Source organism: Streptomyces sp. NPDC033131 (genome assembly GCF_055578365.1).
The window spans coordinates 955-116,297 of sequence record NZ_JBVIPA010000028.1; the positions used below are offsets into that span (position 1 = coordinate 955).

General features: G+C 70.1%; 95 protein-coding genes and 4 tRNA genes (1 of these 99 running past the window's edge). 16 read left to right on the forward strand and 83 right to left on the reverse strand.

All coding sequences use genetic code 11. The features are described from left to right. Nucleotides 1-179 precede the first annotated feature (179 nt). From holA to leuS, 8 genes are all read right to left on the reverse strand, one after another. A complete protein-coding gene (holA, locus tag ACZ5XS_RS29970) occupies nt 180-1,169 on the reverse strand; it encodes a DNA polymerase III subunit delta (RefSeq protein WP_468656529.1) in 990 nt (329 codons plus the stop codon). Nucleotides 1,170-1,340: 171 nt separating this feature from the next. Continuing rightward, nucleotides 1,341-1,586 (reverse strand): hypothetical protein, encoded by a 246-nt coding sequence (locus ACZ5XS_RS29975; RefSeq protein WP_468656531.1) that lies wholly within the window; start codon nt 1,584-1,586, stop codon nt 1,341-1,343. 73 nt (nt 1,587-1,659) lie between these two features. Beyond that, nucleotides 1,660-2,514, reverse strand: a complete 855-nt coding sequence (locus tag ACZ5XS_RS29980; RefSeq protein WP_468656533.1) for an arylamine N-acetyltransferase family protein — start codon at nt 2,512-2,514, stop codon at nt 1,660-1,662. A gap of 4 nt (nt 2,515-2,518) precedes the next feature. Further along, on the reverse strand, nt 2,519-5,158 hold the full coding sequence (locus tag ACZ5XS_RS29985) for a ComEC/Rec2 family competence protein (protein WP_468656535.1): 2,640 nt from the start codon (nt 5,156-5,158) through the stop codon (nt 2,519-2,521). Then, on the reverse strand, nt 5,155-5,862 hold the full coding sequence (locus tag ACZ5XS_RS29990; protein WP_468656700.1) for a ComEA family DNA-binding protein: 708 nt from the start codon (nt 5,860-5,862) through the stop codon (nt 5,155-5,157). The genes ACZ5XS_RS29985 and ACZ5XS_RS29990 overlap by 4 nt, the downstream gene beginning before the upstream one ends. Before the next feature lie 1,561 nt (nt 5,863-7,423). Further along, a complete protein-coding gene (locus tag ACZ5XS_RS29995; RefSeq protein WP_468656537.1) occupies nt 7,424-8,269 on the reverse strand; it encodes a DegV family protein in 846 nt (281 codons plus the stop codon). Between the two features lie 71 nt (nt 8,270-8,340). After that, the gene (locus ACZ5XS_RS30000; RefSeq protein ID WP_468656539.1) at nt 8,341-9,087 is read right to left on the reverse strand and encodes a hypothetical protein; all 747 of its coding nucleotides are present in this window, start codon (nt 9,085-9,087) and stop codon (nt 8,341-8,343) included. A 136-nt stretch (nt 9,088-9,223) separates the two neighbouring features. After that, nucleotides 9,224-12,112, reverse strand: a complete 2,889-nt coding sequence (gene leuS, locus ACZ5XS_RS30005; RefSeq protein ID WP_468656541.1) for a leucine--tRNA ligase — start codon at nt 12,110-12,112, stop codon at nt 9,224-9,226. Between the two features lie 451 nt (nt 12,113-12,563). Between leuS and ACZ5XS_RS30010 the strand changes: the two genes are divergently transcribed. Together ACZ5XS_RS30010 and ACZ5XS_RS30015 are read left to right on the forward strand one after the other, a co-directional pair. Beyond that, nucleotides 12,564-13,850, forward strand: coding sequence for a cytochrome b/b6 domain-containing protein (locus ACZ5XS_RS30010; protein ID WP_468656543.1), 1,287 nt, complete (start codon nt 12,564-12,566; stop codon nt 13,848-13,850). Beyond that, nucleotides 13,847-15,460 (forward strand): NADH-quinone oxidoreductase subunit NuoF family protein, encoded by a 1,614-nt coding sequence (locus ACZ5XS_RS30015; RefSeq protein WP_217239927.1) that lies wholly within the window; start codon nt 13,847-13,849, stop codon nt 15,458-15,460. Before ACZ5XS_RS30010 ends, ACZ5XS_RS30015 begins: the two co-directional genes overlap by 4 nt. 123 nt (nt 15,461-15,583) lie before the next feature. On the opposite strand, the gene ACZ5XS_RS30020 is transcribed toward ACZ5XS_RS30015, so the two are convergent. The 10 genes from ACZ5XS_RS30020 to ACZ5XS_RS30065 form a co-directional block, all read right to left on the reverse strand. Further along, nucleotides 15,584-15,656: transfer RNA gene (locus ACZ5XS_RS30020), tRNA-Ala, on the reverse strand. 133 nt (nt 15,657-15,789) lie between these two features. Further along, a complete protein-coding gene (locus ACZ5XS_RS30025) occupies nt 15,790-16,023 on the reverse strand; it encodes a hypothetical protein (protein ID WP_007492859.1) in 234 nt (77 codons plus the stop codon). Between the two features lie 3 nt (nt 16,024-16,026). Then, the gene (locus ACZ5XS_RS30030) at nt 16,027-16,200 is read right to left on the reverse strand and encodes a hypothetical protein (RefSeq protein WP_468656545.1); all 174 of its coding nucleotides are present in this window, start codon (nt 16,198-16,200) and stop codon (nt 16,027-16,029) included. A 438-nt stretch (nt 16,201-16,638) separates the two neighbouring features. Next, a tRNA-Ala gene (locus ACZ5XS_RS30035) sits at nt 16,639-16,711 on the reverse strand. Nucleotides 16,712-16,804: 93 nt separating this feature from the next. Then, entirely contained in the window at nt 16,805-17,473 is a 669-nt protein-coding gene (locus ACZ5XS_RS30040; RefSeq protein WP_468656547.1) for a histidine phosphatase family protein, read from the reverse strand. Then, nucleotides 17,470-17,913, reverse strand: a complete 444-nt coding sequence (rsfS, locus tag ACZ5XS_RS30045) for a ribosome silencing factor (RefSeq protein ID WP_217239929.1) — start codon at nt 17,911-17,913, stop codon at nt 17,470-17,472. Before rsfS ends, ACZ5XS_RS30040 begins: the two co-directional genes overlap by 4 nt. Nucleotides 17,914-18,018: 105 nt before the next feature. Beyond that, a complete protein-coding gene (locus tag ACZ5XS_RS30050; RefSeq protein ID WP_468656549.1) occupies nt 18,019-19,758 on the reverse strand; it encodes an LCP family protein in 1,740 nt (579 codons plus the stop codon). A gap of 16 nt (nt 19,759-19,774) precedes the next feature. Further along, nucleotides 19,775-20,485: a nicotinate-nucleotide adenylyltransferase gene (gene nadD, locus ACZ5XS_RS30055; protein ID WP_468656551.1), complete on the reverse strand. Its 711-nt coding sequence runs from the start codon at nt 20,483-20,485 to the stop codon at nt 19,775-19,777. Between the two features lie 79 nt (nt 20,486-20,564). Then, entirely contained in the window at nt 20,565-20,729 is a 165-nt protein-coding gene (locus ACZ5XS_RS30060) for a hypothetical protein (RefSeq protein WP_217239932.1), read from the reverse strand. A gap of 109 nt (nt 20,730-20,838) precedes the next feature. Continuing rightward, nucleotides 20,839-21,036, reverse strand: coding sequence for a hypothetical protein (locus ACZ5XS_RS30065; RefSeq protein WP_468656710.1), 198 nt, complete (start codon nt 21,034-21,036; stop codon nt 20,839-20,841). A gap of 80 nt (nt 21,037-21,116) precedes the next feature. Here ACZ5XS_RS30065 and ACZ5XS_RS30070 point away from each other — a divergent pair, with 80 nt between their 5' ends. After that, on the forward strand, nt 21,117-22,262 hold the full coding sequence (locus tag ACZ5XS_RS30070) for a M48 family metallopeptidase (RefSeq protein ID WP_468656553.1): 1,146 nt from the start codon (nt 21,117-21,119) through the stop codon (nt 22,260-22,262). A gap of 90 nt (nt 22,263-22,352) precedes the next feature. On the opposite strand, the gene ACZ5XS_RS30075 is transcribed toward ACZ5XS_RS30070, so the two are convergent. From ACZ5XS_RS30075 to proB, 5 genes are all read right to left on the reverse strand, one after another. Then, nucleotides 22,353-23,423: an SCO2583 family membrane protein gene (locus ACZ5XS_RS30075; protein WP_468656555.1), complete on the reverse strand. Its 1,071-nt coding sequence runs from the start codon at nt 23,421-23,423 to the stop codon at nt 22,353-22,355. Nucleotides 23,424-23,522: 99 nt separating this feature from the next. Beyond that, nucleotides 23,523-24,095 (reverse strand): SCO2584 family spore wall biosynthesis protein, encoded by a 573-nt coding sequence (locus tag ACZ5XS_RS30080; RefSeq protein WP_468656557.1) that lies wholly within the window; start codon nt 24,093-24,095, stop codon nt 23,523-23,525. 144 nt (nt 24,096-24,239) lie between these two features. Continuing rightward, the gene (locus ACZ5XS_RS30085; RefSeq protein WP_468656559.1) at nt 24,240-25,526 is read right to left on the reverse strand and encodes a glutamate-5-semialdehyde dehydrogenase; all 1,287 of its coding nucleotides are present in this window, start codon (nt 25,524-25,526) and stop codon (nt 24,240-24,242) included. Between the two features lie 61 nt (nt 25,527-25,587). Continuing rightward, on the reverse strand, nt 25,588-26,049 hold the full coding sequence (locus ACZ5XS_RS30090) for a hypothetical protein (RefSeq protein WP_468656702.1): 462 nt from the start codon (nt 26,047-26,049) through the stop codon (nt 25,588-25,590). Nucleotides 26,050-26,366: 317 nt separating this feature from the next. Next, on the reverse strand, nt 26,367-27,473 hold the full coding sequence (proB, locus tag ACZ5XS_RS30095) for a glutamate 5-kinase (RefSeq protein WP_468656561.1): 1,107 nt from the start codon (nt 27,471-27,473) through the stop codon (nt 26,367-26,369). Nucleotides 27,474-27,701: 228 nt separating this feature from the next. Between proB and ACZ5XS_RS30100 the strand changes: the two genes are divergently transcribed. Together ACZ5XS_RS30100 and ACZ5XS_RS30105 are read left to right on the forward strand one after the other, a co-directional pair. Continuing rightward, entirely contained in the window at nt 27,702-29,108 is a 1,407-nt protein-coding gene (locus tag ACZ5XS_RS30100) for a polysaccharide pyruvyl transferase family protein (protein ID WP_468656563.1), read from the forward strand. 135 nt (nt 29,109-29,243) lie between these two features. Continuing rightward, a complete protein-coding gene (locus ACZ5XS_RS30105) occupies nt 29,244-31,364 on the forward strand; it encodes a hypothetical protein (RefSeq protein WP_468656704.1) in 2,121 nt (706 codons plus the stop codon). A 13-nt stretch (nt 31,365-31,377) separates the two neighbouring features. Here ACZ5XS_RS30105 and ACZ5XS_RS30110 read toward each other — a convergent pair whose 3' ends face one another. The 8 genes from ACZ5XS_RS30110 to rplU all read right to left on the reverse strand — a co-directional run bounded on the left by ACZ5XS_RS30110 (nt 31,378) and on the right by rplU (nt 42,065). After that, a complete protein-coding gene (locus tag ACZ5XS_RS30110) occupies nt 31,378-32,601 on the reverse strand; it encodes a glycosyltransferase family 2 protein (protein ID WP_468656565.1) in 1,224 nt (407 codons plus the stop codon). Between the two features lie 226 nt (nt 32,602-32,827). Further along, nucleotides 32,828-34,939: a hypothetical protein gene (locus ACZ5XS_RS30115; protein ID WP_468656706.1), complete on the reverse strand. Its 2,112-nt coding sequence runs from the start codon at nt 34,937-34,939 to the stop codon at nt 32,828-32,830. Nucleotides 34,940-35,130: 191 nt separating this feature from the next. Then, a complete protein-coding gene (locus ACZ5XS_RS30120; RefSeq protein ID WP_468656567.1) occupies nt 35,131-36,630 on the reverse strand; it encodes an SDR family NAD(P)-dependent oxidoreductase in 1,500 nt (499 codons plus the stop codon). A gap of 183 nt (nt 36,631-36,813) precedes the next feature. Next, nucleotides 36,814-38,004, reverse strand: a complete 1,191-nt coding sequence (locus ACZ5XS_RS30125) for a hypothetical protein (protein WP_468656569.1) — start codon at nt 38,002-38,004, stop codon at nt 36,814-36,816. Nucleotides 38,005-38,117: 113 nt separating this feature from the next. Next, nucleotides 38,118-39,668 carry an alkaline phosphatase D family protein gene (locus ACZ5XS_RS30130; RefSeq protein ID WP_468656570.1) on the reverse strand — a complete coding sequence of 517 codons (1,551 nt, stop codon included), beginning with the start codon at nt 39,666-39,668 and terminating at the stop codon, nt 38,118-38,120. 256 nt (nt 39,669-39,924) lie between these two features. Further along, nucleotides 39,925-41,361 carry a GTPase ObgE gene (gene obgE, locus ACZ5XS_RS30135; RefSeq protein WP_468656572.1) on the reverse strand — a complete coding sequence of 479 codons (1,437 nt, stop codon included), beginning with the start codon at nt 41,359-41,361 and terminating at the stop codon, nt 39,925-39,927. Nucleotides 41,362-41,475: 114 nt separating this feature from the next. Beyond that, complete coding sequence (rpmA, locus tag ACZ5XS_RS30140; RefSeq protein WP_217239943.1) at nt 41,476-41,730, reverse strand: 50S ribosomal protein L27; 255 nt, start codon at nt 41,728-41,730, stop codon at nt 41,476-41,478. Nucleotides 41,731-41,744: 14 nt separating this feature from the next. After that, nucleotides 41,745-42,065 carry a 50S ribosomal protein L21 gene (rplU, locus tag ACZ5XS_RS30145; protein ID WP_006374708.1) on the reverse strand — a complete coding sequence of 107 codons (321 nt, stop codon included), beginning with the start codon at nt 42,063-42,065 and terminating at the stop codon, nt 41,745-41,747. Nucleotides 42,066-42,423: 358 nt separating this feature from the next. Between rplU and ACZ5XS_RS30150 the strand changes: the two genes are divergently transcribed. Both ACZ5XS_RS30150 and rfbC read left to right on the forward strand, forming a co-directional pair. After that, nucleotides 42,424-44,454 carry a glycosyltransferase family 2 protein gene (locus ACZ5XS_RS30150; protein ID WP_468656575.1) on the forward strand — a complete coding sequence of 677 codons (2,031 nt, stop codon included), beginning with the start codon at nt 42,424-42,426 and terminating at the stop codon, nt 44,452-44,454. A gap of 71 nt (nt 44,455-44,525) precedes the next feature. After that, nucleotides 44,526-45,119, forward strand: a complete 594-nt coding sequence (gene rfbC / locus ACZ5XS_RS30155) for a dTDP-4-dehydrorhamnose 3,5-epimerase (RefSeq protein WP_217239945.1) — start codon at nt 44,526-44,528, stop codon at nt 45,117-45,119. Nucleotides 45,120-45,184: 65 nt separating this feature from the next. On the opposite strand, the gene ACZ5XS_RS30160 is transcribed toward rfbC, so the two are convergent. The 8 genes from ACZ5XS_RS30160 to ACZ5XS_RS30195 form a co-directional block, all read right to left on the reverse strand. Further along, complete coding sequence (locus tag ACZ5XS_RS30160; RefSeq protein ID WP_468656577.1) at nt 45,185-45,979, reverse strand: class I SAM-dependent methyltransferase; 795 nt, start codon at nt 45,977-45,979, stop codon at nt 45,185-45,187. A gap of 128 nt (nt 45,980-46,107) precedes the next feature. Beyond that, the gene (locus ACZ5XS_RS30165; RefSeq protein ID WP_468656579.1) at nt 46,108-47,511 is read right to left on the reverse strand and encodes an FG-GAP repeat domain-containing protein; all 1,404 of its coding nucleotides are present in this window, start codon (nt 47,509-47,511) and stop codon (nt 46,108-46,110) included. A gap of 122 nt (nt 47,512-47,633) precedes the next feature. Continuing rightward, a complete protein-coding gene (gene rfbD, locus ACZ5XS_RS30170; protein WP_468656581.1) occupies nt 47,634-48,524 on the reverse strand; it encodes a dTDP-4-dehydrorhamnose reductase in 891 nt (296 codons plus the stop codon). Further along, nucleotides 48,521-49,516 (reverse strand): dTDP-glucose 4,6-dehydratase, encoded by a 996-nt coding sequence (gene rfbB, locus ACZ5XS_RS30175; RefSeq protein WP_468656583.1) that lies wholly within the window; start codon nt 49,514-49,516, stop codon nt 48,521-48,523. Before rfbB ends, rfbD begins: the two co-directional genes overlap by 4 nt. Further along, nucleotides 49,513-50,580, reverse strand: coding sequence for a glucose-1-phosphate thymidylyltransferase (locus tag ACZ5XS_RS30180; RefSeq protein ID WP_468656585.1), 1,068 nt, complete (start codon nt 50,578-50,580; stop codon nt 49,513-49,515). The genes rfbB and ACZ5XS_RS30180 overlap by 4 nt, the downstream gene beginning before the upstream one ends. 217 nt (nt 50,581-50,797) lie before the next feature. Further along, the gene (locus ACZ5XS_RS30185; protein WP_468656587.1) at nt 50,798-54,994 is read right to left on the reverse strand and encodes an Rne/Rng family ribonuclease; all 4,197 of its coding nucleotides are present in this window, start codon (nt 54,992-54,994) and stop codon (nt 50,798-50,800) included. 247 nt (nt 54,995-55,241) lie between these two features. Then, nucleotides 55,242-56,021: a TIGR03936 family radical SAM-associated protein gene (locus ACZ5XS_RS30190; protein ID WP_468656589.1), complete on the reverse strand. Its 780-nt coding sequence runs from the start codon at nt 56,019-56,021 to the stop codon at nt 55,242-55,244. A 48-nt stretch (nt 56,022-56,069) separates the two neighbouring features. After that, nucleotides 56,070-57,347 carry a hypothetical protein gene (locus ACZ5XS_RS30195; RefSeq protein WP_468656591.1) on the reverse strand — a complete coding sequence of 426 codons (1,278 nt, stop codon included), beginning with the start codon at nt 57,345-57,347 and terminating at the stop codon, nt 56,070-56,072. 135 nt (nt 57,348-57,482) lie between these two features. Between ACZ5XS_RS30195 and ACZ5XS_RS30200 the strand changes: the two genes are divergently transcribed. Next, the gene (locus ACZ5XS_RS30200) at nt 57,483-58,067 is read left to right on the forward strand and encodes a TerD family protein (protein ID WP_217239954.1); all 585 of its coding nucleotides are present in this window, start codon (nt 57,483-57,485) and stop codon (nt 58,065-58,067) included. A 137-nt stretch (nt 58,068-58,204) separates the two neighbouring features. Beyond that, nucleotides 58,205-58,924, forward strand: coding sequence for a DUF899 domain-containing protein (locus ACZ5XS_RS30205; RefSeq protein WP_468656593.1), 720 nt, complete (start codon nt 58,205-58,207; stop codon nt 58,922-58,924). A gap of 25 nt (nt 58,925-58,949) precedes the next feature. On the opposite strand, the gene ACZ5XS_RS30210 is transcribed toward ACZ5XS_RS30205, so the two are convergent. From ACZ5XS_RS30210 to ACZ5XS_RS30260, 11 genes are all read right to left on the reverse strand, one after another. After that, nucleotides 58,950-60,914, reverse strand: coding sequence for a TIGR03960 family B12-binding radical SAM protein (locus ACZ5XS_RS30210; protein ID WP_468656595.1), 1,965 nt, complete (start codon nt 60,912-60,914; stop codon nt 58,950-58,952). Between the two features lie 89 nt (nt 60,915-61,003). Beyond that, entirely contained in the window at nt 61,004-62,509 is a 1,506-nt protein-coding gene (locus tag ACZ5XS_RS30215; RefSeq protein ID WP_468656597.1) for a CYTH and CHAD domain-containing protein, read from the reverse strand. A 55-nt stretch (nt 62,510-62,564) separates the two neighbouring features. After that, complete coding sequence (rodA, locus tag ACZ5XS_RS30220) at nt 62,565-63,764, reverse strand: rod shape-determining protein RodA (RefSeq protein WP_468656599.1); 1,200 nt, start codon at nt 63,762-63,764, stop codon at nt 62,565-62,567. Then, nucleotides 63,761-66,007 (reverse strand): penicillin-binding protein 2, encoded by a 2,247-nt coding sequence (mrdA, locus tag ACZ5XS_RS30225; RefSeq protein WP_468656601.1) that lies wholly within the window; start codon nt 66,005-66,007, stop codon nt 63,761-63,763. Before mrdA ends, rodA begins: the two co-directional genes overlap by 4 nt. Before the next feature lie 144 nt (nt 66,008-66,151). Next, the gene (mreD, locus tag ACZ5XS_RS30230; RefSeq protein ID WP_468656603.1) at nt 66,152-66,832 is read right to left on the reverse strand and encodes a rod shape-determining protein MreD; all 681 of its coding nucleotides are present in this window, start codon (nt 66,830-66,832) and stop codon (nt 66,152-66,154) included. Nucleotides 66,833-66,844: 12 nt separating this feature from the next. Further along, complete coding sequence (gene mreC, locus ACZ5XS_RS30235) at nt 66,845-67,792, reverse strand: rod shape-determining protein MreC (protein WP_468656605.1); 948 nt, start codon at nt 67,790-67,792, stop codon at nt 66,845-66,847. A 159-nt stretch (nt 67,793-67,951) separates the two neighbouring features. After that, nucleotides 67,952-68,971, reverse strand: a complete 1,020-nt coding sequence (locus ACZ5XS_RS30240; protein ID WP_004931372.1) for a rod shape-determining protein — start codon at nt 68,969-68,971, stop codon at nt 67,952-67,954. A 269-nt stretch (nt 68,972-69,240) separates the two neighbouring features. Continuing rightward, nucleotides 69,241-69,654, reverse strand: coding sequence for a nucleoside-diphosphate kinase (gene ndk, locus ACZ5XS_RS30245; RefSeq protein ID WP_217239962.1), 414 nt, complete (start codon nt 69,652-69,654; stop codon nt 69,241-69,243). 66 nt (nt 69,655-69,720) lie between these two features. Then, nucleotides 69,721-70,077, reverse strand: coding sequence for a DUF4233 domain-containing protein (locus tag ACZ5XS_RS30250; protein WP_468656607.1), 357 nt, complete (start codon nt 70,075-70,077; stop codon nt 69,721-69,723). Nucleotides 70,078-70,085: 8 nt separating this feature from the next. Beyond that, nucleotides 70,086-71,540, reverse strand: a complete 1,455-nt coding sequence (gene folC, locus ACZ5XS_RS30255; RefSeq protein ID WP_468656708.1) for a bifunctional tetrahydrofolate synthase/dihydrofolate synthase — start codon at nt 71,538-71,540, stop codon at nt 70,086-70,088. 368 nt (nt 71,541-71,908) lie between these two features. Beyond that, nucleotides 71,909-74,533: a valine--tRNA ligase gene (locus ACZ5XS_RS30260; protein ID WP_468656609.1), complete on the reverse strand. Its 2,625-nt coding sequence runs from the start codon at nt 74,531-74,533 to the stop codon at nt 71,909-71,911. A 135-nt stretch (nt 74,534-74,668) separates the two neighbouring features. On the opposite strand from ACZ5XS_RS30260, the gene ACZ5XS_RS30265 reads away from it, so the two are divergent. Continuing rightward, the gene (locus ACZ5XS_RS30265) at nt 74,669-75,652 is read left to right on the forward strand and encodes a hypothetical protein (RefSeq protein ID WP_468656611.1); all 984 of its coding nucleotides are present in this window, start codon (nt 74,669-74,671) and stop codon (nt 75,650-75,652) included. Between the two features lie 74 nt (nt 75,653-75,726). Here ACZ5XS_RS30265 and clpX read toward each other — a convergent pair whose 3' ends face one another. From clpX to ACZ5XS_RS30290, 5 genes are all read right to left on the reverse strand, one after another. Continuing rightward, nucleotides 75,727-77,013: an ATP-dependent Clp protease ATP-binding subunit ClpX gene (clpX, locus tag ACZ5XS_RS30270; protein ID WP_217239967.1), complete on the reverse strand. Its 1,287-nt coding sequence runs from the start codon at nt 77,011-77,013 to the stop codon at nt 75,727-75,729. A gap of 184 nt (nt 77,014-77,197) precedes the next feature. After that, on the reverse strand, nt 77,198-77,878 hold the full coding sequence (locus ACZ5XS_RS30275) for an ATP-dependent Clp protease proteolytic subunit (protein WP_468656613.1): 681 nt from the start codon (nt 77,876-77,878) through the stop codon (nt 77,198-77,200). 50 nt (nt 77,879-77,928) lie between these two features. Beyond that, nucleotides 77,929-78,534 (reverse strand): ATP-dependent Clp protease proteolytic subunit, encoded by a 606-nt coding sequence (locus ACZ5XS_RS30280; protein WP_217239979.1) that lies wholly within the window; start codon nt 78,532-78,534, stop codon nt 77,929-77,931. 360 nt (nt 78,535-78,894) lie between these two features. Next, a complete protein-coding gene (tig, locus tag ACZ5XS_RS30285; RefSeq protein ID WP_468656615.1) occupies nt 78,895-80,310 on the reverse strand; it encodes a trigger factor in 1,416 nt (471 codons plus the stop codon). Between the two features lie 205 nt (nt 80,311-80,515). Next, nucleotides 80,516-80,592, reverse strand: a tRNA-Pro gene (locus tag ACZ5XS_RS30290). A 165-nt stretch (nt 80,593-80,757) separates the two neighbouring features. Between ACZ5XS_RS30290 and ACZ5XS_RS30295 the strand changes: the two genes are divergently transcribed. Beyond that, nucleotides 80,758-80,828 (forward strand) — tRNA-Gly (locus ACZ5XS_RS30295). Between the two features lie 101 nt (nt 80,829-80,929). Here the strand turns inward: ACZ5XS_RS30295 and ACZ5XS_RS30300 are convergent. After that, a complete protein-coding gene (locus ACZ5XS_RS30300; protein WP_030044846.1) occupies nt 80,930-81,124 on the reverse strand; it encodes a hypothetical protein in 195 nt (64 codons plus the stop codon). 588 nt (nt 81,125-81,712) lie between these two features. Here ACZ5XS_RS30300 and ACZ5XS_RS30305 point away from each other — a divergent pair. Further along, nucleotides 81,713-82,933: an acyltransferase family protein gene (locus ACZ5XS_RS30305; protein WP_468656617.1), complete on the forward strand. Its 1,221-nt coding sequence runs from the start codon at nt 81,713-81,715 to the stop codon at nt 82,931-82,933. A 69-nt stretch (nt 82,934-83,002) separates the two neighbouring features. Here the strand turns inward: ACZ5XS_RS30305 and ACZ5XS_RS30310 are convergent, their stop codons facing one another. The 15 genes from ACZ5XS_RS30310 to ACZ5XS_RS30380 form a co-directional block, all read right to left on the reverse strand. After that, nucleotides 83,003-84,433: a DUF6177 family protein gene (locus ACZ5XS_RS30310; RefSeq protein ID WP_468656619.1), complete on the reverse strand. Its 1,431-nt coding sequence runs from the start codon at nt 84,431-84,433 to the stop codon at nt 83,003-83,005. Beyond that, nucleotides 84,430-88,413, reverse strand: a complete 3,984-nt coding sequence (gene eccCa / locus ACZ5XS_RS30315) for a type VII secretion protein EccCa (protein WP_468656621.1) — start codon at nt 88,411-88,413, stop codon at nt 84,430-84,432. The genes ACZ5XS_RS30310 and eccCa overlap by 4 nt, the downstream gene beginning before the upstream one ends. 48 nt (nt 88,414-88,461) lie before the next feature. Next, nucleotides 88,462-89,850, reverse strand: a complete 1,389-nt coding sequence (locus ACZ5XS_RS30320; protein WP_468656623.1) for a MinD/ParA family ATP-binding protein — start codon at nt 89,848-89,850, stop codon at nt 88,462-88,464. Nucleotides 89,851-89,929: 79 nt separating this feature from the next. Continuing rightward, entirely contained in the window at nt 89,930-91,285 is a 1,356-nt protein-coding gene (gene eccD / locus ACZ5XS_RS30325) for a type VII secretion integral membrane protein EccD (RefSeq protein WP_468656625.1), read from the reverse strand. A gap of 76 nt (nt 91,286-91,361) precedes the next feature. Then, a complete protein-coding gene (locus ACZ5XS_RS30330) occupies nt 91,362-91,691 on the reverse strand; it encodes a hypothetical protein (RefSeq protein WP_468656627.1) in 330 nt (109 codons plus the stop codon). 38 nt (nt 91,692-91,729) lie between these two features. After that, nucleotides 91,730-92,209, reverse strand: coding sequence for an HD domain-containing protein (locus tag ACZ5XS_RS30335; protein WP_468656629.1), 480 nt, complete (start codon nt 92,207-92,209; stop codon nt 91,730-91,732). An 85-nt stretch (nt 92,210-92,294) separates the two neighbouring features. Continuing rightward, nucleotides 92,295-93,476, reverse strand: a complete 1,182-nt coding sequence (locus ACZ5XS_RS30340; RefSeq protein WP_468656631.1) for a DUF6508 domain-containing protein — start codon at nt 93,474-93,476, stop codon at nt 92,295-92,297. A 51-nt stretch (nt 93,477-93,527) separates the two neighbouring features. Beyond that, complete coding sequence (locus ACZ5XS_RS30345) at nt 93,528-93,929, reverse strand: hypothetical protein (protein ID WP_468656633.1); 402 nt, start codon at nt 93,927-93,929, stop codon at nt 93,528-93,530. Then, entirely contained in the window at nt 93,922-94,326 is a 405-nt protein-coding gene (locus tag ACZ5XS_RS30350; RefSeq protein WP_468656635.1) for a hypothetical protein, read from the reverse strand. Before ACZ5XS_RS30350 ends, ACZ5XS_RS30345 begins: the two co-directional genes overlap by 8 nt. Nucleotides 94,327-94,367: 41 nt before the next feature. Next, nucleotides 94,368-97,088 (reverse strand): ADP-ribosyltransferase, encoded by a 2,721-nt coding sequence (locus ACZ5XS_RS30355; protein ID WP_468656636.1) that lies wholly within the window; start codon nt 97,086-97,088, stop codon nt 94,368-94,370. Further along, on the reverse strand, nt 97,085-97,480 hold the full coding sequence (locus ACZ5XS_RS30360; protein ID WP_468656638.1) for a DUF6507 family protein: 396 nt from the start codon (nt 97,478-97,480) through the stop codon (nt 97,085-97,087). Before ACZ5XS_RS30360 ends, ACZ5XS_RS30355 begins: the two co-directional genes overlap by 4 nt. A gap of 50 nt (nt 97,481-97,530) precedes the next feature. Continuing rightward, entirely contained in the window at nt 97,531-97,845 is a 315-nt protein-coding gene (locus tag ACZ5XS_RS30365) for a pore-forming ESAT-6 family protein (protein WP_217242168.1), read from the reverse strand. A gap of 57 nt (nt 97,846-97,902) precedes the next feature. Then, nucleotides 97,903-98,229: a hypothetical protein gene (locus ACZ5XS_RS30370; RefSeq protein ID WP_468656640.1), complete on the reverse strand. Its 327-nt coding sequence runs from the start codon at nt 98,227-98,229 to the stop codon at nt 97,903-97,905. 193 nt (nt 98,230-98,422) lie between these two features. Then, on the reverse strand, nt 98,423-99,133 hold the full coding sequence (locus ACZ5XS_RS30375) for a hypothetical protein (RefSeq protein WP_468656642.1): 711 nt from the start codon (nt 99,131-99,133) through the stop codon (nt 98,423-98,425). Between the two features lie 50 nt (nt 99,134-99,183). Then, a complete protein-coding gene (locus ACZ5XS_RS30380) occupies nt 99,184-101,529 on the reverse strand; it encodes a hypothetical protein (RefSeq protein ID WP_468656644.1) in 2,346 nt (781 codons plus the stop codon). A gap of 388 nt (nt 101,530-101,917) precedes the next feature. Between ACZ5XS_RS30380 and ACZ5XS_RS30385 the strand changes: the two genes are divergently transcribed. Next, entirely contained in the window at nt 101,918-102,343 is a 426-nt protein-coding gene (locus tag ACZ5XS_RS30385) for a hypothetical protein (protein ID WP_468656646.1), read from the forward strand. Between the two features lie 379 nt (nt 102,344-102,722). Here ACZ5XS_RS30385 and ACZ5XS_RS30390 read toward each other — a convergent pair whose 3' ends face one another. Together ACZ5XS_RS30390 and ACZ5XS_RS30395 are read right to left on the reverse strand one after the other, a co-directional pair. Continuing rightward, nucleotides 102,723-102,917, reverse strand: a complete 195-nt coding sequence (locus tag ACZ5XS_RS30390) for a DUF397 domain-containing protein (protein WP_468656648.1) — start codon at nt 102,915-102,917, stop codon at nt 102,723-102,725. 8 nt (nt 102,918-102,925) lie between these two features. Continuing rightward, complete coding sequence (locus ACZ5XS_RS30395; protein WP_468656650.1) at nt 102,926-103,777, reverse strand: helix-turn-helix domain-containing protein; 852 nt, start codon at nt 103,775-103,777, stop codon at nt 102,926-102,928. 228 nt (nt 103,778-104,005) lie between these two features. Here ACZ5XS_RS30395 and ACZ5XS_RS30400 point away from each other — a divergent pair, with 228 nt between their 5' ends. Continuing rightward, on the forward strand, nt 104,006-104,419 hold the full coding sequence (locus ACZ5XS_RS30400; RefSeq protein WP_468656652.1) for an ATP-binding protein: 414 nt from the start codon (nt 104,006-104,008) through the stop codon (nt 104,417-104,419). 49 nt (nt 104,420-104,468) lie between these two features. On the opposite strand, the gene ACZ5XS_RS30405 is transcribed toward ACZ5XS_RS30400, so the two are convergent. From ACZ5XS_RS30405 to ACZ5XS_RS30440, 8 genes are all read right to left on the reverse strand, one after another. Then, nucleotides 104,469-104,831: a toxin-antitoxin system YwqK family antitoxin gene (locus ACZ5XS_RS30405; RefSeq protein ID WP_468656654.1), complete on the reverse strand. Its 363-nt coding sequence runs from the start codon at nt 104,829-104,831 to the stop codon at nt 104,469-104,471. Further along, entirely contained in the window at nt 104,828-105,211 is a 384-nt protein-coding gene (locus tag ACZ5XS_RS30410; protein WP_468656656.1) for a hypothetical protein, read from the reverse strand. The genes ACZ5XS_RS30405 and ACZ5XS_RS30410 overlap by 4 nt, the downstream gene beginning before the upstream one ends. Before the next feature lie 212 nt (nt 105,212-105,423). Further along, nucleotides 105,424-106,059 carry a pentapeptide repeat-containing protein gene (locus ACZ5XS_RS30415; RefSeq protein ID WP_468656658.1) on the reverse strand — a complete coding sequence of 212 codons (636 nt, stop codon included), beginning with the start codon at nt 106,057-106,059 and terminating at the stop codon, nt 105,424-105,426. Further along, nucleotides 106,040-108,427, reverse strand: coding sequence for a hypothetical protein (locus tag ACZ5XS_RS30420; RefSeq protein WP_468656660.1), 2,388 nt, complete (start codon nt 108,425-108,427; stop codon nt 106,040-106,042). The genes ACZ5XS_RS30415 and ACZ5XS_RS30420 overlap by 20 nt, the downstream gene beginning before the upstream one ends. Before the next feature lie 47 nt (nt 108,428-108,474). Continuing rightward, on the reverse strand, nt 108,475-108,831 hold the full coding sequence (locus tag ACZ5XS_RS30425; RefSeq protein ID WP_468656662.1) for a DUF6507 family protein: 357 nt from the start codon (nt 108,829-108,831) through the stop codon (nt 108,475-108,477). Nucleotides 108,832-108,962: 131 nt separating this feature from the next. Beyond that, nucleotides 108,963-109,277, reverse strand: coding sequence for a pore-forming ESAT-6 family protein (locus ACZ5XS_RS30430; protein WP_217242168.1), 315 nt, complete (start codon nt 109,275-109,277; stop codon nt 108,963-108,965). A 57-nt stretch (nt 109,278-109,334) separates the two neighbouring features. Next, nucleotides 109,335-109,661 carry a hypothetical protein gene (locus tag ACZ5XS_RS30435; protein WP_217242169.1) on the reverse strand — a complete coding sequence of 109 codons (327 nt, stop codon included), beginning with the start codon at nt 109,659-109,661 and terminating at the stop codon, nt 109,335-109,337. Nucleotides 109,662-109,819: 158 nt separating this feature from the next. Next, the gene (locus ACZ5XS_RS30440) at nt 109,820-111,007 is read right to left on the reverse strand and encodes a SpoIIE family protein phosphatase (RefSeq protein ID WP_468656664.1); all 1,188 of its coding nucleotides are present in this window, start codon (nt 111,005-111,007) and stop codon (nt 109,820-109,822) included. A 162-nt stretch (nt 111,008-111,169) separates the two neighbouring features. Between ACZ5XS_RS30440 and ACZ5XS_RS30445 the strand changes: the two genes are divergently transcribed. Further along, nucleotides 111,170-112,399, forward strand: coding sequence for a GNAT family N-acetyltransferase (locus ACZ5XS_RS30445; RefSeq protein ID WP_468656666.1), 1,230 nt, complete (start codon nt 111,170-111,172; stop codon nt 112,397-112,399). A gap of 7 nt (nt 112,400-112,406) precedes the next feature. Here the strand turns inward: ACZ5XS_RS30445 and ACZ5XS_RS30450 are convergent, their stop codons facing one another. Both ACZ5XS_RS30450 and ACZ5XS_RS30455 read right to left on the reverse strand, forming a co-directional pair. Next, on the reverse strand, nt 112,407-113,216 hold the full coding sequence (locus tag ACZ5XS_RS30450) for an Fpg/Nei family DNA glycosylase (protein WP_468656668.1): 810 nt from the start codon (nt 113,214-113,216) through the stop codon (nt 112,407-112,409). Nucleotides 113,217-113,326: 110 nt separating this feature from the next. Then, nucleotides 113,327-113,812, reverse strand: a complete 486-nt coding sequence (locus tag ACZ5XS_RS30455) for a ribose-5-phosphate isomerase (protein WP_468656670.1) — start codon at nt 113,810-113,812, stop codon at nt 113,327-113,329. 228 nt (nt 113,813-114,040) lie between these two features. Between ACZ5XS_RS30455 and ACZ5XS_RS30460 the strand changes: the two genes are divergently transcribed. After that, nucleotides 114,041-115,343 carry the 5' portion of an amino acid permease gene (locus tag ACZ5XS_RS30460; protein WP_468656672.1) on the forward strand. It continues 137 nt past the right edge of the window, so 1,303 of the gene's 1,440 nt are visible here — the first part of the coding sequence; it begins with the start codon at nt 114,041-114,043; its stop codon lies beyond the right edge, outside the window.

The window sequence follows — 115,343 nt, forward strand, 5'->3', positions numbered from 1 at the left end:
CCCGCCCTCCGGACCGTGCCCGCCCTCCGGATTACGCCCGTCCCCTGGACCGCACCAGCACCTCCGCGACCAAGCCCGCCCTCCGGACCGTGCCCGCCCTCCGGATTACGCCCGTCCCCTGGACCGCACCAGCACCTCCGCGACCAAGCCCGCCCTCCGGACCGTGCCCGTCCTCCGGATCACGCCCGTCCCCTGGACCGCGCCGCCCGCGCGATCGCTACGACCGCCTTCTCCAGGGCGTACTCGGGGTCGTCCCCGCCGCCCTTCACCCCGGCGTCGGCCTCGGCCACGGCCCGCAGCGCGAAGGCAACTCCGTCCGGCGTCCACCCCCGCATCTGCTGCCGCACCCGGTCGATCTTCCACGGCGGCATCCCGAGTTCCCGCGCGAGATCGGCGGGACGGCCTCCTCGTGCTGAGGACAGCTTGCCGATGGCCCGCACGCCCTGCGCCAACGCGCTGGTGATCAACACCGGCGCGACCCCCGTCGCCAGCGACCACCTGAGCGCCTCCAGCGCCTCGGCGACCCGCCCCTCCACCGCCCGGTCCGCGACGGTGAAGCTCGACGCCTCGGCCCGCCCGGTGTAGTACCGCCCGACGACGGCCTCGTCGATGGTCCCCTCGACGTCGGCGGCGAGCTGGGACACGGCGGAGGCCAGCTCCCGCAGATCACTCCCGATCGAGTCCACGAGCGCCTGACAGGCCTCGGGCGTCGCCGACCGCCCGATCGTCCGGAACTCGCCCCGCACGAACGCCAGCCGGTCCGCCGGCTTCGTCATCTTCGGGCACGCCACCTCCCGCGCCCCCACCTTGCGCGCGGCATCCAGCAGCCCCTTGCCCTTGGCCCCGCCTGCGTGCAGCAGCACCAGCGTGATCTCCTCGGCGGGCGCCCCGAGATACGCCTTCACGTCCTTGATCGTGTCGGCCGACAGATCCTGCGCATTGCGTACGACGACAACCTTCCGCTCCGCGAAGAGCGACGGGCTGGTCAGCTCCGCAAGCGTCCCAGGCTGCAACTGATCCGGCGTCAGGTCCCGCACGTCGGTATCCGCATCCGCCGCCCTGGCAGCCACCACCACCTCCCGCACAGCGCGGTCGAGCAGCAGCTCCTCCTGGCCGACGGCAAGCGTCACGGCGGCGAGAGGGTCGTCTTCAGCAGTCTTCCTGGCCATCGCGTACAGCATGGCACGGGCCACTGACAGCGGAGCCGTCCGTCAGGCCGCGGGTGGTCGTGCGTGGGTCGCGCGGCTCGCCCGCCCGGCGGGGTGCCGTCCGCGCCCACCCGTGCCGCCCCAGCGCCGCGCACCATCAGTCCCCGGCCCTGCTCCGCCCCCGCCTCGGGGCTACGGCTCCTCCCGCCACCCGTCCCATTCACCTGCGAACTCGTCCAGCTGGCGAGGATCCAACCGCTCCCCGTCATCCCGGAGCACCACCAGCCACTGCGCGTCTTCCGCATCGTCCTCCCCGGCCAGCGCATCCCGCACAAGCCGCGGCTCCTCGTCGACCCCGAACCGCTCCCGCAGCGCCTCGGCCACCTCCTCCGCCGCATCCCGGTCGGGCAGCACCAGCACATGTCTCACATCACTCACGGAGCCATTGTCAGGCACCCTGCCCGACCGAACCGAGCCTCCCTCCCCTCCCCTCCCCTCCCCCCGGCAAGAATCACCCGCTCCGGTCGGCACTCCGCACCACCGGCACCCGGTCGAGTTCGACGCCGAACCGCTCCCGATACACCTCCAGCACCTCCTCGTCCGTCTCCAGCCCACGCTCCTGCCGCGTCCCGTCGCTCCCCGTCACCTTGAAGCGACGCCCGCTGAGCGTGATCCGTCCCCCGTCCTCCGTGACCCGCGAGCAGACCAGCGACCGCGTGAAGTGCGACCGGGGTGAGGTGCTGTGCCACCAGGCCCCGACCACGAAGTCCCCGAGCTCCCGTGGCCGCACCTCCAACCGGTATTCAGCCCTGCCGTCCATGACGACATCCAGATCCGCCGCCCCCGCCGCCCGAACCCCGGCCGCGTCCGGCCCCGCCTCGACGATCCGGAACGTGCCACCGGGATCCTCCTGCTCCCCCCGCGCCCCGAACGCCAGCGGATAGTGGCTGTGCGCCCCGAACCCGACGTCGGCCAGCCACTCACCCCCGTCCACGGTCCGCACCCGCAGCGCGACATGGTCGTACGGAATCCCGAGCCGCCCCTCCTCCCCGTACACCCGCGCCGCGAGCAGCGTGACGTCGAACCCGAGCGCGGTGAGCAACAGCCCGAACACTCCGTTGAGCTCGTAACAGAACCCTCCCCTCCGCGCACCCACCACCTTGTCCAGCAGCCGCTTCTCCTCCAGCACGATCTCCTCCCCGAGATGGACCGACAGGTTCTCGAAGGGCACGGTCTGCAGATGGCGCAGGTGCAGATCGCGCAGCACGCCGATGGTGGCGCTCGGGACGCCGTCGGCGCCGGCGGGCCACGCCGACCCTTCGATTCCCAGACGGCGAAGGTAGGCGTCAACCTGTGCGGAGTTCATGACCTCAGTCTCGCGCCACCCGAAGCTCCCCGGGACCCGTACCCGCACCCGTGCTCCCCGCTACTGCGACAGCCCCGTCCCGGTCCGTACGCAGCACCACCGCACCTCCCGCCCGCAGCGCCGCGACCGTGCTGGGAGCAGGGTGTCCGTACGGGTTGTCGGCACCGCAAGAGATGAGCGCCAGCCGCGGGGCCACCCGGCGTATCAGCTCCGGGTCCTGGTACGCAGAGCCGTGGTGGGCGACCTTGAGCACGTCCATCCCGCCCAGCCGCGCACCTGCGGGGGACCTCAACAGCGCCTGCTGTGCCGGAGGTTCGAGGTCCCCGAGGAGCAGAAACCGCAGCCCGGCCGATCTGACGAGCAGGGCCACGCTCGCGTCGTTCGGCCCCTCCGGCTCCGGCACCGGGCTCGGCGGCGGCCACAGCACCTCCCAGGACAGCGCCCCGGTCCGCCGCCGCTCCCCGGCCACGCCACGGGTCACGGGAATACGCCGCGCCGCCGCCTCCCTCCGTACGAACCCGGCCTGGTCCGCGGGCTCTTCGTAGCCGGTCGTCTCGATCGCCCCGACGGACCGTCCCCGCAGTACTCCGGGCAGCCCCGCCACATGGTCGGCGTGGAAGTGGGTCAGCACGACCAGGGGGATCCTGGTGATTCCGAGCGCTCGCAGACAGTGGTCGACGAGTGCCGGATCGGGGCCCGCGTCCACGACCACGCCCGTGCCCTCGCCGGCCACGAGCACCGTCGCGTCGCCCTGGCCCACGTCACACATCGCCAGCCGCCAACCCGGCGGCGGCCAGCCCGTGATCACCCGGGTCAGCGGCGGCGGCTGCACGACGGCCAGCAGGGCCAGCAGCGCGCAGGCGGCGCACAGCCAGGGATGTCCCAGCAGTCGCCGGCCTGTGAGCAGGACGGCCACGGTGACGAGGAGGAGCAGCGCCGCCCCACCCCAGCTGGCCGGCCAGTCCACTCCTGCGCCGGGCAGCGCCGCGCCCGTTCGGGCGATCTCCGCGATCCACTCCGTCGGCCAACTCGCGCACCAGGCCAGTGCCTTCGCCACCGGCATCACCACGGGCGCCGTGGCCAACGCGGCGAAGCCCAGCACCGTGGCCGGCGCGACCGCGAACTCCACGAGGATGTTGCACGGCACCGCCACCAGGCTGACCCGCGCCGACAGCACGGCGACGACCGGCGCGCACAGGGCCTGCGCGGCTGCCGCCGCCGCCAGCGCCTCCGCCAGTCTCGGCGGAACTCGGCGCCGTCGCAGGGCGAGGCTCCAGCGGGGTGCCAGCGTGAGCAGTGCGCCGGTGGCCAGGACGGAGAGCAGGAAGCCGTAACTCCGGGCCAGCCACGGGTCGTACAGCACCAGCAGCAGGACGGCCGTCGCAAGCGCCGGGATCAGCGACCGGCGGCGTCCGGTCGCGAGCGCGAGCAGAGCGACGGCTCCGCAGGCGGCAGCCCTCAGCACACTCGGGTCCGGCCTGCACACGACGACGAACACGAGGGTGAGCACCCCGCCCAGCAGTGCGGTCGTCCGGAGCGAGATGCCCAGGCGGGGCGCGAGTCCGCGGCGCTCGGCGAGCTGGGCCAGGCCGGGCGGGCCGACGAGCAGGGCGAGGATGATGGTGAGGTTGCTCCCGGAGACGGCCAGGATGTGCGCGAGGTCGGTCTCCTTGAAGGCCTCGTCCAGTTCCGGGGTGATCCGCGCGGTGTCCCCGACGACCAGCCCCGGCAACAGCGCCCGCGCGTCCGCCGACAGCCCGTCCGTGGCCTCCCGCAGCCCCGCGCGCAGCCGGCCCGCGAACCGCTGCGCCCCCGACGGCTCCTGCACCACCTCCGGCGCCGCCCGGCCCCGCACTCGCAGCACTGCCGCGACCCGGTCGCCGCCCACCACGGCCGGCGCCAGCCGCGCGGTCACCCGCAGCCGCGTGGACGGCAACAGCCCGAGCCACGGCGACCGGCCCGGCCCGTCCGCGGAGGCCCGCCCGCCCGACGCCCCGCTCCACGCTCTCCCGGCCCCCGAACCCACATCGACGATCATCAGCACCGGCGTGCGCGTCGCCACCACCGACCCATGCGCCATCTCGACACGTCGTACCTCGCCGTTGAGCAGCACAGAGACCGGCGCCGCGTGGTTTCCCCTGATCCGGGGCCGGGTGAGCCGGGGATCGGAGGTCACCTCGACCTCAGCGGTCGCCGTGGCGTACTGCCGTGCCAGCGCGGGCACCGGACCCCGCCGCAGATCGGCTCCGTGGAGCCCGGCGGACACGGCTGCCGCTCCGACACAGAGCAGCACGGCGGCGACCGAGGCACGGGGCCAGGTGACGCGCGCGGGCCGGGCGCGCGCCCGCCCGGACACCAGGAGTACACCGGCTGCCACGAGACACCCCACCGCGAGGGCGGTGGCCCACCGCCCTGAGGCGTTCAGCGTCAACGCGGCCGTCGCCCAGGCCGTGAGCGCGGGCGGTACGAGACGTAGATCCGTCGGTCCTTCCTGTCGGGGGTGAGCGTCTCCCAGCCGTTTCCCGGAGGCCGTGTGGACGGCGGAGGTGCGGCCCGGGCTGGGTTCACGACCGGAACGGGGTTCATGGCCGGGGTCGGCATCCACTGCGTCGTGCCCGGTCGGCACGTGGGAGGCCTGCCTCATGGCCGTACGAGATTCCGCAGATCGGCGAAGCGGCGGTCGCCGATGCCGTTGACCTCACGCAGTTCGTCCACCGAACGGAAGCCCCCATGCTGGGTGCGGTAGTCGATGATGTGCTGCGCCAGCACCGGGCCGACGCCCGGCAGCGTGTCGAGCTGGTCCGCGGTGGCCGTGTTGAGGGAGACAGGGGCAGCCGGTGCCGCTCCCCCCACCGAGCCGACCGAACCGGACGGGCCCCCCGCACCCGTGCCTCCGGTACCTCCCGAGCCAGGCATCGCGGCGGCAGGAGCCCCGACGATCACCTGTTCTCCGTCCACGAGGAACCTGGCACGGTTGAGACCGTCGGTGTTCGTACCGGGACGCACCCCACCTGCCGCGCGCAACGCGTCGGCGACTCGCGAACCGGCCGGCAGCCGGTGGATGCCCGGCTCACGAACCTTGCCGCCGACGTCCACGACGATCTCGACCCCCGCCGTCCCCACGGCGTTCGGCGCACCGGTCGAGGCGCTCGGCTCCGCCTGCTCGCCGCGGTGGTGTCCCTCCTCGTACGGAGCCGCCCCACGCACCACCTCGGGCGCCCGGACTGGCTCGGTCCGGCCCGCCCAGAAGTGCTGCACGGCGAAGACCGCGGCGATCACGAGCAACACGGAGAGCGCGAGCACGCTCCGTCGCTCCAGACCACACCTCGTCTGCACCCACACCGGCATCCGCTCCCGCAGAGCAAACCCGGCCCACATCCGCCGCCGCCCCACCTCGCCGAGTCCCGCCTCAAGGCCGGCCCCACCGCTCCTGACTGCCTCGACCTCCCCGACAGCCAACCCAGCCGATCCACGCGCTTCCACCGATCCGACCGATCCGACCGATCCGACCGATCCGAACGATCCGAACGGTCCGGCCGATTCCACAGAGTCGAGCGATCCCACCGGTCCGGCCGGTCCGCCTGGTCCGACTGGTCCAGCCGAACCAACTTGTCCAGCCGACCCGAGCGGCTCGAACGATCCCACCGATCCGATCGGCGCCACCGGTTCGACGGCTCCACCGTCTTCGGCGGCAGCATGGGCGAGGCCCTCGGGGAACCGCCCGACCTGCCTAACCCGCCCAACCGGCCCAACCGGCTGAGCCGATCCAACTGATCCCATCGGTCCGGCTGGGCCGCCCACCTGACCCGATCCAACCGCCCCGGCTGCTCCAACCGGTCCAGCAGACCCGACCGCCCTTGGCGACACCGGCGACCCCGGCAACCCCGGCAACCCCGGCGACACCGGCGGCCCCAGCGCCCCAGGCGGCTCCAGCGCCCCAGGTGTCCTCACCGGCCCAGCTGATCCAACAGGTCCTGCGGATCCAACCGGCCCAGCAGGCCCGGCCAGCCCAGTCGACCCACCTGTTCCACCAGACCCACCCGGCCTACATCGTTCACCGGACCCACCGGACCCACAGGGCCCACAGGGCCCACCGGGCCCACCGGGCCCACCCGGCTCGGTCGATCCGACACTCGCATCTCCCCCACACGCCGAACTCCCCGCCCCCGCCGAACTCCCCGTCCCCACACCATCCGCCCCAGCCGCCGCTCCCCCAGCCACATCATCGCGAGACCCCGCCCGACCGCCGGGGCCCTCCCCGGACACCCACTCCCCGTCCACGCCGCCACTCGACGCAACCGGGCTCGCCCCCGTACTCCCGACAGCCGAACTCGCACCCGGACTCCCGTCGCCACCATCCCCAGCCCGCGCTCCACCATCCCCAGCCCGCGCTCCACCATCCGCAGCCCGCACTTCACCATCCCCAGCCCGCGCTCCACCATCCCCAGCCCGCGCTCCACCATCCCCAGCCCGCGCTCCACCGCCCGCGCCCCCCGCTTCACCAACCACGCCCGCCTCCCCACCCCCCGGCGGACTCTTCCCCGACTCCCGCCACTCCCCCGCGCGTTCGGCGAACAACGCCTCGGCGCGCCGCCTGAGTTCGTCCGCGGAGGCGTGCCGGTGGCGGGCACGGCCGCCGCGGGCCGGTGCCCGGCGGTGGCGGGTGCGCCCGTCGGAGGAGGGGCCACGTCCGGGGCCGCTGGTGGGATTCGCTGTGCGTGAGCGTGATCGAAGTGCCATGCGCCGAGGATCGGTCACATCGGCCCTGCCGCGATGATCTTGGTCAATTCCCGGGGATTACCGCCGGGTTGTGGAAAACTCCGTCACCCTCACGAGCGACAACGCTTCGCCGGCCGGCACTTTTCCGCACCTCTCCACACCGCGTGCCAAGGCCCCCGGCTCGCCGGCCTCAGCGCGGCGAGACCACAACCCCCAGCAACCCGGGTCCCGTATGCGCCCCGATCACCGCACCGACTTCGCTCACATGCAGATCGGCCAGCCCCGGCACCCGCACCCGCAGCCGGTCCGCCAGGGCCGACGCCCGCTCGGGGGCGGCGAGATGGTGCACGGCGATGTCGACCTTGGCGCTGCCGGCCCGGTCCGCCACGATCTCCTCGAGGCGGGCGATGGCCTTGGACGCCGTCCGCACCTTCTCCAGGGGCTCGATCCGGCCGCCCTGGAGCTGCAGCAACGGCTTCACCGCGAGCGCGGAACCGAAGAGGGCCTGCGCGGCGCCGATCCGGCCGCCGCGACGCAGATAGTCGAGGGTGTCGACGTAGAAGTAGGCGGAGGTGCCCGCGGCCCGCTTCTCCGCGGCCGTGACGGCCTCGTCCACCGTGCCGCCCGACTCCGCGACCTCGGCCGCGGCGAGCGCGCAGAACCCGAGGGCCATGGCGATCATCCCGGTGTCCACCACCCGCACCGGCACCGGAGCCTCGCGCGCCGCCACGACCGCCGCGTCGTGCGTGCCGGAGAGTTCGGCGGACAGGTGCAGGGAGACGATGCCGGTGGCGCCGGCCTCGGCGGCCTTGCGGTAGGTCTCCGCGAACACCTGGGGGCTCGGCCGCGAGGTGGTGACGGAGCGCCGCTTCTGCAGTGCCTGGGCCAGGGAACGGGTCGAGATCTCGGTGCCCTCCTCGAGCGCCCGGTCGCCGAGAACCACGGTCAGCGGCACCGCGGTGATGCCGTGGCGCTCCATCGTCCGCGGCGGCAGGTAGGCCGTTGAATCGGTGACGATCGCGACATGGCGGGACATGAGCTGGAGGTTACCTGGCGTAGCGCCCCGGCGGCAGCCCGGGCCCTCTCACCTGGGTGCCCGTGTCCGGATCAAGTCGTGGTCTCGGGGCGGGCCTTCTTCTGCCAGGGGTACGTCGGGCGCGCACTCGGCGGAGTGATGGCGGGCCGTGTGGCCTCCTCGGCGGGGCGTGCCTGGGGCGTGTCGGTCCAGGCCTGCTGGGCAGTGCCGCCGGCAGCGGCCGGGGCCTCCGGCCACGGGGGCGGCGGTGTGGCCGAGCCGGGGCTGGGTTCCGCGGTCGTCCAGTGCCGCAGGGCGCCGGCCTCGACGTCGATCTGCGTGCTCAGCGAGTCCAGGTCGTCGTCGGCGAAGCGCCGGGCCCGGTCGCGGGCCGCCCAGCGCAGCGAGTCCGCCGACTGGGTGATCCGCTCGGTGCGCTCGCGCAGGCCGGGCAGCCGCTCGCCGAGCGTGGACTTGTCGGGCTCGGACTCCAGGCGCCGGAGCTCGGCGTCCAGTTCGTGCCCGTGCGCGCTGAGCCGCTCGAAGAGGCCGATGGACTCCTTGAGGGACTCGTCCTCGGCCACGCCCGCGTGCAGGGCCTCCTGGGTGGCGCGCATCGACGTGCGCAGCTTGAGCCGCAGTTGGGCGATCTCGCCGGACGGGCCGAGGTGGGCGAAGGACTTGGCACGCAGGGTGTGGTCCTCGACCGTACGACGGGCCTGGGTGATGGTGCGGTCCACTCCGCGCTTGGCGGCACCTACCACCTTCACCGTGGCATAGGCACCGAGCACCACAAAGAGCACGAAAAGCAGGGCGACAACTGCGATCACTGCTTCCACCAGCTCCTCCTCCGACCGTCGGCACGCTCCGCGCCGCTCTTCAACGGTAAACGCTACGGGCAGGCCCTGAGTTCCAGAAGAACCCCGAACCTGCCCGTAGGGGACTACCCCGAGTAGCGGCCGGCGCCGCCGTAACCTACGCCGGAACGATGTTCACCAGCTTCGGCGCCCGCACGATCACCTTGCGGATCCCGGCGCCGTCCAGCGCCGCCACGACCTTCTCGTCGGCCAGCGCGACCTTCTCCAGCTCGTCGTCGGAGATCGACGGGGAGACCTCCAGCCGTGCCTTGACCTTGCCCTTGATCTGCACGACGCAGGTCACACTCTCGTCGACGGTGTACGCCGGGTCGGCGACCGGGAAGTCCTGGTGGACGACCGAGTCGGTGTGTCCCAGCCTGCGCCACAGCTCCTCGGCGATGTGCGGGGCCAGCGGCGCGACCAGCAGCACCAGCCGCTCGGCGACGGAGCGCGGCACATCGCCGCCCGCCTTGGTCAGGTGGTTGTTCAGCTCGGTGACCTTGGCGATGGCGGTGTTGAACCGCATGCCCTCCAGGTCCTGGCGCACCCCGTCGATCGCCTTGTGCAGGGCACGCAGCGTGTCCTCGTCGGGCTCGGTGTCGGCCACCGACAGGGAGCCGGTCGTCTCGTCGACGACGTTGCGCCACAGCCGCTGCAGCAGCCGGAACTGGCCCACCACCGCGCGCGTGTCCCACGGCCGGGACACGTCCAGCGGGCCCATCGCCATCTCGTACAGGCGCAGGGTGTCCGCGCCGTACTCCTCGCAGATCTCGTCCGGAGTGACCGCGTTCTTCAGGGACTTGCCCATCTTGCCCAGCAGCCGGGAGACCTTCTCGCCCTGGTAGTAGTACGCGCCGTCGCGCTCCTCCACCTCGGCGGCGGGCACCGCGATGCCACGGCTGTCACGGTAGACGTAGGCCTGGATCATGCCCTGGTTGAACAGTTTGTGGAACGGCTCGGCCGAGGAGACGTGACCCAGGTCGTGCAGCACCTTGGACCAGAAGCGCGCGTACAGCAGGTGCAGTACGGCGTGCTCGGCGCCGCCGACGTACAGGTCGACGCCGCCGTGCGGCTGGCCCTCGCGGGGGCCCATCCAGTACTGCTCGATCTCCGGGTCGACCAGCTTCTGGTCGTTGTGCGGGTCCAGGTAACGCAGCTCGTACCAGCAGGAACCGGCCCAGTTGGGCATGGTGTTGGTCTCACGGCGGTACGGGCGGGGGCCCCGTCCGTCACCCAGGTCCAGGGTGACGTTGACCCAGTCCTCGTTGCGTGACAGGGGGGTCTCGGGCACGGTGTCGGCGTCGTCCGGGTCGAAGGTGCGCGGCGAGTAGTCCTCGACCTCCGGCAGCTCCAGCGGCAGCATCGACTCGGGCAGGGAGTGGGCGATGCCGTCCTCGTCGTAGACGATCGGGAAGGGCTCGCCCCAGTAGCGCTGCCGGCTGAACAGCCAGTCGCGCAGCCGGAAGTTGACGGTGCCCTCGCCGACGCCCTTGGACTCCAGCCACTCGATGATGCGCGCCTTGGCGTCGGCGACGCCCAGGCCGTCCAGCGAGACCTCGTCGTTGGCGGAGTTGATGATCTTCGCGTCGTACGACGCGAAGGCGTCCACCCACGTGGAGGTGTCGGTGCCGCGGCCGTCGGTCGGCTCGACGATGCAGTGGATCGGCAGCTCGAAGGCGCGCGCGAACTCGAAGTCGCGCTGGTCGCCCGCGGGTACGGCCATGATCGCGCCGGTGCCGTAGCCCATCAGCACGTAGTCGGCGATGAAGACCGGGACCTGCTCGCCGTTGACCGGGTTGGTCGCGTACGCGCCGATGAAGACACCGGTCTTGTCCTTGGCCTCGGCCTGCCGCTCGACGTCGGACTTGGAGGCGGCCTGCGCGCGGTACGCGGCGACGGCCTCGGCCGGGGTCGCGTGGCCGCCGGTCCACACGTCGTGCGTGCCCCCGGGCCAGGCGTCGGGCGTGAACTTCTCGACCAGCGGGTGCTCGGGCGCCAGCACCATGTAGGTCGCGCCGAACAGGGTGTCCGGGCGCGTGGTGAAGACCGTGACGCGCTCGCCGTCGATCGGGAAGTCGACGCGGGCGCCCTCGGAGCGGCCGATCCAGTTGCGCTGCTGCAGCTTGATCGCCTCGGGCCAGTCCAGCGCGTCCAGGTCGTCCAGCAGCCGGTCGGCATAAGCGGTGATCCGCATGTTCCACTGGCGCAGCTTGGCCTTGAAGACGGGGAAGTTGCCGCGCTCGGAGCGGCCGTCGGCGGTGACCTCCTCGTTGGCCAGCACGGTGCCCAGCCCGGGGCACCAGTTGACCGGCGCGTCGGAGGCGTACGCCAGGCGGAACTCGCTCAGGACGTCGGCGCGCTCGGTGTCGCTCAGCTCCTGCCACGCGCGCGTGTGGCCCGGTACGGCCCGCTCACCGGTCTCGAACCGGGCGATCAGCTCGGAGATGGGGCGGGCCCTGTCAGCCTCGTCGTCGTACCAGGAGTTGAAGATCTGCAGGAAGATCCACTGGGTCCACTTGTAGTAGTCCGGGTCGATCGTGGCGAACGACCGGCGGTTGTCGTGGCCCAGACCCAGCCGGCGCAGCTGGACCTTCATGTTCTCGATGTTGGCCTCGGTGGACACGCGCGGGTGCGTGCCGGTCTGCACGGCGTACTGCTCGGCGGGCAGGCCGAAGGCGTCGAAGCCCAGCGTGTGCAGGACGTTGTGGCCGGTCATCCGGTGGAAGCGGGCGAAGACGTCGGTGGCGATGTAGCCCAGAGGGTGACCGACGTGCAGACCCGCACCGGACGGATACGGGAACATGTCCATGAGAAACTTCTTGGGCCTGGCCGCCAGCTCCGGGTCGCCGGCCAGGTCACCGCTCGGGTTCGGCGCCTCGTAGGTGCCCTCGGCGTCCCAGAAGTCCTGCCAGCGTGCCTCGATGTCGGCCGCCATGGCGGCCGTGTAGCGGTGCGGCGCTGTTTCCGCCGACATGGCAGCGGTGGCAGCGGGGTTCGTCTCGCTCATGGTCCTCAAAGCTCCATCGATCGTCTCTGCCAGCGGCGGTGACATCCAAGAAACGAAAAATCCCCTCGCACAGGAGGGGACGCCGCGCCGATTCCGACCAACCGATTCGCCCGGTGGTCGGGACTGATCAGCGCGGCTCGCTAAGCAGAAGGCGTACGGCACGCATGGCGTTAGGGTACCGCAGCCGTTGAGCACGATGCGACGCGCTTACGTATGCCTCATTGGCACCGGGTGCCGCTCCTCACAGATTGCGTCCAGCACACCGAAGACACTCGACACCAACGGAACCCACGCCAAAGGTTACTTCGCGTAACAGCCACTAAGGGACATCACAGCGGCCACATTGTCGTTTGATAACAACGCAATAACTCAAACCTCGTACCCATCGGTATGGAGCCACTTAGAGTGCGGCAGCGGGACCGCTTTCCCGAAACTGCTCGGAGTTGCCCCCATGAACCCTCGTCGTAGTAACACCTCGCTCCCCAAGCCGGGCCGGTCGGCCTATGGGGCTGCGTCGGCTGCCTTCCTGCTCTTCCTACCCGTGTTCGTGCTGGTCGGAGGTGACAGGGTCCGGGACTTCCTCAATTTCGGCGCGGGTGTCCTGTGCCTCGTGTCGCTCAGCTGCTCGGTGATCTGGGGCCTGGTCGCCCAGGACCGGGTTTTCCTGAACACGCGCCAACGGATCATCGGACAGGCGGTGCACCGGACGACCGCGGTCGCCTCGATCGCGTTCCTGCTGTTGCACATCACCACCAAGATCGCGCTCGAGCACACGAGTCTGATCTCGGCGCTGATCCCCTTCTCGCTCGGCATCACCGGAAGCGCCGGCCTGATCGGCCTCGGCTCCCTGGCCGGCCTGCTCATGATCTTCGTGGGCATCACCGGCGCCATGCGCAGCGCCTTCGCCTCCCCCGCGCCGGTGGCGGCCCGCTGGCGTGCCATGCACATGCTGGCCTATCCGGCCTGGTGCGCGGCCCTCATCCACGGTCTCTACGCGGGTCGCACGGCGAAACCGATCTTCGTCATCATGTACGGCCTCTGCCTGCTCGGCGTCACCGCAGCCCTCGCCCTGCGCGCGGCCCCCCGCCCGGTCAAACGCAGGGTCGCCGACAAGATCACCGCGGTTCTGGGGGCCGGCGAGGAGCGGCCCGGCCGCGACGAGCTCGACGCGAGCCGGGCCAGGATGGCGGAGACGGGCGCGCTGCCCGGCTACGAGAACCAGCGCGGGAACCGCTCCCGGCCCGGCACGTCCCCCCGGTTCGACGCGCCCATGGGCGCCCCCGCGTCCCCGGAGCCCGCCAACGGCTTCGCGGCCGCCTACCGTGCCGTGTCGACGCCACGCCAGCGGCAGCCCTACGCCGATCAGACCGCACGTATGGACCTGCCGATGGACATGCAGCCCACGGAGGCGGTCCCGCGCGTCGACAACGGCGGCAGCACCTCGGGCAGCTGGCCGATCCCGTCCCCGCCGCCGGTCGGCGAGGCACCCCCGTCCGCCTACGACCCGCTCCAGGACACGGGATACAACATCCCCGCCTACGGAAACCAGGACACGGGCCAGTACGGCACGAGTGACGTGTACGACACCGGTGAGTCGAACACCTACTACGGCACGTACAACCCGAACGACACGTACAACAGCGGTCCCGCCACTGAAACACTGCCCGGTGCTTCGTACGACTTCGACGCACCGGGTTCGGGCGAACCTTGGAACACGCCTTCCGGAGGCTTTAAGTGAACGAGGCCCTGCCCGACGTCCCAGAAGTCCGCGTGGTCGGCCTTCCCCAGCTCACGTCGGGCTTCGACCTTGTGGAAAGGCTCGATCTGCCCATGCACCTGAAGGTGCACGGGCCGCTCGAACCCATGGGCGGAGAGCAGCTCGCGAAGCTCTCGGAGGCCATCAACCTGAAGGGCCGCGGCGGCGCGGGTTTCCCCTTCCACAAGAAGCTGCGCTCGGTCGCCGAATCGGCGATCAAGCGCGGCGTACGGCCGGTCGTCGTCGTCAACGGCAGCGAGGACGAGCCGGCCTGCCGCAAGGACACGGTGCTCATCAACCGTGCCCCGCACCTCATCCTGGACGGCGCGCTGCTGGTCGCGGAGGCCCTGGGTGCCCGCACGCTCGTGGTGGGGGTGACACGTGAGTCCACGCAGCGCTCCATGGAGGCCGCCCTCGCCGAACGCGGCCTCAGCAACGGCCGTCGATCGGCGCTACGCGCGCGCGTGCAGCGCAATCCCGTCCGCATGGTCACCGGAGCGGCGGCGTCGCTGATCCGCTCCATCGACGGCGGCCCCGCGATCCCGCCCGGCCGCAAGGTCAGCGCCTCCCAGACCGGCGTGGGCGGAGCACCCACGCTGCTGTCGAACGCGGAGACCTTCGCGCAGCTCGCCATCGCCGCCCGCATCGGCCCGGAGCGCTACGGCAACACCGGCCTGTACGACGAGCCGGGCACCGTCATGCTCACGGTCTCCGGCGCGGTCGCCCGCCCCATGGTCATCGAGGTCCCCACGGGTGTCCCGCTGCGCTACGTCCTCCAGCTCGCCGGCGCCCCGCCGGTCCCGCAGGGCGTGCTGACCGGCGGCTACCACGGCAAGTGGATCGACGCGGCGACGGTCAACGAGGCGATCGTCTCCCGCAACTCGCTGGACGCGGTGGGCGGTTCCCTGGGCGCCGGCGCGATCCTGCCGATCAGTCAGGAGACCTGCCCGCTGGGCGAGTCACTGCGCGTGGCGCAGTGGCTCGCCGAGGAGAGCGCGGGACAGTGCGGTCCCTGCTACCTCGGGCTGCCGGCCGCCGCGCGCGGCATGGAGGACATCATCAACGGCGGCGGCCCGGCCGCCCTCGAGGCCCTCAAGCAGGTCGCCAAGAACGTGAAGCGGCGCGGGGCGTGTTCGCACCCCGACGGGTCCGCGATGTTCCTGGAGTCGACGATCAAGGCGTTCACGGACGACCTGGCCGCGCACGTCCTGGGGAACGGCTGCGGAAGGCCCGTGGAGGGCGTCCTGCCGCTCTTCGAGGGCGGCCAGACGCCCACGGGCATCCCCGGCGGCAGCGAGTCCGAGGAGAACGGCCCCAGCCGCCAGAAGATCTACGTCGACTGGACGCTGTGCCGGGGTCACGGCCTGTGCGCCGACATCCTCCCGGAGGTCTTCGAGCTGGGCGCCGACGGCTTCCCGACCGTCGCGCAGGCCCAGGTGCCGCGCTACGCGGAGGCGAAGGCACTGCGCGCCGTGCGGCGCTGCCCGGCGCTGGCCCTGCGCCTGGAGGAGGACACCCGCTCGCAGGGTGCGACCCGCAACAACCTCCCGGTCCTCTCCCAGGGCCGCGGCCGCCGCGCCCTGGGTCGCTGAACACACTCCGGCGGGCCGCCCTTGAGGGCGGCCCGCCGTTCTCCTGCCATCGGCAGACGCAGACATACCCCCACACACGCCGAAGGCGGGTCATCCTCACGGATGACCCGCCTTCGATTGCTGTGGAGCTAAGGAGAATTGAACTCCTGACCTCCTGCATGCCATGCAGGCGCTCTACCAACTGAGCTATAGCCCCTCGCGGCCGTGCGGAGAAACCGCCTGTTGACCGCGCCGCCCGGTTTCCCCGGCGGCGACGCCAACTTTACCGGCCGACCGGGTGGAGCACCAAATCGTTTCCGTTCTGTCCGGATACGGGAGTTGATGTCGCCTCACGCGGTGACGAACGAATAGAACCGTTTGAGCGTGCAGTGCTCTTCGAGGAGCCGCCCGTAGATCGGCTCACCCTCCAGTTCGCGGTACGTCTCGATCGGATCGCCTTTTATGATCAGCGCCCGCGCGCACTCCTCGCACCAGTACTGGTACTCGGAGTTGACCGGCTCCATGTCACGGACGATCGGCGTACCGCTGCCGCACCAGTCGCACTTTCGCCTGTGTGCACCCATCGATCAGCTCCAGCTGTGGCCGCAGGCCGTGCACACGTAGGAAATCCCGCCGTTGTCCCCCAGGACCTGGGCGACGTGGACGGAACCACAGGAAGGGCAGCTGAGGCGGGTGACCGTGTCCCGTGTCGATGCTGCTTCGCGGAGGTGGCCGACCTCCGCGAGGATGCTCGCAGGCATCACTACTCCCTCCCGTCGGGCCGCGCCCCCTTCCGGCCGTTTGATTCTGCCACGGCCGGACCAATACGGTCAGCGACGCCTCAGTACCAGTCCGGACACGGCACCCGCCGCGGCGGTCCCGGCCGGCGCGAAACTGCACGCCAAAGCGTTTCCGCAGAGGTATACGCCTCCAAGCCCCCAAGTGACTCAAGCCGATTCAAGAACAGTGTGCCCGGGTTCTCGGGCCCCACCCCGGCGGCGTCCGCGTGAGCGTCCGGCCGAGGGCGGGCGCGGGCCCGTCCGCCCCGCACCGGTGCAGGCGACGTACAGCGGCGCACCGCTCTCACCACCGCCCTGGCCACCGCCCGAGGAGACGGGTCCGGCGCACGACCGGGGCCGGTATAAAAGAAATCCCGCCCCAACGGGACGGGATCTTCACCAAGCGATCTTCGACAACTGTGGAGCTAAGGAGAATTGAACTCCTGACCTCCTGCATGCCATGCAGGCGCTCTACCAACTGAGCTATAGCCCCTTGCGTTCTTCCCGCTCGGCGGGCGAACAAGAAGAACTTTAGCCTGCGACCTGCCGGAAAGTGAAATCCGGGTCGCGGGCCCGAGTACGACGCTCAGTCGTCGTCGCCGAGCACCGGCTCCGGGAGAGTGCCGGCGTTGTGCTCGAGGAGGCGCCAGCCGCGCGCTCCCTCGCCGAGGACGGACCAGCAGCAGTTGGAGAGTCCGCCGAGGCTCTCCCAGTGGTGCGCCTCCAGGCCGAGGAGGCGTCCGATGGTCGTCCGGATCGTGCCGCCGTGGCTGACCACGACGAGCGTGCCGTCGTCGGGAAGCTTCTCGGCGTGCCGCAGCACCACGGGGGCGGCGCGGTCGGCGACCTCGGTCTCCAGTTCGCCGCCGCCGCGGCGCACCGGCTCGCCGCGCTTCCACGCCGCGTACTCCTCGCCGTGCCGGGCGATGATCTCCTCGTGCGTCAGCCCCTGCCAGACACCCGCGTAGGTCTCCCGCAGCCCCTCGTCGTGGGTCACCTCCAGGCCGGTGAGCTCGGCGAGCTCGGCGGCCGTGTTGGCGGCCCGCTGAAGGTCGGAGGCGACGATCGCGTCGGGGGTCAGGGAGGCCAGCAGCCGGGCGGCGCGCCGGGCCTGGGAGACGCCGGTCTCGGTGAGGGCGACGTCCGTGGTGCCCTGGAAGCGGCGCTCCACGTTCCACGCGGTCTGGCCGTGCCGCCAGAGGATGACACGGCGGCCGCGGCCCGGCTTCCGGCCGGCTCCCGTGGGGGCGCTCACCGCGCGTCCCCGAACTCGGCGGCGTCCTCCTCGGCGCGCAGCTTGGCGTGCTCCTGGCCCTTGCCGCGGGTCGCCTTGGCGTCGGCGGGCAGGTCGAGCTCGGGGCAGTCCTTCCACAGCCGTTCCAGGGCGTAGAAGACACGCTCCTCGCTGTGCTGGACGTGTACGACGATGTCCACGTAGTCCAGCAGGACCCAGCGGGCCTCGCGGTCGCCCTCGCGGCGCACCGGCTTGACGCCGAGCTCCTTCGAGAGCCGCTCCTCGATCTCGTCGACGATCGACTTGACCTGGCGGTCGTTGGGCGCGGAGGCCAGCAGGAAGGCGTCGGTGATCGACAGGACGTCACTGACGTCGTAGGCGATGACGTCGTGCGCCAGCTTGTCGGCTGCCGCCTGGGCGGCGGTGGTGATGAGCTCGAGAGAGCGGTCAGTCGCGGTCACTACAAGGCTTTCGGTCGGCGGACACTTGACACCAAGGGTCTCACGGACCGCCGGGGCCGCCCCACGCGATCAGCGGATCACGTGGGGCGGCCCAGACCGGTTCGGTCAGGAGGAGCCCGGCTCGTAGTCCTGGCCGAGGACCACGGCCACGTTCGCGCTCCCGGAGACCTTGCCCTTGGTGACGGAGCCGTCGTCCAGACCCAGGGTCTTGGCGACCTCGGTGGCGTTCTCCTTGTCGGCGGCATCGGCGTAGACGACCTTGGACGTGGCCCGGGCCGAGGAGGCCGTGCCGCCTTCCAGGAAGCTGAAGCCGCCGTTGAGGAGGACCACGCGGGCCTTCTCGGTGTTGTCCTTGACGCCGGTGGCGTTCTGGACGGAGACGCTGACCGCGGCGTCCTTGTCGGGGCTCTTCGCGGTACCGCCGAGCACGTCCTTGACGACGCTGTCGCTCGCCGCCGCGCTCAGGGTGCCGTCGGTCTGCACGGGTAGCAGCGCGGTCTTGTAGTCGCCGCCCTTGGCCCGGTCGGCGAGCTTGGCGAGGAAGGTGCCGAGGTCCTTGTCGGTGAGCGACGGGTCGAGGATCTGCGCCAGTGTCTGCACGGTGGTCGTCGCGGCCGTGGGGTCGGAGGACAGCTTGCGCAGCACACTCTGCATGACCTGGCCGAACCGCTCCAGCTGGGCGTTCTGGGCCTCGCCGGAGGCGCGGTAGGTGGCGTAGGCGACGGCCGTCTTGCCGCTGAGCGTCTGGGCCTTCCCCTTCTTCACCAGGGGCGCCTCGCCCTTCTTGGCCTCCGGGTCGGGCACGTCGGTGTTGGTGTCGACCTCGATGTTGCCGACCAGGTCGACCAGGTTCTGCAGGTAGGGGGTGTCGAGGCGCCAGGTGCCCTCGATGTCGGTGCCGAGGACACCGTCGAGGGAGTCGCGGGTACCGGAGGAGCCGTCGTCCTCGACCGACTTGGCGAGGGTGGTCGTGGACCCGTCGTCGTCGGTGAGGACGAGGGAGTTGGGCAGCAGGACGGTGGTCCCCTGCTTGGTGGTGGTGTTGTCGACGAACAGCGCCGTGGACGTGCCGCCCTGGGCGGTGTTGTGCAGGTGGACGACGATCACGTCGCGGTTCTGGGCCCCGACGGCGGTGGCCGTGCCGGTCTTGGTGTCCGGGGAGGAGGACAGTCCGGGCAGCTTCCCGGCGTACCAGAGGTAGCCGGCGCCGCCGACCGCGACCAGCGCCAGCACCACCACGAGGGCGACGAGACGGCTGCGGGCGCGGCGCTTGGCCTCCTCGCGGCGCTCGGTGCGGTTCTCGGTGAAGTTCAGCCAGTCGATGACGTCCTCGGAGTCGCCGTCGGGCTCCTCGACGAAGGCGAACTGCTCGGTGTGGAACTCCCGTTCGCCGTCGGGCCGGTGGACCTCGTCGGCGCCGGAGTGGTGGCGCCGCCCAGCGGCGTCCGCTTCCGCGGCCGGACCGGCCTGCTGGGGGATGTAGGCGGTCTGTTCGGCGACGCGGGGCTGCTGACCGCTGGTGGCGGTCTGGCCGTAGGGGTCGTACGACGGCGCCGGCCCGCCCTGCTGGACACCGGTGCCGTAGGGGTCGTACGGCGGCGGTACGGGTGCCTGGCGGCCGGTGCCGTACGGGTCGTACGCGGGGGCCGGGTGCTGCCCGCCCGAGGCGTACGGGTCGTAGCCGTAGCCCTGCTGCTGCGCGTACGGGTCGTACGGCTGCTGGGGGGCCTGCTGTTGCTGCGGCAGGACCGGCCGGTACATCGGCCGGCCGTACTCGTCGTAGCCGACGAGCTCGTACCGGTCGTCGTGGTTGCCGCCGTGTCCCGCGTCGTATCGGTCGTTCACCGGTGCCCCTCTCGGCTCACTCGCCGCGGTACAGCTCGCGCTTGTCGATGTAACGCACGACTCCGTCCGGCACCAGATACCAGACGGGGTCGCCCTTGGCGACTCTCGCCCGGCAGTCGGTGGAGGAGATGGCGAGGGCGGGGACCTCGACGAGCGAGACTCCGCCCTCCGGGAGGCCGGAGTCGGACAGGACATGGCCCGGCCGGGTGACCCCGATGAAGTGCGCGAGGGAGAACAGTTCTTCGGCGTCCCGCCAGGTCAGGATCTGGCCGAGGGCGTCGGCGCCGGTGATGAAGAAGAGGTCGGTGTCGGGGTTGAGCGCGCGCAGGTCGCGCAGGGTGTCCGCGGTGTAGGTGGCGCCGCCGCGGTCGATGTCGATGCGGCTGACCGAGAACTGGGGGTTCTCGGCGGTCGCGATCACCGTCATCAGGTAGCGGTCCTCGGCCGGGGAGACCTTGCGGTGGCTCTTCTGCCACGGCTGGCCGGTCGGCACGAACACCACCTCGTCCAGGTGGAACTGCGCGGCGACCTCGCTGGCAGCCACGAGGTGCCCGTGATGGATCGGGTCGAACGTTCCGCCCATGACACCGAGACGGCGTTTGCCGGAGCCCGACGGTCCGTTGCCGAGGGCGCTCGACGGACGGTTGCCGACACCGTTCACCGGGCGGTCTTCCGTGCCGTTCGGCGTGTCGTTCGCCGGACCGGTAGGCATGTCCTGCTCTCCCATGCGTGCAGACCCTACCGGCCCAGCCTGAGGGCGCCGGTCGGAGGATGCCCGGAGTGCCCTGCTATGGGCGCCGGGTGCCTCAGCGGTCGCGGTTGAAACGGGTGGTGATCCACAGCAGAAGCATCAGGATGAGAAAGGCGGCGCCGCCGGTCACCAGCGGGTCGAGGCTCTCGTGGTTGCCACCGTGCTCTTCGCCCTCGGCGGCGAGGGTGACCAACTGGGCAGCGGTGCTGTGGAAGCTCATCTTCGGCAGGACCTATCCGGTGTGGGCGGAGTAAAGACGTCGGCCCATGGTAAGCGGGCGGTCCGACGCCGATCACGCCGACTCCGCCATTGGGAACCTTCACCCCGGCTCACTCGTCTTTCCGCTTGTACCCCCGCAGCAGGAACCACGCGGTCAGCACACAGCCCAGCGCCATCACGATCAGTACGACCCGGAGCAGATTCCCGGCCCCTTGCTGCTCGGCGGCGTACGCGGCCTGGGCGAACCAGGCGGCCCGGGGGTTGTGCTCCATGGCGCGGAACTCCTTCTCGCTGTAGTGCCCGTCCACGGTAACTCCGCCTAGGCTGGGCTCTGCTTCGGGGGCGCAAAGGACCGCACAAAGGTCCGCAAAGGGCCACTCACACGCACATGGGGGAAGACATGTCCGACGGCCACCAGCAGAACGGGCACGAGAACGTGCCGAGCAGGCAGCGCAGGCGCTTCCCGGGAATCTCCTCCCGTGCGTACGAGCACCCGGCCGACCGCTCCGCCCTGGTGGCGCTGCGCAAGCTGAGCGGCTTCGACACGGTCTTCAAAGCGCTCAGCGGTCTGCTGCCCGAGCGCAGCCTCAGGCTGCTGTTCCTCTCCGACTCGGTGCGTGTCTCCGACCAGCAGTTCGCGCACCTCAACGACATGCTGCGGGACGCCTGTTACATCCTGGACCTGGAGAAGGTCCCGCCGATGTACGTCAACCAGGACCCGCAGCCCAACGCGATGTGCATCGGCCTGGACGAGCCGATCATCGTCGTCACCACGGGCCTGGTCGAACTGCTCGACGAGGAGGAGATGCGGGCGGTGGTCGGGCACGAGGTGGGGCACGCCCTGTCCGGCCACTCGGTCTACCGCACCATCCTGCTGTTCCTGACCAGCCTCGCCCTCAAGGTGGCCTGGATCCCGCTCGGCAACCTGGCGATCATGGGGATCGTGACCGCGCTGCGCGAGTGGTTCCGCAAGTCGGAGCTGTCCGCCGACCGCGCGGGCCTCCTGGTCGGCCAGGACCTCACGGCCTCGATGCGTGGCCTGATGAAGCTGGCCGGCGGCAACCACCTGCACGAGATGAACGTGGACGCGTTCCTGCAGCAGGCCGAGGAGTACGAGGCCGGCGGCGACCTGCGCGACTCCGTGCTGAAGATCCTGAACGTGCTGCCCCGCTCCCATCCCTTCACCACGATCCGGGCCGCCGAGCTGAAGAAGTGGTCCGAGTCCCGGGACCACCAGCGGATCATGGACGGCCACTACCCGCGGCGCAGCGAGGACAAGGACACCTCGGTCTCGGACTCCTTCCGGGAGTCGGCGTCGCATTACGCCACGCACGTCAAGACCTCCAGGGACCCGCTGATGAAGCTGGTCAGCGACCTCGCCGGCGGGGCCGGGGACCTGGGCGGAAGGGTGCGGCGCGGCTTCGGCGGCTTCGCGAGTTCGGCACCGCAGGACCAGCCGCCGACGGACCCGACGGACAGGCCGGGCCCGGCGAACGGGAGCGGGACGGACACACCCCCCAGGGACGACGTCTGACCGAGGGTTCATCGCAGCCGACGGGACCACGGAGGCCACCGGAAGGCCCGTCGGCTGCTCACACCCTCAGGCCATCCGCCCCGGCTTTGCTCACACCTTCGGCTGCGCGTTCGTCGCCAGCGACCCGCACAGCGCCGTGGCGCCGCCCGTCGCGTAGGGGTCCGTGCCGGCCGGTCCGCCTTCCTTGGCGGTCTGGCCCGCGAGCAGCGGGCGCAGGTGGCCGGTGGAGTCCTCGGCGCAGGACAGGGGCCCGGCCTGGACGTAGGAGACGACGAGCTGGGCCGTGTGCAGGCGCAGGTCCTCCGTGTCGAAGCGGAAGTGCAGCTCGCGGCGGACGGTGAACAAGGACGCCTCGGCCTTGTCGCCGGTGCCGGGGGGCCGTAGCGCGTACACGAAGGTGTGGTCCGCGGTGACCTCGAGTGTGGACGAGTCGGTCTCGGCGGCCTGGAGAGTGCCCTGAACCCGGATTTTGCGGTCGGCCAGCTCGGCGCGGGACGGGTCGAAGCGCACCAGCCATCCGGTGGGAGCGTGCCGTCCGTCGGCCGCGGGGCGGTCGAAACTCTCGTCGAACTGGTCGAGTTGGTCCGTGTCGAGCAGGACGCGCACGGGACGGACCTGTTCGCCGGTGAGGACCTCCGGGTAGAGCGAGGACCGGACGATGTAGTCCTTGGCGGTGGTCAGCGCGGCGACCACCTGGCTGTCCGAGAAGTGCGCGGTACGCCGGGAGGCGGGCAGCGGTATCCCCTCGGCACCGATGCGGTACTGGGCGGCGGGGCTGTGCTCGTACAGGTACGCGGGGTCGGTGTGCCCGGGCACCTTGCCCTCGGGGGCGAGCGGGATGACGGTCATCCGCAGGGGCTCGACGGGCTGCCGGGCGGCGGGTGCCTGGTAGGGGTGCCGTACACCCATGTAGACGGCGGTGCCGAAGGCGACGGCGATCAGCAGGACCAGCACCAGCGCCTGCCGGGACAGGCCGCGGCGCAGCGGGGGCCGACGGCGTACCGCGGGGGCGTGGTCGGCGATGCGCTCCTGCGCGGAGAACTCCTGGAGGCGGGCAGCCCTCACGAACGACTCGTCGAAGACGACGGATCGGTATTCGTCCTCTCCACCTCCGGGGCCGCCCTCGGGTGCCCCCTCAGGTGGGTTTCCAGGCCCTCCCATATCTTCAGAGTAGGTCGCCGGGCGCTCGGGTAAACGCCTCGCTGCGCGCCAACTTCTGACAGGTTCTCACCAGGACCGGCGACGGGCCCCTGACCCGCGTCAGGGCGTGCGCGGCACCGCGGAGACGGCCGGCTGGGAGTAGTCGGCGGAGGCGGAGGGCGCCGCCGCGCTGCCCTGTTCCAGGCCGGTCGAGGCGGGCGGCTGAACCGGTTCCCCGCCTGAGGAGGCGCTGCGGTAGACCGCCGCGAAGGCGAGCGCGACCATGCCGATCCCCATGACGAGGGCGAGGATCCAGGCGACGGGGCGGTGCCAGCGGGCCGGCTTGCCGTACGTACCGGTGCCGTGGCGGCCTTCGAGGATGTCGGCGTCGTCCAGGTCGTCGAGTTCCGGGTCATGGCCGTAGCGGGTCGGGCCGTCGTGGCCGTACCCGTCCTCGTAGCGCTCGCCCCTGCCGAGGGCTGCCCGGCGGGCCTCGGCCTCGGAGGCCTCCGCTCTGGCCTGCGCGGCGGCCAGGAGGCGCTCGACGGCGGTCGGCTCGTGCACCACGGCCGCCCGCACGAAGGCCTCGTCGAAGACCACGGAGGCGAACTCTTCGTCCGACACTCCGCGGTCGTGGTCGTCGTCGGGCTCCCAGCCGTCAGGGAACGGCGTGCCCCCCACGTCCTCCGGCACGGATCCAGAGTAGACCGGGGGGATCAATTTGGGCAGACGGTATGGAAATTCATCCGGTTGATCAGACGTCTCTTCCGCGCACGGCACGGGCGCCCGACGTGTGTGCCGGGCGCCCGTGCCGTGTCGGGCGCCTGGTCGTGCGCCTCAGCGCCGTACGTGCCCGTCGCCGGTGACGATGTACTTCGTGCTGGTCAGCTCGGGCAGACCCATCGGGCCGCGGGCGTGCAGCTTCTGCGTGGAGATGCCGATCTCGGCGCCGAAGCCGAACTGGCCGCCGTCGGTGAACCGGGTGGAGGCGTTGACCGCGACCGTGGTGGAGTCGACCAGCTGGGTGAAGCGGCGGGCGGCCTGCTGCGAGGTCGTGACGATGGCCTCGGTGTGGCCGGACGTCCACAGGCGGATGTGTTCGACGGCCCGGTCCAGGGAGTCGACGACGGCCGCCGCGATGTCGTGGGAGAGGTACTCGGTCTCCCAGTCCTCCGGCGTGGCCTCGACGACGGTGGCCTTGGAGTCCTTGGCGTACGCCAGCACCCGCTCGTCGGCGTGCACGGTCACTCCGGCCGCCGCGAGGGCGTCCAGGGCCCGCGGCAGGAAGCGGGGGGCGATGTCCTGGTGGACGAGGAGCGTCTCGGCGGCGTTGCAGACGCTGACGCGGTGCGCCTTGGAGTTGATCAGGATGTCGATCGCCATGTCGAGGTCGGCGTTCGCGTCGACGTAGACATGGCAGTTGCCGGTGCCGGTCTCGATGACCGGGACGATCGACTCGGCGACGACGGTCTGGATGAGGGAGGCGCCGCCGCGCGGGATGAGCACGTCGACCAGGCCGCGGGCCCGCATCAGCTCGCGCACACTCTCGCGGCTGTCGCCGGGCACCAGCTGCACGGCGTCGGCGGGCAGCCCGGCCCCGCCCACGGCGTCGCGCAGCACCCGCACGAGCGCGCTGTTCGACTCGTACGCGGAGCCCGAGCCGCGCAGCAGGACCGCGTTGCCGGACTTCAGGCAGAGGGCTGCGGCATCGACCGTCACGTTCGGGCGGGCCTCGTAGATGATGCCGACGACGCCGAGCGGGACGCGGACCTGGCGCAGGTCGATGCCGTTGGGCAGGGTGGAGCCGCGGACGATCTCGCCGACCGGGTCGGGCAGCGCCACGACGTCCCGCACGTCGGAGGCGATGGCCCGCACGCGCTCCGGCGTCAGCGTCAGCCGGTCGATGACGGCCTCGCTGGTGCCGGCCTCGCGGGCCTTGGCGATGTCCTTGGCGTTGGCCTCGACGATCTCGCTCGTACGGACCTCCAGCGCGTCCGCGATGGCGAGCAGCGCGTCGTCCTTGTCGGCCCGCGGCAGCGGCGCGAGGTCGGCGGCGGCGGCCTTGGCGCGGTAGGCGGCCTGGGTGACCGGGGACATCGAGTCGTACGGCGAAAGCGTGGTCATAAGGGAAGCGTAGTGCGCCGGGCGGGCGCGTCCACCGCGCATTCCACACCGCGAGACGGGGTCAAAAGGGGTGAACCCCGACCGGTGTCGCCGGGGCCGGTCCGAACCCCTCGGCGATGCGCAGGTGGTACGTCTCACGGTCGATGACCTCAAGGCCGACTATCTCCCAGGGCGGGAGTTTGGCGGTCTGGCGGTGCTCGCCCCACAGCCGCAGGGCGACGGCGGCCGCGTCGTGCAGGTCGCGGGCCTCTTCCCAGTAGCGGATCTCCGCGTGGTCGTTGGCGTACCGGCTGGTCAGCAGGAAGGGGTGGTCGTGGGCCAGCTGTTCGAGGCCGCGCCGCACCTCCTTCAGCGGGGCCTCCTTGCCGGAGACGCTGAGGGTGACGTGCCACAGGCGTGGCAGGTCCTCCGGCTCCTCGTAGCGGTCGCCGGCCGCGACGCTCGTCAGGGCGCGCTCCTCGCCGACCGCGCGCGAGGAGGCACCGCCGGTATCCCCGCGGGCCGCCGACGCCCCAGGGCGCACTCGTCTCACGACGGCCTCCTTTACCCCATCCATGGCCGAGCAGTGCTCGTGCTCGTGGTCCTGCGGAACGTGTCCCTGGGACAAAGTTGAGCAGGCCGGGGGCGTCCGCGTGGCGGTTTTGCGGAACGTCCACCTGAGGGCGACGGGCTTGTCAGGGCGTTCACCCCGTTTTCGGGTACGGCGACCCCGTTTTCGGACGCGACGCCCAAGTTTTCGGGTGCGATGGCCACGTTTCCGCATGCGATGTCCGCGTTTCCGGGTGCGACGGCCCCGTGTCGGGGTGTGACGCCTCCCCTTCGGGTGCGGCAGCCCGGTTCTCAGGGGTGCAGGATCACCAGGTCGTCCCGGTGCACGACCTCGCGCTCGTACGCCGGCCCCAGCTCCCGGGCGAGTTCCCTGGTGGAGCGGCCGATCAGCCGGGGGATCTCCTTGGCGTCGAAGTTGACCAGTCCGCGGGCCACCGCGTGCCCCTCGCCGTCCCGCAGTTCGACGGGGTCGCCCGCGGTGAACTCGCCCTCGACGGAGGCGATCCCGGCCGGCAGCAGCGACTTGCGCCGGTCCACGACGGCCCGTACCGCCCCGTCGTCCAGGGTCAGCGAGCCCTGCGGGGTGGACGCGTGCTGGAGCCACAGCATCCGGTCGGCGGAGCGCTTGTCGGCGGGGTGGAAGTAGGTGCCGGTGTCGCCGCCGGACAGCGCGTCGGCGGCGTGGACGGTGCTGGTGAGCACGACGGGGATGCCGGCGGCGGCCGCGATCCGGGCCGCCTCGACCTTGGTGACCATGCCGCCGGTGCCGACGCCCGCCTTGCCGGCGCTGCCGATGTCCACCCCGGAGAGGTCGGCGGGCCTGAGCACCTCCGCGATCCGCGAGGTGCCCGGCTTGCTGGGGTCGCCGTCGTACACGCCGTCGATGTCGGACAGCAGCACCAGCAGATCGGCGTGGACGAGGTGGGCGACGAGCGCGGCGAGCCGGTCGTTGTCCCCGAAGCGGATCTCGTCGGTGGCGACGGTGTCGTTCTCGTTGACGATCGGGAGCGCGCCCATGGCGATCAGCTTGTCGAGGGTGCGGGAGGCGTTGCGGTGGTGGGCACGCCGGCTCATGTCGTCGGAGGTCAGCAGCACCTGGCCGACGCGCACGCCGTAGCGGGCGAAGGAGGCGGTGTAGCGGGCGACGAGCAACCCCTGGCCGACGCTGGCGGCGGCCTGCTGGCGGGCCAGGTCCCTGGGACGGCGGCGCAGCCCCAGCGGGGCCAGACCTGCGGCGATGGCGCCGGAGGAGACGAGGACGATCTCCTTCTCACCGCCACTGCGGCTCTTGGCGAGGACGTCGACGAGCGCGTCGACCCGGTCGGCGTCCAGGCCGCCCGAGGCGGTGGTCAGCGACGAGGAACCCACCTTGACGACGATCCTGCGGGCCTCGCTCACAGCCTGCCTTGCCCCTGCCACCTTGCGTTCCGTCCCCTCGCACCTCGGCTGCTGCGCAATCTACGCGAACGGGGGCGGGCGGCGCGCGTCGGTCCAGCCCCCGGGACGGTGTCCCGCGCCACCACCCACGTCACTGTTTGCTCCCGCCGCTCACGCTTCGCATACGGCAAAAAGGTTGTGCCGGTTGCTTATAGAAATTAAAGTCTGGCAAAACTTACAGTGAAGATTGTGTCGCACAATGTTCGCCGCTCGAAGCGGATACTCCTGAGGTCGGGCAAGAGCCCCTACGATGTCGTCCCCGTCGAGGAGGCCCTGGACCAGGACGTCATCGCCACCAACTCCGGCAACCTGATCTTCAGTGACGCCACCCACAAGATTCTCGAGGTCCCGGGGACCGAGGTCGTCTCCAACGGGATCAGGACCGAGGTGGCCGCGGCCGGAAGGATCAACGAGGAGTTCGACGCCTTCGTCGTCCCGCTGGCGAACGCCTTCCGGCCGTCGTTCGAGACGCAGTTGAAGCGGCTGACCCGGCTGATCGGCAAGCTGCGGATCCCGGTCGTGGTGGTCGGCGTCGGTGCGCAGTCCGGGCTCGACTACAACCCGGCACGGCTGAAGGCCATGGAGCCGTCGGTGCGCGAGTTCGTCTCCGCGGTGCTCGACCGCAGCGCCTCGATCGGGGTGCGGGGCGAGTTCACCGAGAAGTACCTGAAGGACATGGGATTCCGGGACGTCGAGGTGATCGGCTGTCCGTCACTGTTCCTCTACGGCAAGGAACTCGCCGTGCAGAAGCGGGTGCCGGCGCTGACCGCCGACTCCCGCGTCGCGGTCAACGGTTCGCACAACGCGGTGCAGAAGCAGGGCCTGGACCGGATCATCCGCCGTGCCCACGAGCGCTATCCGCACCTGCGCTTCATCGGCCAGAACATCAGCGACGCACGGCAGTTGCACTGGCGGGACCTGTCCGACGCGAACGGCCGGGTGACGTCGATGCCGACGCATCCCGACCACCCGATGTACAGGGAGGGCAAGGTCCGGGTCTACGTCGACCCCGTCACCTGGGTCGACGACCTGCGCGCCTTCGACTTCTCCTTCGGCTCCCGCATCCACGGCAACATCGCCGCCCTGCTGGCGGGCACGCCCGCGACCGTGCTGTGCGGTGACTCGCGGACGCTGGAGCTGTGCCGCTACTTCGAGATCCCGCACCGCCTCATCAACAAGCTGCCCGCCGACCTGGACCCGGCGCGGCTGTACGAGGAGGCCGACTTCACGGGTCTGGTCAGCGGCCACCACGAGCGCTTCGAGCGGTTCACCGAGTTCCTCGACCGCAACGGCCTGCAGAACACCTTCACGCACGGCGACGGCGGCACCGCCTTCGACGACCGCATGCGCTCGCTGTCCTTCCCGGCCGGCATCCGCCCCTGGAACGACTCGGACCTCACCTCGCTCACCACGCGCTTCGGCTGGCTGCACAGCCGTATCGACGAACTCGCCAAGGACAACGACACGTTGAAGCGGGAGCTGGCGCGGGCCCGGTCGGGGGCGACGGCGACCGGAGCCCAGACATCGGTGTACCGGCGGGCGCGGCGGATGGTGGGCAGGCCGATCCGGAAGGTGATCGGGTCGGGGCGGGGGTAACGCGCCCCGCGTCACTCCAGGGCTGTCGGACACGTGCGTGTCGTCCGGTGGTCGACGGGCGTTAACCCGGGCGCACGACGTCCTGCGCCGAACCTTGGAGTGACCGCAGTGTCTGAACCCCTCCCCCGCCGCCGCATGGCGAGGCTCCGGCTTCGCCGGGCGACGGCGGAACGCCCCCGTCGGCTCGCCGGGCTGTTCCGCGCCCGGTTGACGACCCCGACCGGGCTCCTCCTCCGCCGGCACGCGCCCCGCGCGCTGCTCACCGCCCTGTTCGCGGCCGCCTTCACCGTCCAGGCCGTCGGGGCGCTCCTTCCCCACCTTCCGCTGCTGCTCGTCGCGACCGTCGCCTCGGTGGCGGCGGAGGGCGCGCTGCACCGGTGGCAGCGTGGCATGGTGACGGTGCTCGCCAAGTCGCACGCCGACCTCACCGTCCGGCACGTGCTGCGCGACCTGCTGCTGGTCTTCGGTCTGCTGCGGCTGGGCGAGCAGAACCGGGAGACGGTCTACGCCCCGCTCGTCGCCGGCCTGCTCGCCTTCTACACGCTGCACTGCGCGATCCAGGCGCTCTCCGTCCTGGTCCGCCGCACCCGCACCCTGCCGGTGGTCACCCGCAACATCGACGCCTCCGCGCTGCGTCTGTCCCCGGCCCCGCCCGTCCTGCTGCGCCGCCCCGGCCACCGCCTGCTGGTCTTCGGACTGCCGTCCACGGCGGGCCTGCTGGCCACGGTGGCCACCGACGACCTGCGCTGCGCGGCCCTGGGGATCGCCCTGTCCCTCGGGCTCGCGGTGATGGGCCTGTTCGACCTTCTGGTACGGCTGCTGCCGAGCCGCCGTCCGGTGGGCGAGCAGGAGGCGGTCGACTGGTTCGACGCATGGCTGGCCGAGTACCGGCCGACCATCGGCCTCTACTTCTCCGGCGGCGCCTCCTCGGCGTACCAGGCGAACATGTGGCTGGAGCCGCTCGCGCAGCTGGAGGGCCGTCCGCTGATCGTGCTGCGGGAACGCTTCATGGTGCAGAAGATCGCCGCGACCGACGTGCCGATCGTCTGCCTGCCGAAGGTGTCCACACTGATGCGCCTGGAGCAGTCCACGCTCCAGGTCCTCGTGCACCCCTCCAACTCCGGCAAGACCTCCCAGGTCCTGCGCATCCCCACCCTCAAGCACACCTTCGTCAACCACGGCGAGAGCGACAAGCTGTCCTCGTGCAACCCGTACGCGAAGGCGTACGACGAGGTGTGGGTGGCCGGTCCGGCGGCGCGCGAGCGCTACGCGCTGGCCGAGGTCGGCGTCGAGGACAAGGACGTGGTGGAGATCGGCCGCCCGCAGCTGGACGCCGTACGGCCGTACGCGGGCCCGCCGACGGGGCCGTACGTCACCGTCCTGTACGCGCCCACCTGGGAGGGCTGGGACGGCAACCCCGGCAACACGTCGGTGATCCAGGCCGGCGAGAACCTCGTCCGGGCGCTGCTGGCCGATCCGGGCGTACGGCTGCTGTACAAGCCGCACCCGCTGACGGGATCCGTGGATCCGCGTGCCGGGGAGGCGGACCTGCGCATCCGTGAGCTGGTCCGGGCGGCGAACCGGGAGCGGACCGGCGCCCGGCCCGTCGACGACGGCGAACTGGCCCGTCGTACGAGGGAGTTGGACGCCCTCATCTCGACCGACTGCCGGTCCGCCGCCGACCAGGTCGAGCGGATGCTGCTGCAGTCCACGCCCGAGCCGGGGCGGGCCGAGGCGGTGGCGCGGGCGACGGAGGCCTGGGAGGAGGCGTACTGGGCCTCGCTGCCGGAGTGGGAGCACCAGGTCGTGACGGACGTCAGGCCCGCGCTGTACGCCTGCTTCAACCGCGCCGATCTGCTGGTCAGTGACGTGTCGAGCGTGGTCAGCGACTTCCTGGCGAGCGGAAAGCCGTACGCGGTGGCCAACACCGGCGGGCTGCCGGAGGAGACGTTCCGCGAGGCCTTCCCGACGGTACGGGCGGCGACCGTGCTGGCGCCGGACGCGGGTGGGGTGCCGGGGCTGCTGGCGGCCGTACGGCATCCGGAGAAGGACGAACTGGCCGAGGCCCGCGCCGAGTTGAAGCGGCACCTGCTGGGACCGGACGAGCCGTCCTCACAGGTGCTCTTCAACAAGGCCGCCCGGGAGCTGTGCGCGGCGGCGCGGCGGCACCAGGTGCGGATGGCGGCCCGGCTGGCGTCGGAGCTTCCGGGGCAGCGGCACGAGACCGTCGCCGAGCCCGCCACACCGTCCGCGTGACCTGCCCGGGGAATCAGGCCGCCGCGGCCCGCCCGCCCGGCGCGCCGTCCCGGGCCGGCAGTACCTGCCGCACCTTGCGTGCCGCCCGTCGCACGAACCTGTCGACGGTGCCCTCGCGATAGCCCGGGAAGGTGCGCGCCTCCCGGGCGTCGGCGAGGTAGACCGAGTCGGGTATGCCGGCCGAGAGGTCGCGGAAGTGGGGGTAGGCGAGGTAGAGGCGGCGGCCCTTCTTCTCCAGGACGGCCGACGCCTCCTTCTTCGCCCGCACGAACTCCACGACCTCCTTGAGGAGGTCGGGCCGCCCGGTGGCGACCAGGTGCAGCCGCAGCCGCTCGTGGACTCTGAGACGGCGGGCCACGTTCTCGTTCCAGTAGGCGTCCATCAGCGGCTTCGCCAGTTCGAACTTGTGCCGCCGGACCTCTTCGCCGTCCTTGAGGTACCGGGGGCCGAACTGCGGCAGCAGCGTGACGAGGAAGGGCCGGACCATGAGCACGTCCCGCTTCGGGCCCGGCGGGAGCATGTCGGCGATCAGCGTCATCAGGGCCCGCGCGGAGTCGAAGCGCAGGGCGTAACCGCCGCTCTTCGTCACGTGCTTGCCGTCCTCCCGGCCCACCAGGTAATAGCAGGTGTGGTCGGCGACCACGGAGACGCCGTCCGCGCGCAGATAGGCCTCCAGCGTGAACAGGGCGTCCTCGCCGGTCCACAGGGACTCGTCGAAGCGCATGCCGTGACGTTCCAGCAGGCTGCGGCGGAACAGCTTCTGCGCGCTGAGGGTGAACTTGATGTTGGAGGAGAAGACGTCGGTGCGCCCCACCGAGCTGCCCCACATCGACTTCGGCGCGGACCGGTTGACGCCCTCGACCTTGCCGAGGACGACGTCCGTGCCGTTCTCGTCGGCCATGGCGACCATGCTCCGCAGGGCCTCGGGGCCGAGCCGGTCGTCGGCGTCGAGGAAGAAGACGTACCGCCCGGCGGCCTTGCCGAGGCCGACGTTGCGCGGGCCGCTGGGGCCGCCGGAGTTGTCCTGCCGGATCACCGTGACCGGCATGGCCGCGCGGGCCGCGAACTCCTCCAGGTACTCCCCGGTCCCGTCCCTCGAACCGTCGTCGACCGCGATGACCTCGATGCGTTCCGGGCCGATGGTCTGGGCCTCCACGGACGCGAGGCAGTCGACCAGGTACGGCATCGCTTCGTACGCCCCGATGATCACGCTCACATCAGGCTGCGTCACGGTCACACTTCCCCCTATGCACAGAACATTTCCCCCGTATCGCCTCATTGGCTACTTGATAGACGGGCGGCCTCGGCAAGCGGTTGCCTCGGCATCACCGTTTCGTGAGCCAGTTCACAGGCACCGGTCCCCGCACCGACGCACACACCAGGGCATACGCGAAAGGGCCCGGTTTTCGAGGATCACTCCCTCGAAAACCGGGCCCTTTCGGCAAGGGCGCGTCAGCGCACGGTCACGCCGTCAGACCGTCCGCCTCGCCGGCCGGCGCGGTGCCCGGCGCGGGCACCGCGTTCGCCAGCTCCGCCTCGGCCTCCGCGGCCTCCGCCGCTCCGGTCGCCGCCCGTTCCTGGCCGGCGTTGCGCGTCTCGGCCTTGATCGCGAGCTTGGCCACCGCGGTGTTGAACTGCTCGATGGACGTCGGCTCGTCCGGACCCAGCAGGTACTGCTTCAGCTCGCTGCGGTCCGCGGCCAGCGGGTCGGCCGCGGGGTCGCGGACCGCGTCGAGCAGCGCACCCAGCTCGGCCGCGCTGTTGGACAGGATCACCGCGGCGCGTACGGCGGTGTTCTGCCGCTTGAACTCCTCCACCCCGAGCTCGGCGGAGTCCGTGACCGCGTACGGCTTGCCGCTCGCGATGAAGTCGGAGACGACGCTGGAGATGTCGGAGACCATCGCGTCGGAGACGTTGAAGCAGTCGTACAGGCGCGGCTCGGCGCCCGTGACCACCCGGTGCTCCCAGCCGGGGAAGGAACGCCAGTACGCGTCGTTCCACTCGCCCCGCAGCCGGGCGATCTCCTCGTGCTTCTTGACGTCGACCAGGCCGTCGCGGGTGGCCTCGGCCTCGTCGCCCTTCTCGCCGCCGTTGCCGACCAGCGCGGCGATCCGGGCCTCGATCCGGGCCAGTTCCGCCTTGGCCTGCGCCTGGGCCGCGGCGTCGGTCGTGAAGCGCGGGTCGGCGGCGCGCGCGGCGGCGGCCTTCCCGACCAGGGAGGTGATCCGCCGGTGCGCGGCACCGGCCTCGGCGCTGACGGTGCCGGTGAACGGGTGCGGCTTGTACAGGACGCGTACCGGCGGGTCGGCCTTCACCAGCTTCTTCACGATGTTCTCGCCGGCGAGGACGAGCGAGGTGTTGCCCGGGTTGTTGTCCCAGCCCTCCCAGGTGGGCGCGTACAGCACCGTGGGGCAGTGTCCGTCGGCGGCGTCGCCGCCGGAACCCTCCGGCGCGCCCTGCCAGGTCCTGATCGGCGCCAGCTGCGGGCGGCCGACCTCGACGATGTCCTCGTCGCGGACACCGACGTCGGCGATGGCGTAGCGGTCGCGGCCCGCGCGGCCGGCGGTCCACACCTCGTCGTACACCTTGCTGAACGGGTTCACGCTGGCCAGCTTGTCGCTGTCGCCGTGGCCGATGAAGACGTGCTTCATGGTCGGCACGCGCAGCAGGTGGATGTTCTTGCCGACGTTCGCCGCGTACAGCGCGACGCGCACGTTGGACAGGTCCATGTTCATCAGGTGCACCCCTCCGGGCACGCAGACGACGGGGACCGTGGTGGGCGCCAGGTTGGCCAGGATGACCCGCTCGCGCAGGATGATCAGCGGCTTGGAGTCCAGCTGCTCCATGGTCTCCAGCCACATGTTGACCTGGTACACCGAGTCCTTGGAGCCGGAGAAGTACAGCACCGTCTCCGGCCGGTACTCGCGCAGCCAGTCGTCGACCGCTGCCAGCACCTTCTCGGCGGTGGGCGGGATCTTCCGGCCGCGGACGTACGGCAGCAGCGCCGCGACGTACAGGGAGCCGAGGACCAGGGTGACGCCGATGCCGATGAAACCGGCGAGGGCGGAGTCCAGGGCGGCGGAGACGAGTATGCCGATCACGGCCGCAAGGTCGAGGTGGAGCATCTTCTCGGCCGAGCGGTTCAGCAGGCGCTGCGGCGGGGCGTCCGGGATGCGCACGCGCGAGGCCAGGTCGACGTTGCGGGTGGCGACCGGCATCCGGCGGCGGTTGCGGATCAGGGTGACCAGCGCGCCGTGCGGGGCCTGGAGACCGTAGAACGCGATGAAGCAGGCGGTCGCTCCGTAGAAGACCAGGCCGTCCGAGAGGGAGAGGCGGGCCAGCAGCAGGATCAACAGGAGCTGTCTGATCAGGAAGCGGATCGACAGGCCGGCTCGCACCTTGCTGAGGCGGTTGATGAGATAGCTGCCCTTGCGGTGCAGATAGTGGTCCGCCAGGTACGTCACGGCGGTCGCGGCCGCGAAGGCGGGGACGCTCGGGACGAGCGCGGCCAGCATGAGGGCGGGGTAGCCCAGGATCATGAGGGCCGCCGCGGCCAGCTCTGCCGCGCTGCCCACCCGGGCGACGCGAATAGCGGTGCTTATCACGGAGGAACCTGCTCTTGGAGGGGGGCCGGTTTGTAAAAGTCGAAAAAATCCGGAAAAAATCTTGTGCACGATCCGGGAATTTTACGGATTCAGGCCCCTGCGAATGCTCCGCGAACGGGCAGCCACAGAGGCCTGAATGACAGACGACTAATTGATGTTGATTATGCCACGCCGTCCTGACGATCCAGGACACTGGCCAGCGCCTGCTCGAAACCGGTCGCCTGTCCGGCGGACGCGGTCGGGTCCTGCTGGCGGACGTCGATGACGTGTCCGGTCAGTTCGGACAGCAGCACGTCGAGCGAGGTGCGGGCGACGGCCTCGGAGGAGAGCAGGCTGCCCGCCGGCTCCTGGCCGAAGGCCTTGGTGCGCATCGGCGTGGCGGTGCGCTCCGGATTGACACAGTTGACACGGATGCCGTCGCCGGCCCACTCGTCGGACAGGGCCTGGGTCAGGTTCACCATGGCGGCCTTGGTGGAGGAGTACAGGCTGTACTCGGCGCGACCGCGGGTGTAGCTGCTGGAGGTGTACAGCAGCAGCTGGCCCTTGGTCTCGGAGAGGTACTTGTACGACGAGCGGGCGATCTGCACCGGAGCCAGGTAGTTGACCTTCAGCGCTTCCTCGATGGTCGCGTTGTCGGTCTCGGCCAGCTTGCCGATGCGCAGCACACCGGCGGTGTTGACCACGTAGTCGATGCGCCCGGTCTCGGCGTACGCCTTGGACAGCGCGTCGTCGACCTCCTCCGGGTTCTCGACGTGGGTGCCGGTGGTGGAGCGGCCGAGCGCGTACACCTTGGAGCCGTAGGCCTCGGCGAGTTCGGCGATGTCCTTGCCGATGCCGTAGGAGCCGCCGAAGACGACGACCGTCTTGCCGGTGAGGAGTTCGCGGTAGAGCTCCTCGCTCTTCTGCTCGGGCGTGGCGGTGGAGGCCAGCTGGAAGAGCTTGTCGGCGATGAAGACGTCGACGGGCTGAGTGACCTTCATGTTGTACTCGTCGCCCGCGACGACGTGGATCGGCACGTCCGGCAGGTACTTGAGCACGACCGAGCAGTCGTCCGTGGCCTGGAAGTTGGGGTCGCCGGCGGCGACCTCGTAGGCGCGGCGGATCGTGGACAGCTTGAATGCCTGCGGGGTCTGGCCGCGGCGCAGGCGGGAGCGGTCCGGGATCTCGGTGATGAACTCGCCGTCGTCGCCGTGCGTGCGCGTGACGATGATGGTGTCCGCGGACGGGATGGCGACGTCGACGGCCTGGAAGCGCTCGAGCGCCGTGACGCAGTCGTCGATGACGCGCCGCGACAGCAGGGGGCGCACGGCGTCGTGGAACAGGACGTTCACGTCCTCGCCGTCGGCCAGACCTTCGCCCAGGGCGGCGATGGCGCGCTCGGTGGTCTCGTTCCGGGTGGCGCCACCCTCGATGATCTTCTTGACCTTCTTGAACCCGGCCTTGGCGACGATCTTCTCGATGTCGGGTACGTAGCCCGGTGCCATCAGCACGATGATGTCGTCGATCGAGTCGGCCTTCTCGAAAGTGGTCAGGGTGTGCTCGATGACTGCCTTGCCGGCGATCTTCAGCAGCTGCTTGGGGATCGAAAGACCCACACGCTGGCCGGTGCCACCGGCCAGGATCACTGCGGTGGTACGGGGCTTGGCGGAGTGCTGGGACACAGGTGACCTACCTCGGGACGACAGGGAACGTGGAAATGGTCCCACTTGGGGTTACCGCAGTGCAAGGTGAGCGCCGTCCACCGCATATGTGCGCGCAACCTGTGATTCACCTTGCACTCCTGGTGATAGAGAGACACCTTTCCATGGACTCCAAGGAATTGCTGTGAGTAACTGCACAGGGACTCAGCGGCGCCGAAGCCGCTTCAGGCAGCGGTGCCCGAGCACTCTCACGAGTTCCTTCGAGGACGTCTGGTGAACCGTGCGCGCCTTCGCGGCCGCGGTGTGCCCGACCGGTGCCGCGGCGGCCGCGGCGAGCACGCCGTAGAGCGCCCGGGCCGCCGTCTCGGGCGCGATCAGCGGCTCCGCGGCCGTCTTTCCGGCGGGCTCGGGCACGGCGGACAGCAGGCCCGGATCGCCGAGGACCCGTAGGCCCATGCCGCCGATCCGCTCCGCCACATCGGCGCCGATCCCGGCGGCGGCCTCGACGGCCCACCGAGGCGTGCCGATCTTCACGGTTTCGGGACCGGGAGTGCACGTGTTCTTCATGTGCATCACCGCGCCGTACCGGACGAGCCGCGAATAGAGCTCGTCGGGGAGTCCATTGCCGCGGAATTCCACATTAAGATTCCGCAGCATTTCGGTCTCGGCGAGAGTAAGAGAGCGGTTGGCCGTGTCCGGAACCGGCTTCAGGAGATTCGCGGGCAGTCCGAGGAGCTGCTCGAAGGTGCGCGGCAGGCCGTCCCGGTCGCGGTCGTCGACCACGACCACGGTGACCCGCTCCGGTCCGGCCACCCGGGCCCAGCGTTCCACCAGCCGGTCGTGCCGGTGGCGGCGCCAGAAGCTGGGGTTGGGCTTCTCGTACGGGGCCTTCCTGAGCATGTGCTCCAGCCAGTCCTCGTAGCCCATGCGCAGGCCGTTCTGCACGTACTGCTGCCACTGCGAGGGCATGATCCGCACCAGCGGGCGCAGGGTGATCAGGACGTGCATCCGGTCGCCGCCGAGTTCCCGGACGACCCGGGCGACGGTCTCCTCGTCGGGGGCGTCGGCGAAGAACTCGCTGCTGATCACCGAGGTGCGCCAGCCGGTCGCGTCCACCTGGTCCACCAGGCGCTGCCAGTGCCGCTCGGTGGGCCGGGCGTCGCCCATCATGCCGGGGCGGGCGCAGGCGGCCAGGGCCGCTTCCATGGGGTGCCTGGTGGTGGCCGGGAAGACGACGCCGTGCTCGGGCATCGCGTCCTTCGCCGCGAACAGCGCGCCCTGGATCGCGGTCGTGCCGGTCTTGTGCGGGCCTATGTGCAGCAGCCGGGTGCCGGCGGGCAGCGGGCGGATCCCCGCGTTCACCGGATCGTCGTGTCTCGTACAGTCCGTCTCCATGGTCAGAGGACGGTAAGAGGGCTTCCTGAGACCGCGCTGAGGAAGACCTGGGACGCGGATGAGTCCCAGGCTCCCGTCACACAGGCTTCATGCGGCCTGGTCGCACGGGACTGTCACACCACCCGGACACCGGGCCGGCCCGCGTCGACCCGCAGCCGGGCCAGCGTGCTGGGCGTGGCCTGCGGCTTCAGCACGGTGTCCACGATCCTCACCCGCGCGTCGATGCCGTCGCGGCGGACGTCGAGCAGGTGGTAGCCCCGGCGGGCGTCGAGCAGCTTCCAGTGCGGGTTGTCCGGCAGGCGCGGGTCCCACTGCTGGTGGAAGGCGGCCTGGTCCTGGTCGCCGTTGCTGGAGACGGAGGTGCCGACGAACTCGGCGCCCACGACGGCGGAGTCCGGGTCGGCGAAGTCCTCCTTGAGGTCGCTGATCATCGTCAGGTGACGGTCGCCGGTGAGCACGACCGGGTTGCGCACGTTTGTGAACTCCTTGAGCAACGCGTTGCGTTCGGCCTGGTAGCCGTCCCAGGCGTCGTAGAACCAGAGCTTGCCCTCACCGACCTGGAGGTCGGTCTCGGCCATCATGATCTGGGAGGCGATCAGGTTCCAGCGGGCGGGCGAGTCCCGCAGCCCGTCGAGCAGCCACTGCTTCTGGCCGGCGCCGAGCATGGTCAGCGACGGGTCCTGGGCGCCCGCCTGGCTGGTGGCCTGGTCGCTGCGGAACTGCCGGGTGTCGAGCACGTTGAGCCGGGCCAGCCGCCCGAACTCCAGGCGGCGGTACATCCGGATGTGCGGGCCGTTCGGGACCGCCGTCGCGCGCACCGGCATGTGCTCGTAGTACGCCTGGTAGGCCGCGGTCAGCCGGGCCACGAAGGCGTCGTGGGGCTGCTTGGCCGGGTCCTGCGGGATCTCGCCGGCGAAGTCGTTGTCGACCTCGTGGTCGTCGAAGGTGACTACGAAGGGGGCGTTCGCGTGCATCGCCGCGAGGTCGGGATCGGTGCGGTACTGGGCGTACCGGTTGCGGTACTGGGTGAGGCTGTACGGCTCTCCGGTGCCCTCGTGACGTCGTACGGCCGTCGCCGACGGCGTCGACTCGTAGATGTAGTCGCCGACGAAGAGGACCACGTCGGGATCCTGGGCCAGCATGTCGGCGTACGGCGTGAAGTAACCGTGCTGCCAGTTCTGGCAGGAGGCGAGCGCGATCTTCAGGTTGCCGCCGGAGCTGTGCCGGGCGGGGGCGGTGCGGGTGCGGCCGGTGCGGGAGAGCTGTCCGCCGGTGCGGAAGCGGTACCAGTAGGTGCGGCCCGCCCGCAGTCCCCGTACATCGACGTGAACGCTGTGTCCGTATGCGGGCTGCGCTTGGGCGGTGCCCCGCCGGACGACCCTTGCGAACCGCTCGTCCTCGGCGAGCTCCCACTGCACCGGCACCACCGCGTCGGGCATACCTCCGCCGTTCAGCGGGTCGGGGGCGAGCCGCGTCCACAGCACGACGCCGTCCGGCAGCGGGTCGCCGGACGCCACGCCGAGGCTGAACACGCCCTCGGGCAGCGGCGTTTCGGCCGCCCGGGCGGTGCTCGGCAGCCACAGCTGGGCGGAGGCCGCGGCGCCGAGCACGGCGGCACCGGCGGTCAGAAAGCGGCGTCGGTCGGGCGATACTGCTCCGGTCATCGGGCGAACTCCCCTGCTTCGCTTGTCTCTTCGACAGGGGAAGCTCACGCCCGCGGGCAGTCCGCCCGCTGAACCTCGGGGTTCGCGTGCATGACAAATAGGGAGACAACAGAAGACCCGTTGCGACACGGGAACCACACGAAGAACGCGGGTTGGTCGCAACGGGTCCTGAGGGTCTTACCGGTGACGGCTGTTCAGTGCGCGGACCCCGCCCGGGCCGACGCGGACCGCCGGACGACGCGGTGGCCGGGAGCGGCTAGAACGGCTCGAAGTCGTCGAACTCCTGCGCCGCCTCGTCGTGCTCCGCCTGCTTGTCCCGACGGCGCTGCGCCGCGGGCCGCGGTGCCTCGAAGCGGTGGTCCTCGCCTCGCCGGCCGAGCATCTCGGCGCCCGCCATGACCGTGGGCTCCCAGTCGAAGACGACCGCGTTGTCCTCGGGTCCGATGGCGACACCGTCACCGGATCGGGCTCCCGCCTTCATCAACTCCGCTTCCACACCGAGGCGGTTGAGCCGGTCCGCGAGATAGCCCACGGCCTCGTCGTTGCTGAAGTCGGTCTGCCGCACCCAGCGCTCGGGCTTCTCGCCGCGCACCCGGAACAGGCCGTCCTCCTCGTGCGTCACGGTGAAGCCCGCGTCGTCGACGGCCTTGGGCCGGATGACGATCCGGGTCGCCTCTTCCTTCGGCTTCGCCGCCCGGGCGGCGCCGATCACCTCGGCCAGCGCGAACGACAGCTCCTTCAGCCCCGTGTGCGCCACCGCCGACACCGCGAAGACCCGGTAGCCGCGAGCCTCCAGGTCCGGCCGCACCATCTCGGCGAGGTCCTTGCCGTCCGGGACGTCGATCTTGTTGAGGACGACGATCCGCGGCCGGTTGTCGAGCCCGCCGTACTCCCGCAGCTCCGCCTCGATGATGTCCAGGTCCGACAGCGGATCGCGGTCGGACTCCAGGGTCGCCGTGTCCAGCACGTGCACGAGCACGCTGCAGCGCTCCACATGGCGCAGGAACTCCAGGCCGAGGCCCTTGCCCTGGCTGGCGCCCGGAATGAGGCCCGGTACGTCGGCGACCGTGTAGACGGTCGAGCCGGCCGTGACCACGCCCAGGTTCGGCACCAGGGTGGTGAAGGGGTAGTCCGCGATCTTCGGCTTGGCGGCCGACATCACGGAGATCAGCGAGGACTTTCCGGCGCTCGGGTAGCCGACCAGCGCCACGTCCGCGACGGTCTTCAGCTCCAGGACGATGTCCTGCGCACCCCCCGGCACGCCGAGCAGCGCGAAGCCCGGGGCCTTGCGCCGCGCGGAGGCCAGCGCCGCGTTGCCGAGGCCGCCACGGCCGCCCTGGGCCGCGATGTACGACGTGCCGTGCCCGACCAGGTCGGCGAGCACGTTGCCCACCCTGTCGAGGACGACGGTGCCGTCCGGCACGGGCAGGACGAGGTCCTGACCGTCCTTGCCGGAACGGTTGCCGCCCTCGCCGGGCTTACCGCTCGTGGCCTTGCGGTGCGGGGAGTGGTGGTAGTCGAGCAGCGTGGTCACGGACTGGTCGACGGTCAGGATGACGTCGCCGCCCCGGCCGCCGTTGCCGCCGTCCGGACCGCCGAGCGGCTTGAACTTCTCCCGGTGTACGGAGGCACAGCCGTGACCTCCGCTACCCGCGGCGACGTGCAGCTCGACGCGGTCCACGAAGGTGGTCATGGGGGGTGCCTCCAGCACTTGGGAAATACGTAGGGGTTTGTCTTTGGGGTAACACGCGAAAGGCGGACCCGCTTCCCGTGAGGGAAGTGAGGTCCGCCTCGCGAAAGCTTCCGATCAGGCGACCGGAACGATGTTCACGACCTTGCGGCCACGGTGGGTACCGAACTCCACCGCGCCGGACAGCAGCGCGAACAGCGTGTCGTCGCCGCCACGGCCGACGCCCGCGCCGGGGTGGAAGTGGGTGCCACGCTGGCGGACCAGGATCTCACCCGCGTTGACGACCTGACCGCCGAAGCGCTTCACGCCGAGCCGCTGGGCATTGGAGTCGCGACCGTTCCGGGTGGACGATGCGCCCTTCTTGTGTGCCATGTCTCCTCAGTCCCTTACTTCGCAGCCGCGGGGATCTCAGTGACCTTGATCGCCGTGTACTGCTGGCGGTGGCCCTGACGACGGCGGTAGCCGGTCTTGTTCTTGTAGCGAAGGATGTCGATCTTCACACCCTTGTGGTGGTCCACGATCTCGGCCTGGACCTTGATCCCGGCCAGCACCCACGGGTCGCTGGTCACGGCGTCGCCGTCGACAACGAGCAGCGTAGAGAGCTCTACGGTGTCGCCAACCTTGGCAGTGGAAATCTTGTCAACCTCAACGATGTCGCCGACAGCAACCTTGTGCTGGCGACCACCGCTGCGCACGATGGCGTACACGCGGATCTCTCTCTCACTCGGGACGGACCCCCTGATGCCAGCCGTTCACACGGGCCCGAAGGCCCGATGATCCGGATGCGGACGAGCGGCCTCCCCTGCTCGGCGAGCAGGAGGTGGGTGCTCAGGGGTGGGTGGGTACGGAGACACACCGAGGGTCAAGGTTACGGGCCGCCCCAGGGCTGGTCAAACCGGGCCCGCCCGGGTCCGCGGGGGCGCCGCGCCGACTTCCGTAAACCCTTGGGTGTACCCAAAAGGTCTGTGGATACTCTGTGAGTTCGGCCATACACACTACGGCCACACGCCGTACACGCCACGATCACCCCCCACAGGGCCTCTTGACAGGAGACAGGTACAGCAGATGCCGACCAAGGTGAGCGTCATCATCCCGGTGTACAACCCAGGTAAGTACATCCAGCCTTGCATTGACTCACTGTTGAGGCAGACCCTGCCGTCCGATGAATTCGAAGTTCTCTTCGTGAATGACGGCTCGACCGACGACACACCCGCCGAGCTGGACGCCCTGGCCAAGGAGCATCCGCATTTCCGGGTGATTCACATACCGAACTCCGGTTGGCCCGGGAAACCCAGGAACATCGGTGTGGGCGAGGCCGCGGGCGAGTACATCCAGTTCGTCGACCAGGACGACTACCTTGCCTCCGACGCGCTGCGCCGGATGTACGAGATGGGCCACCGCAACGGCTCCGACATCGTCATCGGCAAGGTGGCCAGCAACTTCCGCGGGGTCCCGCACGGCGTCTTCCGCGTGGACCGGGAGAAATGCGACCTCCGGGACGCCCCGCTGTACGACAGCCTCACGCCGCACAAGATGTTCCGCGCGGAATTCCTGCGCGAGAACAACATCGCCTATCCCGAGGGCAAGCGGCGCCTGGAGGACCAGCTGTACATGATGCAGGCGTACTTCCCCGCCAAGGTCGTCTCCATCCTCGGCAGCTACACCTGCTACTACTACTCGAAGCGCGACGACGGAAACAACGCGGGATCCGCCAAGATCGTCCCGGCCGGCTACTACGGAAACCTCCGGGAGGTACTCGACGTCGTCGTCGGCAACACCGAGCCGGGAGAGTTCCGGGACCTGCTGCTCCGCCGCTTCTACCGGGTGGAGATGCTGGGCCGGCTCAGCGAGCCCTCCGTCCTCAGGTACGACGCCGCCTACCTGGACGAGATGTGCGACGCGGTGCGGCCGCTGGCCGAGGAGTTCATGGGGGACGGCGTACACGACGGGCTCGGGGCGCTCAGCCGCGTCCGCTCCACGCTGCTGCGCCGCGACGACCGTGAGGGCCTGGTGCGGATCGCCCGCTTCGCGGCCTCCATCAAGGGCGCGGCCCGGCTCGAGAACGTCGCCTGGCAGTCCGACGGCAAGCTGGCCGTCGGCGTCACCGCGCGGCTGGTCCAGGGTGAGAACGGCGAGCCGCTCAAGCTGCTGCGCCGCGACGGCCGGTTCTTCCTGCACCCGGAGTTCACCGAGGGCGTGCTGGAGGACGGCGAGCTGGTCGACGTCACGGACGAGCTGAACGGCTTCAAGGCCGAGATGTCCCTGCGCAACCGCGAGACGGCCGTCGAGTGGCCCTGCCCCGCCGAGTACACCTCCACCATCGAGGACCTGGGTGACGGTGCCTGCGAGGTCGTCCTGCGCGGCACCGGCAAGGTAAGCCCGCAGGGTGTCAAGGGCCGCGGGCCGGTCTCCCGCGGCTTCTGGGACATCTGGGTCCCGGTCCGCGGTCTCGGCGTGGTCCGCAAGGCCCGCCTGGGCGCCGACCGCGCGGAGCACGTCGACGCCGACTGCCGCCCCGCCCTGCTCGGCTCCCCCGCCCGCCCGGTCATTCCGTACTTCACCGACCCGCACGGCAATCTCACCCTCGACGTCGGCCGCCGCGGCAAGAAGCTGGTGCCGTATCTCGAGAACCGGCCGGTGCTGCGGATGCCCGGCACCCGCCCGGAACTCCGGCTCGATGTGTTCACCCGGCCGAAGACCGCGCCGATGAAGACCGAGCTGGTCCTGAGCTCCGCGGACGGCCGTACGTTCGCGCTGCCCTCCGAGGTGCGCCACGTGGTGGGGCGCGCCCACATCGCCCTTCCCGAGCGCGCGACCTCCGTGCCCTCCGGCCGCTGGAACCTTTCGGCGAGGCTGGACGGGGAGAAGAACCCGGCCCTCACGCTCTGCGAGGCGACGGTCGACGGCAGCGGGCGGCTGCGTCTCGGCGATGATGTGGCCGAGGTGGATCCCGAACTGGTGCAGGCGGAACTGACCAGGCGGCGCAAGGCAGCCGTCCGGCGCAGGCTGCGCGCCGTCGGCGGTCCGGTCATACGCAGGCTTCCGTCGCCGGCCCGCAAGAAGCTCCGCCGGCTCGCGGCGAAGCTGGTCGGCTGACCGCCGCTCCACCACCGACACACATCGCAGGCACACGGCACGACAGCACCACAGTTAAGGATGTGATCACCATGCGGGAGCTCAGCATCGCGGGCGCCTGGGTGCACGAACCGAAGGTCTTCCCCGACGCTCGCGGGAGCTTCCACGAGTGGTTCAAGGGGGCGGACTTCGAGGAGTCCACCGGCCACAGCCTGAGCCTGGCCCAGGCCAACTGTTCCGTCTCCAGCCGCGGCACCCTGCGCGGCATCCACTTCGCCGACGTGCCGCCCAGCCAGGCCAAGTACGTCAAGTGCGTACGCGGCGCGGTGCTGGACGTCATCGTCGACATCCGCACCGGCTCCCCCACGTACAAGCAGTGGGAAGCCGTGCGGCTGGACGACGTGGACCACCACTCCGTCTACCTCTCCGAGGGGCTCGGGCACGCCTTCATGGCGCTGACCGACGACGCGACCGTGGTCTACCTGTGCTCCGAGGGGTACGCCCCGCAGCGCGAGCACGGCATCCACCCGCTCGACCCGGATCTGGGCATCGAGTGGCCGTCGGGCGTGTCGCCCGTCCTGTCCGAGAAGGACTCGGCGGCGCCGACGCTGGCCGAGGCCGAGGCCCAGGGCCTGCTGCCGTCGTACGAGGCCTGCCAGGCGTACGCGGCTCAGCTGCGCGCCTGAGAGCAACGAGGAGGGGGCCTCGCGGATCCGTCCGCGAGGCCCCCTCCTGCTGTCGTACGGGCGGATCAGCCGCCCAGCGCCGCTATCCGGCCGCGCACCTTCTCGAAGCCCGCGCGCGGGCGGCGCAGGTTCCGCGCCTTGACCAGGGCCGGCCAGAAGTCGGCCCCGAGCAGCGCCTCGGGCTGCACGGCGTGCTTGCGCACCAGGACCTCTTCGGGGACCGCCTGCGGGTCCGGGACGACGTACTCCTTGATGATGTCGTCGTAGTTCTCCTTGAGCACCGTGTTCTGCGGGTCGGCTCCGAAGACCACGGCGACACCGGTCGGCGCGGTGTCGATCTCGAGCACCGTCAGATCGGGGCGGTACTTCCGCAGGACGGTCACCAGCTTGTAGACGTCGCCGGTCCAGAACTTGGTGTGCCGGTCGCGGGCCGCCTCGTCGACGTCGCGGGGCAGCATGTCGTCGAGCACGATCACGCTCGACCAGCGGGAGTGGCGCTCCACGTTCATGAAGTCGCGCAGCGCGTACTCGAAGAGGTGCATGCCGTCGATGAAGGACAGCTCGAGCGTGGGGTCGCCGCCGAGCATTCCCAGCGGGTCGCGGCGGGCGAGGGCGCGGAAGGGGTTGCGGCCGCGGCGCAGGTGGACCAGCGGGTCCTTGCGGGCGAAGAAGTCGTCACTGGTCGACTGGACCAGGTGGACGTCACAGCTGATCGACGTCACGACCTTGAACGCGGGGTCGATCGCGACGGACGCGACGCGCGAAAGTGCCAGGCTGCGGCCGTCGTTGACGCCGATCTCCAGGTAGTTTCGCGGCCGGTAGATACGGTGCAGTCCACGCAGGAGTTCATGACGGTCCACTGAAGCGGCCTTTCGAGGGGTTGCGGCTGTCCTTGTTTCCCGCGAAGTTACTCATTCAAAGGCTCTGGCGTAAGCTTTCTCGGAAGTTCACTGGAGGTTTACGTACTCTCCGGTAGCAAAGCGGGGTGTCATCCGACCATCCCGAAGGCGCGCCCCCTGCTCGATATCTCCGGTCCCAGGTCGAGATCCGCCTCCTTGACGACCAGCAACGGAGTGAGTCCGACCCCCTCCCGCCCTCCGCGCAGCACCCGGACCTCGCCCTCTCCCGGGCCTGACACGGCGAGCTCGGCCGCTCGGTCCCCGTTCGTGTCCAGCATCGCGGCACGGCCGCCGGGCAGGGACTGCGCTCCTTCGACCGTGAGGCCCCGGGCGCTCCCCCTCAGCAGGACGACGCTGCTCTCGCCGTCCGGTTCGGTACCGGTCGTGACCGAGAACGCCACATCGGCGTATCCGTCTGCGTCGATGTCGCCGACCGCGGGTGCGTAGCCGAAGGTGCAGTAGGAGAAGGGCCCTTGCACAGGCAGCCCTGGTGTCCTCTCCGTGATGCCCGAGGGCTTGAACTTCTCGCTCGTCCCCGAGGGGCCGCCGTACAGGACGGCCACGCGACTGCCGCCGGCCGGGGTCATGGGATCGCCGAGCAACTCGCAGGCGAGTCCCGCCACGACGTCGGCGAAACCGTCCCTGTTCAGGTCTCCCGTCCGCAGCGGCGCGCCGTGGAAGTCCTCGCCCTTGGCGTCCTTCAGGCGCGGGCCCTCGACCAGCTTCCCGTCGGCGGCCCCGCGGTACACGAGGGTGGCGCGGGCAACGGGCGACTCGTCCACGAGGACCGCCCAGGTGATTAGCAGGTCGTCCTTTCCGTCCCCCGTGACGTCGCCGACGGCGGAGGGGATCGCGACGGAGTACTCCGGGTCGCTCGGCGTCAGATCCAGAGAGACCGTGCGGCGCGGTGCGCCGTCGCGGCCGAACGGCCCCAGGAGGACGCGTGCGGTGCTGTCCTCGGTCCCGGTGACGACGAGGTCGGCCCGCCCGTCCCCGTCGAAATCCCCCGCGACGGGAGCGGAGCCCGCCAGCCGGGCCGCCTTCGACAGCCCCTCGGGGCTGCCCCAGACGACGAAGACCGTGCTCCGGCCCGCCTGGGTGACGAAGTCGGCCCGCCCGTCCCCGTCGAGGTCGGCGGTCACGCCCCGGCTCCCGAACCCGCCCCCCTCGCCCGCCTTGCCGAGTCCCAGGTCGTCCTGGGTGACGACCTGCCGCCCGTCGAGTACCGGCCCCTTCGAGGAGCCGCGGATCACGGCCGCGTACCCGGCGGCGTACTTCCCGTTGACGGTCGCGGTCCCGTCGGTGAAGACCAGATCCCCGTACCCGTCCCCGTCGAAGTCCGACCGGACGGCGGGCCGTCCCGTCCCTGCCGGCACGGAGTCCGACGGGACGGGGGCCCGGTGCGTCTGCCTGTCCTCCGCGTCCGGTCCGCCCGCCCCGCACGCGGACAGCAGGAGAACCAGGACCGCGCCGACGACAGGCTTTTTCCTCATGCGAGTGGGACCACCGAGCCTCGCCTTCGGTTGCACGAGCCGCACGAAGAGCCCGGAATGCCGGTGGCCGGGCCCCGCCCGAAGGCAGGACCCGGCCACCGATGCCGTCCGGTCGACCCCGGTCAGCCCCGCTCCGCCGCGAGCAGCGCGGGAAACGCCTCGGTCAGCGCCTCGCGCCAGTCCCGGATCGGCTCGATGCCCGCCGCCGCCCACCGGTCGTGGCCCAGCACGCTGTACGCGGGCCGGGGCGCCGGCCGTACGAAGGCCGCGCTGGTGGTGGGACGGACCCGCTCCGGGTCGGCGCCCAGCTGCTCGAAGATGGCCCGCGTGAAGCCGAACCACGTCGTCTCGCCGCCGCTGGTGCCGTGGTAGACGCCGGCCGGTGCGGTGCCCGCGAGGGCACCCTGGCCGAGGCGGACCAGACGGTCGGCGAGGTCGGCGGTCCAGGTGGGCTGGCCGCGCTGGTCGTCGACCACGTCGAGGGTGTCCTTGACGCCCTCCAGCTTGATCATCGTACGGACGAAGTTGCCGCCGCCCGCGCCGTACAGCCAGGCTGTGCGCACGACGTAGCCGCTCTCGGGGAGCACGGTGAGGACCGCCTCCTCGCCCGCCAGCTTGGTCCGCCCGTACGCGCTGCGCGGCCCGGTGGGCGCGTCCTCGGCGTAGGGCTTCTCGGCGTCCCCGGTGAACACGTAGTCGGTGGACACCTGCAGGAGTACGGCCCCGGTCTCCGCGCACGCCTCGGCGAGGTGGCGCGGGCCGTCGGCGTTGACCCGCAGCGCCTCGTCCTCGCGGGACTCGGCGTCGTCCACGGCCGTCCAGGCGGCGCAGTTGACGACCACGGCCGGGCGGTGTGCGGCCAGCGCCGCGCCCACCGAGGCCGGGTCGGTGATGTCCAGTTCGGTGCGGGCGGCCGCGACGGCCGGGACCCCCACGGCGGCGAGCCGCGCGAGGACGTCCTGCGCGAGCATGCCCCCCGCGCCGGTGACGAGCCAGGTCCGGTTGTCGGTCACAGCGCGGCCCGCTCCTTCAGCGGCTCCCACCAGGCGCGGTTGTCGCGGTACCACTCGACCGTCTCCGCCAGGCCCTGTTCGAAGCTCTTGCGGGGCTCGTAGCCGAGCTCCTCGCGGATCTTCGTGCAGTCGACGGAGTAGCGGCGGTCGTGGCCCTTGCGGTCCTCGACGTACTCGACGCTGGTCTCCCAGTCGGCGCCGCACGCCTTGAGCAGCAGCCCGGTGAGCTCCTTGTTGGAGAGCTCGGTGCCACCGCCGATGTTGTAGACCTCGCCCGCGCGGCCCTTGGTGCGGACCAGCTCGATGCCCTGGACGTGGTCGTCGATGTGCAGCCAGTCGCGGACGTTGCCGCCGTCGCCGTACAGCGGGACCTTCTTGCCGTCGAGGAGGTTGGTCACGAAGAGCGGGATGACCTTCTCGGGGAAGTGGTGGTGCCCGTAGTTGTTGGAACAGCGGGTGACGCGGACGTCCAGGCCGTGGGTGCGGTGGTAGGACAGGGCGATCAGGTCGCTGGACGCCTTCGCCGAGGAGTAGGGCGAGTTGGGCTCCAGCGGGTGGGTCTCGGGCCAGGAGCCCTCGTCGATCGAGCCGTAGACCTCGTCGGTGGAGATGTGCACGAAGGTCTTGACGCCGGCCCGGTGGGCCGCGTCGATCAGCGTGTGCGTGCCGACGACGTTCGTGCGGACGAACTCCGCGCCGCCGTCGATGGAACGGTCGACGTGCGACTCGGCCGCGAAGTGCACGACCTGGTCGTGCTCGGCCACCAGCTTGCCGACCAGTTCCGGGTCGCAGATGTCGCCCTGCACGAAGGCGAATCCGGGGTGCGCGCGCACCTCGTCGAGGTTGGCCGGGTTGCCCGCGTACGTCAGCTTGTCCAGGACGGTGATCGCGACATCACCGGGGCCCTGGGGGCCGAGCAGCGTACGGACGTAGTGCGAGCCGATGAAACCGGCACCGCCGGTCACCAGGATCCGGGTAACAGGGGTCGTCATGAGGAGATCTGCACCTTGCTGTGATCACCGAGCACGAGCCGGTGGGCCTTGGGGTTACGGGGAGCGGGCGTCACCTCGACGTCACGCCCGATGAGCGAGGCCTCCACCCGGCGCACGCCGGTCACGGAGGAGCCGCGCAGCACGATGGAGTACTCGATTTCGCTGTCCTCGATCCGGCAGTCCTCGGAGACGGACGTGAAGGGGCCGATGTAAGCGTCGTTGACCACCGTGCCGGCACCGATGATGGCGGGTCCGACGATCCGGCTGCCACTGACCCGGGCGCCCTCCTCGATGCGCACCCGGCCGATGATCTCGCTGGCCTCGTCGACCGTGCCCGCGTCGAGCGGCTCCACGGTCTCCAGGACGGACCGGTTGACCTCCAGCATGTCGGTGACGTTGCCGGTGTCCTTCCAGTAGCCGGAGATGGTGGTGGAGCGGACGTCACGCCTCTCGTCGATCAGCCACTGGATGGCGTGCGTGATCTCCAGCTCGCCGCGCCAGGAGGGCTCGATGGAGCGGACGGCCTCGTGGATGGCCGGGGTGAACAGGTAGACGCCGACGAGCGCCAGATCGCTCTTCGGCTTCTTCGGCTTCTCCTCCAGGCCCACCACGCGGCCGTCGCCGCCGAGTTCGGCGACACCGAAGGAGGTCGGGTTGGGGACCTTGGTCAGCAGGATCTGCGCGTCGGGCCGCTCGGTCCGGAACCCCTCCACCAGACCGGTGATGCCACCGACGATGAAGTTGTCGCCGAGGTACATGACGAAGTCGTCGTCGCCGAGGAAGTCCTGCGCGATGAGCACGGCATGGGCGAGGCCCAGCGGCGCTTCCTGGGGGATGTACGTGACCTTGATCCCGAAGAGCGAACCGTCACCCACCGCTTCGCGGATCTCCTCCGCGGTGTCGCCGACGACGATGCCGACCTCGCTGATCCCGGCTTCGGCGATCGCCTCCAGGCCGTAGAAGAGCACAGGCTTGTTGGCGACCGGTACCAGCTGCTTGGCCGATGTGTGGGTGATCGGGCGGAGGCGGGTGCCCGCTCCCCCGGAGAGCACGAGAGCCTTCACGAATTGCGCCCCAATACTGTGCACATACGGAAAGTAAAATCCTAATTTGTCTGAATTTAGCGTCAATCTCGGCTCACATCATAACCCTGCGGCCGGATGGGTGATTCACCTTCCATTCACATACCCGATCCTTACGTGATGCTCACGGATCCGCAAAAAAAAGTATCCGCCCCCGGTCTGGACCGGGGGCGGATCACTTATTTCGTACGGCGAGCCGTCAGGCCTCGTCGGCGGGTGCCGAGACGGACCGCAGCGATTGCTGTTCGGCCGCCGCCGTCTTCTTCGACGTCGCCTTCTTGGCCGTCGTCTTCTTGGCGACGGTCTTCTTCGCGGCCGTCTTCTTGGCCACCGTCTTCTTGGTGGCCGCCTTCTTCGCCGTGACCTTCTTGGCCGTCTTACGGGCCGTCTTCTTGGCCGGCGCCGTCGCCGCTTCCTCGGCAGCGGCTGCGGCCCCGGTCTCGGTTTCCGTCTCGGCCGCGACCTCGGCCTCTGCCTCGGCAGGAGCCTCCACCGGCTCCTCCGCGGCCGACGGGACGACCATGACGGCCGCCTCCTCGGACGCGGTGGGCGCGGTGGCCTTGCGCACGGCACGGCGCCGCGGACGGGCCGGGGCGGCGCTTTCGGCGGGCGCCTCGGCAGCGGCCTCGGCCGGTGCGGCCGGAGCCTCCTCGGCCTGCGGCTCAGCCGTCGGCGCGGTCTCGGCGACCGTCACCACGGCCGCCTCGGATCCCGTCGGCGAACCGGCCGGCGCGGACACCTTGCGGGTCGCCCGGCGACGCACACGGCCCTTCGGCGCGGCGTCCCCGGCGACCGGCTCCGCGGCCGGAGCCTCGACGACCGGGTCCTCGGCGGCGACGGGCTCGGTCTGCGCGACGACGGCCGGCTCCGGCTGCACCGGACGCTCGACCTCTTCCTCGGCCGTCACGTCCTGAGCCGTGGGAGCCTCGGCCTGCACCGCGGCCGGAGCCTCGGCCCTGGCCTCGTCCCGCCTCTCACCGCGCCGCTCGTCCCGCTTCGGCGCGCCCGCCGGAGCCGACGCCCGCCGGCTCGCCCGGCGCCGCGAACGGCCCCGACCGGCCGCGGCCTCCGCCTCGGCGACACTGCTGTACAGCTCCTCGTCCGGCTCGAAGTCCGGCTCGGCCAGGGCGAGGGGCTCGGCGACCTCGGCGGCCACCTCGTCCTCGGTCTCCTCGATGGCCTCCGCGGTGTCCACGGCCGCCTCGTGCTCGTGCTCGGGGATCTGCCCGTCACCGCCGCGCCCGCGCTTGCGGCGCTTGCCGCCGCCTCCGGCGGAGGTCGGCTGCTCCATGTGGACGATGACGCCACGGCCGTTGCAGTGGACGCAGGTCTCGGAGAACGACTCCAGCAGCCCCTGGCCCACCCGCTTGCGGGTCATCTGGACCAGGCCCAGCGAGGTCACCTCGGCGACCTGGTGCTTCGTACGGTCGCGGCCCAGGCACTCGAGCAGGCGCCGCAGCACCAGGTCCCGGTTGGACTCCAGCACCATGTCGATGAAGTCGATGACGATGATGCCGCCGAGGTCGCGCAGCCGGAGCTGGCGCACGATCTCCTCGGCCGCCTCCAGGTTGTTCCTGGTGACCGTCTCCTCGAGGTTGCCGCCCTGACCGGTGAACTTGCCGGTGTTGACGTCGACGACGACCATCGCCTCGGTCCGGTCGATCACCAGCGAACCGCCGCTCGGCAGCCAGACCTTGCGGTCCAGCGCCTTGGCCAGCTGCTCGTCGATCCGGTACGTGGCGAAGACGTCGACCTCGCTGGTCCACCTCTGCAGCCGCTCGGCGAGATCCGGCGCGACGTGCGAGACGTATCCGTGGATGGTCTCCCACGCGTCGTCACCGCTCACGATGACCTTGGTGAAGTCCTCGTTGAAGATGTCGCGGACGACCCGGACGGTCATGTCCGGCTCGCCGTACAGCAGCGTCGGCGCGTTCGAGCTGCCGCCGTTCTTCGACTTCTTCTGGATGTCCTCCCACTGGCCCTGCAGCCGCTCGACGTCCCGGCGCAGCTCGTCCTCGCTCGCGCCCTCGGCGGCGGTACGCACGATCACGCCCGCGTCCTCGGGGACGATCTTCTTGAGGATGGTCTTCAGCCGGGCCCGCTCGGTGTCGGGCAGCTTGCGGCTGATGCCGGTCATCGAACCCTCGGGCACGTACACGAGGTAACGGCCGGGCAGCGACACCTGGCTGGTCAGCCGCGCGCCCTTGTGCCCGATCGGGTCCTTCGTCACCTGGACGAGCACGGGCTGCCCGGACTTCAGCGCGCTCTCGATGCGCCGCGGGCCGTTGCCCATGCCCAGCGCCTCGAAGTTGACCTCACCGGCGTACAGCACGGCGTTGCGGCCCTTGCCGATGTCGATGAAGGCGGCCTCCATCGACGGCAGCACGTTCTGCACCTTGCCGAGGTAGACGTTGCCGACGTACGAGGTCGACTGCTCCTTGTTGACGTAGTGCTCGACGAGCACGCCGTCCTCCAGGACGCCGATCTGCGTACGGTCGCCGTACTGCCGGACGACCATCACCCGCTCGACGGCCTCCCGGCGGGCCAGGAACTCCGCCTCGGTGATGATCGGAACGCGTCGGCGACCCTGCTCACGGCCTTCCCGGCGGCGCTGCTTCTTGGCCTCCAGGCGGGTCGAGCCCTTGATGGACTGCACCTCGTCGGACGGCTCGGCGGGCTTGCGCGGCTCGCGGACCTTGACGACGGTGCGCTCGGGGTCGCCGTCGACGGGCTCGGCCTCCGGGGAGGAGTCACCGGCACGACGGCGACGGCGACGACGGCGACGGCTGCTGCTGGAGCCGCCGGCCTCCTCGCGGTCGTCCGTGTCCTCGGCGTCCTCGTCGTGCTGCTCGGAAGTGTCCTCGGTGTCCTGCGCGGCCTGCTCGTCGGCGTACTCGTCGCCGTCCTCCTGGCCGTCGCCCGACTCGGAGTCGGCCAGCTCGCCCCGGCGGCGGCGACGGCCGCCCCGGCGACGGCGACGGCGCGAACCGGTCTCCTCGGCCTCGTCGCCCTCGGCGGAGTCGTCGGCGTCCTCGGCCTCGTCCGGCTCTTCCTCCGCGGCCGCCTCGGCGGCCTGCGGGGCCTGGACCTCGGGCTCCTGCGCGGGGGCGGAGCCCCGGCGCCGGCGACGGCGACGGCCGCCCTGCTCCTCGGCGGTCTCCTCGACCACCTCGACCGCCTCGGGCCGGGCCTGGGGCTGGACCTCGGGCTCTGCCTCGGTCTCGGTCTCGGCCTCGGCCTCGGCAGCCGCCGCGGCAGCGGCCCGCTGCGGCGTCTGGAACTGCGGCTCGGTGAAGACGGGAGCCTGGAACACGGCGACGGCGGGCCTCGACGGCCGGCGCGGAGCCTTGTCGTCCGCCCCGCCGGCCGACTGCGCGGGCGCGGCGAAGCCGGTGGCGGCCTTGCGGGCGACGCGACGGCGCCGACGCGGGGAGGCGTCCTCAGCGGTCTCCTCGACCGTGGGAGCCTGCGCGGCCTCGGCAGGCTCGCTCCCGGCGGCGGGAACCTCGGGCTCGGGAGTGCTCGTCACCACGGCCTCCTCGGCCGACTCGGAGTCGGTACCGGCGGGCGTGGTCACCCGGCGCGTGGCACGCCGGCGCGAGCGCCGCGGAGCGGCGTCCTCGTCGGTCGCGGGCTGCTCGGCGGGCGCAGCAGCGGTGTCGGTGGGGAGGTCCACCGGCTCGCCGACGGCCTCGGCCGTCTCGACGGCCAGCGCGGCCTCCACTGTCCCGGCGGCATCGTCCGCCTTCGGCGCCCCGGCGGGCGCGGAGGCGCGGCGGGTGGCCCGGCGCCGCGTGGTGCGGCCGGCGGGCGCCTCGGCCGGAGCCTCGACCGCGGCGCTCTCGGTGGCGGTCTCGGTGGCGGCGGGCACAACGGTCTCGGCCGCCTCGGCGGACTCACCGGCAGCGGGAGCCCCGGCGGGTGCGGACACCCGGCGGGTGGCACGACGCCGTGCACGGGGTGCGGGCGCCGCCTCTTCGGCCTCGGGGCTCTCGACAGCCTCGGCGACCTCCTGCGCACCGGCGTCACCGGCGGCGCTCACAGGTACGACGGTCTCCGCGGCCTCGACAGCGGCGGAGGCCCCGGCGGGCGCGGACACCCGGCGGGTGGCCCGGCGCCGCGTACGGGGAGCGGGTGCGGCGTCTTCGGCCGGGAGGCTCTCGACAGCCTCGGCCGGCGCCGTCTCGGTGCTCTCGGCGAGCTCTTCCTCGTCGGTGACGAGGTCCTCGGCCTCAGCGGCCGCCACGGCCGGTGCGACGGTCTCCTCCGGAGTCTCCGAGGAGGCGACCGGCGGTCCCGCCGGCCGGGAAGCGGCCCGGCGCCGACGACGCGGCGGCAAGGTGTCGCTGGGAGTGTTGGGTTCGGAACCCTCGGTGGGTTCGGTCGGTTCGAGCATGCGGGCATATCTCCCGTCAGGCTCCCGGGCGCCGCGCCTGGTCCGGCGATGATGCCGGTGACGTCCGCGGCTCGCGCGTTGCGCGGTGCCGCCGTCCGGGGCGCGGGCGCCGCACGGGAGCTCTCTGTGTCCTGTCTCGCCGGTTCCGTACGCCGAATGCGCACGGCCTGGCGAAAGTCTTGTGGTAGGTGCGCTGCCCGACCCAGATGGCTCCCGAGTACCAGGGCGGCGCTTACGACGTACGTCCCTACGCGGAACCTTCCGGCACCAGCGCCGTCGCGGCGGCAGCCGCGGCAGCCGTCGAGAGGGCCGCCGCTGCCTCGCGGTCGGGTGTGAGCGGGTCGGTCACCGTGCCGGTCTCTTCATCGAACAGCCCCTGCGCCAGCCTGGTCACCGCTGCGGGGACCGGCGGCGCCAGGTCGGCCACGGCGCGGAGACCGGACAGGACGTCGTCGGGTCGAACGGCAGGCGTCACGTGCCGAACAACCAGCCGCAGTATCGCACAGGGCTGGTCGGTCGGCCTATCAGCCTGCGGACCGTGCGTTTCAAGGTGCGCGACCGCCGAGCGGGCGTCGAAGGTCCGTACGCCGTTCTTGGTCCGGCGTTGGACCTCGACGAACTCGGCGGCGTTGAAGGCCGCCACCGCGCGCTCGACCTCGGCCGGGTCCGCCCCGTCCAGCCGCAGCTCCCACACGGAAGCCGTCAGCCGGTCGGCGAGCCCGGAGGTCCGGGCCTCGACGGCGTCGATGATGTCGAGCCCTGTGGGCAGCGACTCGTCGAGCAGAACCCTGAGCTTCTCCGGGTCGCGCGCTTCGGTGAGCGCGATCTCGAGAAACTCCGCCTCACTGCCCGTGCCGGTGGGTGCGGCATTGGCGTACGACACCTTCGGGTGCGGTGTGAACCCCGCCGAGTACGCCATCGGCACCTCGGCACGGCGCAACGCACGCTCGAAGGCGCGCTGGAAGTCACGGTGGCTGGTGAACCGGAGGCGGCCGCGCTTGGTGTAGCGCAGTCGGATGCGCTGCACCGCGGGTGCGGGCGGCGGGCCTTCGGGCTGTCGCTTGCCCAGTGTCGTTCAGTCCTTCGTGAGAGCGGTCGTACTACTACCAAGAGTACGTGTCTCGGCGCCCACAGGTTCCCGCCGGTCCACCACCTGCGGCTGCCTCGGCTCCCCGAAGACCATCCGCCGGAAGTCGGCGCGCGCCTGCCGCGCGGACTGACGGGCGGCGGCGAGGGCCTGCCGGGTGGCCCGCCCCACACCGCGCGCGGCCTCGGCGGCGGGCCGCAGCACCATGTCCCGGACGACGTGCCCGACCGGTGTCAGCACGGTTCGGTACACCCAGCGCACGGGCTCCACGAAGATCCACCGGAAGAGGGTCCCGAGGAACCGCCCGACGGCGAGCGAGACGTACCCCGCGATCCGCCAGGCGTGCCCCAGCGCCACGCCGACCTCCCGCGCGATGACGGCGATCGCCCGCCCGACGGGTGCGAGGACCCACCGCCACAGGGCGAGCACCGGCAGAACGAGAAGAACCCGGGCGATCCAGTAGAGGGCCACCCCGACCCCGGTGACGATCACGCGCAAACACCACACGAACCCCCCGGCACACCAGGCGACCGCCCGCCCCACGGGCGCGAGGACCCACCGCCACAGGGCGAGCACCGGCAGAACCAGGAGAACCCGGGCGATCCAGTAGAGGGCCACCCCGACCCCGGTGACGATCACGCGCAAACACCACACGAGCCCCCCGGCACACCAGGCGACCGCCCGCCCCACGGGCGCGAGAACCCACTCGTACACCCACACGGCAGGCACGACGAGGAGATACCGCACCAGCCAGGCGACGACGCCGTAGATGCCGGCCCCCAGGGCGGCGAACACCGCCCCCAATCCCCTGAGCACCCACGTCACGCCGTGCCCGACCGGCGTCAGCACGCACGCGTAGACCCACACCAGCCCGGCCCCGATCCCCCGCGCCGCCGAGGCGACGGCGTGCCCGAGTGGCGTCAGCACGTACCGGTACAGCCAGCCCAGCGGCACGACGACGAGTACGTTCCCGAGCCACCCGAGCGCCCTGGCGAGGGGCACGAGCAGATACCGCCACAGCCCCACGAACGGCCATACGAAGACCGCCCGCCCGACCCAGAGCAACGCCCGCCCGAGCGGCCGCAGCAGCACGTCGTTCAGCAGCCGCCCCACGAAGACGAGCGCGTCCCACACCATCCGCACGGGAACGACCAGCACGAGCACGACGATCCGCACCGGAATACGAATCGCGACGGCGAGACACCCCTCGGGGTGCTGCGGCTGCGTCTGCGACTGCGGCCGTGGCGACTGCTTCTCCAGATCCATACCGACGTAGACGCCACATTTCCCGGTCCGGATCCCGTACCGCGACTTTCCGCCCCCGCCCGCCCGCGAACGCGCGTCCGCGGAGTCGGCGGGCCTGTTCTGGGACCGCGGGGAAAGCCCAGGCAGTATGGGCCCATGATTACGCTCACGAAGGAAGACGGCCCCGCCGACCTGGACGGGGTGACCCACCTGACCATCGGCGTGTCCTGGGACCCCACCGCCGGCGCCAGCGGCGGAGTGATGGGCAAACTCCGCCGGAAGACCGGCACCGACCTCGACCTGATCGCCATCGCCATGCACGACGGCGACCCGGTGCGTCTGGCGGGCCTCGACTCGGTCGACCCCATCGGCAACGGCTCCCTGCTGCACAGCGGCGACAACCAGACCGGCCACGGGGACGGCGACGACGAGACCGTCACGGTCGAGTTCTCGAAGATCCCGCCCCACATCACGTCGATCGTGTTCGTCGCCGCCGCCTACAAGAAAGGCAGCTCCTTCCAGAAGGCGCGCAACATCAGCTTCAAGGTCTACGACGCGAGCGGCGGCAGCTCTCAGCAGGTCGCCGACATCTGGCCCAGCATGCTCACTCAGGACAACGGCTGCGCCGTGGCCAAGGCCGTACGGTCCGGCCCCAGCTGGAAGCTCCAAGTGATCAACACGACGGGAAAGATCAAGCAGGGCGACCAACTCGCCCTGATGCGCTTCGCCGCCAACCAGTAACCCGCGCCCCTCGGTTGCCGTCGGCACGCGACCCCGGCGGCAACCGACTTCAGCCGCGGCCGACCGATGAGTTCCGAAGACCGGTGGGGTCTGTCTCCGCACAGGCGCAAGCCGCGCACGAGCTCTGTGAGGGGACCATGACCGTCCACGAACTACCACCGGTCGTCGACGCCGCCACCTGGGAGCGCCGGCTCGAGGCACTGCGTACCCGGGAGAAGGCCGCGACCCGGGAGCTTGACGCCATCGCCGCCGAGCGTCGTCGCCTGCCGATGGTCGAGATGCCCGACTACACCCTCGAGGGCGAGGACGGCCCCGTCCGGCTGGCGGATGTCTTCGAAGGCAAGAGCCAACTGATCGTCTACAACCACATGTGGTTCGCCGGCAAGGAATGGCAGTGCCCGGGCTGCACCGGGTTCACCTCGCAGTACACGCGCCTGGAGTTCCTGGACAACCACGACGCGCGCTTCGTCATCGTCACCCAGGGCCCGATCGACGAAGCACTCGCCTACAAGCAGCGGGTCGGCAACCGGATGGCCTGGTACTCGACCGCGAACAGCTCGTTCGGCGCCGACGTCGGCGCACCGCCCGACGGAGGATTCGCGGTCAACGTGTTCCTGCGCGACGGCGACACCGTCTACCGGACCTGGCACACCAACGGTCGGGGTACCGAGCAGCTCGGTCACACCTTCGCGTTGATCGATGTCCTGCCGTACGGCCGTCAGGAGGAATGGCAGGACTCACCCGAGGGCTGGCCCCAGTCGCCCACCTACAGCCGGTGGGCGACGTCCAAGGACATCGGCGCGCTCTATGGCCCGGGCTCGGGACCGGAGTCGGGCCCGGCTCCCGGCGGGGGCTAGCGGATCGCGTCCCGCCGGGGCCACCTCAGTGCGAGTGGCCGCTCGGCGTCGGCGCGGCGTTCTTGACCGCGAGAGGCAGCAGCTTCTTGCCCGTCGGGCCGATCTGGATGCTGGTGTCCATCTGCGGACACACGCCGCAGTCGAAGCACGGCGTCCACCGGCAGTCCTCGACCTCGGTCTCGTCGAGGGAGTCCTGCCAGTCCTCCCAGAGCCAGTCCTTGTCGAGGCCCGAGTCGAGGTGGTCCCAGGGAAGGACCTCCTCGTAGGTGCGCTCGCGGGTGGTGTACCAGTCGACGTCCACACCAAAGGGGGCGAGCGCCTTGTCGGCGCACTTCATCCAGCGGTCGTAGGAGAAGTGCTCGCGCCAGCCGTCGAAGCGGCCGCCGTCCTCGTAGACCGCGCGGATGACGGCGCCGATGCGGCGGTCGCCCCTCGACAACAGGCCTTCCACGATGCCCGGCTTGCCGTCGTGGTAGCGGAAGCCGATCGAGCGGCCGTACTTCTTGTCGCCGCGGATCCTGTCGCGGAGCTTTTCGAGACGGGCGTCCGTCTCCTCCGCCGAGAGCTGCGGGGCCCACTGGAAGGGGGTGTGCGGCTTCGGGACGAAACCGCCGATCGAGACCGTGCAGCGGATGTCGTTCGCGCCGGAGACCTCGCGGCCCTTCTGGATGACGTTCATCGCCATGTCGGCGATCTGGAGGACGTCCTCGTCGGTCTCCGTCGGCAGGCCGCACATGAAGTACAGCTTCACCTGGCGCCAGCCGTTGCCGTACGCGGTGGCGACCGTGCGGATCAGGTCCTCTTCGGAGACCATCTTGTTGATGACCTTGCGCAGGCGCTCGGAGCCGCCCTCGGGGGCGAAGGTCAGGCCGGAGCGGCGGCCGTTCCTCGTCAGCTCGTTCGCCAGGTCCACGTTGAACGCGTCCACGCGGGTGGAGGGGAGGGACAGGCCGACCTTGTCCTCCTCGTACCGGTCCGCCAGGCCCTTCGCGATGTCGCCGATCTCGCTGTGGTCCGCCGAGGACAGGGACAGCAGGCCGACCTCCTCGAAGCCGGTCGCCTTGAGGCCCTTCTCGACCATGTCTCCGATTCCGGTGATCGACCGCTCGCGCACCGGGCGCGTGATCATGCCCGCCTGGCAGAAGCGGCAGCCGCGGGTGCAGCCGCGGAAGATCTCCACGGACATCCGCTCGTGGACCGTCTCGGCCAGTGGGACCAGGGGCTGCTTGGGGTAGGGCCACTCGTCCAGGTCCATCACCGTGTGCTTGGACACGCGCCACGGAACACCGGACTTGTTCGGTACGACCCGGGCGATACGGCCGTCCGCGAGGTACTCGACGTCGTAGAAGGCGGGGATGTACACCGAGCCCGTCTTCGCGAGGCGGAACAGGACCTCCTCGCGGCCGCCGGGCTGCCCCTCGCCCTTCCACTCCCGGATGATCCGGGTCATGTCCAGGACGGCCTGCTCGCCGTCTCCGATGATCACCGCGTCGATGAAGTCGGCGATCGGCTCGGGGTTGAAGGCGGCGTGGCCGCCGGCCAGCACGATCGGGTCGTCGATCGTCCGGTTCCTGGTCTCCAGGGGGATCCCGGCCAGGTCCAGCGCCGTCAGCATGTTGGTGTAGCCCAGCTCCGTGGAGAAGGACAGACCGAACACGTCGAAGGCCTTCACCGGCCGGTGGCTGTCCACCGTGAACTGCGGGACGTCGTGCTCCCGCATCAGCGCCTCGAGGTCCGGCCACACGCTGTAGGTGCGCTCGGCGAGGACGCCGTCCTGCTCGTTCAGCACCTCGTAGAGGATCATGACGCCCTGGTTGGGCAGACCGACCTCGTACGCGTCCGGGTACATCAGCGCCCAGCGGACGTCGGTCGACTCCCACGGCTTGACGGTGGAGTTGAGCTCCCCGCCGACGTACTGGATCGGCTTCTGCACATGCGGGAGCAGAGCTTCGAGCTGCGGGAAGACCGACGCAGCGACTTCGGCAGGCATGTCGCGAACCTTCGTGAGCTGGGCTGAACGGACAGGAGTGACCATCTAGCGTAACGCGGCCGCGACCGCCCCCCGCACGCCCGGAAGCCTCAGAGGGCCGCCGCCCCGTCCTTGATCCCGTTCCAGAACTCGGGCAGTTCCGCCTCCACGGCCGCCGCCCGCTGTTCCTCCCGTCCGTAGAGCAGCCCGTAGGTGAAGGCGCTCTCCCCCGCCGCGTGCGCGACCGCGGACAGCTCGCGCAGGGTCTGGCGGGCCATCACGCTGTCCTGGTGGTCACCGAGCAGGGTCTGCAGCGCCTTCATGGACTTGACCAGGTCCTTGGCCGGTGCGCCAAGGGCCGGGTGGGCCGTCTCCGCCGCGTAGCGGGTGCGCTTGGTCTTCTTGCGGGCCTCGTGCACGGCGACGTCCCGGTCGGGTCCCGGCGGCAGTTCCAGCGCCTGCCCGACGAGCCCGGAGACCTTGCCGAAGTCCTTCTTCACGGCCTTCGCGAGCACCTTGCGGGGCTTCTTCCCGGCGGCGTCCCGCAGCGGCGGGTCGGCTATCAGCGCGTCCAGGGCGTCGAGCAGGGCGAGGTAGCGGCGGGAGTCCAGGACGCCGATCAGCCGGCCGCGTGCCCCGCCGTGCTCGGCGCTCGCCCAGCGGCCCAGCCGCTCGGCGACCGGGCCCGAGACCAGCGTGCGGGGCACGTCGGCGAGGGCCGCCGTCAGGCGTTCGGTCAGTACCTCGCGGTCCCGGTCCACGCCCAGCTCACCGGCCAGCCACTTCAGCTCCTCGCCGACCGGGTCGGTGACGCCCCGGTCGAGGACCGAGCCGTACGACTTGAAGGTGCTGCGCATGCGGCGGGTCGCGACGCGCATGCTGTGCACGGAGTCCTCGGCGTCCCGGCGTACGGCCGGGTCGAGCCCGACGATCGCGTCGCGCTGGGCGCGGACGTACGCGAGGACATGGTCGCCCGCGGTCACCGGGTCCTTGGGCGAACCGGCCCGGCGCTTCTTCCCGGGTGCCGTCTCCGCGAGCGCCCGGGCCAGCTTCGACGAGGAGGCGGACGGCCGTACGCCCGCCTTGCGCAGCCGCTTCTCCACCTTGTCCAGGAAGACGGGGTCGCCGCCGTCGGCGAGCTCGACCTCGATCTCGGTCCACTGGGCGACGCCGTCGCCCCCGGTCAGCCGCTGGGCGTGGACGGCGTCCACGCTGACCTCGGCGAGCAGCCGTCCCCGGGCGTCGAGGAGGTCGCGCACGTCGCGGCCCGAGCGCAGCCGGACCACGGGCCGCAGCTCGGCGTCCCGGACCCGGGAGCGGACGAGCCCGGCGAGTTCGTCGGGGAGGGTGTCGGAGAGCGGGGCCTGGATCTCGTCGCGCACGCCCGGGGCGACGGGGAACTTCAGGTGCCAGCCCGCGTCGGAGCCGCCGGTGCGGCGGCGCAGGGTGATCGAGGACGCGGCGAGGCGTTCGTCGGGGGTGTCGTAGTAGGTGGCGTCCAGTTCGGCGACGCCCTTGTCGAGGACGGTGGACACGCCGGCGACGCCGGTGAGGTCGGGCAGTCCACTGTCGTCGGATTCGTACTTGCGCTCGATTTCACGTTTCGTGGCCGCCATGACCCGAATCTAGTCGCAGTCGGGGCGGTACGGCAGGGGGCAGCCGGCCGGACCGCTATGCCGACATCGGCCGTTGCACCCGGATCGACTGCAGCAGCCCCACCGCCACCCACACCGCGAACATCGACGAGCCGCCGTACGACACGAACGGCAGCGGCAGGCCCGTGACCGGCATGATGCCGAGGGTCATGCCGATGTTCTCGAAGGACTGGAAGGCGAACCAGGCCACGATGCCGGCGGCGACGATCGTGCCGTACAGCTCGGTCGTCTCGCGGGCGATGCGGCAGGCGCGCCACAGCACCACACCCAGCAGGACGACGATCAGGCCGCCGCCGAGGAAGCCCAGCTCCTCGCCCGCGACCGTGAACACGAAGTCGGTCTGCTGCTCGGGCACGAACTGGCCCGTGGTCTGCGAGCCCTGGAAGAGGCCCGAGCCGGTCAGACCGCCCGAGCCGATCGCGATGCGGGCCTGGTTGGTGTTGTAGCCGACACCGGCGGGGTCGAGGCTGGGGTTGGCGAAGGCGGCGAAGCGGGCGATCTGGTACTCGTCCAGGATGTGCAGCTGCCAGACGGCGATCGCGCCGGCGGCTCCCGCGCTCAGCAGCCCGAACACCCAGCGGTTCGAGGCACCGGAGGCGAGCAGCACGCCCAGCACGATGATGACCATGACCATGACCGACCCGAGGTCGGGCATCAGCATCACGATCAGCATCGGTACGGCGGCCAGTCCGAGCGCCTGGAGCACGGTGCGGTGGTCGGGGTGGGGCTTGTCGCCCGCGTCGACCCGTGCGGCCAGCAGCATCGCCATGCCGAGGATGATCGTGATCTTCACGAACTCGGAGGGCTGGAGCGAGAACCCGCCGCCGAGCACGATCCAGGAGTGGGCGCCGTTGACCGTCGTGCCGAGCGGCGTGAGCACCATCAGGATCAGGAACACCGAGATCGCGTACAGGAGCGGCACGGCCGTGCGCAGCGTGCGGTGGCCGAGCCACACCGTGCCGAGCATCAGGGCGAAGCCGATGCCGGTGTTCATGAGATGCCGGATCAGGAAGTAGTACGGGTCGCCCTGGTTGATGTCGGTGCGGTTGCGGGTCGCCGAGAAGACGAGGACCGAACCGATGCCGGAGAGGGCCAGCGCCGCCAGCAGTATCGGCCAGTCCAGTCGGCGGGCCAGCGAGTCACGGGCGAACAGGCGGGTCCAGCCCGCGCGTTCGGGCCCGTATCCGGAGACCTGGAAGGTGTTGGCGCCGGTCATGCGGGCATCCTCCGGCTTCCCTTTCGGCGCGGCCGGCGCCGGGCGTTCCGGTTGCCGGTGGCCGGCGTGTTCACGGTCGCCGCCAGCTGTGTCCCGTCCGGTGCGGCCTCGCCCTCCTGGCTCACCCGCTGGTCCTTCGCCGGGTCCTTGGCGACCTTCGGGGACTTGATCGTCCCGTCGGTCTGGACCTTGGGCAGGTTCTTCTGCGGGGTCGGCAGCAGCGCGTTCTTCGGGTTGATCGTGCCGTCGTCGGAGACGCCGTAGAGCGCGTTGTAGATCTTGCGGACGGCGGGGCCGGAGGCGCCGGAGCCCGTGCCACCCTGGGAGATGGTCATGACGACCGTGTAGTCCTTGGTGTACGTGGTGAACCACGAGGTGGTCTGCTTGCCGTAGACCTCGGCCGTACCCGTCTTGGCGTGCATCGGGATCTCGTCCTGCGGCCAGCCGCCGAACCGCCAGGCGGCGGTACCGCGGGTCGCGACTCCTTCGAGGGCACCGTCTATCTCGCTGAGCGTCTTCTGCGTCATCGGCAGCTTGCCGTGTGCCTTCGGCTCGATCTCCTGGACGGTCTTGCCGTCGGGGCTGATGATCGCCTTGCCGACGGTCGGGTCGTAGAGGGTGCCGCCGTTGGAGATGGCCCCGTAGATCGTCGCCATCTGGATCGGGGTGACGAGGGTGTCGCCCTGGCCGATCGAGTAGTTGACGGAGTCACCGGCGCGCAGCCTGTTGCCCTCCAGGCAGTTCTCGTACGCGATCTGCTCGGCGTACGTGCCGCCCTTCTTGCCGTACTTGCACCAGGCGTCCTTGTTGGCCTTCCAGTAGCTCTGCTTCCACTGGCGGTCGGGGATGCGGCCGGTGACCTCGTTGGGGAGGTCGATGCCGGTCTCCTTGCCGAGGCCGAACTGGTGGGCGGTCTTGTAGAACCAGTCGCCGGGGTTCTTCTTGGGCTTGTTGCCGCCGTCCTTCTGCCACTCCTGGTGCGAGAGGCGGTAGAAGACGGTGTCGCAGGAGACCTCCAGGGCGCGGCCGAGGCTGATCGGGCCGTATCCCTTGGACTCGAAGTTCTTGAAGACCTGGCCGCCGATCGAGTACGAGCTGGAGCACTGGTAGGGGCCGTCGAAGGAGTAGCCGGCGTTGACCGCGGCGGCGGTCGGGATGACCTTGAACACGGAGCCGGGGGCGGACTGCCCCTGGATCGCGCGGTTCAGCAGCGGGTAGTTGGACTTCTTGCCGGTGAGCTGGGTGTAGTCCTTGGCGGAGATGCCGCCGACCCAGGCGTTCGGGTCGTACGTCGGGTTGGAGGCCATGGCGACCACGCGGCCGGTCTTGGACTCCATCACCACGACGGCGCCGGAGTCCGCCTTGTAGTTCTCGCCGGTGTTCTTGTCGTAGGTCTTGCGGGCCTCTTTCATGGCGTCGTTCAGCTCGTACTCGGCGACCCGCTGGACGCGGGCGTCGATGCTGGTGACGAGGGAGGAGCCGGGCTGGGCGGGGTCGGCCTCGGCCTCGCCGATGACGCGGCCGAGGTTGTCGACCTCGTAGCGGGTGACGCCCGCCTTGCCGCGCAGCTGCTTGTCGTACTGGCGCTCCAGGCCCGAGCGGCCGACCTGGTCGGAGCGCAGGTAGGGCGAGTCGGTGTCCTGGGCCTTGGTGATCTCCTCGTCGGTGACGGGCGAGAGGTAGCCGAGGACCTGGGCCGTGTTGGCCTTGCCGGGGGCGGCGTAGCGGCGCACGGCCTCCGGCTCGGCGGTGATGCCGGGGAAGTCCTCGGCGCGTTCACGGATCTGCAGGGCCTGCTTGGCGGTGGCCTCGTCGGTGATGGGGATCGGCTGGTACGGCGAGCCGTTCCAGCAGGGCTGCGGCGTCTTGGAGTCGCACAGCCGGACCTTCTCCATGACCTCCTGGGGCTTCATGCCCAGCACGCCGGCCAGCTTGGCGAGGACGGCCTTGCCGTCGTCCTTCATCTTCAGCAGGTCGGTGCGGGAGGCGGAGACCACGAGCCGGGTCTCGTTGTCGGCGAGCGGCACCCCGCGCGCGTCCAGGATCGAGCCGCGTACGGCGGGCTCCACGACCTGCTGGACGTGGTTGCCGGACGCCTCCTTGGCGTACTCGTCGCCCTCGCGGATCTGCAGGTACCACAGGCGTCCGCCGAGGGTGCCGAGCAGGGAGAGGACGAGGATCTGGATGACGACGAGCCGGATCTGGACCCGTGGGGTCCGGCCGGTCTCGGGAATGTTGGTCATGGGCGCGGACCGTCCGTGGGAAGGGTGGCGGCGGGCGACGGGTGGGCGGTCACTGCGGCTGCCTCCCCCTCTCGGTGTGTGTAGGTGTCATATACGGCGAACCTGTGAGCCCCTGCGTCCGTCCGGCGGCCGACTGCCGAGCGCTCACAGTCGCTTGACTCCCTTGATGCGTCCGGCACGCGCCGTGCGGGCCCGGGCGGCCTTCACCTTCAGTCCGCCGAGGCCGTTGCGCTGTCCCCCGATCCGCAGGCCCGTGCCCGAGGAGAGCCAGCCGGAGGAGATGTCGGTGGCCTTGGCGGCGGAGTTGGTGTCGGCGAGCGGGTCGTTCTCCGCTCTGCGGGCCAGCGCCATGATGCCGGGGACGACGAACGGGGCGAGCAGCAGGTCGTACAGGGCGGCAGTGAACAGCAGGCTGCCGAGGCCGACATGGCGGGCGGCGGTGTCGCCGACGAGGGCGCCGACACCGGCGTACAGCAGGGTGGTGCCGACGGCGGCGGCGACCACGACGAGCATGGGGCCGGTGGCCGACTTCAGCCGGCCGTTGTCCGGTTTCGCCAGGCCCGCGAGGTAGCCGATGACGCACAGCACGAGGGCGTAGCGGCCGGCCGCATGGTCGGCGGGCGGGGCGAGGTCGGCGAGGAGACCCGCGCCGAACCCGACGAGGGCGCCGCCGACATGGCCGTACACCATGGCCAGGCCCAGGACGGTGAGGAGCAGCAGGTCGGGGACGGCGCCCGGCAGGTGCAGGCGGGCCAGGACGCTCACCTGGAGGACCAGGGCGACGACGACCAGGGAAGTGGACAGCAGGATCCGGTTGACGCGCATGGGCTACAGCTCCTACTGCTCTTGCTGGATCTGGCCGTCGACCGGCGCGCCCGCGGACGGGGTGACGGTCACCGTCACGGTCGGCGTGGGGGTCGGCTTGGGCTTGGCTGGCAGCACCGTGTCGCGCGGGTCCTTCTTCGGGGCCTCGACGACGACACCGACGATGTCGAGCTTGGAGAAGCTGACGTACGGCGTGACGTAGAGGGTGCGGGTGAGGTCGCCGGCGGAGGGGTCGACGCGGGAGACCACGCCGACCGGCACGCCGGGCACGAAGGGCTTGTCGGCCTGCGAGCCGAAGGTGACCAGTCGGTCGCCCTTCTTGATCTCGGCCTTGCCGTTGAGGAGTTCGACGCGCAGCGGGCGGTCGCCCTGCCCGGAGGCGAAGCCGAGTTCGTCGCCGGCCTCCATCCGGGTGCCGACGGTGAAGTCGGGGTCGTTGGCGAGCAGCACGGTGGCGATGTCGGGGCCGACGGTGGTCACGCGCCCGACCAGCCCGTCGCCGTTGACGACGGTCATGTCGCGGGTGATGCCGTCGTTGGCGCCGACGTCGATGGTGATGGTCCAGGAGAAGCCCTGGGCCGCGCCTATGGCGATGACCTGGGCGCCCTTGATGCCGTACTGGCCGGCGCCCGAGAGCTTCAGCATCTTGTCGAGCTGGGCCAGGCGGCTGCGGTTGCGGTCGTCGCTGCCGAGCTTCGCCTCGAGGGCCGCGTTCTCCTTCTCCAGCTCGGCGAGCCGGTCGTGCCGCTCGCCCGAGTCACGGATGGCCGATACGGCGTTGCCGACCGGGTCGACCGCGGCCGACACCCCGTCCTCGATCGGGCCGAACACCGTGGCCGCGCCCTGCCGGGCACCGTCGACCGGTGAATCCTCCCCGCCGCGGATGTCCACCGTGATCAGCGCGAACGCGATGGCGACCAGCAGCACCAGGAGCAGCCGGCTCTCTCGTGTGTCCCTCACGTGCGGCGGCCGTGCCCTTCCTCATAGGAATGCGAGTGCAGTGTTTACGTGTCGTCACTTATGGGGCGTGTTGATGCTTATGGGCGAGCCTATGCCTCGATATCAACGATCCGCCGTACGAGAGGAGATCATCTCGTACGGCGGAATCGAAGAGTTGCGTCATCTGCGCGGCTGGGCGTCCAGCACCTGCTGCAACGCCTCGAATTCCTCGACGCACTTTCCGGAACCGAGGGCCACGCTGTCCAGCGGGTCCTCGGCGATGTGGATCGGCATACCGGTCTCGCGCCGCAGCCGCTCGTCGAGGCCGCGCAGCAGCGCACCGCCACCGGTCAGAACGATTCCGCGGTCCATGATGTCGCCGGACAGTTCCGGCGGGCACTTGTCCAGGGTCGTCTTGACGGCGTCCACGATCGCGTTGACGGGCTCCTCGATCGCCTTGCGGACTTCGGCGGCCGAGATGACGACGGTCTTGGGCAGCCCGGAGACGAGGTCCCGGCCGCGGATTTCGGTGTGCTCGTCAGCGTCGAGGTCGTACGCCGAACCGATCGTGATCTTGATCTGTTCGGCCGTCCGCTCACCGAGGAGGAGCGAGTACTCCTTCTTGATGTGCTGGATGATCGCGTTGTCCAGCTCGTCGCCCGCCACCCGGATGGACTGGGCGGTGACGATGCCGCCGAGGGAGATGACCGCGACCTCCGTGGTGCCGCCGCCGATGTCCACCACCATGTTGCCCGTGGCCTCGTGGACCGGCAGGCCGGACCCGATGGCGGCCGCCATCGGCTCCTCGATGATGTGCACCTGACGGGCGCCGGCCTGGGACGACGCCTCGATGACGGCGCGGCGCTCGACCCCCGTGATACCCGAGGGCACACAGACGACGACCCGCGGACGAGCCAGATACCGCCGCTTGTGGATCTTCAGGATGAAGTAACGGAGCATCCGCTCGGTGATCTCGAAGTCGGCGATCACACCGTCCTTCAGCGGCCGGACGGCAACGATGTTGCCCGGCGTGCGCCCGATCATCTTCTTGGCTTCGGCGCCGACCGCGAGGATGCCACCGGTGTTGGTGTTGATCGCGACGACGGACGGCTCATTGAGTACGATCCCGCGACCCCTGACGTACACCAGCGTGTTGGCGGTCCCGAGGTCGACAGCCATGTCACGGCCGATGAACGACATTGAGTTCCCCATCAGGATTCGACTGGCCTTCCCAGGAGCTTTTTGAGGGCTTTTCAGGTAGGCGAAGGTGGGTGCGGTGACGTGAAGGCTTCCATCGTAGACGCGCCTTCGCGAACACTGCGTGAGGGTCTCCGCCATTGTCAGCAGATGCCGTGCGGGTTCGCTTGTGGAGACGGGCGTTCGGGGGGACTCGTTCCCTCGAACGCCACGCATATGCCAGAAAGTCCGGGGACAAAAGCCCCCAGACTCTCACTCATCCGCCGCAGGCGCTACGCGCGGCCGGGGAAGAAGATCTTCACCTCGCGTTCGGCGGACTCCTCGGAGTCGGACGCGTGGATCAGGTTCTCGCGCACGATCACGCCGTAGTCACCGCGGATCGAGCCCGGGGCGGCGGCGATCGGGTCGGTCGGACCGGCCAGCGCCCGCACACCCTCGATGACCCGGTCACCCTCGACGATCAGCGCCACGACCGGACCGGAGGCCATGAACTCCACCAGCGGCTCGTAGAAGGGCTTGCCCTTGTGCTCGCCGTAGTGCTGCTCCAGCGTGTCGTGGTCCAGGGTGCGCAGCTCCAGCGCGGTGATCTGCCAGCCGGCCTTGCGCTCGATGCGGCTGATGATCTCGCCGGTCAGGCCACGACGAACGGCGTCGGGCTTGAGGAGGACGAGGGTGCGCTGGCTCACGACGGGGCTCCTTCGGATCAAGGATGGTGCGGGATGCTGAGATTACAGGGCGTGTCCGGCCCCTTGTTACGCAGCGTCAGGTGTAGAGGAGCCCGCCTGGGCGGCGAACCTCGCCTTCGCCTCGTCGATCTTCCGTCCGTAGTGCACGGACGCCCACCACAGGGCCGCGAAGACCGCGCCCAGGAAGAACATCGTGGGGACGACGACCCCGGAGGCGATCAGGGCGATCTGGAGGACCCACCCCAGGGCCACACCGCCGGGGCGGGTCACCATGCCGCACAGCACCAGGCACAGGAACATGGCCACGCCGCTGACCGTCCACACCGTCGTCGTGGACAGGCCGGGGTCCTTCATCGCGACCAGCGCGGCGAAGCCGATGATGAAGACCTCGCCGATCAGGGTCGAAGCACAGAGCGTACGCATACGGAGTCTCAGCCCTTCCCCAGCAGCAGCCGGGCCTCGCCGACGGTGATGACGGAGCCGGTGACGAGCACACCGCCGCCCGCGAACTCGCCCTCCTCCTCGGCCAGCGTGACCGCGGCCTCCAGAGCGTCCGGCAGCCGCGGCTCGACCTGCACCCGCTCGTCGCCGAACACCTCGACGGCGATCTCGGCGAGTTCGTCCACGTCCATCGCGCGGTGGCTGGCGTTCTGGGTGACGACGACCTCCGCGAACAGCGGCTCGAAGGCCTCCAGCAACCCGCGGACGTTCTTGTCCCCGCTCGCCCCGACGACCCCGATCAGCCGGCTGAAGTCGAACGCCTCCCCGACCGCCTCGGCCGTGGCACGAGCACCCGCCGGATTGTGTGCCGCGTCCAGGACGACGGTCGGCGACCGCCGTACGACCTCCATCCGGCCCGGCGAGGCCACGGCCGCGAACGCCTTGCGGACGGTGTCGGCGTCGAGCGGCTCGGGCCGCTGCGAACCCACGCCGAAGAACGCCTCCACGGCGGCGAGCGCGACGGCCGCGTTGTGTGCCTGGTAGGGGCCGTGCAGCGGAAGGTAGACCTCGGGGTACTCCCCGCCGAGCCCGCGCAGGGTGAGCAACTGCCCGCCGACGGCGACCTGCCGCGCCACGACCCCGAACTCGAGCCCCTCCCGGGCCACCGTCGCATCCACGTCCACGGCCTGCTTCAGCAGCACCTGCGCGGCGTCGACCGGCTGCTGAGCCAGGATCACCGCCGCGTCCTGCTTGACGATGCCGGCCTTCTCGGTGGCGATCGCCGCGGGCGTCCCACCGAGCCGGTCGGTGTGGTCGAGGTCGATGGGAGTGACGACGGCGACGGCACCGTCGATGACGTTCGTGGCGTCCCAGGAGCCGCCCATGCCCACTTCCACCACGGCGACGTCGACCGGAGCGTCCGCGAAGGCGGCGTACGCCATCCCCGTGAGCACCTCGAAGAAGGACAGCCGGTACTCCTGCTGCGCGTCGACCATCTCGACGTACGGCTTGATGTCCTCGTACGTCTCGATGAACCGCTCGGCGGAGATCGGCGCGCCGTCCAGGCTGATCCGCTCGGTGATCGACTGGACGTGGGGACTCGTGTACCTGCCGGTCCGCAGCTCGAAGGCACCCAGCAGAGCCTCGATCATGCGGGCGGTGGAGGTCTTGCCGTTGGTGCCGGTGATGTGGATGGAGGGGTACGACCGCTGCGGCTCCCCCAGCAGGTCCATCAGCGCGGAGATCCGGCTGACGGAGGGCTCCAGCTTGGTCTCGCCCCAGCGGGTGGCGAGCTCCGCCTCGACTTCCCTCAGGGCTTTGTCGACCTCGGGATCCGCCGGGCGCGCGGGCACGTCGGCCTCCGGCGGACCGCCCTGCGTGCGCAGGGTACGGCTGCCGGCCTCGATCACCGCGAGATCCGGGTCCCGCTCGGTCTCGGCCGCCATGATCTCGTCGAAGCCGCCGATCGGGCCGGGCTGCTCGCTGTCGTCGTACGGGGGCTGCTCACTCACGGGGCCAGTCTACGGAGGCCGGGGGTGGGCGGGGGTCGTGGGTGGCTGCGGGTCCGTGGGTGGGTTCGGGTCGGGGCGGGTGCCCCGCCCCTGGGTGCTCCGCCCCCAGACCCCCGGCCTACGCCCACCCACCACCCGACTCGGTCGGCCAAGAGGTGCCCCTCGCGCGCAGCTGCGGGGCAATCGTGCCGCTGGAGCGGCTCCCGACCCACAGAGAGCGGCACCCCGTCAACGCCGGGCCGCACGACCACTAGAACTCAAGGACAGTTCCGAGGGCTTTCACCGACGTGTCCCGCGGGCGCCTACGCCTGCGGCAACCGGTCCAGCTGCGCGGCGATCCGGGCGATGTCCTCGTCCGCCTTCGCCAGCCGCGTCCGGATCTTCTCCACCACGTGGTCCGGAGCCTTCGCCAGGAACGCCTCGTTGCCGAGCTTCGCGTTCGCCTGCGCCTTCTCCTTCTCCGCGGCGGCGAGGTCCTTGGCCAGCCGCTTCCGCTCGGCCGCCACGTCGATCGTGCCGGACAGGTCGAGCGCCACCTCGGCGCCGCCGACCGGCAGGGTCGCCGTGGCGGTGAAGGCGTCACCCTCCGGCTGGAGCCGCAGCAACTGCCGGATGGCCGCCTCGTGCGGGGCGAGCGCCGTGCTGTCGAGGGACAGGCGGGCCGGGACGCGCTGACCGGGCTGCAGTCCCTGGTCGGCGCGGAAGCGGCGGACCTCGGTGATGACGGACTGGAGGGTCGCGATCTCCTTCTCCGCTCCCGTGTCACGGAAGCCGCTGTCCGCGGGCCACTCGGCGATGACGAGGGTCTCGCCACCGGTCAGCGTGGTCCACAGCGTCTCCGTGACGAAGGGGACGACCGGGTGCAGCAGCCGCAGCGTGACGTCCAGGACCTCACCGAGGACGCGCTTGCTGACCTCCGCGGCCGAACCGCCGGCGGCGAACGTGGTCTTCGACAGCTCGACGTACCAGTCGAACACCTCGTCCCACGCGAAGTGGAACAGGGCGTCGGAGAGCTTCGCGAACTGGTAGTCCTCGTAGAACGCGTCGACCTCGGCGACAACCGAGTTGAGCCGGGACAGGATCCACCGATCGGTCGCCGACATCGCCGACGGCTCCGGCAGCGGGCCGTCCACCGTCGCGCCGTTCATCAGCGCGAAGCGCGTCGCGTTCCAGATCTTGTTGGCGAAGTTGCGCGAGCCCTGGACCCAGTCCTCGCCGATGGGGACGTCGACACCCGGGTTCGCGCCGCGGGCCAGCGTGAACCGCAGGGCGTCGCTGCCGTACTTGTCCATCCAGTCCAGCGGGTTGACGACGTTCCCGTAGGACTTCGACATCTTCTTGCCGTTCTGGTCACGGACCATGCCGTGCAGGGCGATGGTGTGGAACGGCGGGGTGCCGTCCATCGCGTAGAGGCCGAACATCATCATCCGGGCGACCCAGAAGAAGAGGATGTCGTAGCCGGTGACCAGGACGGAGTTCGGATAGAACTTCGCGAGCGATTCGGTCTGTTCGGGCCAGCCGAGGGTCGAGAAGGGCCACAGGCCGGAGGAGAACCAGGTGTCGAGGACGTCGGTGTCCTGGTGCCAGCCCTCGCCGCTCGGAGCCTCGTCGTCTGGCCCGACACACACGACCTCGCCGTTCGGCCCGTACCAGACCGGAATCCGGTGGCCCCACCACAACTGCCGCGAGATGCACCAGTCGTGGAGGTTGTCGACCCAGTCGAAGTACCGCTTCTCCATCTCCTGCGGATGGATCTTGACGCGTCCGTCCCGGACGGCGTCACCGGCCGCCTTCGCGAGCGGGCCGACCTTGACCCACCACTGCATGGACAGGCGCGGCTCGATGGTGGTCTTGCAGCGCGAGCAGTGACCGACCGAGTGGACGTAGGGCCGCTTCTCGGCGACGATCCGGCCCTCGGCGCGCAGCGCGGCGACGATGGCCGAGCGGGCCTCCAGCCGGTCCAGGCCCTGGAAGGGGCCGTGCGCGGTGATGACGGCGTGCTCGTCCATGATCGTGATGGCCGGCAGGTCGTGCCGCTGGCCGATCTCGAAGTCGTTCGGGTCGTGGGCCGGGGTGACCTTGACGGCACCCGTACCGAACTCGGGGTCGACGTGCTCGTCGGCGACGACCGGGATGGAACGCTCCGTCAGCGGCAGCTTGATGAGCTTGCCGACCAGGTGCTTGTACCGCTCGTCGTCGGGGTGAACGGCGACCGCCGTGTCACCGAGCATGGTCTCGGCGCGCGTGGTGGCGACGACGATCGTCTCGTCCCCGTCGCCGTACTTCATGGAGACGAGCTCGCCGTCGTCGTCCTGGTACTCCACCTCGATGTCCGAGATGGCGGTCAGACAGCGCGGGCACCAGTTGATGATGCGCTCGGCGCGGTAGATCAGCTCTTCGTCGAAGAGCCGCTTGAAGATGGTCTGGACGGCCTGGGACAGCCCCTCGTCCATGGTGAACCGCTCACGCGACCAGGCGACGCCGTCTCCCAGGCGTCGCATCTGTCCGCTGATCTGCCCGCCGGACTCGGCCTTCCACTGCCAGACGCGCTCGACGAACGCCTCTCGGCCCAGGTCGTGCCGGGACTTGCCCTCCTTGCCCAGCTCCCGCTCGACGACGTTCTGCGTGGCGATGCCGGCGTGGTCCATGCCGGGCTGCCACAGCGTCTCGTAGCCCTGCATCCGCTTGCGGCGGGTCAGGGCGTCGATGAGCGTGTGCTCGAAGGCGTGCCCGAGGTGCAGGCTGCCCGTGACGTTCGGCGGCGGGATGACGATCGTGTACGGAGGCTTGTCACTCTTCGCGTCCGCCTCGAAGTAACCCCGCTCCACCCAGCGCTCGTACAGCGGCCCCTCTACATCGGCCGGCGCGTACTGGGTCGGCAGTTCGATGGCGGGCTCTGGTGGCTGCTGCTGAGCGTTCTCGGTCACGGGCTCAGTTTAGGGGTGTCACGGGGCAGTCCCGAAACGGGATTCCTCTGTAACGGTAGGCCCCCGATGCCCTGTGTGCGCTGTGGCTACGCCAGGATGTCAGGGACACATAAGCATCTGGAGGGGAACCCAGAAATGAGCCACAACCAGCCGGGCCCGTACGGCGGGCAGCCCCAGCAGCCTGGACCGTACGGTCAGCAGGGTCCCTACGGCCAGCCGGGCCCCTACGGCCAGCCGCAGCAGGCACCGCCCGCCCAGCCCGGCTACGGCTACCCCCAGCAGGCCCCGCCCGCCCAGCCGGGCTACGGCCAGCCGCAGCAGCCCCCGTACGGACAGCAGGCTCCCTACGGCCAGCAGCCGCAGCCGCCGTACGGTCAGCAGCCGCCCTATGGGCAGGCCCCATACGGGGTGCCGCAGCCGCCGGCTGCCGGTGGCGGCAAGAAGAAGACCGGCATCATCATCGCCGCCGTGGCCGTCGTGGCCGCCATAGGTGTGGGCGCGTACTTCGTCGTCGGCACGGGCGGGGGCGGTCTGGAGGACGACGGCGCGCACAAGCTGGCCTCTCCGGCGACCGTGGCCGGCGAGTACAAGCAGGTCGGCAAGGGCGGCGAGGTCAACGACGCGAGCACCACCAAGTACCTCGAGGCAAGCGGCATGAAGGACGGCAAGGCCGTCGTCTCGCAGTACTCGACGGCCGACTTCAGCGGCTACGACCCGAGCGACCCGACCACGTTGCCGTCCCGGTCCGAGCTGCTGGTCGCCAAGGGCGTCACCGTCGTGGGTGGTTACGGCGAGATCGCGGACCCCGAGGCCGCCCTGGACAAGTACTTCGCGGCCATCACGAAGGAGTTCACGAACAACGCCTCCAGTTCCTCCAGCGGCGCCGAGCTGATCGGCAAGCCCGAGGAGGCCGACCTCGACGGGGCGCTCATGAAGTGCCAGTCCGCGAAGAGCACCAACAGCCTGACCAAGAAGGAGTCGACCGACTGGTTCTGCGTCTGGTCGGACTACAGCACGGTCGCCATGGTCTCCCCCGGCGACAACACGAAGAGCACCACCAAGGACGTCGCGATCGACCTGACGACGAAGATCCGCGCGGAGATCCGCGTCAAGGCCTGACGCCGCACGACGCAACAGCGAAGGGGCCCCGGTCTGTTGACCGGGGCCCCTTCGCTGTGCGTACGTCTGTGCCGCTACGCCGTCTTCTGCTCGCCCGGGCCCCGACCGCGCGCATCCCGCGGGATCAGTGTCGGGTTCACGTTCGAGTGGACGACGTCCGCCGTGATGACGACCCGGGCCACGTCCTTGCGGGACGGGATCTCGTACATCACGCCCTGGAGGACTTCCTCCATGATGGCGCGCAGGCCGCGGGCGCCGGTCTGGCGGAGGATGGCCTGGTCGGCGATGGCCTCCAGGGCCTCACGCTCGAAGTCCAGCTCCACACCGTCGAGTTCGAAGAGGCGCTCGTACTGCTTGACGAGCGCGTTGCGCGGCTCGACCAGGATCTGGAGCAGGGCCTCGCGGTCGAGGTTGTGGACCGAGGTGATGACCGGGAGCCGGCCGATGAACTCGGGGATCATGCCGAACTTGACCAGGTCCTCGGGCATGACGGACTCGAACTGGTCCTTGGCCTCCAGCTCGCGCTTGGAGCGGATCGTCGCGCCGAAGCCGATGCCCTTGGCGCCGGCCCGGGACTCGATGAGCTTCTCCAGGCCCGCGAAGGCGCCGCCCACGATGAACAGGACGTTCGTCGTGTCGATCTGGATGAACTCCTGGTGGGGGTGCTTGCGGCCGCCCTGGGGCGGGACCGAGGCGGTGGTGCCCTCCAGGATCTTCAGCAGGGCCTGCTGCACGCCCTCGCCGCTCACATCGCGGGTGATCGACGGGTTTTCGCTCTTACGGGCGACCTTGTCGATCTCGTCGATGTAGATGATCCCGGTCTCGGCCTTCTTGACGTCGTAGTCGGCCGCCTGGATCAGCTTGAGCAGGATGTTCTCGACGTCCTCGCCGACGTAACCCGCTTCCGTGAGGGCCGTTGCGTCGGCGATCGCGAAGGGGACGTTCAGCATCCGGGCCAGGGTCTGGGCGAGGAGGGTCTTGCCGGAGCCCGTGGGACCCAGCAGGAGGATGTTGGACTTCGCCAACTCGATGGCGTCGTCGCGGCCTTGGGCGCCGCCGTTCTCACCGGCCTGGACCCGCTTGTAGTGGTTGTACACCGCGACCGAGAGGGCCTTCTTGGCCGGTTCCTGGCCGACGACGTACCCCTCGAGGAACTCGTAGATCTCGCGGGGCTTGGGAAGTTCCTCCCAGCGGACCTCGCTGGTCTCGGCCAGCTCTTCCTCGATGATCTCGTTGCAGAGATCGATGCACTCGTCGCAGATGTAGACACCGGGCCCTGCGATGAGCTTCTTGACCTGCTTCTGGCTCTTGCCGCAGAACGAGCACTTGAGCAGATCGCCGCCGTCACCGATGCGTGCCACGGTGTGCTTCCCCTTCGCCTGGGAGACGCCTAGGTCCAGCGGCTCCTGGTGCTGCCTTATGTCCGACGGTACCTTGCCGGGCCCCTCGTTCGGGCCCCCCTTGGCACGGTTCACTTTGACGTGCACAGTGTCGTGCACGGTCGTGAACCGTGCCAAGGAGCGGCAGACGATACAGCGTCCGACGTCAGCGCACGCTCGCGTTGTTCATCTTCCGGGTGGAGATGATCTGGTCGATCAGGCCGTACGCCAGGGCGTCCTCGGCCGTGAGGATCTTGTCGCGCTCGATGTCCTCGCGGATCTTCTCGATCGGCGTGGTGGAGTGCTTGGCCAGCAGGTCTTCCAGCTGGGCACGCATCCGCAGGATCTCGTTCGCGGCGATTTCCAGGTCGGAGACCTGACCGCGGCCGGTCTCGCTGTAGGGCTGGTGGATCAGCACACGGGCGTTCGGGAGCGCCATGCGCTTGCCCGGCGTACCGGCGGCCAGCAGGATGGCGGCGGCCGAGGCGGCCTGGCCCATGCAGACCGTCTGGACGTCGGGCTTCACGAACTGCATGGTGTCGTAGATCGCAGTGAGCGCCGTGAAGGATCCGCCGGGGCTGTTGATGTAGACCGAGATGTCCCGGTCGGGGTCCATCGACTCCAGGCACAGCAGCTGCGCCATGACGTCGTTGGCGGAGGCGTCGTCGATCTGGACGCCGAGGAAGATCACGCGCTCTTCGAAGAGCTTCGCGTACGGGTCGTACTCGCGGACGCCCTGCGAGGTGCGCTCCACGAAGCGCGGGATCACGTACCGGGACTCGGCCACGGGCACCGTGCTCTCGGCGCGTGCGCGGTCGTACAGGCCGCTGCCGGGGAAGTCGTTCACTGTCTCTCTCCTAGGGGCTGTGGCGGTCGGCTGGGGGCTTGCAGGGGGCCTCAGGCCCCGGTGCCGCCGCCGCCCGGCATGTTGGCGGCCGTGGTGATGACCTCGTCGATGAGGCCGTAGTCCCTGGCCTCGTCGGCGTCGAACCAGCGGTCCCGGTCGGAGTCGCGGGTGATCTGCTCGATGGTCTGGCCGGTGTGGAAGGACGTCAGCTCGGCCATCCGCTTCTTGGTGTGCAGGAGCCGCTCCGCGTGGATCTTGATGTCCGACGCCGAACCGGCGAGGCCGGCGGACGGCTGGTGGATCAGGATCTCGGCGTTCGGCAGCGCGAAGCGCTTGCCGGGCGTACCCGCGCTGAGCAGGAACTGGCCCATGGAGGCGGCGAGGCCCATGGCGATCGTCACCACGTCGTTCTTGATGTACTGCATGGTGTCGTAGATCGCCATGCCGGCCGTGATCGAGCCGCCGGGGCTGTTGATGTAGAGGTAGATGTCCTTGTCGGGGTCAGCGGCAAGGAGCAGGAGCTGTGCGGTGATCTTGTTGGCGATGTCGTCGTCGACCGCCTGGCCGAGGAAGATGATCCGCTCGCCGAGCAGCCGGTTGTAGACCTGGTCACCGAGGCCACCACCGATGGAGGGGTCGCCGGCGGCGGAGGGCATCAGATTCGTCACGTATCCACCTGCTCGTCTTACGACGGCGCCGGGCCGTCTCACGTTTCCCTGCGGGGCGGGAGCCGATTCGGGGACTCCCCTGCCCTCGTATTCATGGACCCTAACGCGCTGGTCCCTCCGGAGAATCCCGGAGAAGAGACTGTTCGCTGTCAGCGCATGTCGCTCCGCTGGGTGGGGCGGGGTCCTCGCCCGTGGGGCCATTGGGCTGTGGGCGGGTGCCGGTCCGCTGTGGCTCGTCGCGCAGTTCCCCGCGCCCCTTTGCGGCGATGTCCAGCCGTACGCCGACAGGCCCCGGGGGGCGAGATGCTCCCCGGGGCCTGTCGTACGGGCGTCAGCGGCGCTGTGGCGTCAGCCTTCGGTCTTCTCGGTGCCGGTCTCGGTGGTGGCCTCGGCCTCGGTGGTGGGCTCGGCCGCCGCCTCGGGCGTCTCGGTGGTGGCCTCGTCGGCCTCCTCCTCGTCGTCCAGGTCGATGACCTCGCCGTTGGTGTCCTTGACCGTGGCCTTCTCGACCACGACGGCCAGGGCCTTGCCGCGGGCGACCTCGCCGACGAGGAGCGGGACCTGACCGCCCTCGACGACCGCCTGGGCGAACTGGTCGGGGGACATGTTGGAGGAGGCCGCGCGCCGCATGAGGTGCTCGGTGAGCTCCTCCTGGTTGACGTTGAGCTTCTCCTGCTTGACGAGCTCGTCGAGGACGAACTGCGTCTTGATGCCCTTGACCGCGGCTTCCTTGGTCTCGGCTTCGAACTCCTCGGCCGTCTTGCCCTGGATCTCGAGGTACTTCTCGAGGTCGAGGCCCATCTGGCCGAGCTGGTGGTGCTCGAGGTTGTGCTTGCGGGTGTTGACCTCGTCCTCGAGCAGCTTCTCGGGGACCGGGACCTCGACCAGCTCGAGCAGCTTCTCCAGGACGCGCTCCTGGGCCTGCGTGGCCTGGTCGTACTGCTTCATGTTCTCGAGGCGCTTGCGGCTGTCGGCCTTGAGCTCTTCGAGGGTGTCGAACTCGGAGGCGAGCTGCGCGAAGTCGTCGTCCAGCTCGGGCAGTTCGCGGGCGGCGACCTGGGTGACCTTGACGGTGACCTCGGCCTCCTTGCCGGCCGCCGAGCCGCCCTTGAGCTCGGAGGTGAAGGTGGCCTCGCCACCGGCCTCCAGGCCCGTCACGGCGTCGTCGATGCCTTCCAGCAGCTCGCCGGAGCCGATGGTGTAGGAGACGCCGCTGGCGACGCCGTCCTCGAGGATCTCGCCGTCGACCTTGGCCTCGAGGTCGATCGTGACGACGTCGCCGTCCTGGGCGGCCCGCTCGACGGGGGACGTCGAGGCGAAGCGCTCACGGAGCTGCTCGACCGACTTGTCGATGTCCTCTTCGGTGACCTCGACGGCGTCGACCTCGACCTCGATGCCGGAGAAGTCCGGGATCTCGATCGCGGGGCGGACGTCGACCTCGGCGGTGAAGTTCAGCGTCTCGCCGTCCTTCAGCTCGGTGATGTCGACCTCGGGCTGGCCGAGGACGTCGATCTCCGCCTCGTTGACCGCCTCGGTGTAGAACTTCGGAAGCGCGTCGTTGACCGCTTCCTCCAGGACCGCACCGCGGCCGAACCGCTGGTCGATGACGCGCGCCGGGATCTTGCCCTTCCGGAAGCCCTTCACCGTGACCTGCTGGTTGATCTTCTTGTACGCCGCGTCGAGGCTGTCCTTGAGCTCCTCGAAGGGCACCTCAATGCTGAGCCGAACCCGAGTCGGGTTCAGGGTCTCCACGGCGCTCTTCACGGTTCGGTCTCCTTGGGGGCTGACTTCTTGGTTTCTGCCGAAGCCAGACCGGCTCCGGCGGATTCGCCGCCCGGAGGACTTCCAGAGGAGAGAGACACACGGGCGTGCAGCTTGCATAGTAACGGCAGCGGCGACACGCCCCAAAGGCGATCACGTCAGGCGGTCACGCAAGGTGACCGTTCAGTGACCGGGTCCGGCCGGTACATGGTCGGGGTGGCGGGATTTGAACCCACGGCCTTCCGCTCCCAAAGCGGACGCGCTACCAAGCTGCGCCACACCCCGTCTGGTGCGAGACGTAGGCTACATGCCCGCAGACAGCCGGACCGCCGCATTTCACCAGCGCGCGTCCGCCACCCGGGCGGACCGAAACGCGGTGTGCGACGAAGGGGGACTACCCGCTACGATGCCATCAGTGCCGCGGTCACCTGTACTCGCGGTGCGCGCTGTGCGGGCGTAGCTCAATGGTAGAGCCCTAGTCTTCCAAACTAGCTACGCGGGTTCGATTCCCGTCGCCCGCTCCGAACAGGCCTCCGGCCCGGTCCTTCGAGGATCGGGCCGGAGGTCTTCGTGCTGTCCGGGGCTGCGCGTGGCGTCTGCGGCGGAGGGCCATGCGGGGCGCCTAGAACTGGATCGAGTTGATGGTCTCCGCTATCGAGTTCAGGAACCGCTGGATGTCGTCGGCCATCCCGGTCGAGGCGAGGAAGAAGCCGAAGAGCACCGCGACGACGGCGGGGCCGGCCTTCAGCGAGCCTCCCCGGATCAACACCACCAGGATGATCGCCAACAGCAGCACCACTGACAGAGAAATGGCCACAACTGATCACACCCTTGGTCGGTCCGCTCCCGGCCCGGGGACGCGACCGTGCACACCCCCGCCAGGACCATCGTGCCACCAATGAGGGCCGCATATGCGGCGCGTGACGGATCGTTGGCCAGTTCCCTGCCCGGGGCCGCCCGCGGCCGGGTGTGCGGACGGCCCGACTCGGCCCGTCCGCACAGTAATTCGACCAGACACCCACACAGGGAATTCACCGAGTTCGTTTCCGTGTCCACACAACGTGTTCGCAGTTAATTCGAATTGACGCCACAGGTGCGCCGACAGTCGCACCGGACGGGCCGCCAAAGGCGTCTTATGCCCTGTTTAGTCGGGATGAATCGCGACAAGGAGGACCCATATGGTGCAGGCGGTTGAAGCTCGGACAGTGTGTCGGCCATCACGTGAACGACGGTGCCGACTTCCGTAAAACGGGGGTATCCGCAGCTATTAACCAGGAATGACGTCGAGGGTTTTACGAAAACCCACAGCCAAGGCTAGGGTGCCTCAGATGTTCCACGCCGCCTCGTCCCCCGCCAGCGCTGCGAGGTCCCCGATCGCCTCCCCCCGTTCCTGGTGGGAGGGTCTGTGACGAACTCGCTGCGACCGCACGGCCAGAACCGAGCGCCACTCCCCCCGGCACACTCGCCGAGGGACGGAGTGCCCAGTCCGCGCTCGCCGCACCGCACCGGAGCGGCCGCGGCCGACCGGCCCGCCCCCTCGGGCAGCCAGCCCGGCAAACAGCGCGACGCGTTCTTCGACAACGCCAAGTACCTGGCGATCGTGCTGGTGGCGATCGGCCACTCCTGGGAGCCGCTCAAGGGCGACAGCCGGATCCTGGAAGGCGCGTACACGGTGGTGTACGCCTTCCACATGCCGGCGTTCATCATCATCTCCGGCTTCTTCTCACGCAGCTTCGACATGCGGGCCGACCGGCTGCAACGGCTGGTCACCGGCGTCGTCGTGCCGTACGTCGTCTTCGAGACCGCGTACACGCTCTTCAACCGCTACGCCGGCGACTCGCCGGACCAGGCCATCAGCCTGCTGGACCCCTGGTACCTGACCTGGTTCCTGATCGCGTTGTTCGTCTGGCGGCTGACCACACCGATCTGGAAGCTGGTGCGGTGGCCGCTGCCGCTGGCGCTCGCCCTCGCCATGCTGGCGTCGGTCAGCCCGGAGATCGGTGACGACCTGGACCTTCAGCGGGTGCTGCAGTTCGCGCCGTTCTTCGTGCTCGGCCTGCTGATGAAGCCCGAGCACTTCCGGCTGGTGCGCCGGCGTTCGGTGCGGATCCTGTCGGTGCCGGTGTTCGCCGCCGCGCTGGCCATCGGCTGGTGGTCGGTGCCGCGCATGGCCACCGGGTGGTTCTACCACCGTGACGCCGCACAGGAGTTGGGCGCGCCGTGGTGGACCGGGCCGGTCATGGTCCTCGCCCTGTTCGGCTGTTCGCTGCTGCTGACCGCCTGCTTCTTCTCGTGGGTGCCGGGCCGGAGGATGTGGTTCACCTCGCTCGGCGCGGGCACGCTGTTCGGCTATCTGCTGCACGGCTTCCTGGTCAAGGCCGGCGACTACGCGGGCTGGTTCGAACACCCCTGGCTGCACCGGCCGCTCGGCGAGATCTTCGTGAGCGTGTGCGCGGGCGTCGCCGTCACCCTGCTGTGCACCGCGCCGGTGCGCCGCGTCTTCCGGTTCGCGATGGAGCCGAAGATGGAGTGGGCGTTCAAGCCGGATGCCACCGCGGCCGCCCGCGGCCGCGAGCAGCACGGGAAGACCCCCGTACGGGAGAGGGAGAAGGTCCCGGCGGGCTGAGCCAGGACGACGACGACCGCGCCCCCGCTGCCGAGCAGCGGGGGCGCGGTCGTATCCGGGCTGCTCCGGCTAGCTGCCCTTCAGGTGTCTCATCAGGCGCTCGAAGTCCTGCCAGCCCGACAGGTCCGACGGGTCGCCGGGCAGCGGGTAGTACAACGCGGGACGGGTCCTGGGACCCAGTTCGCGCGGGGACTCGGCGAGGGGCGTGCGGCGGGCCCGGTCGCCGGGCATCTGGCGGACCTCCTCGGCGCCCAGGACGAACGCGTACGGCACACCGGGGCCCTCGAAGTGCGGCGGCACGGACAGGTCCCGGCGGGCCCGGCGGATCTGGACCAGCATGGACTGCAGGTCGTGGCGGGTGGCGAGGGCCTCGGCGGCGGCCTGGACGGCGTCCGTCGGCAGCTGTTCGCCGGGGCCGTAGCCGAAGGCCATGGTCACGTCCTCCTCCACACCGCCCTTGGTGCGGGTGATGCGGACGGTCGCCAGTCCCGGGCGCTCCGGGGTGCCGACGGCCATCACCCAGGTCGGCGCGGGCGAGCGCTCGTACGCCACGTCGGTCAACTGGCGTACCGACCAGGGCAGGTTGGCGGGCTCCTCGGTGCCCCAGCCGGCCGGCGGTTCGCCGGTGATCTCCCGCCATACGGCTTCCAGGGCGCCGCCGAGGACGAGGCGGTCGTCGGCCGGGTGGACGGTGCGGAAGGAGATCGCCAGCTGGCGTTCGCCGGTGTCGCCCTTCGCGGCCGGGCCCTCCTGGTAGGTGGCGGCGATCGGGGTGCGCGGGTCGTCGCGGGTGGCGTCCGGGGACTCGACCGTGACGAAGAGGCCGTTCTTCCACTCCAGGACGGCGCCGGACAGGCCGTCGTAGTAGCCGTCCCGCTCGTCCTGCACCACCCAGCGCGAGGGCCAGCCCGGCAGGCTGCCGCGGACCGCCGGGGACAGGCGGGTGCCGGCCGGGGTGACGATCTGGAGGCCGAGTTCGGCGTTGGCGGCGGCGCGGAAGGCGTCCGAGAGCCAGGCGGTCATCGCGACCACCGGGCGGTCCTGGATGATGACCGCGACCTTGTCGGTGAGGACGTCCACGGCGGGCTGGGCGGCTGCCGGGACCGGCGCCGCGCTCATCCCGTCCGTGTTGACCACGGCCAGCGACCAGGCGACCTCGGGCGGCCAGGCGGTTCCGCCGACCAGCGTGGCGAGCCGGGCCGCGAAGGTGCCGGCGAGCTGCTCGGCCTCCTTGACGCCGGTGGTGGCGCGGGCCTCGGTCCACCAGTACGGCACCTCGGGCGCACTCGCCCCCAGCAGCCGCTCGGCCTCGCCCCTGACCTGCACCAGCAGGGGCGCCTCGACGGAGACCAGCGGGCGGCCCTGCTCGTCGCAGAGCTGCACCACCGCGCCCTCTCCCTCGGTGCCGACGAGCCGGTCGGGGCCGCCGGAGAGGAGTCCGGCGATCACGCTGAGCGGGTCGGGCATCTTCTTCGTGAGGGTGATGACGTCCTTCGTCATGGATTCACCTTGGTCCCCGTGTAGACGGTCTGGATGAGCCGGTTCGGCTGGCCCCTGCGGACCAGCACCCCGCGGCCGGGCGGCTGTGCGCTCGCGTACACGCCGGGGAAGAGCTGGCCCTCGCTGCGGTCGCCCGCCATCACCAGTGCCGAGGAGCCGGACTCGCGCAGGCCCTGCAGCATCGGCTCGTACAGGCCGCGGGAGGCGCCCGCGACGCGGCGGGTGAGGATGAAGTGCAGGCCGATGTCGACGGCCGAGGGGATGTACGGCACGAAGGGCGCGAGCGGCTGCTGGCCCGCGGTGGTGAGGACGTCGTAGTCGTCGACGAGGATCACGATCCGCGGGCCGGAGAAGCTGCCCGGCTCCAGGTCCTCGCTGTCCGCGCTCTCGTCGGGCAGCCGCTTCTCCAGCTCCCCGGCGATGCCCGCGGCGAGGCCGGCGGCGAGCTTGGAGTTGTAGGCGTAGCCGCCCCGGTACTCCTCGGGGATGGCGCCGCGCAGGCCGCGGCGCGGGTCGAAGACGCCGAAGACGAGCTCGTCGTCGCCGTAGCGCTCGATCAGGCCCTGGGTGATCACCTTGAGCAGGTTGGTCTTGCCGCACTCGCTGTCGCCCATGATCATCAGGTGCTGGTCGTGCTGGAACAGGTCGAGCAGGACCGGGGCCAGCTGTGTCTGGTCCAGGCCGATCGGGACGCGGCGCGGCTCGGACGCCGGGCCGGGCAGCAGCTCGGGCTCGAGGATCTGCGGCAGCACCCGCACCGGCTGGGCGACCTCGCCGGTCCAGGTGGCGCGGAGCTGGCGGGCGGTGCGCTCCAGGACCGCGCCGAGGTCGGCGGTGTCGGCGAGGCCGTCGGTGCGGGGCAGGGCGACCTGGGCGAAGAGCTTGCCGTCGGTGAGGATGCGGCCCTTCTCCTCCGGGGAGAGGGTCTGGGCGAGCTTGCGGTCGATGCTGGACTCGCTCGGGTCGTTCAGGCGCAGCTCGACGCGGGTGCCGAACTGCGACTGGGTGGCGATGCGCACGTCGTTCCAGCGCAGCATGCCGGCGACGACGTGGATGCCGTAGCCGCCGCCGCGCTTGAGGATGTCGATGACGGCGTCGTCGAGGTTCTCGAAGTCGTCGCGCAGGGCGCCGAAGCCGTCGATGAGCAGCACGATCTCGGTGGAGGCCAGCTCGGGCACCTGGCCCGCCGCGCGCCGGGTGCGCAACTGCTCCAGCGAGTCGATGTTGTGGATGCGGAAGAGCTCCTCGCGCTGGTCGAGCATGGCGCGTACGGAGTCGATGGTGCGGGCCGCGCGCTCGCGGTCGGCACGTCCGGCGATCCCGCCGACGTGCGGCAGCCCGGACAGGGCCTGCAGGCCGCCGCCGACCAGGTCGAGGCCGTAGATGCCGACTTCCTGCGGGGTGTGCGTCAGGGCCAGCGAGAGGGCCAGGGAGCGCAGCAGGGTGGTCTTGCCGGACTGCGGGCCGCCGATGACCGCCGCGTGGCCGCCGGAGAGCGTGAGGTCCAGGTACCACTGGCCCTGCTGCTGCTTGGTCGGGTCGTCGATGATGCCGAGCGGCACCTGGAGGGGGCCGCGCCGCTTGGCGAGCTGCATGCCGCGGGCGCCGACCTCGACGGGGCCCGCGACCTTGTCGAGGGGGACGGCGGCGGGCAGCGGGGGCAGCCAGATCTGGCGTACCGAGCGGGCTCCGGCGTTCTCCAACTGGTTGATGAGTACGCCCAGTTGGGTGGGGCCGGTCTCCCGGCGCCGCATCTTCGGCTCCTCGGGCGCGCTGTTCCCGTCGTCGCCGAGGGTGTTGTACGCCTCGTACTCCAGGGCCAGCGGGCCGGTGTCCTCCTCGTCGCGCTGCACGGGGCCGCTGTAGGCGCCGGAGACGTAGCTGGCCTTGAACCGCTCGTAGTGGCTGGTGTCGACCTTGAGGTAGCCGAAGCCGGGCAGCGGGGGCAGGTGGAAGGCGTCCGTGGTGTCCAGGACCGTGCGGGACTCGTCGGCGGAGAAGGTGCGCAGGCCGAGCCGGTACGACAGGTAGGTGTCCAGGCCCTTGAGCTTGCCGCCCTCGATGCGCTGGCTGGACAGCAGCAGGTGGACGCCGATGGAGCGGCCGATGCGGCCGATGGACAGGAACAGGTCGATGAAGTCCGGCTTGGCGGTGAGGAGTTCACCGAACTCGTCGATCACCACGAACAGGTGCGGCAGCGGCTCCAGGTCGGGGCGCTTCTCGGCGCGCAGGGCCGCGTAGTGGCCGATGTCGGCGACGTTGCCCGCGTTCTTCAGGACCTGCTGGCGGCGCTTGACCTCGCCGGCGAGCGAGGCGTGGACGCGCTCCACGAGGCCGGCCTGGTTCTCCAGGTTGGTGATGACGCCGGCGACGTGCGGGAGGTCGGCGAAGGGGGCGAAGGTGGCGCCGCCCTTGTAGTCGACGAGGACCAGGGCGAGGTCCTCCGGCGGGTGGGTGGCGACCAGGGCGAGGACGAGGGTGCGCAGCAGTTCCGACTTGCCGGAGCCGGTGGCGCCGACGCACAGGCCGTGCGGGCCCATGCCGAGCTCGGAGGACTCCTTCAGGTCGAGCAGGACGGGCTCGTGGGAGTCGCTGATGCCGATGGGCACGCGCAGGAAGGCCCGTTCGCCGCGCGGCGCCCACATCCGGTTCAGGTCGAGGCCGGCCACGTCGTCGATGCCGAGCAGTTCGGCGAAGTCGACCGGGCCGGTGAGCGGGGCGTCGACCATCGACTCGGCGGACAGCCTGAGCGGGGCGAGCATCCGGGCAAGGCCCTCGGCGAAGGGGATGCCGATCTCGTCGACGGTGCCGTGGGCGCTGATCGGCTCCGGCATGCGCAGGTCCTCGATGACGATCTGCTCGCCGTCGACGGTGATGCGCACGCCCACGCTGCCGGGCTCCTGGATCCGCTGGTCCAGCAGGTGCAGGACGGTGACGCTCATGTCGCGCAGGCCGACCGCGTCGTCGGGACGCGGCAGGTCGACGGCGTCTTCCCCGTGCCCGTCGGCGACGACCAGCAGCCGGGAGGTCATGGCGAGGGCGTCCTTGCCGGACAGGCCGCGGCGCACCTCGGCCGCGTAGGAGGCGCGGCGGCGCAGCTCGGGGCCGATCTGGCGGGCCAGTTGGGGCAGCGAGGGCGCGATGCGGCGGGCGGCGACGGGGCCGTCGAACTGCTCGCTGTCGAGCAGGTGCGGCAGCCACTTGGCCCACTCCCAGTCGGCGATCCGCTCGCCGGAGGCGGCCAGCGCCATGGCCACGTCGTCGGGCGCGTGGGTGGCGGCGGCCTGCACGATGAGCGCGCGGGCGACCCGGAGGGTGTCCTCGCGGCTGCCGATCACGGTGATGTTGCCGACCCGGTCGAGCGGGACGGTCAGCGGGAGTTCGGTGCCGACGCTGAAGCGGGACACCAGCGCGGACGCCTCGTTCAGCATGAACTGGTCGGGCGGGGTGAGCACGGAGGAGCTCGGCTGGCCCACCCTCAGGTCACGCACCGGCATCTCGCCGGTGCCGACGCGGACCCGCAGGAAGTCGGCGTCCATCCGGCGCCGCTCCCACAGCCGGGCGGGGTCGCGCACGATGTCGTACAGCGCGTCCGGCGGCGGGTTGAGCACCCCTGTGCTCTCGCGCCGCTCCCGCTCCTCCTTGGACAGCTCCTCCCGCGTGTCCTCCAGGTACGAGAGGTAGGCCTCGCGCTGGGTGCGGCGGGTGCGCTGGGCCTTGCCGCGCTGGGAGAAGAGCATGACCATCGAGCCGACGATCGTGACGACGAGGATGATCGCGCCCAGCGCGGCGAACTGGCTGTTGCGCACGACGGTCATCATCACGACGGACGACATCACACCGGCGACGGGCAGCAGCGAGGTCGCGATCGAACCCGACTTGCCGTCGGGCAGGTTGGGCGGCGCCTCTATGGTGCGCGACTCGGGTGAGGCCGGGGGCCTGGTGGTGCGGGCCGGCCGGTGGATCAGTCGGGTGCTCATCGTCCTTGTCCTCGGTTGTCCGCAGGTTCCCTTCGTGCAGGGGACGGTTCAGCGGCTCTTCTGGGAGAGCTGGAAGACCTCCGCGGCCAGCCGCGTGGCGGCCTCCCTGGTGTCCCGGGCGAGCAGATCGGTGCGGATGGTGCCGCCGGCCGCCAGATGCCGGTCGTACGGCAGGATCCGCACGCTCGCCCCGGTCGTCTTCAGCTGCTCGGCGGCCTTCTCGACGTCGACGCCGGTGTGCGGGACGGTCTCGGTGAGCACGACGACGGTCGAGGTGGTGATGTCCCGGGGCAGTCCGCGCATCCACTGCAGGACGGCGTGCGTGCTGGCGACGCCCTCCAGTGTGGCGGGCACGGTGAGGATGCGGGCCTGGGCGGCGGAGAGCGCGGTGCGGGCGACCTCGGCGGGCATCGTCTCGCAGTCGACGACGGTCACCCCGAAGTAACGGCGCATCGACACCATGACCCGCTCGTACGCCTTGGTGTCGAGCATGGCCCCGACCTGCCCCTGACTGCCGGGCAGCAGCCAGGCGTTGTCGGGCAGTTGGACCAGGTAGCCGGTGATTTCCAGGAGCGACATCTGGGGCTGGACGACGTCGGCGAGGTCGCCGGTGGTCCAGCGCAGGGTCTCCGCGCCGAGCCGGAGCGGCAGCGAGCCGAGCGCCGGGTCGGCCTCGATGACGAGGGTCGGGTCCTGGCGGTAGTGGGCGTAGGTGGTGCCGAGCAGTGCGGCGACCGTGGTCTTGCCGGAGCCGCCGCGGATGGAGGTCACCGCGATCTGCCGGCCGGTGGTGACCGGCTGCTGCAGTATCTCGGCGGTCGCGGTGGTCTCGGCGACCTCGCGCGCGGCCGAGGAGGACACGGTGCGGCGTACAGCCCGCAGGGCACGGGCGCTGAACGGCTCCCCGCGACGCGGCCCGCGGCCGGCGGCGGCGAGCTTCTTGTCCACGACCGGGCGGGAGTCGGGGGTGGCACGGGGTGAGCGGGCGCGGGGGGCGGGGGCCTGGGGCTGGGGCTGGGGCTGGGGCTGGGGCTGTGCAGGCTGAGCCTGCTGCGGCTGGGTGTACGCCTGCTGCGGTTGCTGCGGCTGGGCGGGGTAGCCCTGTTGCGGATACGCGGCGGCCTGGTCGCCGTGTCCCGGCTGCGGGTAGCCGTACGGCTGCTGCGGCTGGGCAGGGGCTGCCTGCTGCGGATAGCCGTACGGCTGCGGCTGCGGCTGGGCGGGGTCGGCCTGCTGCGGGTGGCCGTACGCCGGGGGCTGCCCCTGCGGCGGGACGTTCTGCGCGCCCGGCTGCTGTTCCGGCTGTTGCCCCGCCGCCTGCTGCTGCCCCGCCGCCGGCGGCTGTGGCTGCGCGCCCTGTTGTGGGGCGCGCTGCTGGGCCGCGCCGCCCCTCAGGTCGCGCAGCACGTCGCTCTGCCAGTTGTCCCCGCTCGGCATGTCGCCCTTCTCTCCTGTACGCCGCCGCCTTGTCGTCCCGCCCGGAACGACGGCGCGGCGGCGTCTGGTCTTCGAAGCCTCAGAACTTGTTGAGCAGTTGCCCGTAGATGCCGAACGCCCCGATGGCGAGCGGGAAGAGCCCGATCACCCCGAGGGACTCGATCAGGTCGGCGAACCGCCGCAGCCGTACCCGGACGTGCTCCGGCGGCTCCACCGCGAGGACCAGCAGCGGCAGCAGTGCCGCCGCGGCCAGCAGGACGAGCGCGCCGGCACCTCCCGCATGGTCCAGCCACAGCACCGCGAGCCGTACGACGAGCAGCGCCGCCGCCCCGAACAGCGCCACGACCTCGGCGACCAGCGGGAAGGCCCGCGCCCGGGACAGCAGGACGACGGCGATGAGCGAGGCGAGGGTCACCGTCCAGACGGTCGGCTCCTTCGCGGTGGTCAGCAACCAGCCGCCGGCGGCGGCCGACGCGGCGGTGACCACGGTGGCGAGGGCGAGTCCGCGGTGCGTGGCGGCGAGGGCGTTGGCGACCTCGTGCCGGCTCACCGAGGTGCCCGAGGAACGCTTGTCGTCGAGCGCGGTGAGCCCCGAGGCCATCAGCGCGAACCGCGGCAGCAGACCGAGCAGGATGACGGAGACCACGGCCATCACGGCGCCGATCCGGTCCGCCCGGTCCTGTACGGCGGCGACGGCCTCCCACACGGCGACCACACCGACGACCGCCCCGGCCCCGATCAGTCCGCCGCGGCCGAGCGGCGAACAGTAGGCGAGCAGCACCAGCGGGAGCACCAGCGCGGCGGCGACGCCGGCCAGCCGGGCCGTCCCGGACCAGTCGTGGGCGTCGGCGGCGGTCCACGCGGCCAGCAGGCCGAGCCCGCCGGAGGCGAGCAGCAGCGCGGTGGCCAGACCCCGGTTGCCCTGGCCGATCTTCGCGATCGCCGCACCGCCGACCAGGAACACCGCGGTGACGACCGCGAGGCCCGCGGCGACCGACTCCAGCGCGAACTCGCGCCGCGCCAACAGCGCCGCGATCACGGCGAACACGATGGTGGCCACACCGGCGGCGGTACGGCGTACGGCGGGACGCCAGCGCCAGCCGCGCAGGTCGAGGTCGTCGGCGACCTGGTCGGTGACGTCGTGCACGACCGGCGCCGGCGGTGCCGCGTGGGCGCGCACGAGGCGCAGCACGGCGCCGTCGGGAACCTCCGCCGACGACAGCGTGGCGTCGTGCGGCAGCGCGGAGCCGTCAGAGGTGATCAGCTGCCGGGTGGTCGGCCGGGACGCGGCCCGGTCGTCGAGCAACTGCAGTATGTCGGGGAGCAGTTGGCCGATCGGAGTGTCCGACGGCAGCACGATGTCGGCGCGTCGCCGCTCACCGATCAGAGTGACCCTGCTGAGCTGGGTCCGGAACGAAGTTGCTGTGCTCACCACTCACCGGAACCTATCATCGCGTCGTTTCCGCCACGGGCGCGCTCCGACGTGGTCACGCCCTGCGCCCACACCCTGTTCACTGCTTCTCCGCACCCTTGTCGCCCTGGTCGCCCTGGTCGCCGACGCCGCTCGAAGTGGCGCTGGGCGTCGGGTCGTACAGCTGCCCCTGCTGCTGTCGTTGCTTTTCCTGTTCGGCCTTCTGCTTGTCCAACGTGGCCTGGAGGAAGGACCAGCCGATGCAGCCGGCGCACAGTACGGCGGCGATCGCGATGCCCGCGAACATCTTGCCGAACCGCTCGTCCGCCGTCCGCCGGGCGCGCTGCGCGCCGAACAGCAGCGCGTCGCGCATCCGGCGCCGGCGTACCGCCACCGACTCCAGCAGCTGGCTGTCGTAGTCCCGTGCCATTCAGTCGTCCTGTGTAGGGGGTGTACGTACGTGGGGGTTCAGTCGCCCGGGGCGAGGCCGAGGCGGTGCCGCATGGCGGCGTACTTCTGCGTGAGGCGCCGGGCGGTGTGCTCGTCGAGTACGGCGAGGCGCACCGGGTCGGCGTTGTGCGCGAGGTCGGCCGCCTTGACGAGCCGGGCGCCCGGGGTGGCCAGGATCCGGCTCGCGTACGCCTCCGGCTCCTCGTCCGGCCGCTTGGTCATGGCGCGTACGACGTCCTTGGTGCCCTGCGGGAGCGCGGCGGCGTCGAGCCAGTCCTCGCTCAGCGCGCCGTCCTCCAGGGCGTCGTGCAGCCAGGCGGCGGCGACGAGCTCCTCGCCCCCGCCCCGGGCACGCACACCCTCGGCGACGGCCGACAGGTGCTCGGCGTAAGGCCGTCCGGCCTTGTCCGTCTGCCCGGCGTGCGCGGCACGTGCGACGGCCTCGACCTCGCCGAGACTCATCTCCGCCCCGGTCCCGGGCGGCCTCTCCTGCGGCATGCGGATCCCCCTGACTTGGCTTCCGCAACATAGGACATGGACGCGCCATGCGTACAGCCGGGGTACGGCCGTCTCCCGGGCCCTGTCACGCCCCTCCCGACAATCCCGTCACGATCATGAAGAGCACCCAGAGCACCGGGACCAGCGCGATGTACGCACGCGGCCGTCGGCGCACGGGCACGCCGGGGTCGTAGCGCGGGCCCAGCATTCCCGGGCCGGGAGCCGAAAGCCTCTTCACCTCGCGCACGGCGAGGAGGTTCCTTACCAGCGTCAACGGCCCGAAGACGAACAGGGAGAGAGGGCTCCACCAGCCCCAGGCCAGCGTGTGGGTGGTCAGCGCCCGGTACACGGCCAGCCCGCAGGTCAGGCACATCGGACCGGCCGTCTTCCGGAACCCCAGGAGGATCACGAGGCCCCGGTGGGCACGGAAGGCGACGTCCGCCGCGGGGGAACCTCCGCAGAACCTGCACATGGGCGGGGTGGGGAGTTGGGGGTGCGCGACGGTGGAGGGGGCGGCCTGGGGCTGGTCGGCGGGCGGGGCGTCGGCCTGGAGCTGCTCCTCGGCGGAAGGGTCGGCGTACCAGGTGCGGAGCGAGGTGGCTATGGCGTCCAGGAGGCCGTTCTCCACGGCCTCGGCGATCTCCCCGTCGCTCATGCGCTCCGCGCTCACGACCGCGGTGGCGGCACGCATGGCGTCGGCGGGCCTCAGCCCTTTCTCCGGCGGAGCCTGGGGCAACGGACTGTGCCTCCACCGGTATTCGGGGGTCACGGCGCCGACGCCGCGCAGGGCGTGAACAGCCCGCTGGAGCGCCTTGCTGTAGAGGGGGAACGGTACGTGGATGGCACCGCTCGGCGACTTGGTCCCCCCGCCCCACCGCACGTCCCGGTCCTCGTCCGTGAGCGCGTCGAAGGCATCGGCGAGCTCCTGCCACGCCTCCGCGTCGTCACGGTCGAGCTGGGCGAGCAGTCGCCGGTCGTCGGCCGGGGTGACGACCCGGGCGAGTTCCTCGACGGCGGCGACATCGGCGGCCTCGGTGACGGGCCCGACACCGGGTTCGTGGCTGAGGAGGCCGAGAACCCCGAGAGGCGTGAGGCCGCGCTCGTGTGCCTCACGGACCTTGGTGTACCACTCCAGCCCCGCCGTGTAGGCACTGGAGCTGCTGGCCTTCCGGTGCATCCACTCGACCTCGGTGGCATCGCCCCAGGCGTATCCGACGACCTCGCCGTCGGGGGCGGTGACGGTGACGTAGTGCACGGGACTGGTCATGCTGGTCAGGCCTCGGGGCCTGTTCCTCCATGGGTGATCGGTTGGTCAGGGTCATTCACCCTTGGCGAGGGACTTGACCGCGTCGGCGTTCGGGGCCTCGGTGAGTGAGCCGGGCAGGGCACGTCCACGGTTGCCTTCCGGGTCGGACAGCATCTCCGCGAGGGCCTGGGACGGCAGGATGCCCTGCCCCTTGGCCTCTTGCAGCCGGGCGTGCCAATGACCGCCCTCGGCGAGAGCCCGGCCTCCGGCGGCGTTGCGTGGCACCCACGCGGCGGCGTCGTCCTCGTCACTCGCCCACACATATCCGAGGGCCGCGCCGCCCTCCTTGTCGACCACCGTGAAGTACCGCACCGGCTTGTCGGTCCGGGTGCGGTACCTCGACGGACCCGGCGCCACGAGGTCGAAGTGCACGTCCTCGGCGAAGCGCGGGTTGACCGGTCGTTCGCTAGGCACTTTTGGCGAAGGCCTCGACCGCGGCAGCGTTCGGGGCGTCGGCGAGGGAGCCCGGTAGCGGCCGGCCCCTGCCGCCCGGCTCCGGGTCGCCGTACAACTCGACGAGGATCTCGGTCGGGCGGAGGCCACGCGCTTTCCCCTCGCGCAGCCGCTCGATCCAGGACATACCTTCGTTCGTCGCGCGGGAGCCACCCGCCTTTCGCGGCTCATAGGCGGCGGCGTCATCCTCGTCACCGGCCCACAGATACCCGAGGATCGACGCGTTCTCCTTGTCGACCACGGTGAAGTACCGCACCGGCTTCTCGGTCCAGTCCTTGTAATCCACCGCCCCGCCCGGCTTCTCCCTGAACAGCATGTCGTCGTCGAAGCGCGAGGGGGGCGGTTGCTCACTACTCACAAGTCCACATTCCTTGAGTCGTCTATCCCGTCGAGAGGCGGCTACGGCTTCGGCCTCGGCAGGACCTCTCCGTAGACGTGCCACTTCCCGGCCGCGTCCTCGAAGACGCGCGTCACCTTATATTCCGTACCACGAGCGAGGAGCAGCTCCCGCTCCCCCTTGTTCGCGGAGATGTGGTCGATCCAGAGGGCCGGTGTGTCCTTGGGAACCCGCAGATGCATGTGCACTGGCTTGTGCTCGAAGGCCGGGTCCTTGCCGAGCGATGTCGAGGTGTATCCGGGGTCGTCGTAGATCTTGCCCTGCATCTGAAGTGGCGACCGCAGACCGAGGTGGTCGATGGCGGTGCCTCGCACGACCATGATGTCCTCGGGTACGGGGCGGGCACCCATGACCCGGTCCATGTTGTCGACGACTTCCGCCATCCGGGGGTGCAGATCCGTACCGGCCCGCAGTGGGTCATTGATCTGCGTGTAGTAGAAGTCGCTGTACTTGTACAGCGCTTCTCTCCCGGCCGGGTCCAGCTGGTCGAGGAAATCGTTCCAGTACGTGTCACCGTACGTCTGTCCGGCCCTGTTGCTGGCGCTGGGCGAAGGGTTCGTCCCCCGCTCCAGCTCCGCCATGGCCACGGCGTGCCGCTCCGCGTCGGTGGCCAGGTTGCTGAATTCGGCCGCGGACATGTGGGGTTTGTACTCGAACGGCTCCCCGGCCCCGGGGTGCCGCGGCACATCCGCGCCCTGATGCCCCGGAGCGACCGGACCATCCGTGCCGTGGTGCGCGGCTGCGTCCCCGGCGTCCGCGTGGTCTCCGGCGTGTGCGGCATCGTCCGCGTGACCGACACCCTCGTCACCGTGACCGACACCGTCGTCACCGTGACCGGCACCGTGCGAGGCGTCGTCGACGTGACCGGCGCCGGGAACGTCGTGGCCCGTGCCGTGCGGGGCGTCGGGGTGCGGCGTGGTGGTCGGGACGTCGTGCGCGGGGGTCCCCGAGCCCTGGTGGTACCACGGGGTCGTGCCGCCCGGAACGTCGGTGCCGCCCGTGTGCGGCGTGGTGGTCGGCGTCTGGTCGTACGCGGACGGGTTCGGCCCGTAGTCGAATCCGGACGGCGACGGCGCATGACCGTACGGCGCCCCCGAAGGTGTCTGGGCGTACGGGTTCGTGCCCGGTGTCTGGTCGTACGCGGACGGCGAAGGCGCGTGGTCGTACGGGGATCCCGACGGGGCCTGACCGTACGGCGATCCGTACGGCGACTGACCGTACGACGACCCCGACGGCGCCTGGTCGTACGCGCCCGGCGACGGCGTCGTGTCGAACGCGCCGCCCGGCGTGTGGCTCGCGGCCGTGGTCGGCGCGTTGTAGTGGCCGCCGTTGGGCACGTTGTACTGCCCGGCGTTGTCGGCCGTGTGCGCGGCCACGTCCGCACCCGCGTGGCTCCCGGCGTACGACGGGCTGGGGGCGCCCTGGACCGTCCAGTTCGCCGGAAGTGTCGGGGTGGTCCCGTGGGGCGCCGTCGGGGCATTCGTCTCGTAGTGCACCGGCGTCGTGTCGATGGTGCCGTTGGGTGAGACGAGGTTGCCGTTCGGGTCCATGATGCGGCCGTCGGGCAGGTTGACGGCGCCGTCCGGGAGGGTGGGGATGTCGATGTTGCCGACGCCCCTCAGGCCCTTCGTGATGTCGCCGATCTTCGACAGACCCGCGCCCACGCCCTTGGCGATGTAGGTCATCGGGTCGATGACCTTGCCCGCCTTGCCCGCCGCCGACAGCACCTTCGCCACGGCGCCCGCCTTGCCGGCACCCGCGACGCCAGCGCCGGCGCCGCCCGTGAAGACCGTGGTCAGGACGTTGAAGGTGACCGCACCGGCCGCACGCCCGGGGTTCTTGCCCCACTCGTCCCACGCGACCAGCGCCTTGCCGGTCTCCTTCATCGCGGTGCGCGAATCACGCAGCCACGACGGCATCTTGTCGTCCGGCAGCGTCCAGAACAGCGCGCCCGCACCGGGGATGGAGGAGATCACCAGACCGGTCGCCAGCTGCGCGAGCCCCTTCCAGGCCTGGCCCATCGCGTCCCAGCCGCCGAACCCGACCAGCGTCCCGAGGCCCTTGATCGTGCCCCAGACACCGTCCACGATCAGGCCGTCCCACACGAACGACTTCACCCAGTGGCCGACCTCGTACCAGTGGTGCTTCTCCTCGACCGGGTCGCCCCAGGGAAGCTTCGCGTTCTTCATGTCGTCCGCGTTGAACCCGTACTGGTCCTTGCGGTCGGAGCCGTCCCCGGCCACCATCTGCGTCCCGCCCCACAAGGCGGTGATCTTGTTGTGGCAGGTCCGCTCGGCAGCCCAGAACGCCGCCACCGTCGCGGTGATGTCGTCCCGGATCTGGTTGTGCTCGTCGACCTTGTCTCCGTCGTACTCCCACTCGTCGTCGTCCTTGACGGAGTCGACGAAGGTGTAAGCCTTGGTCTTCAGTTCCTTCAACTTGTCGACGAGCGGACGGATTTCGCCGGCATACGACGACAACGCCCCGGAGACCGTCTCGAGATCGTCCCCGAACGTGTCCGCGCGCTCCTTGACCGGCTTCGTCGTCGCGAACAGCTGCTCCGCGTCGGGAGCGGTGTAGTACGCCGACAGGCCCTGGAACCGGGAGTGGACGTCCTCGCCGGTCTTGCGGACGTTGCCCGCGTCCTTCTTCAGGTCCGCGTAGTCGCTCTCCAGCTGTGCCAGATCACCCGTGTACTGCGGAATCTGTGCCGGCTGGATCACCGCTTGCCCACCCCCGGCAGATCCACCTTCGGGGCGGACAACGCGTTGCGCTGCGCCTCCGCCGCCATCTCCTCATCGCCCTTCAGATAAGCCGTCGTCGCGTCCACCGCACCCTGCAACGACTTGCCCGCCCGCGCCGCGACGAACTGCAGATCCTTCGACGCCCGCTCCGCGAACTGCGACAACGCGAGGGCGACCAGACCACCCGCGGCCTTCTCGCCACCCTCGCCGCCGCCACCCCCGCCCTCGGCGGAAATCGTGCCCGCGCTCGTCGCCGCCGACGTCAGATGCTCACCGAACGCCTTCGCGTGCTTCTCCAGGTCCGACGCGGTCTCACCCGTCGTCTTCAACACACCGGAAATACCCTGCGGATTCAGATCCCAGCCGGGCACCGAAAACCCCCGTTTTCCTCAACTACCAATACCGAACAAACAGCTGTCCGTCAGCCGATGTTGTCGACCGCGGCCTTGGCCCGCTGGATGGTCGACTGCGCCGTACCGTCGTTCTTCTCCAGCGTCGACTTCAGCAACGCGACGATGTTCTTCACCTCGTTGGAGGCGTTGGTCCACCGCTGTTCCTTGCCGTGGTACTCCTCCGCCACACCGTCAGCCGTGAAGTCGGCCATCGCCGTCTTGACCTGACGGTCACGGTTACCGATCACCTCCTCGAGACGACCGATCACCACCTGAATGTTCGACTGAGCATCAGCCGACGCACCCGTGTCGTACGAACGCCGATCCGCGTTGGCACCCGCCATCACACACCACTCCCCGAGAGTCGAAACAAAGCCCGCACCGAACGAAAGAGACCAGCCTCAGCGGAAACGCGCCGCATCGAAGTTCGCGGCACCCATCTGCTGCTTCGCGTTGTCACCCTGCTCCTGGTCACCGGAACTGAACGCCGAGTCCATCCCCGACTGACCACCCAGGATCGCCGACAGCGAACCGTTCAGATCCGCCGTGATCCTGTCCGCCTGCGCCTTGAACTGGTCGAACATCGCCCGGCCCGTACCGTTGAACTTGCCCTCCAACGGCGTCGCCGCATCCACCAACTGCCGGATCAGCGACCCGAGATCATCACTCGACCCCCGCGAATCACGCTGCAGATTCGAGAGCGTCTGCGCGCCCATGTCGAACTTCATCACGCCTCCCCCGTCGGGCTCCTACTACGGCGGACCGTGCCCGATCCGCCTCACAAGTCTCGTCAATCTCTATCAACCCGGTAGTTGCCTGTGCAATCGAGGTCCCCTGCACTCACAGAAGCACCACAACTCGGCCAGGATCCGCTACCGGACAGGTCCAGCGAGCCGGCTCACGGCCGTCCGTCTCCGAAGATCACGTCTCCCGCGTCTCCGGAATGGCCTCCCGCAACTCCGTCACCGCGCGTTCACCAGGCCTGACGGCGATGAGACGGCGGGCGGCATCCAGGGCCCACGTCGCGTCGACGCGATGGGCCGCGGCGGTCATCAGCGCCAGTTGCAGGCCGAGGTCGTACGACGGCTGGTCCTCGGCGAGCCTCGCGATGCCGCGCTCCACCGCGGCTTTGAGGGCAGGCAGCAGAACGGTGACGAGTTCCCGGCGCAGCAGCGCGCTGACGTGCCGGTCGAACTGCACGCGGTCCGCGACGAGCAGCAGGGCCTCGGCCGCCTGCAGTCGCTCGGTCGCCGTGCCGCGCTCCTCGACCATGTCGGCACTGTCCCCCACGGCGTCGGCGAGCACCCCGAAGGTGTCGTCCTGGCCGTGCAGCCGGTCGTACGAGGCTCCGCGCCATACGGCGGTTTCCGGCGACCGAGCCGCCTGGACCACCGCTTCGTATCCGGCCGCGTCCGCCCAGCGGGTGAGCGCGGCGCAGGCCAGGAAGCGGCCTGCCGGATCCTCGTCGGGATCCCGCAGGACTTCCTTCAGCGCCTCGGAACGCTGCTGGTAGCCACCGTCGAGTCCCTCGCTGATGACGTCATCGGGATCGGCGGCCGTGCCGTCGAAGTCCACGAAGAGCAGGTGGGCGACTTGGGCGCTCGGCTCCCATGGACCTTGGCTGTCGGACAATCGGTACTCCTGTGCTCAGGTCGGCTCGCTGGATCACGTTATCCGGCTCGTCACGGCGTCTTGGTCGTCGGGTAGGGGCCGTTCACGTAGTCCTTCGGGACGATCCCGCTGATCAGCCATTCGCCGTCGCGTCGGGTGTTGAGCAGCGCCATGACCCTGCGGTGCACCTTGCTCGTCTTGCCCTTGCTCAGACCGAGGTCGTTGACGAACTTGGTCACCGCGTCGGTGTCCGTCGGCTTGAGCGTCGAGGGCACCTCCACGTCCTTGCCCGCCGTCTTGGTGATGTCGTCGCTGATGCTCTGCTGGATCTGCTCGGGACGCAGGATCTCCACGTTCGAGACCTTGCCGGCGTCGATGTCCGCCTGCAGTCGCCGGTAGTCGATGCTGACTTCCTGGGCGCCGTAGACCTTGCCGGTCCCGTCCTTCGGGGCGAAGGAGGTGAACTGGCTCGATTCCTTCGCCTTGGGGTTCGCGCCGCCCAGCACGTGCTCGAGCGGCGTGATCTTTCCGTCCGGGTTGGCCGGAACGATGCCGGTGTCCGGGTCGAACCGCGACTTGCGCAAGCCGTACTGGTTGTGGGTGGCGCCGAAGTCGTCGTCCTGCCGGATGATGGGGGGTTCGTCCCCCGCCGGTCCCTCCGTCGCCTTGGGCGGCGTCTCGTCCGTGGCTGGTGCCACGCCGTCGCCGTCGCCGTCGCCGTTCGAGCCGCCCGTCGCCTCGTCGGTGCGATCCGCAGGGAGTGCGTCGTCGCCGTGCGCGGCCACATCGTCGCCGTGGCCGCCGACGGGCGCGGGCGGGTCGCTGGTGTGCGAGCCGCCGGGCGGGCCATCGGCAGGCTGCCCGGGTACGCCCTCGCTGCCGGAGGAGTGGCCCGCGCTGCCCGCCGCGTTGTCGCCGGCGCCGACCAGAGCCGGTTCCTTGAGCGGGGCGTCGACCTGCGGCACTTCGGCACTCGGCGTCGGCGTGGCCTCGTCGGCCGTGTCCACGACCGTCTCCGCGGGTGCCTGGTCGGCATGCTGGACGACGCTGCCCTGGCTGTCCAGGAGGTTGCCGTCGGCGTCCATGTACTGGGCGGGAGCGCCTTCGGGCGCCCCCAGGTCGATCGTGCCCTCCGGCAACGCCACCGTCTGCTCCGGCAGCCGCACACTCCCGTCGGGGAGTGTGGTGGCCCCCTCGGGGACGGCCGCGCCCTCCGGCAGCCGCACCGTGCCGTTCGGGAGCGTCACCGAGCCCTCCGGCAGGGTGACAGCGTTGTCCGGGAGGGTGGGGATGTCGATGTCGCCGACGCCCCTGAGGTTCCTGACGATGTCGCCGATCTTCGACAGACCGGCACCGGCGCCCTTGGCGATGTAGGTCATCGGGTCGATGATCCTGCCCGCCTTGCCCGCCACCGACAGCACCTTGGCCACCGCGCCGGCCTTCGTCACACCCGCCGCGGCAGCCCCCGCACCGCCGGTGAAGACGGTGGTGAGCACGTTGAAGGTGACCAGGCCGGCCGCACGGGCGGGGTTCTCGCCCCACTGGTCCCACGCCACCAGCGCCTTGCCGGTCTCCTTCATCGCGGTGCGCGAATCACGCAGCCACGACGGCATCTTGTCGTCCGGCAGCGTCCAGAACAGCGCGCCCGCACCGGGAATGACGGTGACCACCAGACCCGTGACCAGCTGGGCAAGGCCCTTCCAGGCCTGGCCCATCGCCTCCAGGCCGTTGAATCCGAGCAGCGTGCCCAGGCCCTTGATGGCGCCCCAGATGCCGTCGACGATCAGGCCGTCCCAGAAGAACGACTTCAGCCAGTGGCCGATCTCCCACCAGTGGTGCTTCTCCTCCACCGGGTCGCCCCAGGGGAGCTGCGCGTCCTTCATGTCCGCGGCGTCGAAGCCGTACTGGTCCGTGCGGTCGGAGCCGTCACCGGCGACCATCTGCGTGCCGCCCCACAGCGCGGTGATCTTGTTGTGGGCCGTCCGCTCGGCCGCCCAGAACGCCGCCACCGTCGTGGTGACGTCGTCCCGGATCTGGTTGTGCTCGTCGACCTTGTCGCCGTCGTACTGCCACTCGTCGTCTTCCGCGGCCATTGCGAGGAACGCCGTCGCGTCCGTCTTGAGCTGCTTCAGCTTGTCGACGAGGGGGCGGATCTCCGTCGCGTACGACGCCAGCGCCCCGGACACCGTCTCCAGGTCGTCGGCGAAGGCGTCCGCCCGCTCCTGGACCGGCTTCGTCGTCGCGAACAGCTGCTCCGCCTCGGGAGCCGTGTAGTACGCCGACAGGCCCTGGAACTGCGAGTGCACGCCCCCGCCGGTCTTGCGTACCTCACCCGCGTCCTTCTTCAGGTCCGCGTAGTCGGTCTCCAGCTGCCCCAGGTCACCCGTGAACTGGGGAATCTGATCCGGCTTGATCATGCGTTGCCCACCCCCGGCAGATCCACCGCCGGCGCCGACAACGCGTTGCGCTGCGTCTCCTTGGTCATTGCCGCATCGCCAGACACCCGTCTACTGCTTCGCGTTGTCACCCTGCTCCTGGTCCCCGAGCCGAACGCCGAGTCCATCCCCGGCCCACCCCGTACCTCGCCCCATCTCTATCAACCCGATAGTTGTCCGTGCAATTAAGGCCCCCTGCACACACTGAAGCACCACGACCCAGCTCGGATCCCTTTACCACGCAGGCGAGTTGGCGAGGACAGCCGGGGGGGGTGTGCGTCGTCGCCCCGGTCGATGGCCCCAGCCGTACCATCACCGCGCCGGAACGATCGACGGTCATGTCATGGCCGGCCCAAAGTAGAATTCCCTCATGAGTGACGTGTTCGCTGTGGACCTGGCCCTCGATCTCTCGCCCACCGTTCCGGGCGCCGTACTCGACACACTGAGGCGGCACCTCGGTGTGGATGCCACGGAAGACGTCGACGCGACGGACGAGGTGCCTGACCAGGTGCGCCTTCTGTCAGGCCGAGGCCCGGCCACCCGTATCGGCGGGGTGCAGACCGGGGAACTGCTCCAGGGGGCCCACCACTGGTCGCTCACCGCGCGACAGGAACTCCATGCCGAATTCCTCCCCGAACTCGACTCGCTGCTGGAGATGCTGGCCTACAACGCCAGAACCGAGGGAGTCATCGGCCAGGTGCGCTTCTACGAAGAGGACGTCCCCGAACTCCTGATCAACCGTTCGGGGACTCTGGTCAGGATGCCCCTGCGAGCGGCCGATCCCACACTTTCCTGACGTCGGCCGTCGACCTCCGCACGCCTCGAACATGGCTCGAATTCCTCCATCACCACGTCGTAGGGCTCGACCCGGTGCGGCTTGCCGTCAAGGCCTGTGGCTCCCACGAGGTAGCGGAAGCCGGCCGGCGAACTCGAATCGTCGACCTTGACCCAGCTCGCCCCGTGTCGGCGTACCAGCAGGTCCCCCAGGTAGGACGTGAGGTCCATGTGGAGTGCGATCCAGTCCGACTGCTCGAACTCGCCCAGTGGAAGCCGGTCGACATAGCTCTGCAGGCCGGGCAGCAGCCGTAGCGGGCCCTCCGCGTACTGCTCGGGCGCCAGGCGGCGCGTTGACGCGAGTCCAGCGGCGTTCCGGTGGGCGACGTCCGCACGAGCGATCACACGACGGAGTCGACCTTGAGGGACTCGACGAATGCGACGAAGGTTCCGGTCGGGAAGAGGAGGGTTCCGTAGGAGGGGTCCTTGGTGTCTCGTATCGCCACCCGCGTGGGGTCGTTTGCGATCTCCACGCACGAGTCGCCGTCGCCAGGGCCCGAGTGGGACGACTTCCGCCAGTTGTCAGGGGTCTCCATGGAACGCCTCACAGCTCTTTCATCAGCCCGTGGATGAAGTCACGCGACCGAACGGGGTCGAGCGACGCTGCCTCCACTTTACGGAAGAGCGTTCGAAAGGCCGCCAATTGGGCTTCGAAGTCGACCAAGGCGGCACCGTGGGGTGCATCGCGCACAACGGTGTCCAGCTTGGGCACCGCACCTCCCGCGTACGTCATCGCGCTCGCGGCACCGGCGAAACCCTCCAGGCTGAAGGGGATGACACGGACGGTGATGTGATCCCCTTCGGAGAACTGGAGGAGGCGGGCAAGCTGAGTTCGTGAGGCGGCTCGATCGCCGACCATGATGCGCAGCGCGGCCTCGTGGACGACCGCCTCGTACTGGATGGGCTCGGGGCCCTCGAGAATGACCTTGCGCTGCATGCGGTGCCGGACGCGCAACTCAAGTTCTTCACAGGGAAGCTCAGGCACCCGGTCGGCATAGACGGCGCGGGCGTAGTCCTCTGTCTGAAGCGGTCCGGGAATGAACAGGAACTGGGCTTCCCGCAAGAACGTGGCGTGGTGCTCCAACTCGGCGAGATCGAGGAATGAAGTGGGCAGGAGGCCCTTGAACTCCTCCCACCAACCGCGCGTCCGGTCGGTGGCCATCGCGACAAGGGCATCGACGAAAGCGTCGTCAGTGCAGACGTAGTAGGACGCGAGGCGGCGCAGTCGCTCCTCGCTCACCCCCGAAAGACCGGATTCGATGTGGCTGATCTGGACGGGGCTCACTCCGAGCAGCGCCGCCGCTTCCCTGGCGCTGAGGCCGGCCGCCTCGCGGAGTCTCCGCAGCTCGACCGCCAGGCGCATCTGACGTGCCGTTGGTTCGCGCCTCGTCGTCATCGACTGCCCCTCGGTTTTCAACGCACCTGCAGGCGCGACTCGTTCGGAGGGCAGATTACGCGACCGGCTTGCCCAACCGAAACATTATCCCCTACCGTCAGTGACGCGACGCACACGCTGCGGAAACACCGGGGTACCGGAAGCGCACCGCCCCGTCCTGCCATGACGGCTGCGGCACTGCCACCGCCCGCCGACCGCAACCCCCCACCACTTGAACGGAGTTCACGCGTGCCCGAAAACCAAGCCGAACCGTGGGAGTACTCCCTCTACATCCCCAACGACCTACGCGCGGTCACCGTCAGCCGCCGCACCCTGCGCCTGATCCTGACGATGCACGGACTGATCGGCCTGGTCGACGTGGCGGAACTCCTCGCGGCGGAGCTGGTCTCCAATGCCGTACGGCACACGAAGGGGCCCGCCGCCCTGCGGGTGCGCTGGTCGGCGGGCGTCCTGCGGATCGGGGCATGGGACGCGGATCCCGAACCGCCAGAACCCCCACGACTGTTGGAACAGTTGCCCGACCACGAGGACGGACGCGGGCTGGCACTGGTCCGGGCGTGCGCCGACACCTGGGGCTGGCAGCCGCTGAGCAGACACGGCAACCGGGGCAAGTACGTGTGGTGCGAGTTGAAGGCGGCCTAGTACGGCAATAAGCGCGGGGTGCGAGGCCCAGCGAGGCGGGGCCCCACCCCTACGGAGTCGCGTTCTCCCAGGCGCGGGTCGGGCGCCCCTCGTCGTCCCACTCGTGATGGGAAAGCGGAGTCCCGCCGTCCGCGCTGTGCAGCTTCTTCGTCTCGAGAACGCCGTTCTCGTGCCAGCTCTTGTACTCCCCGGACAGGCGCCCCATACGCATCGTTCCCTCTGCGCGAAGGACCCCACTCTTGCGCCACTCGCAGAACGGGCCGTCCCGGAACCCATCCGTGTAAGTCACCAGACTCACACGATGTCCTGCGAGGTACTCCTCGACCTCACCGGTGAAGAGTTCACCCCGGTACAGGAGTCGCTGGGCATAGTCGAGGTCCACCTCGGGATCATCGAGGTCGATGCGTTTCACAGCCGAGTGCGGATTTCCTTGGCGATTTCCATGAGGCTGGACAAGTCCTCATCCGGCATGACATAGGTGAAATTCCTGATTCGTTCCAGGAATTCAGTCGGCAGAGTGACGTGATGCGTTCTCACGTAGAACCAGAGATCCCCTCGCCACACCCACTCCCCGTCCGAGTAGATGGAGTCGCCACCCATGACGGTCTGACCGGAGCCCAGGACGTCCTCGGAAGAGCCCATGACACTGAAGAGGTCATGCCCGGCCAGCAAATACTGGGTGATCCCCTGCTCATCGCCGTATGCCGAGTCAGCAAGAAAATCCCGCACACTCCCACTCGGCGCCTCGAAGGAAGGCGACCATAGCTCTTGGAAGTGATCTGCGATCTTCATGCAGCCCTTCCATGGCATGGGAAAACATTCGGACAGCTCGCGGCCGAGTTGGTCTCCAACGCAGTACGCCACACCATGGAGCCCGCTGCCCTGCGTTCCCTGCCGGTCGGCATCGAGCGCCGCCCCGCGGGAACCGCGTCGGGATTCGGAGAGGGGCGTCACCCCTGCGGACCCAGTCGAACGCTGCCGATGTTCTGGCGAAGCACCGGCGCCTACTTCCGCACGTCGATGACGCGCACGTTGCCACCCTTGCTGCGCAACCACTCCTCGAGTTCACTGCCGGACAGCTCTCGAGGTCCCGTTTTCTCGACAACGACCGCTGGCCCGAAAACGGTTCCGCTCATCGCTTCGATCTTCGTGTTCGCGTCCAGTGTGACTTGGAACGAATTCTCATCGAAAACAGAGTCACGGAGATCAGCTGAACGAAAATCGACACCCAGCAGCGATGATCCCATGAAATGAGTGCCACGACAACTTGCGCCTGAAGCGTTGACGTCATAAAGCGAAGCTTTCACCAGGTTCGCAGCATCCAGAACCGCGTCTCTCAGAATGGCATCATCCAGATTGACCCGCACAAGGGAAGCGCTCGTGAGATCTGCTCCGGTGAGGTCCGCTCCCTGGGCATCCGACCGATACAACTCCGCTTGGACAAGGCGAGTGTTGATGAGCTTCGCGTCGGTGAACCATGACTCGGAGAAGTTACCGTACGAGAGGTCCGCACCGCTGAAGTCAAGCCCTACGGCATCGAGCCCGCCCTCTCCTTCGAGCCACTCGCGCAGCCTCTGGGCAGCGGTCTCGTTCCGCGGCAATCCGACGGGGGTCCACCCATTACGGGTACCAGATGACATCGTCTCCCCAGCCATTCTTTTCAACGATTGACTTCACGTCGTCGATCGCCGCCTGATTCGCGTTTCTGAGGTCCAGGATGACAATTCGCCCCTTCGCGACGATCTGCTCATGAAGCTTGTTGACCCATCGCCCGTTGTTCACCGGATCATACGCACCGCGGAACGGCTGCGACTTGTCGCGAACGTTGTTGAACGGCGGCCAGTCCGAATGCACTCCCTTGATGTCATAGTATCGGCCAGTACTCGGCGAGTAGAACTCACCGCGGTCCGCCTCAGTGGGCCGCTGGATGTCGTCGGGTAGCCGCTGCTGCTCCCGAAGATCGAGGCCCACACGCCCCTCGTCCTTCGATGGTTCCGATATGCCGCCATTCTTGTCCGGGTCGCGCTGCAAGGCATCGAAATCTTCTGGGCTGCGCTGTTCGACCTCATCCAGATGCTGCCAGTGTGCCGCACGTTCTTCCGGCGTCATTTCGGGCAACGGGTCGTTTCCGCGGGGGAGGTCCGGTCCCGTCCCCGCATCGGGGCCATTCGGCCGGGCACCACTGGTGGACGGGCCGTCATGGCCACCAGTGGTGGGTCCATCACTGTGGCCACCGGTCGTCGGCTGCTCGTTGCCGCCACCGGGGATCTCGTGCCCGTTTCCAGCAGGCGTGTCAGCGTGATCACCACTGTGTTCACCGCCATGACCGGTCGGCGGTTCATGACCGGCGGACGGGCCCGCACCATGCTCGTGCGCTGTTCCTCCGGGCAGGTGGTCGCCCGCGCTGCCGCCAGGGAGATCGCCTCCGGCGTGGACGGCGGGCACGTCGCCGCCCGCGTCCACCGCCGGTGCGGTGGGCACGTCCTCCCCGATCCGCCCCACGTCGCCGAGGTCGCTGCCCAGGCGGACGTGCTGGCCTGCCTGTTCGGCAGCGTGCGCGCCCGCGCCCACCAGCGCCGGCTCCTTCACCGGGGAGTCGACGCGGGGGACGTCCGCCCCCGACGCCGGGTTGCCCGACGCCGGCCTGTCCACCACGTCCGTGGGTGCGTTGTCGACGTTGTCGACCACGTTGCCCTGGTTGTCGAGGAGGTTGCCGTTCCGGTCCATGTACTGGGCCGGGGAGCCGTCCACGCTCGGCAGTTTCGTCGTGCCCGCGGGAAGGACCGGGGTGTCGTCCGGGAGTTTGATGTTGCCGTCGGGGAGCCGGGTCGCGCCGTCCGGGATCGTGGCGCCCTCGGGCAGGTTCACCGTGCCGTCGGGGAGCTTGACCGCACCCTCGGGGAGAGTGAACGCGTTCTCGGGCAGGGTGGGGATGTCGATGTTGCCGACACCCTTCAGCGCCGCGCTGATGTCGCCGATCTTCGACAGACCCGCGCCCGCGCCCTTGGCGATGTAGGTCATCGGGTCGATGACCTTGCCCGCCTTGCCCGCCGCCGACAGCACCTTCGCCGCGGCGCCCGCCTTGCCGGCACCCGCGACACCCGCACCGGCGCCACCCGTGAAGACCGTGGTCAGAACGTTGAACGTGACCGCACCAGCCGCACGACCGGGGTTCTTCCCCCACTCGTCCCACGCCACCAGCGCCTTGCCGGTCTCCTTCATCGCGGTGCGCGAATCACGGATCCAGGCGGGGAGTTTGTCGTCCGGAAGCGCCCAGAACAGCACCTGCGCGCCCGGCATCATGCTGAGAGTCAGGCCGGTCGCCAGCTGCGCCAGACCCTTCCACGCCTGGCCCATCGCGTCCCAGCCGCCGAATCCGACCAGCGTCCCGAGGCCCTTGATCGTGCCCCAGACGCCGTCGACGATCAGGCCGTCCCACACGAACGACTTCACCCAGTGGCCGACCTCGTACCAGTGATGCTTCTCCTCAACCGGGTCACCCCAGGGAAGCTTCGCGTTCTTCATGTCGTCCGCGGAGAAGCCGTGCTGGTCCTTGCGCTCCGAACCATCGCCGGCGACCATCTGCGTCCCGCCCCACAAGGCGGTGATCTTGTTGTGGCAGGTCCGTTCCGCAGCCCAGAACGCCGCCACCGTCGCGGTGATGTCGTCCCGGATCTGGTTGTGCTCGTCGACCTTGTCCTCGTCGTACTCCCACTCGTCGTCGTCCTTGACGGACCCGACGAACGCCGTCGCGTCCGCCTTCAGCCGCTTCAGTTTGTCGACGAGGGGGCGGATCTCCGTCGCGTACGACGACAGGGCGGAGGACACCGTCTCCAGGTCGTCGGCGAAGGCGTCCGCGCGGTCCTTGACCGGCTTCGTCGTCGCGAACAGCTGCTCCGCGTCGGGAGCGGTGTAGTACGCCGACAGGCCCTGGAACCGGGAGTGCACGTCCCCGCCGGTCTTGCGAACGTTGCCCGCGTCCTTCTTCAAGTCCGCGTAGTCGGTCACCAGTTGCGGCAAGTTCCCTGTGAACTGGGGAATCTGCGCCGGCTGGATCACCGCTTGCCGACCCCCGGCATGTCCACCTTCGGCGCGGACAACGCGTTGCGCTGCGCCTCCGCCGCCATCTCCTCATCGCCCTTCAGATAAGCCGTCGTCGCGTCCACCGCACCCTGCAACGACTTGCCCGCCCGCGCCGCGACGAACTGCAGATCCTTCGACGCCCGCTCCGCGAACTGCGACAACGCGAGGGCGACCAGACCACCCGCGGCCTTCTCGCCACCCTCGCCGCCGCCACCCCCGCCCTCGGCGGAGATCGTGCCCGCGCTCGTCGCCGCCGACGTCAGATGCTCACCGAACGCCTTCGCGTGCTTCTCCAGGTCCGACGCGGTCTCACCCGTCGTCTTCAACACACCGGAAATACCCTGCGGCTTGAGATCCCAGCCCGACACAACAGCCCCCGTATTCCGAAGTTCCCACAGTCCAACAGACCTGCAGAGCCCTACGGCCCTACTGCTCTACACCCTGCCTACGACAAGCTCACTCAGCCGATGTTGTCGACCGCGGCCTTGGCCCGCTGGATGGTCGACTGCGCCGTACCGTCGTTCTTCTCCAGCGTCGACTTCAGCAACGCGACGATGTTCTTCACCTCGTTGGAGGCGTTGGTCCACCGCTGCTCCTTGCCGTGGTACTCCTCCGCCACACCGTCAGCCGTGAAGTCGGCCATCGCCGTCTTGACCTGACGGTCACGGTTACCGATCACCTCCTCGAGACGACCGATCACCACCTGAATGTTCGACTGAGCATCAGCCGACGCACCCGTGTCGTACGAACGACGATCCGCGTTGGCACCCGCCATCACACACCACTCCCCGAGAGTTGGAACAAAGCCCGCACCGAACGAAAGAGACCAGCCTCAGCGGAAACGCGCCGCATCGAAGTTCGCGGCACCCATCTGCTGCTTCGCGTTGTCACCCTGCTCCTGGTCACCGGAACTGAACGCCGTGTCCATCCCCGACTGACCACCCAGGATCGCCGACAACGACCCGTTCAGATCCGCCGTGATCCTGTCCGCCTGCTGCTTGAACTGGTCGAACATCGCCCGGCCCGTACCGTTGAACTTGCCCTCCAACGGCGTCGCCGCATCCACCAACTGCCGGATCAGCGAGCCGAGATCATCACTCGACCCCCGCGAATCACGCTGCAGATTCGAGAGCGTCTGCGCGCCCATGTCGAACTTCATCACGCCTCCCCCGTCGGGTCCTTCGGGTCCTCATCACCACATCGTGTGCATTACATCTCTACCAACTCCCTGATCGCCCATGCAATCGGGAGCCGACGGTAGTTACAGAGGCAGCACAAACCCATGACCCAGACATGAGCACACATGCGGACAAAGGGTCAGTGAGCGGAGGTTGCGGACGACGCCGTCGGCCCCTCGCGGCAGATCAGCAGCAGCGCCCGGTCGTCGTTGACGTCCTTCGCGACCGCTTCGATCAGGTGCCAGGCCGCGCCGTGGAAGCCGCCGGCGACATAGCGGTCGGCCTCACCGGTGAGGCGGTCGATGCCCTCGACGATGTCGCGGTCGGACGTTTCCACCAGACCGTCTGTGAACAGCATCAACACGTCACCCGGGCGCAGCGAGCCCTTCACGGGGTCGAACTGGGCGCCGTCGTACACACCCAGCAGCGGGCCCTCGGCGGCCTTCTCCTCCCAGCGGCCGCTGCCCGCGCTGAGCTGCAGGCCCGGCGGGTGGCCCGCGGAGTACAGCTCGTAGTCACCCGAGTCGAGGTCCAGGACGAGGTGGATCGACGTCGCGAAGCCCTCGTCCCAGTCCTGGCGGAGCAGATAGCCGTTCGCCGCCGGCAGGAACGCGTGCGGGGGGAGAGAGCCGAGCAGCCCGCCGAAGGCTCCGGACAGGAGCAGTGCGCGCGAACCCGCGTCCATGCCCTTGCCGGACACGTCCGTCAGGACGACCTCCATCGTGCGGCCGCCGTTCGTGCGGGCCGCGACAACGAAGTCACCGGAGAACGACTGGCCGCCCGCCGGGCGCAGCGCCATCTCCCGGTGCCAGCCCTGCGGCAGCTGCGGCAGCTTGCTCTGGACGCGGATGCGTTCGCGCAGGTCGAAGAGCATGGTGCCGCCGCGCCGCCAGGGCACGCCGACGCGGCTGCGGAACTGGGCGATGAGGAGACCGAAGAACCCGCACGCGGCCACCACGAGGACCACGCCCGGGGTGACCCTGGACGGGCCCTCCGTGTACGGCCCCAACTGCACCGACTCCACGATCAGCGCGGTCGCCGCAGCCGCGTACAGGCTCAGCAGGCTCGCCGGGCGCAGCAGCAGGCCGCCGGCGACGATCGGCAGGACCAGGGCGGCCGGTGAGCACCACACCGAGTTGGCCAGTGTCGTGGCCGCGATCAAGGGAACGGTGACGAGCAGGCCGGCCAGCGCGACCCAGTCCGAGCCGTCGCCGCGGAAGTAGTCGACGGCACTTCTGCGCATGCCGACGCGGACCCGGTGCCACTGCATCTTGCACCGGGCCGCGAACGTCTCGGCTTCCGCGCGCCGCTCTCGTCCTGCTGCCATTAGTTCGGGACCCTATCCATCGGACCAGGTGCTTGGCACGGGAGGTCCCACTTGTCCCCCGTCCGAGGCTCAACTTCACAGTGAACTTCACAGATCGCCATCGTGGCGCCATCAAGGCGAAAATCCCTGGCCCGTCCCGCAATGCCCTGGTAGGCATGGTTCATGGCGACTGACGTGCGGGTACTGCGGCAAAGCGACTGGGACCAGTGGTACGACAACTTGATCCGTGCCTTCGGCGGGGTTCCGGAGTCGCCCGAGGAGCGGGAGCTGTGGCGCTCGCTCACGGAGACCGACCGTTCTGTCGGTGTCTGGGACGGTGACGCGTGTGTGGGCACGGCGGGGGCGTTCAGCTTCCGGCTGACGGTGCCGGGCGGCGCCGCGGTGCCTGCGGCCGGCGTGACCATGGTCAGCGTGGCCGCCACGCACCGGCGGCGCGGGGTGCTGCGCTCCATGATGCGGCGGCAGCTGGACGACGTACGGGAATGGGGCTGGCCGCTGGCCGTCCTGACGGCGTCGGAGCCCGAGATCTACGGCCGGTTCGGGTACGGCGCGGCGACGCACTGCGTGAACGTGGAGGTCGACACGGCGCGCGTCCGGCTGTCCGTACCGGCCGGCACCGATGACGTACGCCTGCGGTACGCCGCGCCGGCCGACGTGCTCGACGTGTGCGAGGCGGTGTACGCGCGCAAGGTGTCCGGGCGGCCCGGGATGCTGGCGCGGCTGCCCGGGTGGGAGCGGGTCGTGGTGCTCGATCCGGAGAGCGGCCGGGACGGGGCGTCACCGCTGCAGTGCGTGGTGGCCGAGCGGGCCGGTGAGGTCGTGGGGTATGCGCGCTTCCGGGTCAGGCCCGCGTGGGACGCCACGGGCCCCAAGGGCGTCGTGGCCGTGCAGGACGCGGAAGCCCTGGATCCGGCGGCGTATGCGGCGCTGTGGCGGTTCCTGTTCGGGATCGACCTGACGTCGACGCTGACCGCGCAGGGACGGCCGTCGGACGACCCGTGGCTGTCCATGGTGTCCGACATCCGGCGGTGCGGATTGCGGGTGCGCGACTCGTTGTTCGTTCGGCTGGTGGAGGTGGGCGCCGCGCTGGAGGCGCGGACGTATCAGGCGCCGGTGGACGTGGTGTTCGAGGTCGAGGACGACTTCTGTCCCTGGAACGCGGGGCGTTGGCGGCTCACCGGGGACGCGAAGGGCGCGTCCTGCGGCCGTACGACGGACGCGGCCGATCTCGCCTTGTCGGTCAGGGAGTTGGGGGCGGCGTACCTCGGGGGTGTGAGCCTGGTGTCGCTGGGCGCGGCCGGGCGGGTGCGGGAGCTGCGGCAGGGGGCGCTGGCGGAGGCGGCCGTGGGGTTCGGATCGGCCGTCGCGCCCTGGCTGCCGCACGGCTTCTAGGCCGGCCTCAGGGTTTTTGGCAGGTGGGGCACCAGAAGAGGTTGCGGGCGGCGAGATCGGCGGTGCGGATCTCGCCGCCACAGATGTGGCAGGGCAGGTTGGCCCTGCGGTAGACGTAGACCTCGCCGCCGTGGTCGTCGACGCGCGGCGGGCGGCCCATCGCCTCCGGGGTGTGTTCCGGGCGGACGGTGTCGATGCGGTTGTTGCGGACGCCCTCGCGCATGAGGTCGACGAGGTCCTGCCAGATCGCGTCCCACTCGGCGGGGGTGATGCTGCTGCCGGTGCGGTACGGGTCGACGCGGTGCCGGAAGAGGACCTCGGCGCGGTAGACGTTGCCGACGCCGGCGACGACCTTCTGGTCCATGAGCAGGGCGGCGATCGTCGTTCGGCTGCGGGAGACGCGCCGGTACGCGGCCTTCGGGTCGGCGTCCGCGCGGAGGGGGTCGGGGCCGAGGCGGACGTGTATCGCGTCCTTCTCGGTGTCCGTGATCAGGGCGCAGGTCGTCGGGCCGCGGAGATCGACGTACGACGTGCTGTTCGCGAGCCGGAGACGGACGGTGTCCGTGGGCGGGGGCGCCGGGGCCGGGCCGAAGGTGACCTTGCCGAAGAGGCCCAGGTGGATGTGGATCCACTCACCGGCACGGAAACCGAGGAACAGGTGCTTGCCGTGGGCCTCGGTGGCGGTGAGTTCCGTACCGGTGAGGAGGGCGGCGGAGTCGGTGAACTTGCCCTGGGGGCTGGTCACCCGCGGTGCGGTGTTCTTGAAGGCCGCGGCGTAGTCCTGGGCCAGCCGGTGAATCGTGTGCCCTTCCGGCACGGTGCGGTTCCTTTCCCTACCCCTGGGGCTCCGCCCCAGACCCCGCCAGGGGGCTCCGGGCATATGCCCACCCACCACCCGACTCGGTGGGTAGACAGGTGCCGTAGCGCCTACTGCTGCGGGTGGTGCGCCGGGATCGGCGGCAGGTCGCCCGTCGTCTCGTAGTCGGCCAGCATCTCGATGCGGCGGATGTGACGCTCGTCACCGGAGAACGGCGTGTTGAGGAAGGTCTCGACGAACTTGGTCGCTTCCTCCTGGGTGTGCATGCGCGCGCCCACCGCGACGACGTTCGCGTTGTTGTGCTGCCGGCCGAGGGCGGCCGTCTCCTCGCTCCAGGCGAGGGCCGACCGCACGCCCTTCACCTTGTTCGCGGCGATCTGCTCGCCGTTGCCGGAACCGCCGATGACGACGCCGAGGGCGCCCGGGTCCGCGGCCGTCCGCTCGGCGGCACGGAGGCAGAACGGCGGGTAGTCGTCCTGGGCGTCGTAGATGTGGGGACCACAGTCGACCGGGTCGTGGCCCGCTTCCCTGAGCCACTGGACGAGGTGGTTCTTGAGTTCGAGGCCGGCATGGTCGGAGCCGAGATACACGCGCATGGGACGAGTGTGACACGGGCGTTTCCGGGCAGCAGCCCGGGGGGCCGATCCCGAAAACTGTGGGCAACACTACAGAACCTCAGGAAAAGCTCAAGTAAAAATCCGAAATCAAAGGTTCACCAATCCCTTTACCTACGATTCACTGGACCAACCCGTACGCCGCTCGTACGGACCCGCACTTCCCCCCGTGCGGGATGAGCTCACCCGGCGCAAAGGAATCCCCCTCCTATGACCTCGCAGCCGACCCTTCCCAAGACTGGTCACGACCCCGGAGCCCCCGGCGAACCCGGAAGCGGCCTCCAGGCGGGACTCAAGAACCGCCATCTCTCGATGATCGCCATCGGTGGTGTCATCGGTGCCGGACTCTTCGTCGGATCCAGCTCCGGCATCGCCACCGCGGGCCCCGGCATCCTCCTGTCGTACGCGCTCGTCGGCACGCTCGTGGTGCTGGTGATGCGAATGCTCGGCGAGATGTCCGCCGCCAACCCGACCTCGGGCTCGTTCTCCGCACACGCCGACCGGGCGCTCGGGCCCTGGGCCGGTTTCTCCATCGGCTGGCTGTACTGGTTCTTCTGGGTGGTCGTCCTCGCGGTGGAGGCCACCGCCGGCGCGAAGATCCTCGAAGGGTGGATACCCGCCGTACCGCAGTGGGGGTGGGCCCTCATCGTGATGGTGGTGCTCACCGCCACCAACCTGGTGTCCGTCGGGTCCTACGGCGAGTTCGAGTTCTGGTTCGCCGGGATCAAGGTCGTGGCGATCGGTGCGTTCATCGTCATCGGCGGGCTCGCCGTCTTCGGCGTGCTGCCCGGCGTCGACAGCGACCAGGCCGGGCTCGGCAACCTCACCGACCACGGCGGCTTCCTGCCCAACGGGCCCGGCGCCATTCTCACCGGTGTGCTGCTCGTCGTCTTCTCCTTCATGGGCAGCGAGATCGCGACCCTCGCGGCCGGCGAGTCCGAGGACCCGCAGCGGGCCGTGACGAAGTCGACCAACAGCATCATCTGGCGTATCGGCGTCTTCTACCTCGGCTCGATCTTCGTCGTCGTGACGCTGCTGCCGTGGGACGCCAAGTCCATCCAGGACGACGGCTCCTACGTCGCCGCCCTCGACTCGCTCGGCATCGCGCACGCCGGCCAGATCATGAACTTCATCGTGCTGACGTCGGTGCTGTCCTGTCTCAACTCCGGGCTCTACACGGCCTCCCGCATGGCCTTCTCGCTGGGTCGGCGCGGTGACGCGCCGAAGGCGTTCGCACGGGTCAACAGCCGGGGCGTGCCGATGGCGGCGATCCTCGCGTCGGTCGTGTTCGGCTTCGTCGCCGTCTTCTTCAACTACCTCTCCCCGGACAAGATCTTCCTCTTCCTGGTCAACTCCTCCGGTGCGGTGGCCCTGTTCGTCTGGCTGGTCATCTGCTTCTCGCAGCTGCGCATGCGGAAGATCATCCAGGCCGAGGCGCCGGAGAAGCTCGTCGTGAAGATGTGGCTGTACCCCTACCTCACCTGGGCCACGGCCGCGCTGATCGTGTTCGTCC

Bases quoted from the DNA above. Each gene is read 5' to 3' on its own strand.
- holA (WP_468656529.1), bottom strand. From the start codon at position 1,169: ATGGCCAGGAAGACTGCTGAAGACGACCCTCTCGCCGCCGTGACGCTT.
- ACZ5XS_RS29980 (WP_468656533.1), bottom strand. From the start codon at position 2,514: ATGAACTCCGCACAGGTTGACGCCTACCTTCGCCGTCTGGGAATCGAA.
- ACZ5XS_RS29985 (WP_468656535.1), bottom strand. From the start codon at position 5,158: ATGAGGCAGGCCTCCCACGTGCCGACCGGGCACGACGCAGTGGATGCC.
- ACZ5XS_RS29990 (WP_468656700.1), bottom strand. From the start codon at position 5,862: ATGCCGGTGTGGGTGCAGACGAGGTGTGGTCTGGAGCGACGGAGCGTG.
- ACZ5XS_RS29995 (WP_468656537.1), bottom strand. From the start codon at position 8,269: ATGTCCCGCCATGTCGCGATCGTCACCGATTCAACGGCCTACCTGCCG.
- leuS (WP_468656541.1), bottom strand. From the start codon at position 12,112: ATGAGCGAGACGAACCCCGCTGCCACCGCTGCCATGTCGGCGGAAACA.
- ACZ5XS_RS30010 (WP_468656543.1), top strand. From the start codon at position 12,564: ATGAACCCTCGTCGTAGTAACACCTCGCTCCCCAAGCCGGGCCGGTCG.
- ACZ5XS_RS30025 (WP_007492859.1), bottom strand. From the start codon at position 16,023: ATGGGTGCACACAGGCGAAAGTGCGACTGGTGCGGCAGCGGTACGCCG.
- ACZ5XS_RS30030 (WP_468656545.1), bottom strand. From the start codon at position 16,200: ATGCCTGCGAGCATCCTCGCGGAGGTCGGCCACCTCCGCGAAGCAGCA.
- nadD (WP_468656551.1), bottom strand. From the start codon at position 20,485: ATGGGAGAGCAGGACATGCCTACCGGTCCGGCGAACGACACGCCGAAC.
- ACZ5XS_RS30060 (WP_217239932.1), bottom strand. From the start codon at position 20,729: ATGAGCTTCCACAGCACCGCTGCCCAGTTGGTCACCCTCGCCGCCGAG.
- ACZ5XS_RS30070 (WP_468656553.1), top strand. From the start codon at position 21,117: ATGGGGGAAGACATGTCCGACGGCCACCAGCAGAACGGGCACGAGAAC.
- ACZ5XS_RS30075 (WP_468656555.1), bottom strand. From the start codon at position 23,423: ATGGGAGGGCCTGGAAACCCACCTGAGGGGGCACCCGAGGGCGGCCCC.
- ACZ5XS_RS30085 (WP_468656559.1), bottom strand. From the start codon at position 25,526: ATGACCACGCTTTCGCCGTACGACTCGATGTCCCCGGTCACCCAGGCC.
- ACZ5XS_RS30105 (WP_468656704.1), top strand. From the start codon at position 29,244: ATGGCGAGGCTCCGGCTTCGCCGGGCGACGGCGGAACGCCCCCGTCGG.
- ACZ5XS_RS30125 (WP_468656569.1), bottom strand. From the start codon at position 38,004: ATGGAGACGGACTGTACGAGACACGACGATCCGGTGAACGCGGGGATC.
- ACZ5XS_RS30130 (WP_468656570.1), bottom strand. From the start codon at position 39,668: ATGACCGGAGCAGTATCGCCCGACCGACGCCGCTTTCTGACCGCCGGT.
- obgE (WP_468656572.1), bottom strand. From the start codon at position 41,361: ATGACCACCTTCGTGGACCGCGTCGAGCTGCACGTCGCCGCGGGTAGC.
- rpmA (WP_217239943.1), bottom strand. From the start codon at position 41,730: ATGGCACACAAGAAGGGCGCATCGTCCACCCGGAACGGTCGCGACTCC.
- ACZ5XS_RS30150 (WP_468656575.1), top strand. From the start codon at position 42,424: ATGCCGACCAAGGTGAGCGTCATCATCCCGGTGTACAACCCAGGTAAG.
- rfbC (WP_217239945.1), top strand. From the start codon at position 44,526: ATGCGGGAGCTCAGCATCGCGGGCGCCTGGGTGCACGAACCGAAGGTC.
- ACZ5XS_RS30165 (WP_468656579.1), bottom strand. From the start codon at position 47,511: ATGAGGAAAAAGCCTGTCGTCGGCGCGGTCCTGGTTCTCCTGCTGTCC.
- rfbB (WP_468656583.1), bottom strand. From the start codon at position 49,516: ATGACGACCCCTGTTACCCGGATCCTGGTGACCGGCGGTGCCGGTTTC.
- ACZ5XS_RS30185 (WP_468656587.1), bottom strand. From the start codon at position 54,994: ATGCTCGAACCGACCGAACCCACCGAGGGTTCCGAACCCAACACTCCC.
- ACZ5XS_RS30195 (WP_468656591.1), bottom strand. From the start codon at position 57,347: ATGGATCTGGAGAAGCAGTCGCCACGGCCGCAGTCGCAGACGCAGCCG.
- ACZ5XS_RS30200 (WP_217239954.1), top strand. From the start codon at position 57,483: ATGATTACGCTCACGAAGGAAGACGGCCCCGCCGACCTGGACGGGGTG.
- ACZ5XS_RS30205 (WP_468656593.1), top strand. From the start codon at position 58,205: ATGACCGTCCACGAACTACCACCGGTCGTCGACGCCGCCACCTGGGAG.
- ACZ5XS_RS30210 (WP_468656595.1), bottom strand. From the start codon at position 60,914: ATGCCTGCCGAAGTCGCTGCGTCGGTCTTCCCGCAGCTCGAAGCTCTG.
- ACZ5XS_RS30215 (WP_468656597.1), bottom strand. From the start codon at position 62,509: ATGGCGGCCACGAAACGTGAAATCGAGCGCAAGTACGAATCCGACGAC.
- rodA (WP_468656599.1), bottom strand. From the start codon at position 63,764: ATGACCGGCGCCAACACCTTCCAGGTCTCCGGATACGGGCCCGAACGC.
- mrdA (WP_468656601.1), bottom strand. From the start codon at position 66,007: ATGACCAACATTCCCGAGACCGGCCGGACCCCACGGGTCCAGATCCGG.
- mreD (WP_468656603.1), bottom strand. From the start codon at position 66,832: ATGCGCGTCAACCGGATCCTGCTGTCCACTTCCCTGGTCGTCGTCGCC.
- ACZ5XS_RS30240 (WP_004931372.1), bottom strand. From the start codon at position 68,971: ATGTCGTTCATCGGCCGTGACATGGCTGTCGACCTCGGGACCGCCAAC.
- ACZ5XS_RS30250 (WP_468656607.1), bottom strand. From the start codon at position 70,077: ATGCGTACGCTCTGTGCTTCGACCCTGATCGGCGAGGTCTTCATCATC.
- folC (WP_468656708.1), bottom strand. From the start codon at position 71,540: ATGGCGGCCGAGACCGAGCGGGACCCGGATCTCGCGGTGATCGAGGCC.
- ACZ5XS_RS30265 (WP_468656611.1), top strand. From the start codon at position 74,669: ATGAGCCACAACCAGCCGGGCCCGTACGGCGGGCAGCCCCAGCAGCCT.
- ACZ5XS_RS30280 (WP_217239979.1), bottom strand. From the start codon at position 78,534: ATGCCCTCCGCCGCCGGCGACCCCTCCATCGGTGGTGGCCTCGGTGAC.
- ACZ5XS_RS30310 (WP_468656619.1), bottom strand. From the start codon at position 84,433: ATGACGAAGGACGTCATCACCCTCACGAAGAAGATGCCCGACCCGCTC.
- eccCa (WP_468656621.1), bottom strand. From the start codon at position 88,413: ATGAGCACCCGACTGATCCACCGGCCGGCCCGCACCACCAGGCCCCCG.
- ACZ5XS_RS30320 (WP_468656623.1), bottom strand. From the start codon at position 89,850: ATGCCGAGCGGGGACAACTGGCAGAGCGACGTGCTGCGCGACCTGAGG.
- ACZ5XS_RS30330 (WP_468656627.1), bottom strand. From the start codon at position 91,691: ATGGCACGGGACTACGACAGCCAGCTGCTGGAGTCGGTGGCGGTACGC.
- ACZ5XS_RS30335 (WP_468656629.1), bottom strand. From the start codon at position 92,209: ATGCCGCAGGAGAGGCCGCCCGGGACCGGGGCGGAGATGAGTCTCGGC.
- ACZ5XS_RS30340 (WP_468656631.1), bottom strand. From the start codon at position 93,476: ATGACCAGTCCCGTGCACTACGTCACCGTCACCGCCCCCGACGGCGAG.
- ACZ5XS_RS30365 (WP_217242168.1), bottom strand. From the start codon at position 97,845: ATGGCGGGTGCCAACGCGGATCGGCGTTCGTACGACACGGGTGCGTCG.
- ACZ5XS_RS30370 (WP_468656640.1), bottom strand. From the start codon at position 98,229: ATGAAGTTCGACATGGGCGCGCAGACGCTCTCGAATCTGCAGCGTGAT.
- ACZ5XS_RS30380 (WP_468656644.1), bottom strand. From the start codon at position 101,529: ATGATCAAGCCGGATCAGATTCCCCAGTTCACGGGTGACCTGGGGCAG.
- ACZ5XS_RS30385 (WP_468656646.1), top strand. From the start codon at position 101,918: ATGAGTGACGTGTTCGCTGTGGACCTGGCCCTCGATCTCTCGCCCACC.
- ACZ5XS_RS30390 (WP_468656648.1), bottom strand. From the start codon at position 102,917: ATGGAGACCCCTGACAACTGGCGGAAGTCGTCCCACTCGGGCCCTGGC.
- ACZ5XS_RS30395 (WP_468656650.1), bottom strand. From the start codon at position 103,777: ATGACGACGAGGCGCGAACCAACGGCACGTCAGATGCGCCTGGCGGTC.
- ACZ5XS_RS30410 (WP_468656656.1), bottom strand. From the start codon at position 105,211: ATGAAGATCGCAGATCACTTCCAAGAGCTATGGTCGCCTTCCTTCGAG.
- ACZ5XS_RS30415 (WP_468656658.1), bottom strand. From the start codon at position 106,059: ATGTCATCTGGTACCCGTAATGGGTGGACCCCCGTCGGATTGCCGCGG.
- ACZ5XS_RS30430 (WP_217242168.1), bottom strand. From the start codon at position 109,277: ATGGCGGGTGCCAACGCGGATCGTCGTTCGTACGACACGGGTGCGTCG.
- ACZ5XS_RS30435 (WP_217242169.1), bottom strand. From the start codon at position 109,661: ATGAAGTTCGACATGGGCGCGCAGACGCTCTCGAATCTGCAGCGTGAT.
- ACZ5XS_RS30440 (WP_468656664.1), bottom strand. From the start codon at position 111,007: ATGGCAGCAGGACGAGAGCGGCGCGCGGAAGCCGAGACGTTCGCGGCC.
- ACZ5XS_RS30445 (WP_468656666.1), top strand. From the start codon at position 111,170: ATGGCGACTGACGTGCGGGTACTGCGGCAAAGCGACTGGGACCAGTGG.
- ACZ5XS_RS30455 (WP_468656670.1), bottom strand. From the start codon at position 113,812: ATGCGCGTGTATCTCGGCTCCGACCATGCCGGCCTCGAACTCAAGAAC.